Annotated in this window: 110 protein-coding genes and 1 riboswitch (2 of these 111 cut by a window edge); of the genes, 43 read left to right on the top strand and 67 right to left on the bottom strand. The window is 44.8% G+C overall.

What is annotated here, in order from left to right:
- On the top strand, window positions 1-882 hold the end of the coding sequence (gene uvrA / locus QLH32_RS11775; RefSeq protein WP_283266385.1) for an excinuclease ABC subunit UvrA. It extends 1,950 nt beyond the left edge of the window; the window shows 882 of its 2,832 coding nt (coding positions 1,951-2,832); its start codon lies beyond the left edge, outside the window; the stop codon is at window positions 880-882.
- Window positions 883-931: 49 nt separating this feature from the next.
- Here the strand turns inward: uvrA and QLH32_RS11770 are convergent, their stop codons facing one another.
- Together QLH32_RS11770 and QLH32_RS11765 are read right to left on the bottom strand one after the other, a co-directional pair.
- The gene (locus tag QLH32_RS11770; RefSeq protein ID WP_283266384.1) at window positions 932-1,888 is read right to left on the bottom strand and encodes a helix-turn-helix domain-containing protein; all 957 of its coding nucleotides are present in this window, start codon (window positions 1,886-1,888) and stop codon (window positions 932-934) included.
- Window positions 1,889-2,138: 250 nt separating this feature from the next.
- Window positions 2,139-3,857, bottom strand: a complete 1,719-nt coding sequence (locus QLH32_RS11765) for a GGDEF domain-containing protein (RefSeq protein WP_283266383.1) — start codon at window positions 3,855-3,857, stop codon at window positions 2,139-2,141.
- A 1,079-nt stretch (window positions 3,858-4,936) separates the two neighbouring features.
- Here QLH32_RS11765 and omp33-36 point away from each other — a divergent pair.
- Window positions 4,937-5,806, top strand: coding sequence for a porin Omp33-36 (omp33-36, locus tag QLH32_RS11760; RefSeq protein WP_267980857.1), 870 nt, complete (start codon window positions 4,937-4,939; stop codon window positions 5,804-5,806).
- Between the two features lie 118 nt (window positions 5,807-5,924).
- Here omp33-36 and QLH32_RS11755 read toward each other — a convergent pair whose 3' ends face one another.
- Window positions 5,925-6,575: a response regulator gene (locus QLH32_RS11755; protein ID WP_004678977.1), complete on the bottom strand. Its 651-nt coding sequence runs from the start codon at window positions 6,573-6,575 to the stop codon at window positions 5,925-5,927.
- 349 nt (window positions 6,576-6,924) lie between these two features.
- Here QLH32_RS11755 and msuE point away from each other — a divergent pair, with 349 nt between their 5' ends.
- The gene (msuE, locus tag QLH32_RS11750; protein ID WP_283266382.1) at window positions 6,925-7,665 is read left to right on the top strand and encodes an FMN reductase; all 741 of its coding nucleotides are present in this window, start codon (window positions 6,925-6,927) and stop codon (window positions 7,663-7,665) included.
- 185 nt (window positions 7,666-7,850) lie between these two features.
- Here msuE and acs read toward each other — a convergent pair whose 3' ends face one another.
- The gene (acs, locus tag QLH32_RS11745; protein WP_283266381.1) at window positions 7,851-9,794 is read right to left on the bottom strand and encodes an acetate--CoA ligase; all 1,944 of its coding nucleotides are present in this window, start codon (window positions 9,792-9,794) and stop codon (window positions 7,851-7,853) included.
- Window positions 9,795-10,068: 274 nt separating this feature from the next.
- Between acs and QLH32_RS11740 the strand changes: the two genes are divergently transcribed.
- Window positions 10,069-10,638: a DUF805 domain-containing protein gene (locus QLH32_RS11740; protein WP_267980860.1), complete on the top strand. Its 570-nt coding sequence runs from the start codon at window positions 10,069-10,071 to the stop codon at window positions 10,636-10,638.
- Between the two features lie 116 nt (window positions 10,639-10,754).
- Complete coding sequence (locus tag QLH32_RS11735) at window positions 10,755-11,735, top strand: mechanosensitive ion channel family protein (protein WP_267980861.1); 981 nt, start codon at window positions 10,755-10,757, stop codon at window positions 11,733-11,735.
- Here QLH32_RS11735 and QLH32_RS11730 read toward each other — a convergent pair.
- Window positions 11,715-12,422: a 16S rRNA (uracil(1498)-N(3))-methyltransferase gene (locus QLH32_RS11730; protein ID WP_283266380.1), complete on the bottom strand. Its 708-nt coding sequence runs from the start codon at window positions 12,420-12,422 to the stop codon at window positions 11,715-11,717. The two genes, QLH32_RS11735 and QLH32_RS11730, sit on opposite strands and share 21 nt — an antisense overlap.
- A complete protein-coding gene (locus tag QLH32_RS11725; protein WP_283266379.1) occupies window positions 12,419-13,735 on the bottom strand; it encodes a 3-deoxy-D-manno-octulosonic acid transferase in 1,317 nt (438 codons plus the stop codon). The genes QLH32_RS11730 and QLH32_RS11725 overlap by 4 nt, the downstream gene beginning before the upstream one ends.
- Window positions 13,736-13,888: 153 nt before the next feature.
- Here QLH32_RS11725 and QLH32_RS11720 point away from each other — a divergent pair, with 153 nt between their 5' ends.
- Window positions 13,889-14,905: an SRPBCC family protein gene (locus tag QLH32_RS11720; RefSeq protein WP_283266378.1), complete on the top strand. Its 1,017-nt coding sequence runs from the start codon at window positions 13,889-13,891 to the stop codon at window positions 14,903-14,905.
- 100 nt (window positions 14,906-15,005) lie between these two features.
- On the opposite strand, the gene QLH32_RS11715 is transcribed toward QLH32_RS11720, so the two are convergent.
- From QLH32_RS11715 to prfB, 3 genes are all read right to left on the bottom strand, one after another.
- Window positions 15,006-16,070: an alkene reductase gene (locus QLH32_RS11715; RefSeq protein WP_283266377.1), complete on the bottom strand. Its 1,065-nt coding sequence runs from the start codon at window positions 16,068-16,070 to the stop codon at window positions 15,006-15,008.
- Window positions 16,071-16,121: 51 nt separating this feature from the next.
- The gene (locus tag QLH32_RS11710) at window positions 16,122-16,424 is read right to left on the bottom strand and encodes an ArsR/SmtB family transcription factor (protein ID WP_038346460.1); all 303 of its coding nucleotides are present in this window, start codon (window positions 16,422-16,424) and stop codon (window positions 16,122-16,124) included.
- Between the two features lie 161 nt (window positions 16,425-16,585).
- A protein-coding gene (prfB, locus tag QLH32_RS11705; RefSeq protein WP_279958774.1) for a peptide chain release factor 2 occupies window positions 16,586-17,681 on the bottom strand; the annotation gives its coding sequence in 2 pieces (ribosomal slippage) (window positions 16,586-17,608 and window positions 17,610-17,681; 1,095 coding nt in all).
- Window positions 17,682-18,090: 409 nt separating this feature from the next.
- Here prfB and QLH32_RS11700 point away from each other — a divergent pair.
- Entirely contained in the window at window positions 18,091-18,858 is a 768-nt protein-coding gene (locus tag QLH32_RS11700) for a putative porin (RefSeq protein WP_283266376.1), read from the top strand.
- A gap of 74 nt (window positions 18,859-18,932) precedes the next feature.
- Here QLH32_RS11700 and recJ read toward each other — a convergent pair whose 3' ends face one another.
- From recJ to QLH32_RS11650, 10 genes are all read right to left on the bottom strand, one after another.
- A complete protein-coding gene (gene recJ, locus QLH32_RS11695; RefSeq protein ID WP_283266375.1) occupies window positions 18,933-20,633 on the bottom strand; it encodes a single-stranded-DNA-specific exonuclease RecJ in 1,701 nt (566 codons plus the stop codon).
- Window positions 20,634-21,290 carry a pyridoxamine 5'-phosphate oxidase gene (gene pdxH, locus QLH32_RS11690; protein ID WP_283266374.1) on the bottom strand — a complete coding sequence of 219 codons (657 nt, stop codon included), beginning with the start codon at window positions 21,288-21,290 and terminating at the stop codon, window positions 20,634-20,636.
- Window positions 21,291-21,351: 61 nt separating this feature from the next.
- Entirely contained in the window at window positions 21,352-22,689 is a 1,338-nt protein-coding gene (gene glmM / locus QLH32_RS11685; RefSeq protein ID WP_283266373.1) for a phosphoglucosamine mutase, read from the bottom strand.
- Between the two features lie 125 nt (window positions 22,690-22,814).
- Window positions 22,815-24,281, bottom strand: a complete 1,467-nt coding sequence (gene guaB, locus QLH32_RS11680) for an IMP dehydrogenase (protein WP_267981265.1) — start codon at window positions 24,279-24,281, stop codon at window positions 22,815-22,817.
- 117 nt (window positions 24,282-24,398) lie between these two features.
- Window positions 24,399-25,205, bottom strand: a complete 807-nt coding sequence (locus tag QLH32_RS11675) for an oxygen-binding di-iron domain-containing protein (RefSeq protein ID WP_283266372.1) — start codon at window positions 25,203-25,205, stop codon at window positions 24,399-24,401.
- Window positions 25,206-25,366: 161 nt separating this feature from the next.
- Window positions 25,367-25,942: a TMEM165/GDT1 family protein gene (locus QLH32_RS11670; protein ID WP_283266371.1), complete on the bottom strand. Its 576-nt coding sequence runs from the start codon at window positions 25,940-25,942 to the stop codon at window positions 25,367-25,369.
- A gap of 84 nt (window positions 25,943-26,026) precedes the next feature.
- A riboswitch (yybP-ykoY riboswitch) is annotated at window positions 26,027-26,168 on the bottom strand.
- A gap of 40 nt (window positions 26,169-26,208) precedes the next feature.
- On the bottom strand, window positions 26,209-26,490 hold the full coding sequence (locus QLH32_RS11665) for a hypothetical protein (RefSeq protein WP_267981267.1): 282 nt from the start codon (window positions 26,488-26,490) through the stop codon (window positions 26,209-26,211).
- Between the two features lie 123 nt (window positions 26,491-26,613).
- Window positions 26,614-28,563: a 2-oxo acid dehydrogenase subunit E2 gene (locus QLH32_RS11660; protein ID WP_283266370.1), complete on the bottom strand. Its 1,950-nt coding sequence runs from the start codon at window positions 28,561-28,563 to the stop codon at window positions 26,614-26,616.
- A gap of 2 nt (window positions 28,564-28,565) precedes the next feature.
- Entirely contained in the window at window positions 28,566-31,283 is a 2,718-nt protein-coding gene (gene aceE / locus QLH32_RS11655) for a pyruvate dehydrogenase (acetyl-transferring), homodimeric type (RefSeq protein ID WP_283266369.1), read from the bottom strand.
- A 205-nt stretch (window positions 31,284-31,488) separates the two neighbouring features.
- Window positions 31,489-32,190 (bottom strand): M23 family metallopeptidase, encoded by a 702-nt coding sequence (locus tag QLH32_RS11650; RefSeq protein WP_283266368.1) that lies wholly within the window; start codon window positions 32,188-32,190, stop codon window positions 31,489-31,491.
- Between the two features lie 106 nt (window positions 32,191-32,296).
- Here QLH32_RS11650 and QLH32_RS11645 point away from each other — a divergent pair, with 106 nt between their 5' ends.
- Window positions 32,297-32,737: a DUF721 domain-containing protein gene (locus tag QLH32_RS11645; RefSeq protein WP_283266367.1), complete on the top strand. Its 441-nt coding sequence runs from the start codon at window positions 32,297-32,299 to the stop codon at window positions 32,735-32,737.
- Between the two features lie 97 nt (window positions 32,738-32,834).
- On the opposite strand, the gene lpxC is transcribed toward QLH32_RS11645, so the two are convergent.
- The 9 genes from lpxC to QLH32_RS11600 form a co-directional block, all read right to left on the bottom strand.
- Window positions 32,835-33,737: a UDP-3-O-acyl-N-acetylglucosamine deacetylase gene (lpxC, locus tag QLH32_RS11640; RefSeq protein ID WP_283266366.1), complete on the bottom strand. Its 903-nt coding sequence runs from the start codon at window positions 33,735-33,737 to the stop codon at window positions 32,835-32,837.
- A 167-nt stretch (window positions 33,738-33,904) separates the two neighbouring features.
- Complete coding sequence (gene ftsZ / locus QLH32_RS11635; RefSeq protein ID WP_279961176.1) at window positions 33,905-35,089, bottom strand: cell division protein FtsZ; 1,185 nt, start codon at window positions 35,087-35,089, stop codon at window positions 33,905-33,907.
- A 166-nt stretch (window positions 35,090-35,255) separates the two neighbouring features.
- Window positions 35,256-36,518 carry a cell division protein FtsA gene (gene ftsA / locus QLH32_RS11630; protein ID WP_279961175.1) on the bottom strand — a complete coding sequence of 421 codons (1,263 nt, stop codon included), beginning with the start codon at window positions 36,516-36,518 and terminating at the stop codon, window positions 35,256-35,258.
- 67 nt (window positions 36,519-36,585) lie between these two features.
- On the bottom strand, window positions 36,586-37,443 hold the full coding sequence (locus QLH32_RS11625; protein WP_279961174.1) for a cell division protein FtsQ/DivIB: 858 nt from the start codon (window positions 37,441-37,443) through the stop codon (window positions 36,586-36,588).
- 3 nt (window positions 37,444-37,446) lie between these two features.
- Entirely contained in the window at window positions 37,447-38,373 is a 927-nt protein-coding gene (locus QLH32_RS11620) for a D-alanine--D-alanine ligase (protein ID WP_283266365.1), read from the bottom strand.
- Between the two features lie 46 nt (window positions 38,374-38,419).
- Complete coding sequence (gene murC / locus QLH32_RS11615) at window positions 38,420-39,865, bottom strand: UDP-N-acetylmuramate--L-alanine ligase (RefSeq protein ID WP_267981276.1); 1,446 nt, start codon at window positions 39,863-39,865, stop codon at window positions 38,420-38,422.
- A 13-nt stretch (window positions 39,866-39,878) separates the two neighbouring features.
- The gene (gene murG, locus QLH32_RS11610) at window positions 39,879-40,976 is read right to left on the bottom strand and encodes an undecaprenyldiphospho-muramoylpentapeptide beta-N-acetylglucosaminyltransferase (RefSeq protein WP_283266364.1); all 1,098 of its coding nucleotides are present in this window, start codon (window positions 40,974-40,976) and stop codon (window positions 39,879-39,881) included.
- Window positions 40,977-41,201: 225 nt separating this feature from the next.
- Window positions 41,202-42,146: a glutathione synthase gene (gene gshB / locus QLH32_RS11605; RefSeq protein WP_283266363.1), complete on the bottom strand. Its 945-nt coding sequence runs from the start codon at window positions 42,144-42,146 to the stop codon at window positions 41,202-41,204.
- A 212-nt stretch (window positions 42,147-42,358) separates the two neighbouring features.
- Window positions 42,359-42,838, bottom strand: a complete 480-nt coding sequence (locus QLH32_RS11600; protein WP_283266362.1) for a glutathione peroxidase — start codon at window positions 42,836-42,838, stop codon at window positions 42,359-42,361.
- 181 nt (window positions 42,839-43,019) lie between these two features.
- On the opposite strand from QLH32_RS11600, the gene QLH32_RS11595 reads away from it, so the two are divergent.
- The 3 genes from QLH32_RS11595 (at window position 43,020) to QLH32_RS11585 (ending at window position 44,595) form a co-directional block, all read left to right on the top strand.
- Entirely contained in the window at window positions 43,020-43,472 is a 453-nt protein-coding gene (locus QLH32_RS11595) for a MarR family winged helix-turn-helix transcriptional regulator (protein ID WP_283266361.1), read from the top strand.
- Window positions 43,473-43,661 (top strand): DUF3565 domain-containing protein, encoded by a 189-nt coding sequence (locus QLH32_RS11590; RefSeq protein WP_283266360.1) that lies wholly within the window; start codon window positions 43,473-43,475, stop codon window positions 43,659-43,661.
- 172 nt (window positions 43,662-43,833) lie between these two features.
- The gene (locus tag QLH32_RS11585) at window positions 43,834-44,595 is read left to right on the top strand and encodes a hypothetical protein (protein ID WP_283266359.1); all 762 of its coding nucleotides are present in this window, start codon (window positions 43,834-43,836) and stop codon (window positions 44,593-44,595) included.
- A 3-nt stretch (window positions 44,596-44,598) separates the two neighbouring features.
- Here the strand turns inward: QLH32_RS11585 and QLH32_RS11580 are convergent, their stop codons facing one another.
- The 3 genes from QLH32_RS11580 to pyrE all read right to left on the bottom strand — a co-directional run bounded on the left by QLH32_RS11580 (window position 44,599) and on the right by pyrE (window position 47,080).
- On the bottom strand, window positions 44,599-45,876 hold the full coding sequence (locus QLH32_RS11580) for a DNA methyltransferase (RefSeq protein ID WP_283266358.1): 1,278 nt from the start codon (window positions 45,874-45,876) through the stop codon (window positions 44,599-44,601).
- A 42-nt stretch (window positions 45,877-45,918) separates the two neighbouring features.
- Window positions 45,919-46,125: a helix-turn-helix domain-containing protein gene (locus tag QLH32_RS11575; protein ID WP_283266357.1), complete on the bottom strand. Its 207-nt coding sequence runs from the start codon at window positions 46,123-46,125 to the stop codon at window positions 45,919-45,921.
- 304 nt (window positions 46,126-46,429) lie between these two features.
- Window positions 46,430-47,080: an orotate phosphoribosyltransferase gene (gene pyrE, locus QLH32_RS11570; RefSeq protein ID WP_283266356.1), complete on the bottom strand. Its 651-nt coding sequence runs from the start codon at window positions 47,078-47,080 to the stop codon at window positions 46,430-46,432.
- A 39-nt stretch (window positions 47,081-47,119) separates the two neighbouring features.
- Here pyrE and QLH32_RS11565 point away from each other — a divergent pair, with 39 nt between their 5' ends.
- Together QLH32_RS11565 and QLH32_RS11560 are read left to right on the top strand one after the other, a co-directional pair.
- Window positions 47,120-47,944 (top strand): exodeoxyribonuclease III, encoded by an 825-nt coding sequence (locus QLH32_RS11565; RefSeq protein WP_283266355.1) that lies wholly within the window; start codon window positions 47,120-47,122, stop codon window positions 47,942-47,944.
- Between the two features lie 483 nt (window positions 47,945-48,427).
- Window positions 48,428-48,778, top strand: a complete 351-nt coding sequence (locus QLH32_RS11560; protein ID WP_283266354.1) for an arsenate reductase — start codon at window positions 48,428-48,430, stop codon at window positions 48,776-48,778.
- A gap of 57 nt (window positions 48,779-48,835) precedes the next feature.
- Here the strand turns inward: QLH32_RS11560 and QLH32_RS11555 are convergent, their stop codons facing one another.
- Window positions 48,836-49,273 carry a DUF2147 domain-containing protein gene (locus QLH32_RS11555; RefSeq protein WP_283266353.1) on the bottom strand — a complete coding sequence of 146 codons (438 nt, stop codon included), beginning with the start codon at window positions 49,271-49,273 and terminating at the stop codon, window positions 48,836-48,838.
- 203 nt (window positions 49,274-49,476) lie between these two features.
- Between QLH32_RS11555 and QLH32_RS11550 the strand changes: the two genes are divergently transcribed.
- Complete coding sequence (locus QLH32_RS11550) at window positions 49,477-50,388, top strand: alpha/beta hydrolase (protein ID WP_267981288.1); 912 nt, start codon at window positions 49,477-49,479, stop codon at window positions 50,386-50,388.
- 272 nt (window positions 50,389-50,660) lie between these two features.
- On the top strand, window positions 50,661-51,848 hold the full coding sequence (locus tag QLH32_RS11545) for a GGDEF domain-containing protein (RefSeq protein WP_283266352.1): 1,188 nt from the start codon (window positions 50,661-50,663) through the stop codon (window positions 51,846-51,848).
- A 113-nt stretch (window positions 51,849-51,961) separates the two neighbouring features.
- On the opposite strand, the gene QLH32_RS11540 is transcribed toward QLH32_RS11545, so the two are convergent.
- The 5 genes from QLH32_RS11540 to QLH32_RS11520 all read right to left on the bottom strand — a co-directional run bounded on the left by QLH32_RS11540 (window position 51,962) and on the right by QLH32_RS11520 (window position 56,446).
- Window positions 51,962-52,657: a glutathione S-transferase family protein gene (locus QLH32_RS11540; protein WP_283266351.1), complete on the bottom strand. Its 696-nt coding sequence runs from the start codon at window positions 52,655-52,657 to the stop codon at window positions 51,962-51,964.
- Between the two features lie 2 nt (window positions 52,658-52,659).
- The gene (gene dsbD, locus QLH32_RS11535; protein ID WP_283266350.1) at window positions 52,660-54,510 is read right to left on the bottom strand and encodes a protein-disulfide reductase DsbD; all 1,851 of its coding nucleotides are present in this window, start codon (window positions 54,508-54,510) and stop codon (window positions 52,660-52,662) included.
- Between the two features lie 79 nt (window positions 54,511-54,589).
- Window positions 54,590-55,357, bottom strand: coding sequence for a transporter (locus QLH32_RS11530; RefSeq protein ID WP_283266349.1), 768 nt, complete (start codon window positions 55,355-55,357; stop codon window positions 54,590-54,592).
- Window positions 55,358-55,389: 32 nt separating this feature from the next.
- On the bottom strand, window positions 55,390-55,935 hold the full coding sequence (locus QLH32_RS11525; protein WP_279960914.1) for an ankyrin repeat domain-containing protein: 546 nt from the start codon (window positions 55,933-55,935) through the stop codon (window positions 55,390-55,392).
- Between the two features lie 139 nt (window positions 55,936-56,074).
- Window positions 56,075-56,446 (bottom strand): HPF/RaiA family ribosome-associated protein, encoded by a 372-nt coding sequence (locus QLH32_RS11520; RefSeq protein WP_267981295.1) that lies wholly within the window; start codon window positions 56,444-56,446, stop codon window positions 56,075-56,077.
- A gap of 368 nt (window positions 56,447-56,814) precedes the next feature.
- On the opposite strand from QLH32_RS11520, the gene QLH32_RS11515 reads away from it, so the two are divergent.
- Together QLH32_RS11515 and QLH32_RS11510 are read left to right on the top strand one after the other, a co-directional pair.
- Window positions 56,815-57,540 carry an outer membrane protein OmpK gene (locus QLH32_RS11515; protein WP_283266346.1) on the top strand — a complete coding sequence of 242 codons (726 nt, stop codon included), beginning with the start codon at window positions 56,815-56,817 and terminating at the stop codon, window positions 57,538-57,540.
- 93 nt (window positions 57,541-57,633) lie between these two features.
- On the top strand, window positions 57,634-58,185 hold the full coding sequence (locus QLH32_RS11510) for a GNAT family N-acetyltransferase (RefSeq protein WP_283266345.1): 552 nt from the start codon (window positions 57,634-57,636) through the stop codon (window positions 58,183-58,185).
- A 23-nt stretch (window positions 58,186-58,208) separates the two neighbouring features.
- On the opposite strand, the gene urtE is transcribed toward QLH32_RS11510, so the two are convergent.
- The 9 genes from urtE to QLH32_RS11470 form a co-directional block, all read right to left on the bottom strand.
- A complete protein-coding gene (gene urtE / locus QLH32_RS11505) occupies window positions 58,209-58,907 on the bottom strand; it encodes an urea ABC transporter ATP-binding subunit UrtE (protein WP_283266344.1) in 699 nt (232 codons plus the stop codon).
- Window positions 58,908-58,916: 9 nt separating this feature from the next.
- Entirely contained in the window at window positions 58,917-59,744 is an 828-nt protein-coding gene (urtD, locus tag QLH32_RS11500) for an urea ABC transporter ATP-binding protein UrtD (RefSeq protein WP_267981301.1), read from the bottom strand.
- Entirely contained in the window at window positions 59,741-60,814 is a 1,074-nt protein-coding gene (urtC, locus tag QLH32_RS11495; protein WP_283266341.1) for an urea ABC transporter permease subunit UrtC, read from the bottom strand. The genes urtD and urtC overlap by 4 nt, the downstream gene beginning before the upstream one ends.
- Window positions 60,815-60,818: 4 nt before the next feature.
- Window positions 60,819-62,441, bottom strand: coding sequence for an urea ABC transporter permease subunit UrtB (urtB, locus tag QLH32_RS11490; protein WP_283266340.1), 1,623 nt, complete (start codon window positions 62,439-62,441; stop codon window positions 60,819-60,821).
- A 92-nt stretch (window positions 62,442-62,533) separates the two neighbouring features.
- The gene (gene urtA / locus QLH32_RS11485; protein ID WP_283266339.1) at window positions 62,534-63,814 is read right to left on the bottom strand and encodes an urea ABC transporter substrate-binding protein; all 1,281 of its coding nucleotides are present in this window, start codon (window positions 63,812-63,814) and stop codon (window positions 62,534-62,536) included.
- A gap of 212 nt (window positions 63,815-64,026) precedes the next feature.
- On the bottom strand, window positions 64,027-64,308 hold the full coding sequence (locus QLH32_RS19825) for a hypothetical protein (RefSeq protein ID WP_349307075.1): 282 nt from the start codon (window positions 64,306-64,308) through the stop codon (window positions 64,027-64,029).
- Window positions 64,309-64,358: 50 nt separating this feature from the next.
- Window positions 64,359-64,763 (bottom strand): Lcl C-terminal domain-containing protein, encoded by a 405-nt coding sequence (locus QLH32_RS11480; protein WP_283266338.1) that lies wholly within the window; start codon window positions 64,761-64,763, stop codon window positions 64,359-64,361.
- 32 nt (window positions 64,764-64,795) lie between these two features.
- Window positions 64,796-66,679, bottom strand: a complete 1,884-nt coding sequence (gene parE / locus QLH32_RS11475; protein WP_283266337.1) for a DNA topoisomerase IV subunit B — start codon at window positions 66,677-66,679, stop codon at window positions 64,796-64,798.
- Window positions 66,680-66,693: 14 nt separating this feature from the next.
- A complete protein-coding gene (locus QLH32_RS11470; protein ID WP_283266336.1) occupies window positions 66,694-67,284 on the bottom strand; it encodes a YqiA/YcfP family alpha/beta fold hydrolase in 591 nt (196 codons plus the stop codon).
- Between the two features lie 263 nt (window positions 67,285-67,547).
- Here QLH32_RS11470 and QLH32_RS11465 point away from each other — a divergent pair, with 263 nt between their 5' ends.
- The gene (locus QLH32_RS11465; RefSeq protein ID WP_283266334.1) at window positions 67,548-68,894 is read left to right on the top strand and encodes a PGAP1-like alpha/beta domain-containing protein; all 1,347 of its coding nucleotides are present in this window, start codon (window positions 67,548-67,550) and stop codon (window positions 68,892-68,894) included.
- A 34-nt stretch (window positions 68,895-68,928) separates the two neighbouring features.
- On the opposite strand, the gene QLH32_RS11460 is transcribed toward QLH32_RS11465, so the two are convergent.
- Both QLH32_RS11460 and gshA read right to left on the bottom strand, forming a co-directional pair.
- Entirely contained in the window at window positions 68,929-69,429 is a 501-nt protein-coding gene (locus QLH32_RS11460; protein WP_283266333.1) for a disulfide bond formation protein B, read from the bottom strand.
- 18 nt (window positions 69,430-69,447) lie between these two features.
- The gene (gene gshA, locus QLH32_RS11455; RefSeq protein WP_283266332.1) at window positions 69,448-71,025 is read right to left on the bottom strand and encodes a glutamate--cysteine ligase; all 1,578 of its coding nucleotides are present in this window, start codon (window positions 71,023-71,025) and stop codon (window positions 69,448-69,450) included.
- A gap of 234 nt (window positions 71,026-71,259) precedes the next feature.
- Between gshA and QLH32_RS11450 the strand changes: the two genes are divergently transcribed.
- The 3 genes from QLH32_RS11450 to QLH32_RS11440 are packed head-to-tail and all read left to right on the top strand — an operon-like array spanning window position 71,260 to window position 73,718.
- Complete coding sequence (locus tag QLH32_RS11450) at window positions 71,260-71,799, top strand: DUF924 family protein (protein ID WP_283266331.1); 540 nt, start codon at window positions 71,260-71,262, stop codon at window positions 71,797-71,799.
- A 37-nt stretch (window positions 71,800-71,836) separates the two neighbouring features.
- Window positions 71,837-72,394, top strand: a complete 558-nt coding sequence (locus QLH32_RS11445; protein ID WP_283266330.1) for a CC0125/CC1285 family lipoprotein — start codon at window positions 71,837-71,839, stop codon at window positions 72,392-72,394.
- Between the two features lie 16 nt (window positions 72,395-72,410).
- Window positions 72,411-73,718, top strand: coding sequence for a DUF445 domain-containing protein (locus QLH32_RS11440; protein WP_267981315.1), 1,308 nt, complete (start codon window positions 72,411-72,413; stop codon window positions 73,716-73,718).
- Between the two features lie 38 nt (window positions 73,719-73,756).
- Here QLH32_RS11440 and QLH32_RS11435 read toward each other — a convergent pair whose 3' ends face one another.
- Entirely contained in the window at window positions 73,757-74,206 is a 450-nt protein-coding gene (locus QLH32_RS11435) for a hypothetical protein (protein WP_279960883.1), read from the bottom strand.
- Window positions 74,207-74,525: 319 nt separating this feature from the next.
- Here QLH32_RS11435 and QLH32_RS11430 point away from each other — a divergent pair, with 319 nt between their 5' ends.
- Both QLH32_RS11430 and QLH32_RS11425 read left to right on the top strand, forming a co-directional pair.
- Window positions 74,526-75,680 carry a pyridoxal phosphate-dependent aminotransferase gene (locus QLH32_RS11430; RefSeq protein ID WP_283266329.1) on the top strand — a complete coding sequence of 385 codons (1,155 nt, stop codon included), beginning with the start codon at window positions 74,526-74,528 and terminating at the stop codon, window positions 75,678-75,680.
- 98 nt (window positions 75,681-75,778) lie between these two features.
- On the top strand, window positions 75,779-77,146 hold the full coding sequence (locus QLH32_RS11425; RefSeq protein ID WP_283266327.1) for an MATE family efflux transporter: 1,368 nt from the start codon (window positions 75,779-75,781) through the stop codon (window positions 77,144-77,146).
- Window positions 77,147-77,218: 72 nt separating this feature from the next.
- On the opposite strand, the gene QLH32_RS11420 is transcribed toward QLH32_RS11425, so the two are convergent.
- Window positions 77,219-78,046 (bottom strand): SDR family NAD(P)-dependent oxidoreductase, encoded by an 828-nt coding sequence (locus QLH32_RS11420; protein ID WP_279960879.1) that lies wholly within the window; start codon window positions 78,044-78,046, stop codon window positions 77,219-77,221.
- A gap of 316 nt (window positions 78,047-78,362) precedes the next feature.
- Between QLH32_RS11420 and QLH32_RS11415 the strand changes: the two genes are divergently transcribed.
- The 6 genes from QLH32_RS11415 to QLH32_RS11390 all read left to right on the top strand — a co-directional run bounded on the left by QLH32_RS11415 (window position 78,363) and on the right by QLH32_RS11390 (window position 85,154).
- Window positions 78,363-79,040: a TetR/AcrR family transcriptional regulator gene (locus QLH32_RS11415; RefSeq protein ID WP_279960878.1), complete on the top strand. Its 678-nt coding sequence runs from the start codon at window positions 78,363-78,365 to the stop codon at window positions 79,038-79,040.
- A gap of 237 nt (window positions 79,041-79,277) precedes the next feature.
- Window positions 79,278-79,988: a phosphate regulon transcriptional regulator PhoB gene (gene phoB, locus QLH32_RS11410; protein ID WP_004659793.1), complete on the top strand. Its 711-nt coding sequence runs from the start codon at window positions 79,278-79,280 to the stop codon at window positions 79,986-79,988.
- Window positions 79,989-79,996: 8 nt separating this feature from the next.
- Window positions 79,997-81,355: a phosphate regulon sensor histidine kinase PhoR gene (phoR, locus tag QLH32_RS11405; RefSeq protein WP_283266323.1), complete on the top strand. Its 1,359-nt coding sequence runs from the start codon at window positions 79,997-79,999 to the stop codon at window positions 81,353-81,355.
- A gap of 77 nt (window positions 81,356-81,432) precedes the next feature.
- Window positions 81,433-82,608 carry a DNA cytosine methyltransferase gene (locus tag QLH32_RS11400; RefSeq protein WP_283266322.1) on the top strand — a complete coding sequence of 392 codons (1,176 nt, stop codon included), beginning with the start codon at window positions 81,433-81,435 and terminating at the stop codon, window positions 82,606-82,608.
- The gene (locus QLH32_RS11395; protein ID WP_283266321.1) at window positions 82,595-83,944 is read left to right on the top strand and encodes an Eco57I restriction-modification methylase domain-containing protein; all 1,350 of its coding nucleotides are present in this window, start codon (window positions 82,595-82,597) and stop codon (window positions 83,942-83,944) included. The genes QLH32_RS11400 and QLH32_RS11395 overlap by 14 nt, the downstream gene beginning before the upstream one ends.
- Window positions 83,937-85,154 (top strand): hypothetical protein, encoded by a 1,218-nt coding sequence (locus tag QLH32_RS11390; RefSeq protein WP_283266320.1) that lies wholly within the window; start codon window positions 83,937-83,939, stop codon window positions 85,152-85,154. The genes QLH32_RS11395 and QLH32_RS11390 overlap by 8 nt, the downstream gene beginning before the upstream one ends.
- A gap of 32 nt (window positions 85,155-85,186) precedes the next feature.
- Here QLH32_RS11390 and QLH32_RS11385 read toward each other — a convergent pair whose 3' ends face one another.
- Together QLH32_RS11385 and QLH32_RS11380 are read right to left on the bottom strand one after the other, a co-directional pair.
- Window positions 85,187-85,756 (bottom strand): hypothetical protein, encoded by a 570-nt coding sequence (locus QLH32_RS11385; RefSeq protein WP_283266319.1) that lies wholly within the window; start codon window positions 85,754-85,756, stop codon window positions 85,187-85,189.
- A 379-nt stretch (window positions 85,757-86,135) separates the two neighbouring features.
- The gene (locus tag QLH32_RS11380; protein ID WP_283266318.1) at window positions 86,136-86,555 is read right to left on the bottom strand and encodes a hypothetical protein; all 420 of its coding nucleotides are present in this window, start codon (window positions 86,553-86,555) and stop codon (window positions 86,136-86,138) included.
- 206 nt (window positions 86,556-86,761) lie between these two features.
- On the opposite strand from QLH32_RS11380, the gene QLH32_RS11375 reads away from it, so the two are divergent.
- Window positions 86,762-87,751, top strand: a complete 990-nt coding sequence (locus tag QLH32_RS11375; RefSeq protein ID WP_283266316.1) for a restriction endonuclease — start codon at window positions 86,762-86,764, stop codon at window positions 87,749-87,751.
- Between the two features lie 62 nt (window positions 87,752-87,813).
- Here QLH32_RS11375 and asd read toward each other — a convergent pair whose 3' ends face one another.
- The 4 genes from asd to QLH32_RS11355 form a co-directional block, all read right to left on the bottom strand.
- A complete protein-coding gene (gene asd / locus QLH32_RS11370; protein ID WP_283266315.1) occupies window positions 87,814-88,665 on the bottom strand; it encodes an archaetidylserine decarboxylase in 852 nt (283 codons plus the stop codon).
- The gene (locus QLH32_RS11365; RefSeq protein WP_283266314.1) at window positions 88,662-89,510 is read right to left on the bottom strand and encodes a sulfurtransferase; all 849 of its coding nucleotides are present in this window, start codon (window positions 89,508-89,510) and stop codon (window positions 88,662-88,664) included. The genes asd and QLH32_RS11365 overlap by 4 nt, the downstream gene beginning before the upstream one ends.
- A gap of 103 nt (window positions 89,511-89,613) precedes the next feature.
- Window positions 89,614-90,819 (bottom strand): nicotinate phosphoribosyltransferase, encoded by a 1,206-nt coding sequence (gene pncB / locus QLH32_RS11360; RefSeq protein WP_283266312.1) that lies wholly within the window; start codon window positions 90,817-90,819, stop codon window positions 89,614-89,616.
- Entirely contained in the window at window positions 90,776-90,955 is a 180-nt protein-coding gene (locus QLH32_RS11355) for a hypothetical protein (RefSeq protein ID WP_283266311.1), read from the bottom strand. The genes pncB and QLH32_RS11355 overlap by 44 nt, the downstream gene beginning before the upstream one ends.
- A gap of 15 nt (window positions 90,956-90,970) precedes the next feature.
- Here QLH32_RS11355 and dtd point away from each other — a divergent pair, with 15 nt between their 5' ends.
- Both dtd and QLH32_RS11345 read left to right on the top strand, forming a co-directional pair.
- The gene (dtd, locus tag QLH32_RS11350; protein ID WP_283266309.1) at window positions 90,971-91,411 is read left to right on the top strand and encodes a D-aminoacyl-tRNA deacylase; all 441 of its coding nucleotides are present in this window, start codon (window positions 90,971-90,973) and stop codon (window positions 91,409-91,411) included.
- Window positions 91,412-91,493: 82 nt separating this feature from the next.
- Window positions 91,494-92,860, top strand: a protein-coding gene (locus tag QLH32_RS11345) for an IS3 family transposase (protein WP_432442280.1) whose coding sequence is annotated in 2 segments (ribosomal slippage) — window positions 91,494-92,027 and window positions 92,030-92,860 — 1,365 coding nt in all. Because the reading frame shifts where the segments join, the coding sequence is not laid out codon by codon here.
- A 56-nt stretch (window positions 92,861-92,916) separates the two neighbouring features.
- On the opposite strand, the gene QLH32_RS11340 is transcribed toward QLH32_RS11345, so the two are convergent.
- The 3 genes from QLH32_RS11340 to serB form a co-directional block, all read right to left on the bottom strand.
- A complete protein-coding gene (locus QLH32_RS11340) occupies window positions 92,917-93,396 on the bottom strand; it encodes an SCP-2 sterol transfer family protein (protein ID WP_267981333.1) in 480 nt (159 codons plus the stop codon).
- Between the two features lie 148 nt (window positions 93,397-93,544).
- Entirely contained in the window at window positions 93,545-93,880 is a 336-nt protein-coding gene (gene aciT, locus QLH32_RS11335) for a ciprofloxacin tolerance protein AciT (RefSeq protein WP_267981334.1), read from the bottom strand.
- Between the two features lie 434 nt (window positions 93,881-94,314).
- A complete protein-coding gene (serB, locus tag QLH32_RS11330; protein ID WP_283266307.1) occupies window positions 94,315-95,535 on the bottom strand; it encodes a phosphoserine phosphatase SerB in 1,221 nt (406 codons plus the stop codon).
- Between the two features lie 97 nt (window positions 95,536-95,632).
- Between serB and QLH32_RS11325 the strand changes: the two genes are divergently transcribed.
- The 8 genes from QLH32_RS11325 to glmS all read left to right on the top strand — a co-directional run bounded on the left by QLH32_RS11325 (window position 95,633) and on the right by glmS (window position 103,801).
- Window positions 95,633-96,925, top strand: a complete 1,293-nt coding sequence (locus tag QLH32_RS11325) for a hypothetical protein (RefSeq protein WP_283266305.1) — start codon at window positions 95,633-95,635, stop codon at window positions 96,923-96,925.
- Window positions 96,926-97,084: 159 nt separating this feature from the next.
- The gene (ribBA, locus tag QLH32_RS11320; RefSeq protein WP_283266303.1) at window positions 97,085-98,206 is read left to right on the top strand and encodes a bifunctional 3,4-dihydroxy-2-butanone-4-phosphate synthase/GTP cyclohydrolase II; all 1,122 of its coding nucleotides are present in this window, start codon (window positions 97,085-97,087) and stop codon (window positions 98,204-98,206) included.
- Between the two features lie 11 nt (window positions 98,207-98,217).
- Complete coding sequence (gene ribH, locus QLH32_RS11315) at window positions 98,218-98,688, top strand: 6,7-dimethyl-8-ribityllumazine synthase (RefSeq protein WP_004637206.1); 471 nt, start codon at window positions 98,218-98,220, stop codon at window positions 98,686-98,688.
- A 3-nt stretch (window positions 98,689-98,691) separates the two neighbouring features.
- Window positions 98,692-99,141: a transcription antitermination factor NusB gene (gene nusB, locus QLH32_RS11310; RefSeq protein WP_004683615.1), complete on the top strand. Its 450-nt coding sequence runs from the start codon at window positions 98,692-98,694 to the stop codon at window positions 99,139-99,141.
- A gap of 12 nt (window positions 99,142-99,153) precedes the next feature.
- Complete coding sequence (gene thiL / locus QLH32_RS11305) at window positions 99,154-100,071, top strand: thiamine-phosphate kinase (RefSeq protein ID WP_283266299.1); 918 nt, start codon at window positions 99,154-99,156, stop codon at window positions 100,069-100,071.
- A gap of 22 nt (window positions 100,072-100,093) precedes the next feature.
- Window positions 100,094-100,564: a phosphatidylglycerophosphatase A family protein gene (locus tag QLH32_RS11300; protein ID WP_279961328.1), complete on the top strand. Its 471-nt coding sequence runs from the start codon at window positions 100,094-100,096 to the stop codon at window positions 100,562-100,564.
- A gap of 21 nt (window positions 100,565-100,585) precedes the next feature.
- Entirely contained in the window at window positions 100,586-101,950 is a 1,365-nt protein-coding gene (glmU, locus tag QLH32_RS11295) for a bifunctional UDP-N-acetylglucosamine diphosphorylase/glucosamine-1-phosphate N-acetyltransferase GlmU (protein WP_283266298.1), read from the top strand.
- 12 nt (window positions 101,951-101,962) lie between these two features.
- The gene (gene glmS, locus QLH32_RS11290; protein ID WP_283266297.1) at window positions 101,963-103,801 is read left to right on the top strand and encodes a glutamine--fructose-6-phosphate transaminase (isomerizing); all 1,839 of its coding nucleotides are present in this window, start codon (window positions 101,963-101,965) and stop codon (window positions 103,799-103,801) included.
- A gap of 68 nt (window positions 103,802-103,869) precedes the next feature.
- On the opposite strand, the gene QLH32_RS11285 is transcribed toward glmS, so the two are convergent.
- From QLH32_RS11285 to pncA, 3 genes are all read right to left on the bottom strand, one after another.
- On the bottom strand, window positions 103,870-104,508 hold the full coding sequence (locus QLH32_RS11285; protein WP_283266296.1) for a YitT family protein: 639 nt from the start codon (window positions 104,506-104,508) through the stop codon (window positions 103,870-103,872).
- A 217-nt stretch (window positions 104,509-104,725) separates the two neighbouring features.
- Window positions 104,726-105,187 (bottom strand): Lrp/AsnC family transcriptional regulator, encoded by a 462-nt coding sequence (locus tag QLH32_RS11280; protein ID WP_283266295.1) that lies wholly within the window; start codon window positions 105,185-105,187, stop codon window positions 104,726-104,728.
- 90 nt (window positions 105,188-105,277) lie between these two features.
- Window positions 105,278-105,910, bottom strand: a complete 633-nt coding sequence (pncA, locus tag QLH32_RS11275) for a bifunctional nicotinamidase/pyrazinamidase (protein ID WP_283266294.1) — start codon at window positions 105,908-105,910, stop codon at window positions 105,278-105,280.
- Window positions 105,911-106,178: 268 nt separating this feature from the next.
- Here pncA and dapA point away from each other — a divergent pair, with 268 nt between their 5' ends.
- Genes dapA through purC form a run of 3 tightly spaced genes read left to right on the top strand, consistent with a single transcriptional unit; the run spans window position 106,179 to window position 108,446 of the window.
- Window positions 106,179-107,072, top strand: a complete 894-nt coding sequence (gene dapA / locus QLH32_RS11270; protein ID WP_283266293.1) for a 4-hydroxy-tetrahydrodipicolinate synthase — start codon at window positions 106,179-106,181, stop codon at window positions 107,070-107,072.
- Window positions 107,073-107,087: 15 nt separating this feature from the next.
- Window positions 107,088-107,690: a lipoprotein-34 precursor (NlpB) gene (locus QLH32_RS11265; RefSeq protein WP_283269328.1), complete on the top strand. Its 603-nt coding sequence runs from the start codon at window positions 107,088-107,090 to the stop codon at window positions 107,688-107,690.
- A gap of 36 nt (window positions 107,691-107,726) precedes the next feature.
- Window positions 107,727-108,446, top strand: coding sequence for a phosphoribosylaminoimidazolesuccinocarboxamide synthase (purC, locus tag QLH32_RS11260; RefSeq protein WP_004679174.1), 720 nt, complete (start codon window positions 107,727-107,729; stop codon window positions 108,444-108,446).
- Window positions 108,447-108,541: 95 nt separating this feature from the next.
- Here the strand turns inward: purC and QLH32_RS11255 are convergent, their stop codons facing one another.
- The 5 genes from QLH32_RS11255 to QLH32_RS11235 form a co-directional block, all read right to left on the bottom strand.
- Window positions 108,542-110,275: an amidohydrolase gene (locus QLH32_RS11255; RefSeq protein ID WP_283266292.1), complete on the bottom strand. Its 1,734-nt coding sequence runs from the start codon at window positions 110,273-110,275 to the stop codon at window positions 108,542-108,544.
- A gap of 132 nt (window positions 110,276-110,407) precedes the next feature.
- Entirely contained in the window at window positions 110,408-111,526 is a 1,119-nt protein-coding gene (locus tag QLH32_RS11250) for an acyltransferase family protein (RefSeq protein ID WP_283266291.1), read from the bottom strand.
- A 131-nt stretch (window positions 111,527-111,657) separates the two neighbouring features.
- On the bottom strand, window positions 111,658-112,932 hold the full coding sequence (locus tag QLH32_RS11245; RefSeq protein WP_283266290.1) for a replication-associated recombination protein A: 1,275 nt from the start codon (window positions 112,930-112,932) through the stop codon (window positions 111,658-111,660).
- An 83-nt stretch (window positions 112,933-113,015) separates the two neighbouring features.
- On the bottom strand, window positions 113,016-114,203 hold the full coding sequence (gene ampC / locus QLH32_RS11240; RefSeq protein ID WP_283266289.1) for a class C beta-lactamase: 1,188 nt from the start codon (window positions 114,201-114,203) through the stop codon (window positions 113,016-113,018).
- Window positions 114,204-114,228: 25 nt separating this feature from the next.
- Window positions 114,229-115,343 carry the 3' portion of a PQQ-dependent sugar dehydrogenase gene (locus QLH32_RS11235; protein ID WP_283266288.1) on the bottom strand. 49 nt of this gene lie beyond the right edge of the window, so the window shows 1,115 of its 1,164 coding nt (coding positions 50-1,164); its start codon lies off the right edge, out of view; the stop codon is at window positions 114,229-114,231.

Genomic DNA, 115,343 nt, shown 5'->3' with positions numbered 1-115,343 from the left:
CTGATTAACCGTACCCTGTTGCCTTTGGCAGCCACCCAGCTGAATGGCGCAACCACACTCACTGCGGAAAAATTTGATTCAATCGACGGCTTGCAGCATCTGGATAAAGTGGTTGACATTGACCAAAGCCCGATCGGACGTACGCCACGTTCCAATCCTGCCACCTATACAGGTTTATTCACCCCGATTCGTGAATTGTTTGCCCAGACACCTGAAGCCAAGGCACGGGGCTATAGCGCAGGCCGTTTCTCATTTAACGTGAAAGGTGGGCGTTGTGAAGCCTGTGAGGGCGATGGCATGATCAAGGTGGCGATGCACTTCCTGCCTGATATGTATGTGCCTTGTGATGCCTGTCATGGCAAACGTTATAACCGCGAAACGCTGGAAGTGGGTTATAAAGGCAAGAACATTTCCGATGTTTTGGAAATGACAGTCGAGGATGCGGCAGAGTTTTTTAGCGCAATTCCTGTCATCCACCGTCGTCTGGAAACCCTGATGCAGGTGGGCTTAGGCTATATTCGTCTGGGTCAGGCGGCAACCACACTTTCAGGTGGTGAAGCACAACGGGTGAAGCTGGCTCGTGAACTGGCAAAACGTGATACAGGTAAAACCTTGTATATTCTGGATGAGCCGACCACTGGCCTGCATTTCCATGATATTGCCAAGTTGCTGGACATCCTGCATGAGCTTCGCAACAAGGGCAATACCATTGTGGTAATTGAGCATAATCTGGATGTGATCAAGACGGCGGACTGGGTGATTGACCTAGGACCTGAAGGCGGTTCTGGTGGTGGTCAGATCATTGCTGAAGGCACACCTGAGCAAGTCGCGAAAGTTGAGATTTCACATACTGGGCGTTTCTTAAAGCCGATGTTGAAGTAAAGTTTCATTAAATTAGGCTAGAAGATCAATTGATTTCTAGCCTAACAAATTATTCACTCAATTCTTCTTCTAAAGCCTCTAAACGACCATAATTAAATTTATGCGCGGGAATAAAAATATAATCTAACTCAGCAGTATTGATAAAAATCGATCTATGATATCCCTCTATAGATAGATGAATAAATGGTTCTACATTATCAGGATCAATTTCAAGACAAGAGAAAGCATTATAAAGTTTCTGATTATCGAATATCTCTTCTTTTCTTATTTTCCCATTAACAAATTGCCACTGAATCTCCGTCGCTCTGGCATACAATTTTTTTAATTCTTTAGATGCGTCTCTTTTAACATTTTCTCTATCTTCTTTCATTATATGACCTTGTTCAATTAATGCATCTAACTCTTCTTCGGTTAAAAGTATTTTCTTTACATAGTTTTTTACTTTTTCTTCACCTATTAAATCTATTACACACTCTAAACACTCAATATTCTCTATAACTAACCATTCTTCATCTTCAACTCTATTCACTTCTAAGCAGTCTTTGTATTTTTCAGGCCCAAAAGTATCAAATGCATCACTTGAAAAATAAACATCCTGTATTGAAGTTCTCCGAATAAAGGCAATACGATTATCTAAAGACTCAACAACAATAAAGTCTCCACTACCCCTTAGCTGATGATACAACCGAGATCTTTCAGCCTCAGTAATCGGAAATAGGAGTCCCTTTCCTGATGAGAAATGAAATGCTATTTCTCCAAAATATGTATCTTCATCGCCAATATCCTCTCGAATTCCCAAAGTGTCAAAAGGGCGAGGATTTCCTAAAATCTCATCTACAGTCGAATTTAGTACTTTTGCCAACTTCGAGTGTTTAGTTTTAGGAATAGTGGCGGCTCCAGATTCCCAACGTTGGTAATTAGGTTGACTCACTCCCATAGCTTCCGCTACTTCCGCCTGAGTCATCATTTTTGCCAAACGAACCTTTTTTAAAGCTGATAGTTTCATTATTCAATTTCTTTAAACGTATAAATTATACATTAATGTATAATTTATCTAAAATCCTGTCAAGCTAATACTTTTTATTAGCTTCAAAAACTCTAGATATATAAAATGAATAATTGATTGCTTTATAAATGCTCTTTATGGAACATAGTATTACATGAGGATTATTTATTTGGAGAAAGATTATTTTTAATTAAAATTCATAAAAAACATATTCTTATATATTTATTTTTAAAATAAAATTGAAAATATTTTACCCCTCCACCACATTTTTTCCTCTTGCTTTGGCTCTTAACATCGATTGATCGGCTTTTTCCAGCAGTTCCAGCCAACTTCCCGCCCCAATCGCCACGCCAATACTCACCGAAACCTGAATCGCTTCATCCATATTGGAAATGACAATACGCTCTTTTGAAATCCCCAAACGAATACTTTCAGCAATCGCCTTTGCCACATCCATTTGGATATTTTCAATCACCACCAAAAACTCATCACCCCCATAACGCACAATCAGGTCAGATGAACGTACATGCTGCTTTAACTGATCCGCAATCATCACAATCACCTGATCACCGACAATATGCCCATACTGCTCATTTACGAATTTAAAATTATCAATATCCACCACAATCACACAGGTTTGCGACAAAGTCTCAGGCTGTGATTCCAAGACACCAATATATTCATCCAGGGCCAAACGGTTGGACACACCTGTTAAAACATCAGAATTCGCAATCTGTTTAAGCTGCAATTCCATCATGTCACGCTGTTGCAGCATGTCTTTTAGCTTACCTATCGCCTCAAACAGGGAAACAAATTCTTGCTGAGGTTTGCTCGGCTGCTGCTCATCAGGCGTATTTGATAAGCCTAGAATCATATCTCTGGCCCTGATCAGTGGGCTAAAAACCCTTTGCCTTGCATAAATCATGGTAAAAATCGCGATCAACAGGCAAAGACTGGAAATACACAGGGTAAAGATCAGTTGATGTCTGGCCTTTTTATGCTGTTCAGTGGCAACTTCAATGCTGTAGTCCAGAATATAGTTTTGCAAATCCATCACCGTGATGAATTTATCAACAATACGTTCCGTCAGTTGCGTTCCCGTTAGAAAGTAGGCTTCATTATTCTTGCTTTCATCCAGCAGTTTCGCGATGAGAGGCAGACCCTGATCCAGAAACTCGGTTTTTACACGTCGATATAAATATTGATATTCAGAGGTTTTTGCATTTTGTGGCTGAATGGCATCCACCATTGTCCAAAGATATTGTGCCTGATGCTGGGTTTGTAGTGAACGTGCCCGATTCTCGTCAGAAATTTTCTCGCCAAAGGTGACAGGTGCTATAATGTTCGAAGCAACCCGCCCTGCCTGATCACGCATGTCGGTTAATACGAGAATCGAAATAAAATAATTCGACATCTTGCTATCTTTGGTTTTCGACTGGGTCATTAACACATTGAGCAATTTACGGTTGCTATCCCAAACCTTAAACATTGACACAATCGCATGGTCAAGCTGGGCAGAAGTACGTTGATCAGGTGGAATTTCGGCATAGGCATCGACCTTTTTACGTCCCTGTGCCAGTTTTGGTTTTAAATCCGCCCTCAATTGCAGTGCGATTGAATCAAAGCCATTTTTCTGTAGTGTGAGGATGGTTTCATTGATTTGCGCATCCACCACCTGCCTGAATGCCTGTAATTCTTTCCTGTTGTTTTCCAGTTCATCTGGCTGGCTCGACATCAGCTTGTTGCTGTGGGCACGTTCCCTGGAAATTTTGTTGGCGGTTTTCACCAAGGCACGCAAACTGGTCATTTCAGTCAGTACCTGTTGGGTTTTAATATATTCTTGATCACTATGGATAATAAGCGGAATGGAAATATAGAGGATCGATAAGATAATCACGACCATACAGGCAAAAAGGCGCAGGCTGATTTGCTCTGAACGTAATTTTTCATTCTTTAACTTACGTTCCATGCATACACCTTACGCTTCTCAGGAATATTTCGAATGTTTTTTAAACAGACAATGATTCTACCTGAATTTTAATTTGTACTGTCATGATTTAGGTGCTTCTTTAGTGGAAGTAAAATGCCAATTCATCGGGAAACTAAATCCATAAGATGAAAATTACCAATTTCACATATCTGCTGAAACAGGCAATAATTTAACTAATTCCAGAGAATCCCTTTGATCCGTAAACCCTCAAGGATGTTTTCTCCCCTCTATTGAAACATCCTTTTCTAATACCCAATCTTTCAAATTAAGGTTGGGTCTTTTTTTATGGGAAAATTATGCTTCTTTCAGCAGCCCATACGTGATTCTCCCAGATCATAAAAAAGAATCTTGGGGCATGAACCTGTTCGAATCCCTGTCTTTTATCTCTCATTTAATTGCATATTGAATGACTAAAACAATAGGCAAAAAAAAGCTCAGCCTTGGGGAAAGCCGAGCTAGTAAACAATGATGTATGACACATCGAATACTTGAGAAAATGTTATGAGGTAAAATGCAAATACCACACCTCTTGCTCACTATTATGTGAACCACATCTCAAAAAGTAAAGTTGATTAAATAGATCAGATTTACATTTTTCATCGTTTTTGTTAATCCTTTTTAAAAAATCCAGCCTTTTGTTAACCTGGTTTTATCTATCTTATCCAGATAATCCGCTTAAATTATAAAAAACAAACCGCATAAACACAGGAAAAGTAGATTTTATTCACACTTTTTAAGCTTAATTATGTAATTTTTCTGCCCACATTAAATGTAAAAAACGATCAATACTATCGAATAAATCAATTAAAATATGGAATTATGACCATTATATTACAGCGATTTCAAAGATGAAAATTTCATCTATCTAATTGTTAGTTATATATTTCGTGTCAGGTTGACAAAATAAAATACATTTGTCTATTTTTTAAACGATCCTTAGCCCTTGATTGTTCGTTTATCGGAGTAACCCATTTATTACATTGACTTCATATTTTGTTACAATACAATGAATCCTGTTTTTAGATGTATATCTTTTTTTATTAATGCTGGAAATTCGTATGAAAAAACTCGGTTTAGCCACTGCTTTAGTATTAGCCATGACCGGTGCTCACGCTTACCAATTCGAAATTCAAGGTCAGTCTGAAGCCCTAGATTCAAATGATGAAAACAGAGATTATAACAACTTTACTGTGGGTGGACAGGCAACCTACTATTTCAATAATGTAGATGCATCTAAAGGTCCTTTGGCAGAAGCTGCTTTCCTTAACCAGGCTTCAAATGTTGCTGTTGGATATAACTTTGCAAACCTTGACGACGTTAAATCCCAAAACGTGGGTATTAAGGCGGAAGCTTACCTGCCAACTCCATATATGCCTGCATATGCAAGCTTAAGCTACAGCGCAACTGACAATGACGGTAAATATGGTCTTTCTGATGACCGTGGTCAACGCTGGGCAGTTGAGTTTGGTTCTGTTATCGCACCAAATTTCCTTGTGGCTGTAGGTTATACCAACGTTGTTGAACAAACATCTTTAGATACGTTCACAATCCTAAACAGTGGTTTTGCCAAAGCAGTTGGTGAGACAGCAACGATTGCCGATGACCAGGATGCGATCACTGCACGTACTAAATACGTTGGTGCAATCACAGGTACTCCAATGTCAATTGGTTTCGAAACAGGTATCGTTTACGGTCAAGACACTGCGTACGAGTTAAAAACTGATTTGTACCTAAACTCACAACTTAGTGCTGGCGTTTCTTATGCTGAATCTAGCTTTGCTGGTTCACCAGACTCAGCTTGGGGTGTGAATGTAAACTACTTCATCACTCCAGCGATTGCGGTTGGTGCAAGCTATGTAAATGCAAATGCTGTAGGTTCTGACGCAGATATGCAAACTGTTGGCGTAAACGCGAAGTTACGTTTCTAAGATTGAATTGCGGTTCTATCCAGAACCCAGATTGATCATAAAAAAACCAGTTCATTTTGAACTGGTTTTTTATTTTAGGGAGAATTGGAAAAGTCATTCAGTTCTCACCTGCTCTCGACTACATCTTCTTGTCTTCGATATTTAAGGCACTAATCGCCAGCACTGCCTGAGTACGGTTTTGTACGCCAAGTTTACGGAAAATGGCGGTTACATGCGCCTTGATGGTTGCCTCGGACACTTCCAGGTCATAGGCAATCTGTTTATTCAGCAGCCCCTCAGCCACCATCATCAACACACGGAACTGCTGCGGGGTCAGTGACTGTAAACGCTCTGCCAGTGCGGTTTCGTCCGCAGCCCTTGGGTCAAATCCAGCATGAGTCGGTAAATTCGGTGGCAGCCAGATCTCACCCTCCAGCACCTGCTTAATGGCCTCGCCAATATGGCTGGGGTGTGAGGATTTTGGAATGTATCCCATTGCCCCGTGTGCAATTGCCCTCTGGATAATCGACACTTCTTCATGGGCAGAAACAATAATGATCGGAATCGCTGGATACTGTGCCCGTACATACACCAGCGCAGAAAATCCTGAGGCGCCTGGTAGATTCAGGTCCAGCAACACCAGATCGGGTTCCGCCCCATGCTCCAGCCGTGCATAGAATTCGTCAACATCAGCCGTTTCCTGAATCTGTGCCTGTGGCAGGCTATAACGAACCGCTTGAATCAACGCATGTCTAAATAAGGGATGATCATCTACAATTAAAATATTCATAAGCGCTTTACGCAATCTGTAAGTACGTCAATGTACTGTGTTTATTCAAATTCAATCTATCCTAGCCTATTTTTAAATAAACCGCAGGTCAAGCACAAGACCTGATTTATTTCCTTTTCCAGCAAAATAAATCGAATATTTATATAATCCATATCCTATTTATTCAAGAATAAAGCCCTTAAAGAAATATTGAATAGAAACATGCAATTAAAATCAACTAACTTCAAGCCTATCGTTATTTTTAGATATATCGATAAAAAAGATAAGCTTGCAGCATTTCCTTATTTTACAGCCAGCATATTCAGGTAGATAAATAGGGGCAATTCAGGAAAACTGCCCAGGCCCGACCATGCCAAATCATAAGACAATCGCCACTCCCCTCAACATTGTTGCCGTTTCAGGGGGGCTAAATAGCCCCTCTAAAACTGAAAGTTTAATTCAGGCCATCCTTGATGAACTTTCAGAAGCAATCAGCATTAAGGTGCATTTCATTAAACTCAGTGAAATTGGTCCTTTATTGGGTGGCGCCATTTACCGCAACCAACTGCCACAGCGTGTACAGGATGACCTTGCCGCAGTTGAGGCGGCAGATGCCCTGATTGTAGGCACACCCGTTTACCGTGCATCATTCACTGGTTTATTTAAACACTTCTTCGACTTTGTTGAACAGACTGCTTTAGTCGATGTTCCTGTATTGCTGGCGGCTTCAGGTGGTAGTGATCGGCATGCACTGGTGCTGGAGCATCAGCTACGTCCGCTATTTAGCTTTTTTCAGGCACAGACCCTGCCGATTGGTGTATATGCCACCGATCGCGATTTTACACCTGAATACACGGTAAAAAGTGAGCAACTGTCGGACCGTGTGACCCTGGCTGTAGCACGTGCCCTGCCAATTCTGGAATGGGCACCCGCCAAGGGTCAGCGTGCGGCGGCAACCAGGGCAAAAACCGAACAGGCCAACCAGAATCTTGGCATTAACAAACAGATTGAACAGGCGGATGTGCTTCCCTCAGCGGCAGTACCTGATCTGGATGCGGCAGAATCCCGCCTCCATCCAAAACCACAAAAAAATCTAAACCACGTTGCATAAACAATAACGCGGTTTTAGCCTTGATAAGAAGAAAAATAAAGTAATGGCAAGTATTATTGCCCCAAGACTCGGCTTGGGGCTTTTTATTTTCGGCAGGTTTCAACTTTCCTGGCTGACCATTAAACACTGCTCATAAAAAAGAGCGTTCACTTGAACGCTCTTTTCTTTTATTATTTGGGTAAGGCTTATCTGTCTGGATAAACCGTTGCAATGAGGGCATCCACCACTGCTGGTTCAGCAAGGGTTGAAGTATCACCCTGTGTATCCAGTTCATTGGCGGCGATCTTTCTCAGGATACGGCGCATAATCTTGCCTGAGCGGGTTTTTGGCAAGGCAGGTGCCCAGTGCAAGGCATCAGGCGTTGCCACTGGCCCAAGTACCTTACGCACCCAGTTGACCAGTTCCTTGCGCAATTCCTCCGATTCAGCCACATCAGCCTGTAAGGTGACAAAGGTACAAATCCCCTGTCCCTTGATGTCATGCGGCATTCCGACTACCGCAGCCTCTGCTACCGCCTCATGTGCAACCAGAGCACTTTCAATTTCGGCTGTGCCTAAACGGTGACCTGAAACGTTGAGGACATCATCCACACGGCCAGTAATCCAATAGTAGCCATCTTCATCACGGCGTGCACCATCGCCAGTGAAATAGCAGTTTTTAAAGGTGGAGAAGTAGGCTTCAATAAAGCGCTCTGGATCGCCCCAGATGGTTCGCATCTGGCCTGGCCATGAGTCTTTAATCACCAGATTGCCCTCATTGGCACCCTCCAGCTCATTGCCCTCACCATCAACAAGGGCAGGCTGCACCCCAAAGAATGGGCGGGTTGCCGAACCTGGTTTCAATGCGGTTGCACCTGGCAATGGTGAGATCAGGATTCCACCTGTTTCAGTCTGCCACCATGTATCCACAATTGGGCAACGGCTTTCACCGACGACTTCATAGTACCAGTTCCACGCTTCTGGATTGATTGGCTCACCAACTGAACCCAACAGGCGTAGGCTGCTGCGGTCACTTTCACGCACATAGGCATCACCCTCACGCATCATGGCGCGAATGGCGGTTGGTGCGGTATAGAGGATGGTGACATTGTGCTTGTCAATCACATGGCCGATACGCGCCCATGTTGGATACTGTGGAATCCCCTCAAACATCACCGTTGTGGTGGCATTGCTGAGCGGGCCATATAGCAGGTAGCTATGGCCTGTAATCCAGCCCACATCTGCGGTACACCAGTACACATCATCCTCTTTAAGGTCAAACACTTCCCTAAAGGTGGTGTTGACGTAGACCAGATAACCACCCGTGGTATGTAGCACCCCTTTTGGCTTGCCTGTTGAACCAGAGGTGTAAAGGATGAAAAGTGGGTCTTCCGCCTTCATCGGCTCAGGTGGACAGTGCTCATCCACTTCCATAATGGCAAGGTGATACCAGATGTCACGCGCCTCATTGAACTGAATCGGGTTGCCTGTACGGTGCACCACAATTACGTTCTCTACACTGTCCGTTCCCTGAATATCCAGGGCGGCGTCAACATTTTCCTTCAATGGGATCAGCTTGCCACCACGCATTCCCGCATCGGCGGTAATCACCAGTTTGGCTTGGCTGTCCTCAATACGGCTTGCCAGTGAATCAGGCGAGAACCCCCCGAACACCACACAGTGCACCGCACCAATGCGGGCACATGCCAGCATGGCAATCGCCGCTTCAGGCACCATTGGCATGTACAGCACCACACGGTCACCTTTCACCACACCCTGTTTCTTCAACACATTGGCAAAACGGCACACCTCATCATGCAACTCGGCAAAGGAGATGATTTTATGGCGTGATGGATGGTCACCTTCCCAGATAATGGCAGGTTTTAATGGATTATCCTTGAGATGACGGTCCAGACAGTTTGCGGAGACATTCAGCTCACCATCGGCGAACCATTCAATCTTGAAGTCATCCTGACTAAAACTGGTATTCTTGACTTGGGTAAAGGGCTTAATCCAGTCAATCTTTTGCGCTTCTTCCGCCCAAAATGCTTCAGGCTGCTCAATGGAATGCTGGTAACGTTTGAAATAGTCTGCTTCCGAGATTCTTGCCGTTTCTTTGAATTTATCAGGCACTGGGTAGATTTCTTTCATAGCTTACTTCCTTGGTTTTTTATTTCATACCCTAGATGATCACATCTATTCTTCTGGTATGTTTTGTTCTCTCTTGCAGTATGGACACCATTTACAAGACTAAACAATGCGGCTTTGGTCGTAGGAATGTTACGATCAGTTTATTTTCAAAAATTTACTCAAAATAATTTAAATTTGAACTGCTTGTCTATGCTTTTTGTTTTTAAAATAAGTGATTATTTTGATCATTGCCCATACCTTAAAAGATTTAATAAACAAAAAATAGGAAAATATGATGTTGAATCCCCCACTCTCCTCCCAGACACAGCCCATCAATGACCATCCCTTATCCGCCAAGGGGCGGTTTAACCGACTCAGCTATCTGGGCTGGTATGGCCTGCTCAGCCTGACCTGCATGGCGGTTTTGATCTTCCTTATGCTGTTCACTGGCATTGTCAGTATTCACAATGTCAATCTGGACACTCCCATGCTTTCTGCATTTCCAGGCCTTATGATATTCGCCATGATTGCTCTGTGGTTTGCAACGGTTTATTTCCAGATTGTTTTCCTGATTCGTCGTCTACATGACCTCAACAAGACAGGCTGGCTAAGCCTGCTGCTGCTCGTTCCCCTTATCCAGTTGCTGTTTACTTTCTATGTGTTGCTTGCGCCAGGTACGCCCTATCGCAATGATTATGGTGATGTCCGTCCATCCACCACATGGGAAAAGCTGCTGGCATGGATCATGATCATCCTGAGTATCTTGATGATGCTGTTTATCTTCGTGTTTTTCTATTACTTTGCCAGCCCAGACTTATGGGAGGGGCCAACACAAATGATTCAGAACACAACTGGATACTTCTAGGTTTCCAGAGCATAAGTGGGGTGAAACAACAACTGAACTTTACATGCATATTTGCGATAAATTCATTATGATTGCTTCCCCTTTCCATTCCCACTTTGCGAAATAGAGATTTTTCTGTGGCAAATGAACAAACAACACTGACCAATGTCGCCAAGGACACAGGTGAACTGATCCAGCAGGCAGGTGCCAAAACCACGCAGACTGTATTGGCCCATACTGAAAAATACCATGATGCCTATACCACGATTGACAAGATCATCGACAGTTTCTGGCAGCGGGTTCCCTATATCTGCATCGCCATTGCGGTGTTTATCATTTTTTGGCTGTTGACCAAGCTGTTTAAGTTCTTTATTCGCAAAACGCTGGAAAATCGCAGCTACACCCGCCAGAACCTGGTACTGGTACTAAATCGGGTCGGCAGCACCTTTATCCTGTTCTTTGGTTTCCTGATCGCGCTGGTGATTGCCATTCCAGGCTTTACCCCAAGCCAACTGATTGGGGCACTGGGGATTGGTTCGGTCGCCATTGGTTTCGCATTTAAGGATATCTTCCAGAATTTACTTTCAGGCGTACTGATTTTACTGGGGGAACCTTTCCGCATTGGTGATGACATTGTGGTGAATGGCATGGAGGGCAATGTTGAGGATATCCAGATTCGTGCCACATTCCTGCGTTCTCCAGATGGTCGCCGTATCGTCATTCCCAATGCGACGGTCTATACCAGTGCCGTGACAGTGAACAATGCCTACCAGCGCCGCCGTTGTGAGTTTATGGTCGGCATTGGCTATGAAGACAATATCCAGCAGGCCAAGGACATTATCCTGAAGATTCTGGACCATAACCGTAACGTGCTGAGTCAGCCTGCCTTTTCAGTGAATGTTACCGCACTGGCAGACTTCTCGATTAACCTGACGGTACGCTGGTGGGTCAACACCACCGAAACCTCAACTGGAACCTCAATCAGCGAGATTCAGGAACTGGTGGTGGCAGCCTTTGATGAACAGGGTATCTCAATTCCCTACCCTGTACAGGAAGTAAAAGTCGATCGTGGCGATCAGTCGGACAACGCCGAGCGTTCAGACAAACAACCGACCTAAAATAGACGATACCGCTGTTTCAGTACGCAAAATTCGGTTGCCAAGGCTCATGGCCTGGCAACCATTTTTTTGCAGCAAATCGACCTCATAGGGAATAAAGCCGCCTTCTGGCCCAATGATCAGGCTACATGAATGCTGGATTGCATATGGCATCTGCTGTTCTGCATAGGGATGCGCCACATAGGCGGGCCGTTGTCCTGAAATAAAGCTTGGCAATATATCCTCAACAAAAGGTTTAAACCTTTTATAAAGCTGGATTTCTGGTTCGATGGTGTCGCCCGCCTGTTCCAGCCCCAGCGTTACATAATCATTGAGTTGCTGTAAAAATGGGCTTTGCCAATAACTCTTATCCACCCGATAGCTATGAATCAGGCTAATTCGCTCCACGCCCAAAGTCACCGCATCCATGATGATACGACGCAACACCTTGGGACGTGGCAAGGCCAAAATCAAATGCACAGGCAACTTTGCAGGTAAGGCTTCGGCCTGAATCGGCCTGAGTACAATATGTTGCCCTGAAATCGTTACAACTTCCGTGAGATGGCGCTGACCATTGCGAATACCGACCTTTAAGGTATCTCCAGCATTTAACTGAATATGCTGGCTTAAATGTTGCAGTTGTCTTGGATTTTCAATTTTCCAGAACTCGGATTGGGTTTGTTCAGCTTCAAGTAAAACAATATTCATGATGATGCGGTTTGCTGTAAATAGTGGTCAAGCAACTGGATATGTTTTTGTAGCGAGCCTTTATTGCGCTGCAACACCTGCTGGGCATGAGCAACCAGTTGCTGGGTCTGGGCTGAATCATCCAGACAGCTTAAAAGTTGCTGTGCTACTTGTGCTGCATTTTCTCCAACCAAAATCCCCTGTGCTGCCACAAACTCATCAACAATACTCTGGAAATTAAAATAGCGAGGGCCAACCACCGTTGGGACATTCAATACCATCGGTTCCAGAATATTGTGTCCACCGCCTGGTTCATTCAGTGAACCACCGACAAAACAAACTTGACTTAAGCTATACCATAGCCACATCTCGCCCATACTATCGGCAAGAAAGACTTGTGTATCGGGCTGAATCATCTGTTGAAGACTACGGCGTTGGGTATTTAAACCTAAACGCTGGCAGACATTATAGACTTCATCAAAGCGTTCAGGATGACGGGGCACCACAATACAGAGTAAATTCGGATTTGCATTTAAATGAGCTTGTAATTGTTTTAACAGGTTTTCTTCTTCAGGCGCATGGGTACTTGCCAATGTGATCACCTGACGATCCGCCAATTGCCACTGCTGTTTCAATTGTTCCGCCTGCTGGATATAGTGTGATGGTGCTTCAATATCAAACTTGATATTGCCCACCACCTGACTTTTGGCCTGATCCAAGCCTAAAGCCACATAACGCTGTTGTGTGGCTGCATCCTGTGCCAACAACCAAGTCAGTTGCTGCAACATCGGCTGGGCAAGGCGGGGAACCTTGCCATAACCTTTGGCCGATTTTTCAGAAAGTCGGGCATTCAGCAAGATACATGGAATATTTTGCTGCCGTGCTTCCGCAATCAAATTTGGCCAGATTTCGGTTTCGACCAAAGCCAACAGTCGAGGTCGGTAGAGATCGAAAAATTGTCTAAGCAAAGTTTTCTGATCAACTGGCAAATATACTGCCTGAAATAAATTTGAATATTTTTCAGCAAATAATGACTTGGCTCGTGCCTGTCCTGTCTTGGTGGTATTGGTCACCAACACAGGATGACCTTGTTTTAAATAATGCTCAATCAAGGGCTGTGCAGCATTGGTTTCACCCACTGACACGACATGAAACCAGATTGCATTGACATTTTTAGGTGGCTGGAAAGGCCCGAAACGCTCGATAGATTCCTGCTGGAACAGCACCTCATTTTCCGCCCGTTGTCTTATTTTCCAGCGATAGAGCGGCTTGAGACACGCCAGTAAAAAGTTATACCAGAACGGGGTTTGTCGTGTTGTCTGTGTCTGCGCCATCCTAGACCATACATTACCATTTCATCTCAGCCCATTATGCGGAAATTGATGGGGTTTTGACAATTTATAATTGTGGAAACGACCATTGACCCAATCGGCTGAAACAAAAAATGATAGGCTAATACACCAACAAGAATAGCTTTGAGAAAAACCATGCAGCCTGATTGGTCCGACCAGATTAGACCACCCCAACCAGAAAAAAGTCATTACCCAGCACGTAGCCCGATTAAAGTCATGCTGCCTTTCTTGTTGTTGGCGCTACTGTGCTGCCTATGGGCATTGTTTGCCAGTCATCTTGAAGCGCTGATGACCGCCAGTTTCCTGATCGGTGTTCCGTTTATCATTGGGGCATTGATCGCCTATATCCAGAACTATCAGCATGCAGTTTCCTTTGTACAGTCCTTTAAAGTGGTTTGTATTTTTCTGGTGGTGTTGCTGCTATTTGCCATCATTGTGCTGCATGAGGGTGCGATTTGTGTGGCGATCATGACCCCGATTTTATTTGTGGGCATGCTACTGGGTGCGGCCGTGATGAAATGGCTGTGTCATTTTATCTGGAAACCGAATAAAGCCATTTATAGCATTGCCTTGCTGCCTTTTATCCTGCTGACCTTACCAGAGAAAACCCAACTGCATTATGATCAGGTGGAAAAAAGCATTGTGGTTGATGCACCTGCTGAAGTGATTTGGTATCAGCTTAACCATGCACATGATATTCGACCAGAGGAATTTAAACCTAGCCTGCTGTATTCCATCGGTGTGCCCTATCCTGTTTCAGGCATCACCAAAACCACAGATGAGGGGCTGATTCGCTATTCGACCTGGCAAAAAGATATTCATTTTGATGAAATCATCCAGCAGTCCAAACCGAACCAATATTTAAGCTGGACCTATCGCTTTGCGCCAGATTCAATTCCCAAAGGTGCGCTGGATGATCATGTCAGTATTGGAGGGAAGTATTTTGATCTTAAATATACCTCTTTTGAACTGACCCCAATCAATCCGCAACAAACCAGAGTGACCTTAAAAATAGACTATCGCATCAGTACCGAAGTGAATTTCTATGCCAATCGTGTTGCGCAACTGATGGTGCATGATTTTTCCAATGTGATTCTGGATTTTTATAAGAATCGAAGTGAACAGGCGGTAGTGCAGCAAAGCAAGACTTAAAATTAAATGAATATCGGGCAGATCATCATCCACCCGATATTCATATTTTTATGAGAATGATACAGGGCATGATCGAAACCATGCCGAATAAAAACGCAGCCTATGCTTCCAGTTGTTCAAAAACAGGATAATCGGTATAACCTTCTGCACCTGCACCATATAAAGTTTCGAACTGAATTTGATTTAAAGGCAAATCATTTTCCAGACGTTCCAATAAATCAGGATTGGCAATATAAGGTTTACCAAATGAAACTGCATCCGCCTGCCCAGTAGCCAAAATACGATTCGCTGATTCGGCAGTTAAGTTTTCATTGGCAATCCAAACGCCTTTAAATTTAGGGCGAAGTTGTGGTTGCAGGCTATCTTTCGCCTCATATTCACGGGTGAAAATAAAGGCAACATTGCGCTGATCAAGCTGTTCAACCACATAACCAAACGTAGCCAGTGGATTGTCATCACCCATGTCATGCGAATCACCACGCGGTGCCAGATGCACACCAACTCGACCCGCACCCCATACTTCAATAAAGGCATCAACCACCTGTAGAAGTAAACGGGCGCGGTTTTCAATTGAACCACCGTATTCATCTTCACGTCTATTGGTTGAACTTTGCAGGAACTGGTCAATCAGGTAGCCATTGGCCGCATGTAGCTCAACACCGTCAAAACCAGACGCTTTGGCAAGTTCAGCAGCATTCTTATATTGCGCGACAATATCCTGAATTTCTTCATGCGATAAAGCACGAGGCGTGACAAAAGGACGTTTTGGACGAAGCAGGCTCACTTCACCTGCGGGCTGGATTGCACTCGGCGCCACTGGCGTGTCGCCATCCAACAAGTCTGGGTGCGAAATACGTCCGACATGCCAGAGCTGAACCACGATTTTTGAACCCTGTGCATGCACCGCATCTACAATTTTATGCCATGCCTGCGCCTGTTCCTGTGACCATAAACCTGGAGTATTGGCATAACCTACCGCTTTTGGGCTAATCACCGTTGCTTCAGTAATGATTAAACCTGCATTGGCACGTTGCTGGTAATATTCCACCATCAAGTCATTTGGAATACGCTCCGCCCCACTGCGCGCTCTGGTCAGGGGTGCCAAAACCAGACGGTTTTTAATCGTGAAATCACCCACTTGCAGCGTAGAATTTAGTTCAGCCATGATCGCCTCAACTTCACTTTTTCAGTCGTGCTGGGCTTATGCAACACGGTATTAAAGTGTTTGTTTTAAATGTTCGATGTATTGCTGAATCAAAGCTTCATTGCGGGTAAAATATGACCATTGTCCATATTTCTCAACCTTGATCAAACCCGCCTGTTGTAACACAGACAAATGATTCGACATGGTCGATTGCGCCACCTTGCCTAAACGTTCGATGTGTCCTGCACATACGCCACGTTCAAAACTGCCACCACATTCCTGCACAGGCAAAAATTGCTCAGGTTGTTTCAACCATTGCAAAATCTGCCGACGTAATGGATTGGCTAAGGCCTTGCTGATTACATCAATATCCATAGACTCACCACGTTTCTCAACAGGCAAAGCTTTGTTCAGCACCTGAATTCATTATATCGAATTTTTTAAATATTAATATCCATTTTTTTCGATATTAATATCATATTTTTTCGATTAACAAACCTGTGCTGAACGAGATTGCCGTTTTAAGCTGACTAAACTTATAGACCCTGCTTTAAACTTGCTTCAATGAACTTATCCAAATCGCCATCCAAAACTGCTTTGGTATTTGAATTTTCAATCCCTGTACGTAAGTCTTTGATGCGAGAATCATCCAGCACATAAGAACGAATCTGGCTACCCCAGCCAATGTCCGACTTGGAGTCTTCCAGCGCCTGAGCTGCCTCATTACGTTTGCTCATTTCCAGTTCATAGAGTTTGGCACGTAACTGTTTCCAGGCATGGTCACGGTTGGCATGCTGTGAACGCTGGTTCTGGCACGCCACCACAATGCCTGTTGGGGCGTGGGTCAAACGTACCGCAGAATCCGTTTTGTTAATGTGCTGACCACCCGCACCCGAAGCACGGTAGGTATCGGTACGGACATCGGATGGATTGATGTCAATTTCGATGTTGTCGTCAATCTCTGGCGATACAAATACTGCCGAGAATGAGGTATGACGGTTGTTGTTACTGTCAAATGGTGACTTACGTACCAAGCGGTGTACGCCACTTTCAGTTCGCAACCAGCCATAGGCAAACTCGCCATCAACACGGATGGTTGCCGACTTAATGCCCGCCACATCACCATCAGAGACTTCCATCAATTCAGCCTTAAAGCCATGACGTTCAATCCAGCGCAGATACATACGCAATAACATGGATGCCCAGTCCTGTGCCTCTGTCCCGCCTGAACCTGACTGGATTTCAAGGAAGCAAGGGTTTGGGTCCATTGGATTGCTAAACATACGGCGGAATTCAAGATTTCCCAATGCCTGTTCGGCACTGTCCAGTTCGGCCTGCACATCGGTGAGTAAACTTTCATCATCGGCCTCAACCGCAAGATCCAGCATGGCCTTGGCATCGTCCAACTGTTCCGCAAGACGGTCAAACACACCTAAAGTATTTTCTAAACTGCCCTTTTCCTTGGCAATCGCTTGGGCACGATTTTGATCATTCCAGATTGCAGGGTCTTCTAGTTCTCTTAAAACTTCTTCTAAACGCTCAGCCTTTAGATCGTAGTCAAAGATACCCCCGTAGTGTCTGGCTACGATCAGTTAAATCTTTCAATTGGTTTAGATACGGATTAATTTCCACGCGTCTTTTCTCTCAATATTTTTCACACAATTCACTATTTTAACATAACTGCCCTATACGACACAGCCACCTGATTTCGACAAGTTTTATTGATAATGAAAAAATATTTAGAGCATTTTTTCTGATGGATTAATATTTACGCTTATCTGTTTTTTTCATAGAAATAAGTAAAAATTACACGAAAAACACCAATGTACACAATATCTCCTAAGTTTTAATAAATCAAAACATTTAAAAATTATTAATAATAATCAAATAGATAAAATGTCAATTTTACAAGTCATTTACATTTTTAATGTTAAATTACCTTCCAGCGATTGACGATCATTTTTTTTCCACTAGACTAAAAGTTGTAACAAAACGTGTAATCAATATTCACTTGGTTCATTATCTCAAAAGGGGCATAACCATGAAAAAATTAGCAATTGCATCGGCACTTCTATCTGTACTTGCAGTAACAGGAACCGCTCATGCGTATCAAGCTGAAGTAGGTGGTTCATATACCTATACAGATTGGGACGATTTTGATAGCACAAACAGTTTTGGCGTGGACGGGACTTATTATTTCAATCCAGTTCAAACCCGTAACGCACCACTTGCTGAAGCTGCATTCCTCAACCGTGCCAGCAACGTGAATGCAAAAATTGACTACGCCAGCAATAATGGCGTGAAAAACTCTGAATATGGTGCGGGTGTTGAATACTTCGTACCGAACAGCGACTTTTACTTAAGTGGTCGCTTGGGCCGTACCGAACTTGAAGTGGACAACACACCAGTAGACCAGAAAGTAACAACTTATGGCGCTGAAGTGGGTTATTTACCAGCACCAGGCTTGTTGCTTGCATTGGGTGTGACAGGCTACGACGAGAAAGATGGTAAGGATGGTGCTGACCCAACCGTGCGTGCCAAATACGTGACTCAGGTGGGTGGCAATGACATCAACCTTGAAGCCTACGGCGCGTTTGGCGATTTGGATGAATACCGCGTTAAGGGTGACTACTACCTTGACAAGACCCTCAGTGTTGGCGCTGACTACTACAACAACGACTTAACTGACCGTGATGAATGGGGTATTTCTGCGAAGAAATTCTTCAATCAGCAGGTAAGCCTTGAAGGTCGTATCGGTTTCGGTGATGACTACAATACCTACGGTATCCGTGGTGCATACCGCTTCTAATTCTCTCCAGAGAGAATATAGGGCCTGCTGATCTTTCACAGACCCTGAGGAATCCGCCCTTATGGGCGGATTTTTTATTGGCTTAAATGCACCACCTGAAGTTGCAGGCTGGTGGTGCCATTAAACACATTACGTTCCAGTGTATACACCAAGTCGACATAGCCAAGCATCGGGTTGAACTCAAAACGATCCGCCGCGTTAAAGGCAATGGCATCCACAACCTGCTGTCCGAGAGCCAGCTTTAACTTTAAATGCTGGTCTTTCAGCCACCGATAGTCGATGACCTTAAAGTTTCCCTCAAACTGGGGCAGTGGAAACTTCTGTCCCCAGGGGCCAAGCTGTTCGATCCAGTTCAGGGTCGCAAGGTCCAATGCGGTATCAGCCAACACACCATCCGTCCACACGGTTGCCTGAAATAAGTCCTGATCCATTTCCGCAATGTACTGGGTAAATACCTGCCTGAACTCCTCAAAATGGGCTTTATTCAGGGTAAGGCCAGCGGCGGCAGCATGTCCACCAAAATGGCTGACCAAATGGGGATACTGCTCCGCCACCTGTTCAATGATGTCGCGAATATGAATGCCCTCGATTGAACGTGCCGAACCCTTGATATGAATTCCATCCTCATCAGGGGCAAACACCAGACTGGGACGATGGAACTGTTCCTTTAAACGTCCCGCCACAATGCCAATCACACCCTGATGCCACTGTTCATCAAACATCACCAATGCGGCAGGTAAATGTTCCGTTTCTAACTGAATATGTTGCAGCGCACTGAGCGCCTGCTGCTTCATCGCACCCTCAACCTGACGGCGCTCGATATTTAACTGGTTTAATTGTTGGGCAATTGGATAGGCACTTGCCATATCGGGCGCAAGCAGGCACTCTATCCCGATTCGCATGCTTTCCATGCGACCAGCCGCATTGATACGTGGTCCAAGCACAAAACCCAAATCCTGTGCACGCAGGCTTGCAGCATCCCGCCCTGCAATATCCAGCAGGGCCAGAATTCCTGCTCGACACTGGTGCTGCTGAATCCGCTTAAGGCCCGCATCAATCAAAATCCGATTGTTATAGTCCAGTGTTGCCACATCGGCATAGGTGCCCAACGCAACCAAATCCAGATACTGCGTCACCTTGCTGCTGCTTTTACCCTGTTGGCCGCGATGAGATGACAACTTCGCCAACACATAAAACGCCACCCCCACGCCTGCCAATGCCTTGCTTGGAAACTCACAGCCCAACTGGTTGGGATTCACCACGGCCTCTGCGGATGGTGTTTGCTTGGTGGTCAGGTGGTGGTCAGTGATAATCACCTGCATCCCCAAGGCCTGTGCCGTTTCAACCCCTGCATGGCTGGAGATGCCATTATCCACCGTAATCAGTAAATCTGGCTGATAGGTCTGCTGTGCCAGCTCGGCAATTTTAGGCGTGAGCCCATAACCATACTTGAAACGGTCAGGCACCAGATATTCAACCACCGCACCCATCTCTTGTAGCACCAAGACCATCAGGGCGGTACTGGTCGCGCCATCGGCATCATAATCACCAATAATGACAATCTTCTGCTGCTGGTCAATCGCCTGATCGATCAGTTCAACCGCCGTGTCCAGTCCCTTGAGACTGGGTGCAAGCAGATGCTTGAGTTTAAGCTCAAGTTCCTGTTCAGACTGAACGCCACGTCGTGCCAATATTTCAGCAATGAAAGCTGGCACGCCCTGAAACTGTTCAGGGCGTGTCAGGAGGGGTCTTTGTTGAATTTTTATCTGGGTCATTTATGGCATCAAACGCTGTATGGTCCAAAGTCCATTATGTTTTTCATAACTTAGGCGGTCATGCAAACGGTTTGGCCGCCCCTGCCAGAATTCATAATAATCAGCTTGCAGGCGATAACCGCCCCAAAACTCAGGCTTGCTAAGCTCGTCCTGATCAGCCACCTGCTGCTGCAAGTCCTGAAAACGTTGTTGCAACACGTCACGGCTGCTGGTCACACCACTTTGCGGTGTGCTGATATGTGCCGCAATCTGGCTGTCACGCGGACGTTTCAAATAATAGTCAGTCGATTCCTGTTCGGAAATCTTGATGACCTTGCCACCGATCCGCACTTGCCGTTCCAGACTCGGCCAGTAAAAAAGCAACTCGGCATAAGGATTCTCGGCAAGATCCATCCCTTTCTGGCTGTCATAATTGGTATAGAAGTCATAGCCTACTTCTGTGGCACCACGTAGCAACACAGTACGTACATGCGGATGGCCTTGTGCATTTGCAGTCGCCAATGACATGGCATAGGGTTCATGCAGATTTGCAGCAAGCGCATGGTTAAACCAGTTCAGAAACTGTAGATGTGGATTCCCGCTGACCTGTGCTTCATGTAGTTCACCTTGCTCATAGCTTAAACGCAATTCACTCAGGTCTTTGACTAGATCACTCATATTTTCCCTCTGACGTGAAACAATTAAGCATTGGGCGTATACGATACGCCCCTACCGATATTTATGCTGCCTGAGCCTGGGTGCGTACTGCATCTGCCAGATGATTTGCCAGCGCTTCAACTTCCTCGAGTTGGTCCCCCTCAACCATAACCCGAATCACAGGTTCGGTTCCAGATTTACGGATCAACAGCCGTCCACGGCCCTGAAGTTGCTGTTCCGCTTTCTCAAACTCTTCAACCAGCGTAGGAATTGAGTATGGGTCAATCATCTGTTGCAAACGTACGTTGACCAGCACCTGCGGGAACAGTTCAAAACCCGCCACCAGTTCATGCAGTGCCTTGCCCTGTTCCACCATCACCGTCAATACCTGCAATGCAGCAATAATGGCATCGCCCGTGGTGCTTTTATCCAGCGTTAGAATATGCCCTGACGGTTCCCCACCAATCGCCCATGCATTTTCTTCGAGGGCCTGTAAAACGTAACGGTCACCAACTTTGGCACGTACAAAGCCCACATTGGCTTGCTGCAAGGCCAGCTCCAGCGCCATATTGCTCATCACGGTGCCCACCACACCCGCTGGCTTGTTTTTCGCCTGTGTTGCAAGGATGTAAAGGATATGGTCACCATCAATCAACTGACCATTCCTGTCGACCATGACCACACGGTCTGCATCACCATCAAAGGCAATCCCAAGGTCAGCCTGATGCTCGACCACCGCTTTCTGCAATTGTTCAGGGTGGGTTGAGCCACAGTTTTCATTAATGTTTAAACCATCTGGCTCGTTATAAAGTGAAATAACTTTCGCCCCAAGCTCACGGAACACGGACGGCCCGACGTTGTAAGCGGCACCATTAGCACAGTCCACCACAATCTTTAAGTCATTTAAGTCAAAATGATAGGGAAATGAGGATTTACAGAATTCAATATAGCGTCCATTGGCATCCTTGACACGGACACTTTTACCCAGGTTCGCCGTATCATCTATGAGCAGTTCTTTTTCCAGTTCCTGATTAATTTCATCCTGCAAGTTATCGGGAAGTTTCTTGCCTTCGCTGGAAAAGAATTTAATGCCATTATCAAAATAAGGATTGTGTGATGCTGAAATCACAATGCCCGCATGTGCATGCAGGGCACGGGTTAAATGGGCAATCGCTGGTGTGGGCAATGGCCCCAGTAAATGCACATAAACACCCGCGGCATTCAGGCCCGACTGCAACGCCGCTTCCAGAATATAGCCAGATAAACGGGTATCTTTCCCCAACACAACAATTGGCTTGTTTTTAGGACTGTTTCTTTTTAATACTTTTCCCGCCGCAAAACCCAGTTTTAATGCAAACTCAGGGGTAATCGGCATTTGCCCGAATTTGCCACGAATACCATCAGTGCCAAAATAACTCATTTTTTACTCACTTTCTTATGTTTATATGACGCTGTGCCATATCTTTATTCATGCTTTCACTTTACACCAAAACAAAAAAACCGTCAGTGAACTGACGGTTTTTCCAACGGCTAAATTACCAAAAATCAACCAACTCGATAGTTCGGCGCTTCCTTGGTAATGGTCACGTCATGTACATGCGATTCCGACATACCTGCTGAGGTAATTTTCACGAATTTCGCATTTTGACGAAGCTCTTCAATCACGGATGAACCTGTATAGCCCATAGAAGAACGTAAGCCACCCATCATTTGGTGTACGATGTTACCCATCGGGCCTTTGTAGGGAACTCGGCCTTCGATTCCTTCTGGCACCAACTTCTCAGCACCCGCTTTAGAGTCCTGGAAATAACGGTCAGCGGAACCTGTTGCACCCGCCATTGCACCCAAAGACCCCATACCACGATACGCTTTATAGTAACGGCCCTGGAAAAATTCAACCTCACCTGGTGCCTCTTCAGTCCCTGCAAGGAGTGAACCGACCATGATGGTGCTGGCACCTGCACCAATCGCTTTCGCCATGTCGCCAGAGAAACGAATACCGCCATCCGCAATCAGGGGAATTTGGTCTTTCAATGCATTCGCGACACTGTCAATTGCAGAAATTTGTGGCATACCAATACCCGCCACAATACGAGTGGTACAGATTGAACCAGGACCGATCCCCACTTTTACCGCATCCGCACCTGCATCAAGCAATGCCAACGCCGCATCACCCGTCGCAATGTTTCCACCAATCACTTGAACCTGTGGATAGTTTGCCTTTACCCAACGAACGCGTTCAATCACACCTGCTGAATGACCATGTGCGGTATCCACCACAATCACATCCACGCCAGCATCAACCAATGCTTCCACACGGCTTGGTGTCTCGGCACCTGTACCCACCGCGGCACCCACACGTAGACGGCCAAGATCATCTTTACAACTGTTTGGATAGCTTTCAGCTTTACGGAAATCAGTCACCGTAATCAAGCCCTTGAGTTCGTTGTGTTCACCAACGACCAACACTTTTTCAATACGGTGTTTTTGCAGCAGTGCCTGAATGTTTTCCTTAGACTCGCCCTCACGAACAGTCACCAGACGGTCCTGACCTGTCATGATGTTGCTGACAGGTTGTTCAAGGTTGGTTTCAAAACGTGTATCACGACCTGTCACGATACCCACAACCTTGCCATCCTTAACCACAGGCACACCGCTAATATTATTCGCCTGGGTAATCGCAATCAGCTCACGCACAGTGGTTTCAGGGGTAACGGTGATTGGGTCTTTCACCATACCCGCTTCGAATTTTTTCACACGGCGCACTTCAGCGGCTTGCGCTGCAATGTCCATGTTTTTATGCAAAATACCAATACCGCCATTCTGCGCCATCGCAATCGCCATACGTGACTCAGTCACCGTATCCATTGCAGCAGAAACGAGGGGGATATTCAGTTGGATGCCGCGAGTTAAACGTGTCTTTAAGGAGACATCTTTTGGGAGAACAGTTGAGTAGGCAGGAAGTAATAAGACATCATCGAAGGTCAAGGCTTCTTGAACGATGGTCAGCATAACAATCTCACTGGTAATTTCCGTGAGCTATTATAAACAAATTTTGCCGTGATTTTCATTTTCTATGATGAAAATAATTTATAGGCACTGACTGTCCCTGTCCCGCCTTAAAAAATTCTAACTGATCTCGGCTGGAATACTGAACACATATTCATTCATCAGGTCCACCCCACATTCCAGACCCTCAATCCAGTCCAGAAACTGGTTGATCATCTCTTTTCCAACAAATGCGGTGCCATGCTGCGGCACAATCATGTCAAGGTCCATCTGGCGAACCATATTCACCCACAAACGGATGACCTTGTTGGAACACATATAACGCTGGTGGAAGCCTTTCATCTTCTTGATATGAGCTTCAAAATCGGTAATCGGCTGGCTGGCATCATCAACAATCGAGGCGCCCATGTCCCCTGAAAAAAGAATTTTGGCGACTGGATCATAAAACTGGAAGTTGCCTACCGAATGCAGGAAATGGGCTGGAATGGCAACAATCACAGACTCACCCAATGCAATCACCTGACCTGTATCAGGCAGTTCAATCAAGCGTTCCTCCCAGTCTCCTTTCATGCGGTCACTCATAAATGCAGAGTTTAAGTGCGGTAAAAAGCGTGCCCATAGCTTGGATGCCACCACCTTGGCATCAGTGTAGACCAGCCAGCGCGGCATTGAGGTGATGATGTCAGGGTCCTGATGTGAGGCCATTACGTAGTCCAGATTTTTCAGTTTGGTATAGCGGTTTAACTCCATGGTTAAGGGCACATAGGTGAGGTCACCGCCTGGATCGAGCACCGCGGCGCGATCATGGTCAATAATCAGGAACTGGTTGGCCTGAATGCCCTCACCTTTCACCAAACTGGTAAAACTAATGCATTTATGTGTACCATTATCAAATAGTATTTGCGATGTAGTCCGCTCAAAGCTCATAACAACCCCAGAAAAAACCTTTAAATATGAAATATTTTAATTCCATAACAAAATAATGGGATTTAGCTCATGTTTCAATCTAATATTGGACTTTTATCGTAATTTATAAGAAAAAACCCATAACGAGGTATGGGTCTTGTTTATATGTCTGGGAATGGGTACTAGAAATAATAATGCTGCACCAATGCCGAAATACCCACCACAAGGAAGATCGCGGCACCAATTTTATGAATCAATGAGATGGGTAATCTATCTGCCAGTTTGTCGCCAATAAATACTGCTGGCGCATTGGCAATCATCATCCCTACCGTTGTACCACACATCACCCAAAACACACTGTCAAAACGTGCCGCCAGGGCAACCGTGGCAATCTGGGTTTTATCACCGATTTCTGCCAGAAAAAACAGGATAAAGGTTGCACCAAACACACCAAATCTCTGCCATTTATTGATGCTTTCAGTTTCATCACCCAGTTCATCTGGGATCAGCATCCAGATCGCCATGCCAATAAAACCAAGCGCAAGAATCCACAACAGCACTTCAGGACTAAGTACCGTGGTAATCCATTGTCCCAGTACCGCGGAGAGGCCATGGTTGATGGTGGTGGCCAGTAAAATGGCAATTAAGATGGGAATCGGTTTACGGAAACGCGCCGCAAGCAGCAATGCCAGCAGTTGGGTTTTATCGCCCATTTCAGCAAGGGCAACAACTGAGGTGGAGATGAGAAATTCATACATGGTTGAATGCTCTGGCTAGCAAAATATACCGATGACCTATCCCTCCTGCTAGCCAAAATCAAATGGATTGATTGCAGAGTGATAAATCAAAGGTCTTGCCAACAAAAGCACAGCTGAAAAGCTGTTTTTGGTTCTTTGCTATGATGACCATGTTCTGTTGAACAATTATGTTGATCATCACCTCTCTACTTTGCGTAAAGAGCGGCTACTCCCCAATGAAGTGGTTTTATTTTACCAAAGAATTAAATCGTTTTAAATCGCTAGACTCAAAATTTTTGGTAAGCCCAAATCAGCACACGGACGATGCCCAGTAAAAAGGCCAAATAGACACTGAGGCCAAGAAAACCAAAGCTGCCCCAGCCACTTGCGCCACCCACATGCTGGGCCTGATATTCCATTGCCATGACCACTGTCGCCACCAGCATTTCCAACCCCATTACAACATACATCACCCAAGCCCACGGAAAATGCAAATAGCTGACCCACAACCCCATCAGGACAAAAACGATGAGTAGCAATGGCAGCATCACCCGATAAATCACCAACATCCCTGCACCAATTCTAAAAAGTGTTTTGAATAAGAAATCTTTATTTTATCGCAATTGCCATAAATAAAAGATCATCATAAAAAGAAAACCCCGCTTAGGCGAGGTATTCTCAATTTAAAATCTTTACAGCAACAAACTTCGAATATCCTTTAACAGTTTGGTCAATTTATTGCTAAAACGCGCCGCATCCGCACCATTAATCACCCGATGGTCATAGGACAGTGACAATGGCAGCATTAATCTTGGATCAAAGTCCTTACCGTTCCACACAGGCTGCATGGTTGCAGGTGAGATACCCAAAATTGCTACTTGCGGCCAGTTCACCAATGGCGTAAACGCTGTTCCACCAATACTGCCCAGACTGGTAATGGTAAAGTTGGCACCTTGCAGGTCTTTTGGTGACAACTTACGATCACGTGCCTTCTGGCTCAGCTCAGCCAACTCAGTGGCAATCTGCTTAATGGATTTCTGGTCAGGATTACGCAATACAGGAACCGTTAAGCCATCTGGCGTTGCAACTGCGATCCCCATATGAATTTCGTTACGCAGCAGCACCGACTTCTGGTCGTCTGCCAAATGCCCAGCAAAATAAGGCTCCTCTTTCAGCAAATGGGCAACAGCTTTGGCAATAAAGGCCAAGATAGTTAGGCTAATACCCTGCTTCTTGAAACCATCCTTAAGTTCGCCGCGCCATGCTTCCAGTTCAGTAATATCCGCCAAGTCAAACTGGGTGACTTGAGGAATGAAATTGTTCAATGACAGTTGTGGTACGGACACCTGCTGCAAGCGTGTCATTACCTTTACTTCACCATCGCCAAAGGCACTAAAGTCTGGTAATGCTGGCAAACCAGCAGTGACTGCCACCGTCTGGGATGAGGAAGCGGCCTGTGGCGCGGTTAATCGTGTTTTCACATAGGCAAACACATCTTCCTTCATCACACGGCCATGCTCACCCGAAGCTTTTACCTGGGCAAGTACCACACCCAGTTCACGCGCCAGTTTACGCACGGCAGGGCCTGCATAGACTTTAGCGTTATCTTCTTCCTGTGCCTTGGTCAGTTTCTCTGCCTGCACAGGAGTGGCTGTTGTCGATGCTGTCGGTTGCGGCTTCGCTGTGGCTTTACTTTCTGCTGGAACCGCAGCCTGAGCCTTGGGCTTTGCTGGGGCAACTTCCTCGCCACTCACCTCAATGGTTGCCAGCGCCATGCCCTGACGGACTTCCTGATTCGGTGACACATGGATGGCTTTCACAATACCCGCAGATGAGCTTGGCACCTCAACCGAGGCCTTATCAGACTCAACCACACACAGGCTTTGCTGTGCTTCGACATGGTCACCCACATTCACCAGAATTTCTGAAACCAATGCCTTTTCCACACCCAGATCAGGCACGGTAATTTCCAGCTCACCTGTTTCTGTACTGGAAGAGTCAGTTTCCTGCGTTTTATCTGGTTTGGCCTCTGGTTCAGATGGCGTATCGGTGTTTGTAGTCTTGACCTGAATCAATACCACACCCTCCTTAACGCTGTCGCCCTCCTTGATCTGGACCGCCTCAACAACACCAGCAACTGTACTGGGTACTTCCACCGTGGCCTTGTCCGACTCAACCACCACAATGCTCTGTTCAGGTTCAATCTGGTCACCCACTTTAACCAGCACTTCCGCAACCAGCGCCTTTTCCACGCCAATATCTGGAACTTTCACATCAAGCACTTGGCTGGAAGCTGCTGCCTGAGTGGTTTCAACTGCTGGCTTAGCTTCTGGTTCCGCTTCCACCACAGGCTTTTCTTCTGCTTTTGCTGCATCGGACTCTGGCTTCTCCTGCCCAGGTGATTCAGCAGTTTGAGATTCATCTTCCAGCTCGATCAGTGCCACGCCCTCGGTAACCTCATCGCCCTGCTGAACCAGAATATTTTTGACGATGCCTGCCTTGGTGCTTGGTACTTCAACCGTTGCCTTGTCTGACTCCAGCACCAAAAGGCTGTCATCAACGGCAACATGATCACCGACTTTCACCAGAATTTCCGCGACCAGCGCCTTATCTACGCCAATATCAGGTGTTTGGATTTGCATAATCAGTTCCCCTCACCTGTTTGATGTTCATGGTATTCAGCCACCGCCTGCACCTGAGGATGTGCCTGGGGTGCCCACGCCACTGGACGATCAGTATCCAGTTCAAAAGAAGAAATCGCATCCTTGACCAGACGGTTTTCAACTTCGCCTTCATCCGCCAGTTTCTTCAGGGTTGCCACCACGATATGGGCCGCATCCACACCGAAATAACTGCGCAGGTTGCCACGGGTATCCGAACGGCCATAACCATCAGTACCCAAGGTCACGTATGGACGGTTGTCTGGCAGATAGGCTCGGATTTGCTCGCTGTAGACACGCATGTGGTCTGTTGCAGAAACCACAATGCCATCGGTATTACGTAACTGCTGTGACACCCATGACTCTTTTGCAGTATCCGCCAATGGATGTAAGCGGTTGTATTCATCACATGCCATCCCATCACGCGCTAGCTCATTAAAGCTGGTGACACTCCATACATTGGAATGGATTTGGTATTCATCACGCAAAATTTTCGCGGCTTTAATCACTTCACGCAAAATCACACCTGAACCCAGCAATTGAACAGTTGCCTGCTCATCTTTTTCTAATAAATACATCCCGCGTTTAATGCCCTCTTCAGCCCCCGCTGGCATTTCAGGATGCTCATAGTTTTCATTCATCACCGTAAGATAATAGAACACCCGCTCCTGATCCTGATACATGCGTTTCAGGCCATCATGCACAATCACCGCAAGCTCATAACCAAAGCAGGGATCATAGGCAACACAGTTTGGAATGGTACCTGCCAGAATATGCGAATGGCCATCCTGATGCTGCAAACCCTCACCGTTCAGTGTGGTACGGCCAGCGGTCGCGCCAAGTAGGAAGCCCTGCGCCTGTGCATCACCCGCTGCCCATGCAATGTCGCCAATACGCTGAAAACCAAACATGGAGTAGTACATATACATTGGAATCATCGGCAGGTTATTGGTTGAATAACTGGTGCCCAATGCTGCCCATGCGCTCATTGCACCCGCCTCGTTGATGCCTTCCTGTAGCATATGCCCATCTTTGGCCTCACGGTAGTTCATGAGCTGCTCATTATCTTCGGGCGTATATTTCTGTCCGTGTGCCGCATAAATACCCAGTTGACGGAACATCCCCTCCAGACCAAAGGTACGTGCCTCATCGGGTACGATCGGCACCACATGGTCCTTGATAGCCTTTTCCTTCAATAATGCCGAGATCAGGCGCACCATCAGCATGGTGGTGGACTGCTGCTTCTCACCACTGCCTTTCAGTACAGCATCAAAAATGGAAAGCTCTGGAATTGGCAGGGAGGTGCTGTTCTTACGGCGCGCAGGCAGGTAACCACCCAAAGCCTCACGACGCGCCTTCATATACTTCAGCTCAGGCGAGTTTTCCGCTGGGCGATAGAATGGCAGTTCTTCAAGCTGTTCATCATTAATCGGCAGGTTAAAACGGTCACGTACATACTTCAATGAATCAAGCTGCATTTTCTTGATCTGGTGGGTTTTATTGACCGCCTCGATTTCATCGGACAAACCATAGCCCTTGACTGTCTTGGCTAAAATGACGGTTGGCTGTCCCTTGCTCTTGGTTGCCTCCGCATAGGCGGCATAGACCTTGTAGGGGTCATGTCCACCACGGTTGAGCGCATCAATATCTTCATCACTGAGATTCTTGACCAGTTCAGCCGCTTCTGGATACTTGCCAAAGAAGTTCTCACGGGCATAGGCACCCCCTTTCACCTGATAGCGCTGGTAATCGCCATCCACCGCTTCTTCCATACGTGCCTTTAATGCCCCTGAAGTGTCCTGGGCAAGTAACGGATCCCAGTGACGGCCCCAGACCACCTTAATCACACGCCAGCCTGCGCCACGGAAAATCGACTCCAGTTCCTGAATGATCTTGCCATTGCCCCGCACTGGTCCATCCAGACGCTGCAAGTTACAGTTTACCACCCAAACCAAATTATCCAGCTTCTCACGACCTGCCAGTGAAATGGCTCCCAGGCTTTCAGGCTCATCCATTTCACCATCACCGAGATAGGCCCAGACTTTGCGGTCTTCTTCCTTGATCAGGCCACGATTCATCAGATACTTTTGGATATGGGCCTGATAGATCGACATAATGGGGCCAAGACCCATCGACACGGTTGGGAACTGCCAATAGTCAGGCATCAGGTAGGGATGCGGATAACTCGGAAGACCATTGCCCCCCACCTCACGGCGGAAATTATTGAGCTGTTCTTCGGTTAAACGGCCTTCCAGAAAAGAACGCGCGTAGATACCAGGTGCGCAATGACCCTGATAATAAATCATGTCACCGCCGAAATTATCCGAGGCGGCACGGAAAAAATGGTTAAAGCCCACATCATACAAAGTGGCGGAGGATGCGAAGCTGGCAAGATGCCCACCGAGGTCATCCCCAGTTTTATTGGCACGCAACACCATCGCCAGGGCATTCCAGCGAATCAGGGCGCGAATACGGCGCTCCATGTCCTGGTCACCTGGCATCGCAGGTTGCTCTTCAACTGAAATGGTGTTGAGGTAAGGTGTATTGAGACGTTGGATTGGAACGTGTTTTGCAATTGCCCGTTGATATAGTTTTTCTAGTAAGAAAGCGGCGCGTTCCGTGCCCATATGTTGTAATACTGAATCAAATGCTTCTTGCCATTCCTGGGTTTCCTGCGCGTCAGAGTCGCCATAAAACGCCATACAATTCACCTTTTCCCTTAAGTTATTTTGTCGGTACTATTTCTATCATGTTTTACTTTGATAAGGATATTGCCCTAGGTGAATATAAAACTCCTTATTATTTTCTCACTAAATAGTCATTGACCTAATTCAAACAAAAATATAAAAAAATCGCCAATAAAGGCGATTTTTCACAGTATTTATATACAACTGTTAACAAATTAAATTACGGTAACATTGCGAGATAGGTTGATGGATTTTTACGTTGACCATCCTTAACCACTTCAAAATGTAAATGTGGTCCTGTACAACGGCCTGTACAACCGACATTGGCAATATGCTCACCTGCATTGACACGGTCACCTGCATTCACCAATAGACGTGATGCATGGGCATAACGGGTGATGTAGCCATTGCCATGATCAATTTCAACATACTGGCCATAACCTGTGCCCCAACCCGATTTGGTCACCACACCTGGACCTGTGGCATAAATTGGCGTACCTGATGGTGCGGCAAGATCCACACCTGAATGATGGCGGGTTGAACCCAGTAAGGTTCGGGTTCCCCAGGTGGAGCTAACCCGCCCTTCCTGTAGTGGATGGCTCACCAGCCAGGAATAGCCTGTATTGGCAGAGAATGTTGGTGCATTGTCCTGAGAGGAGATTGCCGAACGACCATATTTCTTTTCAATGGTTGCATTGTTCAGCTCAATGGTTTTTTCACGTAGTTTAACAGACACATTCGAAATGGCTGGCAGATCCAGATCATCTGGATGAGTATATGAACCCTGTGCCAAGGTTTGTGACAACTGTTCTAAACGGTCACCCTCTGTTGCCTGGGTGATATTCTGGTAGTCTGCAAAAGCAACTGACGCAGCTGACGCAGCCAATGAAAATGCGAGTAAAATACGACGCGTATGATGCATAAAAAACCTCTTGAAACCGTCCTTAAAAAGTTCCTTTATCATCTCTTCCTTGATCACAGTTGAACTGAACGCTTAAGATGGACACACAACCTCCGAGGAAGCGAATATGTCTGAGCCTAGCAACGTTTTTCAACAGAAAGGACAACACATAAAAACTGGAAACTTAACGTTTCTAACGACGCAAGTTACCCAATGGAAACAAATTACGAAAATTATTCAACCTTTGCTGCCCCAACCAGAGCAATGGCAGGTTGTTTGTTATCAACATGGTGTCTTGACCATAACTGGTGAAAATCAGGCAATGATTAGTCAACTCAGCTATTTACAAAGCAACTATGTTGCGCAGTTAGCCCAACTTGAAAGCCTCAGGGAATTACGAAAAATCCAGGTTCGGTTAAGACATAAAACTACTGTCCCTACAGAACCATCCCCCCCGTCTAAAGCACTAACTTCAGAGACCCAAGAGTTATTACGCAGCGCCGCTGAATATGTGAGCGACCCTAAGCTTAGCCAAGCTCTACTGCGTTTGGCAAGCAATAAAAAGTAAATCGCTTATCTTAAGCATTGGAATACAAAGTTGTTTATGTGACAAAAATCTCAGTTTACATTGATACAATATAACGTTACCAAGAAAAGACAATGACTTATGTCACACTCACATAAGGAATCGGACAGTCATTCTCGTTATTAAATGTTACAATTTCATAGCAGTCTGGATCATTTTGAACATTGCGTAATAGCTGATTATTCAGCGCATGACCCGATTTATAGCCATCAAACTTGGCAATCACCTGATGTCCCAACAGGTATAGATCACCAACCGCATCCAGAATTTTATGTCGCACGAACTCATCCGCGAAACGCAGTCCTTCTTCATTGACCACGCCTGTATCATCAACACCAATGGCATTTTCCAGACTTGCGCCCAAGGCCAGATTGTTGGCTTTCAAGTAATCCAGGTCTTTCATAAAACCAAAGGTTCTCGCCTCACTCACCTCATAAACAAAAGTTTCCGTTGAGAAATCAATGGTGGCCGACTGGTATTCCTTGGCAAAGGCAGGATGGTCAAAATCAATGGTGAAATTCAGCTGAAAACCTGAATGGGGCGTAAAGATCGCACGCTTGTCATCAAGCAATGCCTCAACAGGTTTTAAGATACGGATAAACTTTTTGGCGGCGTCTTGCTCGGCAAGTTCACCCTGCATGAGCAAATAGATAAATGGCCCCGCACTGCCATCCATGATGGGCACTTCAGAGGCAGACACCTCAACAATCAGGTTGTCGATGCCAAGCCCTGCAATCGCACTCATGACATGCTCAATGGTTCCCACCTTAATGTCTTCACGGACAAGGTTGGAGCACATGAATGCTTCCTGGATCAGCAAGGCATTTGCAGGGATATCAACAGGTGGGTTCAGGTCAATGCGGCGAAAGACAATGCCTCCATCAATATGGTGTGGAACAAAATTGATCAGCACTTTTTGACCACTGTGCAGACCAATACCGCTCGCTTTCACCACACGCTTGAGAGTACGTTGTTTCACCATGCCATGCTAACTTCATTTGCAAAAACCGCTATAACTTAGCATATTTAGGGCGTTTTGACACTTGATAAATCGAATCGGTTGTTGGCAGAAATGTCAACCCGCATCTTATCTCAAAAAATAAAAAAAGGCATAATTGCTTATACCCTTTCTCTAACCATATGATTTTATTATTTACGCTGTTGATTTTTCAGGTAATCCTGAATACTCATTGGCGATGAACGTGGAGTCGAACTCGGTGCCGCGGTTGCAGGCGCCTCAGTATTGGTACGTTTACTGATCGCAGGTACATCATCCTCGTCCACAGGCTGCTGGGCAGCTGCCTGAACAGGTGCATGATGCGCAGTTACGGTACGTTTCTTATGCTCAACCTCAGACGCATTACGGGTCAGACCAGTGGCAATCACGGTCACACGTAGTTCATCACGTGCATCTGGATCAAACACCGTACCGTAGAAAATCTCACCCTCGTCCAAGTCAACAATCTGATTGACGACATCAGTGATGATCTCGGTTTCGCGTAGGGTAATGTCGTCCCCACCCGTGATGTTGATCAGCACGCCTTTAGCGTTGATAATATTGACATTATCCAGCAATGGACTACGAATTGCCTGTTCAGCCGCCTGACGAGCACGGTCTTCACCACGCCCCAGACCCGCACCCATCATGGCATAACCACGGGTACTCATCGCGGTTTTCAAGTCAGCAAAGTCAAGGTTGATGTGACCACGGTTTACCACAAGGTCAAAGATACTGCGAACCGCATTTAGCAATACATCATCTGCCTTTTTATAGGCATCTTTCATTGAAATGTCACCATAGACGCTAAGTAGGCGCTGGTTTGGAATGATGATCAATGAATCAACATGCGCTTCTAAAGCATCAATACCTTTTTCAGCAGACTTCTGGCGACGGCGGCCTTCGAAGTTAAATGGTGTGGTCACAACACCTACAGTCAGGATACCCATTTCCTTGGCAACCTCGGCCACCACAGGTGCAGCGCCTGTACCCGTACCGCCACCCATACCTGCGGTGACGAATACCATGTCCGTGCCTTCAAGGTGCTGACGGATAATTTCACGACTTTCTTCTGCCGCAATCTGGCCCACTTCAGGATTTGCACCCGCACCCAAACCACGTGTGCTCTGTTCACCCAATTGAATTTTAAACGGCGCATTCATGCTATCCAGCGCCTGCTTGTCTGTATTGGCACAGACAAACTTTACACCCTGAATGTCAGACTGCACCATGTGCTGGACAGCATTACCACCACCACCACCAACCCCAAATACTGTGAAACGGGCTTGACCGTTGCCATCGTCTAGTTCATCTTCTATAAATTCAAATGAGGCCATGACCTTTAGATTTCCTAATATATAAATGGCAGTTACTTCAGCCCGTTACTGCCCTGATTTTTAAAACAACTGATGTTTAGGATGCTGTTCAATAATACCCAGCTTGTCAAGTCCAGTGACTTACGATTACAACTTCCTAACAATTTTTCCCCAAAATACCTACAACTTAAAAGATCGCCTTCAACTTGCTGTTCAGTGCATTCCAGCCATTGGCAACCCGATCCATAAAGCTACGGTCATTTGCCTCTTCTGGCTCCTCCACCGCATCCTGCAAGTCACTCTGGCTAAACATCAGCAAACCCGCAGCCGTTGCGTACATGGAACGGCGCAAGGCTGGCAAGTGCTGGTCATCGGCATAAACCTGCAAGGGTGGATTGCCCAGGTGTGCAGACACTCCAAGCATACGGCGTGCCAAATTGACCATACCCTCAATCTGGCAGGCATCGCCTGTAAGCACCACTCCATGATACAAACCATGAATTGCGCCACTATGTTCCAGCTCTTCACGAATTGAGGTGAAGATTTCTTCATAACGTGCAATGATGATTTCTGCAAGCTCAATGCGACTGATGGTTTGTGTGCCATCAATGCCCTGCACCTGAATCATGTGGTCTGGCTTCACCACACTCAGGTCTACACAGCCATGCAGAATCTTGATACGTTCGGCTTCTTCAGTGGTGGTCTGTAAAACAGCGGCAATATCGCGGGTCACATTTTCACCACCACGCTGCAATGTACGCGCCAGTGCCAAACGCCCATCAAGGTAGACGGCGAGATTGGTAATGCCAGCGCCAATGTCAACTAAACAGACACCATATTCTTTTTCATCCTTGAGCAGGCTGGCTTCAGCGGTTGCCAAACAGGACACCACCATTTTTTCCACCCCGATATTGGCCCCTTTCATGGCACGGTCAAGGTTTTGCATGGTACTGATTGGCATCATCATCAACTGATAATGCCCTGTCATGCTATGCGCCGACATGTTTACAGGGTTTTGCACCCACTCCCCAGAGTCGCCCAGCTCAAAACCAAGCGGCACGGCACTGGCCAGATAATAGTCTGGCGAGACATGGCTGGCTTTTGCCAGTTCCAAAGCCCGCACCACTTCATTGGTTGTAATAATATGATCATGGTTGGCCACAGGGGTACGGCCCGAAGCATAAAAACTCTGCAACTCTGTACTTGGAATGGACACCCACGCACTGTGGATACGACACTCTGCCATATCCTCGGCCTCAGACACCGCATTTTTAATGGCGGCAATCACCTTGTCCAGACTGACAATCTTGCCTTTAACCATACCTCGGTTGCGAGCAGTTGCCATGCCAATGACCTGAATCTTATCTGGCGCATGGATCTTACCAATCAAGACTGAGACCTTATGGGTCCCAATATCAATCGCAACAACTGAGGGAACAGCTTCACTCATTACTTCAATACCATATCTTTTGTTGTGTAGTACGGGGGAAAATCTCCCGTTATTTTTAAGCCACGTATTATGGCTTTGCCTGAATTGCACCTGCAAGCTTTGTGTCATCAATCGTTACAACTAACTGACCGTTGACAATCTTGGGCGGTGCCGCGTTCTTCCACTGAATGGCAAGGCCATTGCGGTAACGCAGGTCAATCGCCGAGATGTTTGACCATACAGGTTTAAGATCCGTTTGTGCCAAATGGCTGAGTCGCTGCAACTTGTTCATGGTCTGGTCCTGATCCACAATGATACGCAGACCCGAATCAAACTGCATAAACCATGTCATGCGCTCGGTTAAATACAGCTCTTTTAAACGCAGGTTCGCTGGATGAAACAACTGGTTGATTTCATTATAGCGACGCATCATCATTTTGGATTGGCTGACTGGACCATGAAGCAGCGGCAGGTTTGGATGTGTTTTAGGCACCGCCTCGCTAAACACCTCACCGTTGTCACTGAGCAAACGCCCTGTTCCCCAACGTGCAATCGCATGGCGTGGCATCACCCGCACCCGAATCGCATTTGGCCAAGCTCGTGACACCACCACACGGTCAACCCATGAGACCTTTAAAGCCTGGTCCCGAATTTGTTCTAAATCTGAAGTAAAGTAGTTGTCTTTAATAATCGGATTTAAGTGCTGTGCCAGCTGTTGATTCTCAACATCTGAATTGGTCCCAACAATCTGCAATTGCGCCACGGTTGCATCAGTCATCACTTTATACAAGCCATAAAGACCGATTGCGAGCACAGCGAAAGCGATCAGCAACAGTATCCACCCTCCCGCATTCACCATTTTTTGCTTGGGTGATGGCGGTTTCTCATGGATAGAGCTAATTGCTGCCCGTGGTTTGCGGCGCATGGATGCAGGAAGTTGAGCCATGAATTAAGCCGACTTCGCCAGGGTTTGCTCTAGGATCGCAACACACAGTTGATCAAAACCATAACCCACCGCCTGTGCCGCCTTGGGCACCAAAGAATGGCTGGTCATGCCAGGCACGGTATTCACCTCCAGCAACCAGAAATTTCCATCCTGATCCTGCATGGCATCAATACGTCCCCAGCCCTCTGCACCAACCGCCTGAAATGCACGTAAACAAAGCGCCTGTAGGCTTTTCTCCTCAGCCTCGCTTAAACCGCAAGGAATCCCATACTGCACATCATCACGCTGGTATTTCGCCTCATAGTCATAAAAAGCAACATCTGCTGGCGGCTGCAAGCGAATCACAGGCAATGGCTGACCATTCAGGAATGAAATGGTAAATTCACGGCCTGTAATCCATTTTTCCGCCATCACCACCGCATCATGCTGCGTGGCTTTTTCAATGGCGGCGGCAAAATCCTCGGCTTTCTCAACCTTACTCATGCCTACACTTGAACCTTCATGCACAGGCTTGATAATCACAGGCAGGCCTAAATCAGCAATCACCGCATTTAAGTCAGAATCCTTGGTGACGATGCGATAAGGTGCGGTTGGCAAGTCACTGCCCTGCCAGATTTGCTTGGTCTTGACCTTGTCCATGCCAATTGCGGAACCCTGTACGCCAGTTCCCGTATATGGAATGTTTAGCCATTCAAGAACACCCTGAATCTGGCCATCCTCACCACCACGGCCATGCAGCACAATAAAGGCACGGTCATAGCCAACCAGTTCCGTCACGCTACGATCCTGTGGGTCAAATGCCTCTGCCTGTACACCCGAACGCAGCAGCGCCTCTAAAACAGCCTGACCACTATCCAGTGACACAGCACGTTCAGCTGATTTCCCACCAAACAACACGGCAACTTTGCCGAATTTTGCAGCATTTGACACGTTTATATCCTTAAAACTGTAAAACTTTTAATATTCACAACACACATTATTTGGCATACAGGCGATGCTGGGCCAATTCTACCGAAATTGCGCCCACGTTACCCGCGCCTTGTGTTAATAACAGGTCATTTGCTTGTAACACTTTTTGTAAAACGTTCGGTAAATTGCCATCCACAGGATCAACCAGAATCGGCTCCACCTCACCCCGCAGTCGAATGCTGCGTGCCAGCGCACGGCTATCTGCCCCCACAATCGGTTTTTCACCCGCTGGATAGACTTCTAACAATAACAGTTGATCCACCTGCGACAACACATCCACAAAGTCATCGAAACAGTCACGGGTACGGCTAAAACGGTGTGGCTGGAACATCATCACCAAACGGCGATCTGGGTGGCTGGCACGAGCTGCCTTAATGGTTGCCTCGACCTCTTTTGGATGGTGACCATAGTCATCCACCAATTTCACCAGACCCTCGCCAACTTCAAACTCACCCTGAACCTGAAAGCGACGACCCACGCCACTAAAGCCCTCCAATGCACGGCAAATCGCCCCATCAGAAACACCCTCATCGGTTGCCACACCAATGGCCGCCAATGCATTCAGGACATTATGCAGACCTGGCTGGTTGATGGTAACGCGCAATGGCTCACGGTCTTTACGCAACACAGTAAAATGCGATTGCATGCCATCCTGCACCACTTCAACCGCACGAATATCATTATCCTCACCAAAACCATAGGTCAGGATTGGACGGCCAATACGCGGCAGAATCTCACGGATATTGGCATCATCACCACAGACTACCGCCAAGCCATAGAACGGCAGGTTATGCAAAAACTGGATGAACGTATCCTTTAACTTGTCAAAGCTACCCTCATAGGTATCCATGTGGTCGGCATCAATATTGGTGACAATCGCCGCCATTGGCTGTAAATACAGGAATGATGCATCCGACTCATCGGCTTCCGCCACAATAAAACGGCTTTCGCCCAGTGCCGCATTAACCCCTGTACTGTTTAGCAAACCGCCAATCACATAGGTTGGGTCAAGGTTTTCCTCAGCCAGCATGGTGGTCAACAAGCTGGTGGTGGTGGTTTTACCATGTGTACCCGCAACCGCGATGCCATGACGGTAACGCATCAGTTCACCCAGCATTTCCGCACGGCGCACAATCGGGGTACGCTGCTCAATGGCCGCCTTGATCTCTGGATTTTCAGGGTCGATTGCCGTTGAAACCACCAATACATTGGCATTCTTAATATTGTCGGCTGAATGCCCAATATAAACCTTGATGCCATTCGCTTCGAGATGCGTGGTGGTTTTGGATTCCTTAATGTCCGAACCCGAAATTTTATAGCCCTGATTTTTTAGAACTTCGGCAATACCACACATCCCCGCACCACCAATACCAACAAAGTGGATATGTTTAATACGGCGCATTTCTGGCACTTTAATCAGCTTTTTGGCTTGGTTTGGATTGGTAGGAGACATAGATAAACTCGAATTACAATTTCTTGATCAGGTCAACCACATGCTGGGTGGCATTCGGTTGTGCTTGTTGGCGTGCATTAATTGCCATTTCAGAGAGCAACTGGCGGTTGAGCAAAGCGCCCAGCAGTTCTCCCAGAAAGGACGGTGTCATATTGGCTTGCTGGCAAATCCTGGCGGCACCCACATTTGCCAGGAATTTGGCATTGGCCGTCTGATGGTCATCCACCGCAATCGGCAAAGGCACAAAAATCGCCGCAAGGCCCGCGGTCGCCACTTCCGTTACCGTCAAAGCGCCTGCACGACAGATAATCAGGTCAGCTTCACTATAGGCCTTTGCCATATCATGAATAAACGGCTCAACCTGCACCTGTAGGCTTTTAGGTGCATCATGGTAGCGAACACGGGTTAAATCCTGCTGGTTCTGACCACATTGGTGAAACACCTTTAAAGGAATATTCACCTTGCTTAACGCCTCAGGCAAACGCTCATTTAAGGCCTGCGCACCCAGTGACCCCCCAACAATCAGAACACTAAGGGGCTGCTGCTCCTGTTCACGGGTCTGATAACGCCATGATGGATTCAAAATCGCAGAAATTTCCGCACGCACAGGATTGCCTGTGGTCACCACTTTATCACTAGTTGGGAAAGTATTTGGAAAAGCCTGACAAACTGTCGTGGCAATACGTGCCAATTGCGTATTGGTAAATCCCGCAATGGCATTTTGCTCATGAATCAGGATCGGAATCCCCAAAATACGTGCAGCCAACCCACCTGGTCCAGCCACATAGCCACCAAAACCCGCCACCGCATCAACCTTGAGCTGCCGCATATAGCGCATAGCGCTCAGGGTCGCCTTGAGAATCTTGAAAGGTGCGCTGAGTTTACGCAACAGGCCATTGCCACGTACACCCTGAATGTCAATTTGATAAATCGGAATGTTTTGGTCTTTGAGTAACCGATTTTCCATACCTGTAGGTGTCGCAAGCCACGACACCTGACAGCCTTCCTGTTGAAGTTGTTTTGCAACAGCCAGTGCTGGAAAAACATGCCCACCTGTACCAGCGGCCATCATCATGACATGTTTGGGTTTGTTCTGCGGTGAATTGGTCACGGTCTAATTCTTCAACTCAAAAAAGAAAGTTATCGTCTATTGTTTTCGGAAGTTATTTTAATCCTAAAGCTTCATTCACGAAAAGCGAATTTCACCTGTTTACAACAGAAAGCCCCGCTTTTTTCAATTGTTTGTTAAAAACAGGGGAGCACTACATCCGATTGCCCATTTGCCTTGCAATCAGCATCAAAAACAAATGGGCAATTCGGCCAACAAACAGGGAGTCTAGTTCTGTCGTCCAGCCTCAAGCACAGTAAACAAGTCATCGGCAATTGAGGTGCCAAACTGGGCATCAATTTCCCGAATACAGGTTGGGCTGGTGACATTAATTTCAGTGACATAATTTCCAATCACATCCAGACCGACAAACACCAGACCCTTTTCACGCAGGAAAGGTCCAACCTTTGCAGCAATCATTTTGTCATTTTCAGTCAGTGGACGCGCCTGTCCCAAACCACCTGCCGCCAGATTGCCACGTACCTCACCATTTTGCGGAATACGCGCCAGACAATAAGGAACTGGCTCACCATTGACCATCAGGATGCGTTTATCGCCTTCGACAATTTCAGGGATATAACGCTGTGCCATGATTGGACGTGTCCCCATTTCCGTGAGCATTTCCAGGGTCGAACCAATGTTCACACCATCCTGATACAGGCGGAAAATCCCCATGCCCCCCATGCCATCCAGAGGTTTCACAATGACATCACCATGTTGCTTGATAAACTCACGAATCAGGCTTTGTTGTGACGTTACCAAGGTCGGAACCTGAAGTTCTGGAAACTGGGTCGCAAACAGTTTTTCATTACAGTCACGCAGTGATTGCGGTTTATTGATGATCCATGCGCCCTCACGCTCCGCCTGTTCCAGAATGTAGGTGGTATAGACAAAGTTCATGTCAAATGGCGGATCTTTACGCATCAATACCACATCATAAGTAGCGAGCGATTCTTTTTGCTTTTCGCCCAGCTCATAATAATGGCTGTAGTCTTCAAATACCTTTAATGGCGAGATCAGGCCGAATGCCTTCCCTTGGTCGATATATAAATCCTGTTGCAATGCATAGCCCAGCTCATGTCCACGACGGCTTGCCGCCCATAGCATTGCCATGGTTGAATCTTTCTTGAGATTCACTGTTTCAATTGGATCCATCACCACAAGTACACGCATAACCTGACGCTCGTATTTTTAATCTTGCTGAAAAGTATAACCAAGTTTTCTGCTTATGGCTGAACAAGTTATGTAAATATTAAATAATAAAAAATCTATTTTATTCAATTAACTACAACAACATCTTTCTTTTTCAATCATGGTCTGGTTTGGGAAATGTTTGACTCGTTTAAGTTCCAGCCAGATGCATTTCCCAACATACCAATATTGCCTTATGACAATAAACGTTGAATATCTTTGGCAATTTTTTCTGGTTTGGTGATTGGCGCATAACGTTTTACCACCTCACCTTTTTGATTGATCAAAAACTTGGTGAAATTCCACTTTATACTGCTTCCCAACAGGCCTTTGGCTTCTGAGGTTAAATACTGATAAAGCGGATGGGCAGTTGGTCCATTCACATCAACCTTGGCAAACATGGGGAATGAAACGCCATAGTTGCGCTGACAGAAGCTGCCGATTTCCTGATTGCTTGATGGGTCTTGGTTGGCAAACTGGTTACATGGAAACCCCAAAATCACCAAGCCCTGCTGCTGATAGTCCTGATATAGCTTTTCCAGACCCTCAAACTGTGGGGTTAAACCACACTGGCTTGCGGTATTCACCACCAGCAGCACTTTGCCTTGATAGTCTGCGAGGTTCTTTTGTTCGCCCTCTAAAAGTTCAGCCTGAAAATCATAAATCTTGGTCATAAAAATTCTCTCTGCAATAAAACTTGTGTCATTCCCAAAGTAGCCCTGTTTATTTGTTAAGCTACGGCACAAACAATATTGCACACAATTATATTGTATGCAAGTTAATTATGCGCAATATACTTTTTGTGTTTTTCAATTTATACTGCTTTATCGATATTGCGACATTAAGGATGGGATCATGACTGAGATTGCTTACCTGGATAATCAAGTCTGTTTTGCCATGTACTCGGCGACCAATGCCATGATTCGCCAATATCGTCCTTTGTTACAGGCTTATGATCTGACCTATCCGCAATTTATTGTGTTGCTGGCGTTGTATGAACAAGACAACGTAACCTTGTCAGAAATCGGACAAAAGACTTTTTTTGACTCAGGAACCTTAACGCCGATTATTAAAAAACTGGAAGAAAAGCAGTTTTTAAAGCGTGTTGCGGTTAAAGAAGATGAACGCATGAAAAAAGTGATCTTGCTGGAAAAAGCACTTTCGGCAAAAGATGAAATTACCCTGATTCCCTTTAAACTGGCCTGCTCTTTGAATATTGACCCGAATGATTTGGTGGCGATTCATAATCTGTGTCATCGTTTCTTAAAGGGTTTGGAAAGTTCTAAACTCGAAAGTATGAGTGAATAAATGCAACAGGCCATTGTTGGATTTCATCTGGATGAGGAAAATCATTGGGTGGCTGATCTCGCCTGTGGTCATGGGCAGCATGTACGCCATGATCCACCTTGGCAAAATCGCCCTTGGGTGTTGACTGAACAAGGGCGTAAAGAAAAGTTAGGGATAATGTTGGAGTGTAAGAAGTGTGAGGAAGAGTGATTCGTATAGCGGCCATTATGTTAAATAGGTGGAAAATTCTATGGTGTTTGAAGTTCTCATATGAGATTTTATGTTAAATATAAGCTAATTTCCTAAAATATATGCTACTTATATTCTGTCGATGTTGGTAAACAGAATACCTAAATTAACTTCTTTTATTAAGGAGTTAATTATGCTTCCCTCAACACATCAGTTAGAAGAAACAATAATAGAAGAATTAGAGTATCAATTAGATGGATGGATTGATAAAGCTCGAGACTTTGATGAATATAATTTTAATAAGGAATTAGATGAACTGGCTAGTGATACATTATATCCAGTTTTTAATCTAGCAACTCCTGAATATGCAACCATTAGATTAATGGGACGTATAAGTATTAGTATTGGTCGCCGATTAGGGGAATTATATGACAAAATACCTAGATTATTGGCTATGGAAAAATATGATTTAACTAAAAGCCAAGTTGCACCTAAATTTAATGGTTTAGAATTGGATATTTGCTTAAGTAAAGAAGATATTGATGAAGATTTATTTAATCATATCGATGATATTTATCATAAATATATTGATACCAATATTGTATCAAATGGTTTGGGAATAGAAATTAGATATAATTTCAACCCGAATGATAGCTCTAGATTGCGTAAAGATTGTGCTATGGCTGATGAAATCAGGGCAGAAGGATTAACTCCTATCTATTTAGTTTATAGCTCTATTAGTCCAAGACTAGATGCAATTTCTAGGCTGGAAAGAGCAGGATGGAAATTTATAAAGGGACAGGAAGCTTTAGATTTTTCTAGTGAAATATTAGGTCTAGACGTATCAACTATATGGAATAGACCTAATATTAGAGAAGTAATTGATTCGAAAATTAATACTATGATGAATAATATTAAGAATTCTTACGGTATGTCAGAATTCTTAAGAAAATAAATTTTATAAGTTTATGCTAGAATTTTTTCTAGCATAAACTGTTGATTCAAATAAGTCTTTTCCACTATTACGTTTTCTGAAACGGTGGATTTCACTAATATCATATCCGAGACCTTCAAAAATTTGAGCTAAATATACATCTGTTTCGATATATCTGCTTTTAATTCTAGAATTCCCTACTACATATGCACATCTGAGATCTTTTTGTGGTAACGTTTCCATAGCTTTAATTTGCTTAGCCAATAAATTAAAGTACTTCATGACATAATTTGCCATTAAGTTATCATCAGTTCTGATATCTTCTACTAAATCCCATACATCTTTTAGAAAATCAAATTCTGGTTCTATAACACCTTTATTGAGAATGGATGTAGCAGTTCCCCATGTCCCACCAATAGTATCCTTATCTAAACTAGATGCTTCTTTACCAGTAGTAATAAAATCTAAAAAATATAGATGTGGTCTAGTATTCCAAACATAACTATATCTATTTGGATATGGTGGAGATGTAATAACACAGTTAATATCTTTTTCTATGGTTACATTTTCTAAAGTTACTGAATTGGTATTAAAAATTTTAGATTGAGTTTTTATATCATACTCTTGTATCTCAATTAAATCATTTTTCATTTTTTCAAAATGCTTTGAAAAAATTTCCATTACATTAATTGTTTCATGACTTCGATCAATAAAATGTAATTGTAATTTTCCTAAAGTAACATTCGATAAATCAGGAACAAGTACAGCTGCGATAGCAAGTAAGAAAAAGTCTTTGATATCTTTTTCTTGAATTTCTTCATTTATTATTTTTTTTAATATTAATAAATCTGTAATAACTTCATCATTCCACCAACGATGAGGATTATGAATAGGTGGAATTTCTAGACCATATTTTTCTAGATTATTAAAGTTAACTAATTTAGACAAATCTGAAAATTTATTATCAACTAACTTTTTATATTTGATTAATTTACTAACATCTACTGACCAGTTACAGCATATTTGTCCTACCCAATGTAAGAATGGATTAATCTCAAATCCATAGCAATTGTATCCTTCAAGTTGACTTTCAATCAGAGTGGTACTAGCTCCACTGAAAGGATCCAAAATAGTATCGCCTTTAGAACATTCTAATTTTTCTATCATTTCCTGTACTAAATCAGGAGCATAACTAGGAGTTAATCTGAACCATCTATGGACTTTTGCTGAAAGTCCAGCTTTAAAAGTTGATTGTGTTACATGAATTGGATCATAGTTAAATGTGTAATTGGTGGTGATCATAGATAGTTAAAAACAAAAAATGTGACACATCATATCATGGCATCAAATAATACTATGACAGGAACATCCAGTGCAAAAGCTATCTTTTGAACGTTTCTCAAAGAAACATTTCTCTCCCCCCTTTCTTTCTATTGCTCCTATATATGTTCTATGTAGGTCAGCGAGTTCTGCTAACTTTTCTTGAGATATTTCTCTTTTAAGTCTATGGAAACGAACATTTTTTCCAAATACATCATTAATGTCTTTCATATTGGTTAAGTTCAAACTTTTAATATGAAAGATATTTTTAGGCCTCAACTTTTTCGACAGAATATAAGTAGTAATTTAAGTTAAGAATTTCTAAAATTAACATAATAAGCCTTATGCGAAATGCTTGAAGTTTTCTTATAAGCATCAATATCTTACTCTAAACCATTCTAGGGTTCAGCGCACTGGAACAGCTTTTTCATTATTGTTCACGTTCCACGCTTATTTTTCAATCATTATTTCCAATAATCAATTAGCTCAACTCAACAAAAAAGGAAGCCTCAGCTTCCTTTCCCACATCAAAACCTTAGATGCCATATTTTTCACGATACGCCTGCATATTTGCCAAGGCTTCTTTCTCGCCTTTGGTATCCAGATAATCCATCAAATCTTTCATGGTGATTAAAGCATGCACAGGAATTTCTAGTTCTTGCTGCACTTCCTGAATCGCAGAAAGCTCACCTTGACCACGTTCCTGACGGTCTAGCGCGACCAAGACCCCTGCAATACTTGCACCCGCATTTTTTAAGATCGTCACAACTTCACGAATTGCCGTCCCTGCAGTGATCACATCGTCAATGATCCAGACTTTCTGGCCAACAACCGATGCGCCAACCAACACACCACCTTCACCATGATCTTTGGCTTCTTTACGGTTAAAGCCCCAAGGTACACTTTTACCATGCACCTGAGACAACGCCACCGCTGTTGCAGCAACAAACGGAATGCCTTTATAGGCTGGACCAAAAATCACACCCACGTTGTCACACTGAACCAGTTTATCCGCATAGCCCTGTGCTAAAAGCGACAGTGCCTCACCATCATTCAGTAAACCCGCGTTAAAGAAATAAGGACTGACACGACCTGATTTTAAGGTAAACTCACCAAATTTAAGCACACCACGTGATAATGCGAGTTCGATAAAAGCTTGCGGATGAAATGACACAGGCGTGGTCATAAGGTGCTCCAAATTCTTCAATTGAGGTTAAACATACGCATGATACCAAAGGATAGCTATCCAAGTGATGTAAAAATTCTTCGCGTCGTTTCAATTAACGTCAACGGACTGCGTTCTTCCGTGACTAAGGGACTGCTGGAATGGTTGGAACAGTCGGGTGCCGATGTTGTGTGTATGCAGGAAAGCCGCATTACCCATGAACAGTGGACCGATAAATTCAAGCCTGAGGGCTGGTATACCCACCTGTTCCCTGCCGAACGTGCGGGCTATGCAGGTACGGCGATTTACAGCCGTCTCCCATTTGTTTCAGTGCAAAACGGTTTGGGTTTTGAACTGGCCGATTCGCAGGGGCGTTTTATTACGGCTGAATTCGATCTGGGATTGTCACAGCCTGTTCATATTGCCTCGCTATACTTGCCATCAGGTTCAAGTGGTGACAAAGCGCAGGCGCGTAAGGATTTATTTCTACAGGAATACGCCCAAATATTAAAACAATGGCGGGATGAAAATAAATCAATCATTGTGTGTGGTGACTACAATATCGTACATAAGCGCATTGATATTAAAAACTGGTCAGGCAACCAGAAATCTTCAGGCTGCTTACCCCATGAAAGAGCATGGCTTGATCATATTTATGATGAACTGGGTTATGTCGATACATTCCGCGAAGTGCGAAAAGAGGCAGAATTATATTCATGGTGGTCAAATCGTGGGCAGGCCCGTGCAAAAAATGTGGGTTGGCGAATTGACTATCAGGCCTGTTCACCTGACTGGAAAATGCGGACTGCAAACGCATGGGTGTATAAAGAACAATGGTTTAGCGACCATGCCCCTGTCATTATTGACTATAAAATACACGAATAAGTGAACACTTGTTCACTTTGACCGCCTCTTTGGCTGACAGATTGTGTCGTTTTTTGTGTATTTTTATTTATCGGCTGTAACGGCATTATAGCACCACGGCACAGGGAAGCGGTCAGGATGACCAAAAAAGGATAGGAAGCCGTAGGAAGACAAAATAAACTTAGTTTAAGTTTATTTGCATGGATGAGACATTGGACGTTGAAATGAGACCCGCATGATCAGGAAGATTAAATGCGGGTTTTCTCTTTTTTAATCTTAGATATTTTTACCCAGTTTGTCTGTAGCTTTTTTCATCAAAAAGCATGATTGATTTGATCATTTTAATTTTGCTCAACACACTACATCAATTTACTTGATAAACAGGGTCTGTTGACCATTTCAAACATGCATTAAGTTATAGGCTAAAAAACTCAACTGGCAAATCACCCTCTTTTTGCGTTAGGCTTTCAGCCATATCTTTTCTTGTTTTCTATGGTTTACAGCATGTTTAAAATTTATGGTATTAAAAACTGCAATTCAATGAAAAAGGCCTTTGATGCCTTACAGGCAAAGGGTATTGCCTATGAATTTCATGACTACAAAAAACAAGGGATTGATGCTGCAACTTTAGAGGTCTGGCTTAAAGAAATAGGTGCAGATAAGGTGCTGAATAAAAAAGGTACAACCTGGCGCAAGTTATCCGAAACGGAACAGGCCCATGCCAGCAGCAACGAGCAAAATTTGATTGAGACCCTCATTGCCCAACCGAGCCTGATTAAGCGTCCAGTGCTGCAAACTGCACAGGGTTTTGTGGTTGGCTTTGATGAAGCAACGTATCAAAACCTCTCCGCTTAAAGAAATAAAATAAAAAACCGAGTCACAGGACTCGGTTTTTTTCAGTTCAAACTCAAATTAGTTGGCACGAACCCAAGTCTGGTTACGACCGAGTGCTGCAACACCGATATAGCCACGTAGTTTTAGCTTCTTGCCACCCTCGATCAATTCAGCTTTCAACTTGTAGGTTTTGCCGTTTTTAGGGTCAAGAATTGAACCATTGTCATAATTTGTTCCACCCACGTTCTTCAGGTTACGCACAATCGTCACACCTTTAAGTGATTTGTTGTGGTAGGTTCCTTCACATTTAGAGCAGGCATCTTCCTGGCCTGGGACTAAATATTTTTGAATAGACGCTGTTAACGAACCGTCCTTTTGCTCAGTAAACTTCACAATCGCCTTTGGCTGCTTCGTTTCATCATCGATTGTCTGCCAAACGCTACCGTTCAATGCATCTGCCGCATTGGCAAAAGCGGTTAAACCGAGTAATCCTAGTGCTAAAGCAATTTTCTTCATTTTTGTAATATCCTTAAGGGGTCTTTCAAGACCACGAGTATTGGGAACTTTCGTCAATATTGCAATTCTTGATTATGACTATTTGGTATAACCTGAGTAAGAATCTTGAGGGGTATAAGCCCAATGCTTTATTCACCTATAAAATAAAGCTCAAGTGCCTGAACTCCCTTATTATTATACTGACCTAACAATATGGAAAAACTATGAAATTTGGTACTGTCTGGAAATATTATTTTACTGAATCGCTACTAAAAGCGACCATTCGCACGCCGAGTCAGTTTAATTTGGCCCCAAATGCTTTACGACCTTTGCTTGACCAACTTTGCCGTGTATTTCCAAAGGACCAAACCGTACAAATTCGTCCATTACGCCTGGCGGGTGTGCGTGGTGAAGAGATCAAGGCACAGGCTTCTGCCACCCAACTGATTCTCCACATTCATGGGGGTGCATTTTTTCTGGGTAACCTGAATACCCACCGCGCCCTAATGACGGATATTGCAGCGCGTACACAAATGCAGGTCATCCACGTGGATTATCCGCTTGCGCCAGAACATCCCTATCCTGAGGCAATCGACGCCATTTTTGATGTCTATCAGGCGCTTCTGGTACAGGGAATTCAACCAAAGGACATTATTGTTTCTGGTGACTCCTGTGGTGCCAATCTTGCGCTGGCCCTGTGTCTACGCCTGAAGCAGCAGCCAGAGCTGATGCCAAGCGGCTTAATTTTGATGTCACCTTATCTGGACTTGACCTTAACCAGTGAATCGCTGCGTTTTAACCAGAAACATGATGCCCTGCTCTCCATAGAGGCGTTGCAGGCAGGTATCAACCATTATTTAAAAGATGGTACCCAGCCAGATGATCCACGTGTCTCACCCTTGTTTGATGACCTGAAAGGTCTGCCACCAACACTGGTTCAGGTGGGTTCAAAAGAGATTCTGCTGGATGATTCAAAACGCTTTAGGGAAAAAGCGGAGCAGGCAGGTGTCAAGGTTCGGTTTAAGCTCTACACAGGCATGTGGCATAATTTCCAGATGTTCAATGCATGGTTCCCTGAAGCAAAACAGGCACTGGCGGATATTGCGGATTTCGCCCATTCACTTGACCGTGACTAGACCGCTTAAATTTTATGCAAAAATGGTCAGCTATGTCTGACCATTGTCACTCTTAATTTAATTTTGTCATCATAAAATAAATCTGATTGAATATTCAGATCATAGCCCCTTTTTCAAAAAATTTTCCCGTTATAATTTGCATTAAAAAGCCCAGAGCTAGACTTTTTTCTCATTCCAAAGATGTTATTGTTATTTTAATTATTATTCTTCAATATTTTGACGATAACTCTACAGTTCCTACGGAATCTCATTGCATATAAGGATGCATGCCAATGGTCAAGATTCGTTTTAATAGGTCAACTGACACAAAAAGATGGGGCCTCAGGCTTTTTTTGGAACATCAAATTGTAGTCAATTGGACCATACTTAAAAAAAGTATTTTATTACTGATACTTGCTGCTGTTATGAACCTGTTCTGGATCAGTTGGGATATTTTTGTCCTCACCCATCCAGCATATTCAGCATGGGTACATTTAAACCTGGTCTGGTCTCAGTTATGGACCAGCCTGATTATGCTTGTGGTTTTAGTGGCCCTCATTTTTCCCTGCCACTTTTATAGGGATCGGAAATGGGCAAAGGAGTTTCTTCCCCTCATTACGGTGCAGGTCTTTACCGCAATGCTTTGCCATAACAGCTATCTGGTGGGAAGCTTTAGTCCAGCAACCATGGTGGGTTATGTCAGCGTGGTGGGTGTGGGCTTGATCCTGTTTAACCGTAAAATGATTTACTGCGCCCTTGTGCCTGCCACCATTGCCCTGTTGTTCTGCAATTATATGAGCATTATCGGGGCACTCACCTACGCCCCACTGTTTAATATGGCGGAAATCAACAAGGTTGCAATGCATCCTTTCTGGGTGGGCAGCATGATGTTCTTCCTTGTTCCCATTCTACTTGCCTGCCTATTCCTGTTTGAGGTCTTGCTGACCCAGTGGCGCACACGGGAAACCGCCATTCAGGTCCTCAGCCGTCTTGACCCCCTCACCAATGTGCTGAACCGACGCAGCATCAGCAGCTATCTGGAAAAGCTGCACCAGCAGCCTGACCCGTTATATTCAATTGTGCTGCTCGATTTAGACCACTTTAAGAATATTAATGACCAGTTTGGGCACAGCATGGGCGATCAGGTGCTGGTTCAGGTGGCAAGATGTCTGGCAAACAACATACGTGACCTAGATGTGATTGGGCGTTTTGGTGGTGAGGAGTTTATTTTGCTGCTGCCGAACACCACGACGGCACAGGCACAAAGTGTGGCGGAACGCTGCCGTCTGGCAATCTCCCACCTGAACTTTATCACGGAATATCAGCAGGAATTTTCGGTCAGTGCCAGCTTTGGCATTAGCAGTTCAGTGAGTGCGGATGAACCCCATTTAATCATTAGTCAGGCCGATCAGGCATTGTATGCGGTCAAGGCCGATGGACGGAATCAGGTGAAAATCTTTACTGACCTTGCCATTGATTAAAGGTATTTCCAGCCATTTAGGGGAAATGGCTGGAAACTTTTCATATTATGCAGGTTGGAGTTCTATTCAACTTCGATATATCCTTAGGTTTTATTTATCAATCTTTCCAGATTTTAGGGCTTTAAATATTCATCACGACTTTTTCGATAAGGCTCATCAAACGCCACAAACATCTGCTCCTGTCTGGCTTCCTCAATCCATTGCTGCACGGATGCCAAAGACAATATCTTTTGCATATAGGCCTGGCTTGACGCCGATAATGGCAGCTTAAAACACTCAAAGCGCATCACCACAGGCGCATAGAATGCATCAGCAAGGCTAAACTCACCACATAAAAAGCTGTCCTCAGCTGGACGTTCAGACCAGATTTGCTCAATCCGTGCCACATCTGCACGGAGCTGGGCATTGTCCGCCCCAAGCTGCCTGCCAATATGTGCCAAATCTGCTTCAACATTCATTGGACACAGATTGCGTAAGGTCTGGAAACTGCTGTGCATTTCGGCACTGATGCAACGCGCCCTTGCCCGTAATGTTTTATCCTGCGGTAACAGCGCCTTTTCGGGGTGTTGCTCAGCCACATATTCACAGATGGCCAGACTGTCCCAAACCACCAGTTCCCCATCCACCAGCACGGGAACCTTACCTGTTGGGTTCAGCTTTAAAATTTCTGTCTTAAACTGGCTATCCGCTTCAAAGCTGTCGAATTGAACCCAATGTTCCTGAAAAGAAATACCCGCCTGCTTTAATAAAATCCATGGACGCATTGACCAGGTTGAATAGTTTTTATTGCCAATCAATAAGGTGTACATGCTTATAATTTTCCTTTAAATGCCGTGAGTTGTTGTAATAATTCGTTCTTTTTAAATGCGCCTGTCAAACGGAGCGGACGGATTTCCTGTTGTTGCAGATTCAGGAATAGGTAGGTCGGTGGACCTAAAATATCCCATTGATTGAGCAGTGCCTGATGTGAGGCATCATAATGGCTTAAATCCAGTTTAATCAAATAGTAGGGAGCCAAAGCCTGTTGCACCTCAGCATCCTTTAAGATGCGATGTTCAATCGGCTGACATGCCACACACCAGTCGGCATACACGTCAATAATCATACCGCGATCTTTTGGCGCATTGGCCAGAATCTGCTGAAATTCATCGGCGGTTTGTGCTACATGCCATTCCGCCAGTTTCTCTGCCTGTACTATGCTCAGGTTTTGCATATGCTGATATTGGTTAAAGGCAAGAAACGGAATTGCAATGATGAGCAGCAATGCATACAACCACTGCAACTGTCCCTTTTTCACAAAAAGGCGGTACACAGCATAACCAATAAAGGCCAAACCTAAAAATAGGCTAAGGAGCTGAACTGCCAACTCTGGCAACAAGGGACGAATAAAATAAATACTCAGTGCCAGCATCAGAAAGGCGAAAATCACCTTAATCTGGTGCATCCACTCACCCGCTTTCGGCAAGGCTTTTGCACCTAACACGCTGGCAAGCAACAGTGGAATCCCCATGCCAAAACCCAGCGTAAACAGCAATAATGCGCCCTGCCACTGGTTTTGGGTCTGGGAAATAAACAGTAATGTTCCCGCTAGAGGAGCGGTCATACATGGCCCGACCAGCAAGGCGGAGATCATACCCATGACACTGGCGCCAATCAGTGTCCCACCCTGCTGTACCGACTGCATATGGTCCAGCCGATTAAGCAGTTTTTGCGGTAGCTTGATCTCAAACAGGCCAAACAGGTTTAAGGCGAACAGTACAAACAGCAGGCTAAAGGCAACCAGTGTGGCAGGCTGCTGCAACCAGCGCTGGAAGTTCAGTCCAGCCGCCGAGGCAATCAGGCCAAGCACCGCATAGACCATCGCCATACTCACCACAAAGGTCAGTGCAATTATCCATGCCTTGACCCCTTTATGCTCACGGATAATCAACGAGGTGAGAATCGGCAGCATCGGCAACGAACACGGTGTAAACGCCAGTAAAATACCCAAACCCAGAAACAACAACAGGCTATAGGCAAGGGAATGCTGTTCCAGCGTGCTTGACCATTTCTGGTCTTGCGCCATGCCAGTTGAATTGTTGGAAGATACAGACACGGTAGCATCTGATGTTTCCACCCTGTCATTTGCGGCTGTCTGGGCATTTAAGGCGTTGGCAGAACGGGCGACATCCAGAAAGCGTTTTTGTGAGTTTAAACCTGTATTTTCCACACTGACCAAGCTATCGGCATCGGTCTGGAACTCAATGTTTTGCGGTGGATAGCAGATACGGTCTTTGGCACAGCCTTGCCAGCTCACCCGATAATGTTGCGATGCCTGTGTAGCAATACTGAATTCAACCTGCTGGTAATACACTTGGGTATGACCAAAATTCTCATCATACTGGTCAACCGCCTTGGGTAAATTCAAGGCGACCGCTTTATTACCCTGCTGAACTTCAAATTTGTGTTGATACAAATAATAGTTGGGCTGAATGGTCCAGTGCAGACGCGCTTCATTGTTTTTGGTCGATTCAACCGAAAATGTAAATGCCTGTTCTGGGCTGAGCAATGGCGCTGAAACATTGTCCTGGGCATGGATGACCGTCCCACATAACAACAGTAAACTGCCAAGAAAATAACGGATCAGCTGGAAACTGTAGCCGCCCTGAACACACTTTTTCATTATGTTTTCTCTGCTGTCTCTCCAGCACTCCCTATGAGGTCAACAGGAATTCAAGGGAGGCACATGGAGAGAGGTTTGATTAGAATAGGACAGAAACGCCAAAACCACCGTTGTAGCTTTTGCCACTGCCATTTAAATCGACCCCGACACTGGCATCCAACTGGGCACGGTCATTGATGGCATAAACCAGACCTGTACCTAGGCCATATTCATAGTCCTGGCTTTCCGCCTTACGGTAGATAAATTCTGAGAAACCCGACAATTTACCCGCAATTTTATAGTCAATGGTCGGAACGGCGGTGACTGCCCAATCACTGTTCTGCGCCTCATAACGCATGGTAATGGAGGTACCAACCAAGTCACTCAGCTCATACGCCACTGCCGAAGTCAGGCTATAGATGTCGTCATGTGCAGTGAACTCGTCATTGCCCGTTGCAATAACCGCCTCAGCCAGCAAGGCCATGCTTAAACGGTCATCCTTGAGGTCAATGGCCTTTTTCAAGCCAATGCTGACATCACCCAAACCATGGATTTCCTTTTTCATGCCCGCATATTTATTTTGCTGCCAGACAGGTCCCTGCCAGCCCAACTGGAGTTCAAGGCCATCGGTTAAACCTGTACGCAACAGCATGTCAGCATTGAGCGTCAGGGTTTTGTCTTTTGCCCCAGCGACATTGTCCTGCTGATAGCTAACAGAGGGCAATCCCTGTTCCCAGGCCAGATGGCCCACTGGTGTAATCCCCGTGCCCATGCCAGCCCCAGGGCGATCAAAAGAAAAATCCGCCGCAAAAGTTGTACTGACCATCATTGAGGCTGCAATAAAGCCCAATGTTTGAAGTGTTCTCATCATTCTCCCCTTTTTCATTCTACTGGCTAGGCTTATGCCGTTAACTCTTTTGACATTTTTGCGCCATGGCGACGTAGCAATTCTAGTGTTTCACGCTCTTCCTGCAAGGACTCTGACCAGTCAATTTCATCAAAATCGCAGTCAAAGAATAACTGGCTAATGGATGACAAAATGGTGAGACCCTCTTCATCGCGAGTATTCGGATCCACCTTTTCATCCAGTAGACGCTGTACCACAGGCACACAGGCTGAGCTTGCAGCATCCCACAGTGGCCCATAAAATTCCTCGGCATCCCATAAATGCAGGTTTGCCTTGGCCTGAATCAGCGCCTCTAAAATCTCCAGATAAACTTTCAGTTGCTGTTGCTTCTCTGCCTCAGTAAACGGTTTGCCAGCCTCGTAGGCCTCACAGACATTTTCCCACCAGACAAACAGGCCATCACATAGAATGGAAACAGGAAATCCATGCTCTGGATCAATAAAGTTCGGGTCAAGCCCATCAGCAAGTAAAGACTGCACCTGGTCCAGATCGAGTTGTTGTATGGCTTGCACCAAGGCCTGCTGTTGCTTACTTAACATGACCAGCTCTCACAATATTTGAATGGCTCTATTATGCCGAATATCCCAACAGGATTTTATAAAACGGCTCAAAAATCATGTATAAATTTGATACACACATAAAAAAAGCCCACTTTGGGCTTTTTTTATGCATATCTGCCTATGCTTCTTTGAGATCTATGTCGTCATCGACATCAACATATTCTGGCAAGCCACCACGGTGATGGTCTTTTTTCTCATATAAATGTTCCAGGCTGCGTTTCAGCTTATCAATCGCACCATGAATGGATGCATCAATATTGGTCGCTTTATGCGTTACCGCAACAGGTTTTAGGCCTGCTGGACGAGCCTCAATCATGCAACGCTTGTCATGATCGCCCGATTTCTCCCCATTTTCATCACTAATATGAACCGAAAAATGTGTAATACGTTCGCTATAACGTTGGAATTCTTGCGTAAGTTCTGCACGGACATAACTGATTAAACGTTCGCTACCATGAATGTTCTTATCTGTACGGATTTCAATATTCATAAATATCTTCCTCTCTTTTCTAGTGAGACGGTGCTACAAAACTTTGTTATCTGGCACACTTTGAGCATGCATTCATTCAGTGCAGTTGTATATTCTGATTATGTAAATGCCTGTGGTCTCCTTGCTTTGCATCGGTTGCATTTTAGTCGTGGAGAAGATCTTCTATCATTCCAATATCTGTCTTTCATCACAAATATGCAAGCTGATTTTTGACATTTTGATGAAAACCTGATCAAAAAGCTGCCTAATACCATCTCATTCCTGATTTGCCGTTCCATACAAATCTTTTGAGCATTTGGTCAAATTTGGCTTTATTTTTGCTTAATACCCTGTATGCTTTACACGCCTTTTTGGGGGGAGATTTTTAAATGCAATTGAAGCAGCTTACAGCGGCATGTTTATTGGTATCTACGGCAGCTTTCGCCCAGGCGAAGCCGATCTGGCAGGATTTCAGCCTGACGGGTTTATACGGTGAAAATTATGAAGTTGTTGATGAGCAACAGACAACTGTAACCGTTGAATATGCGGCAAAAGTAAAATATGCCGATGTATTTTTCTTTATGGACCGCATGCGCGGTGGCGACGACCATAAAAGCACCTATTTCGAACTCTCTCCACGTTTAAGCCTGGGTGAGATTTCTGGTCAGAAGCTTGCCTTTGGCCCAATCAAAGATGTGTTGGTTTCAACAACATGGGAAAGCAATAACGATGACTTTTCCAGTTTTGACAATTTCTTATACGGCGTAGGTTTTGACCTTGCGATTCCATATTTCCAGTATGCGAACGTGAACTTCTACCGTGCCAGCAATGAAAACACTGCTGATGACTATCAAATGACCATTGCCTACGCATTGCCATTTAAACTGTCAAATGAGGATTTTCTGGTGGATGGCTTCCTTGACTGGTCTACAGGTGAGAAAGATCACGCCAGCGAGCTGAACTGGACCACCCAGTACAAGTGGAATGTCGGCAAGCACATTTCACCAGAAACACGCCTGTATCTAGGTATTGAACATTCGGTTTGGAATAACAAGTTCGGTATTAAAGGTAGCGATGAAAACAATGTCAGCGCCTTGGTTAAATACCACTTCTAAACAGTCAATATGTTTAAAAACAGCAAGCTCCGTCTTGCTGTTTTTTTTGTAATCACGCATATTCGGAATATGTGAACTTTCTTTTATTTTCTCATGTCATTCGGTCTTAAGCTTGCAGCACACTCCTTGAATCCCCGTTATCAGATTCGTTTTGCCACAGTGGATGATTTAGCACAGATTCTCGCTATTTATAATCATGAAATCCTCACAGGTACAGCCAACTGGAATGATCAGGCAATGAGTCTAGAACAATACCAACAACGCTTTCAAAACATGCAACAACAGCAATTCCCAATGATTGTGGTTGAAGATCAACTCAATAACAAAGTTGCTGGTTATGCCTATTACTCAGCCTTTCGGGCGATTAGCGGTTATCGTCAAAGTATCGAACATTCTGTTTTTATTGTCCCAACCCATGCACGCCAAGGTTTGGGTAAGGCCCTGATGCAACAGTTGATCCATCTCGCAACACAACAAAACATGCATATCATGGTGGCTGCGATTGATAGCGAAAATACAGGTTCTATTGTCCTGCATGAACAGCTTGGCTTTATCCAGACAGGCTATATGCCACAGGTTGGGCAGAAGTTTGGTCAATGGCGTGATTTGGTGTGGATGCAATTACAACTTTCAACTACTCAATAAAAAAGCCTCTTTCGAGGCTTTTATTAAATCGCCACCAGTTCCCGAATCCCCTTTTCAGGCATTTCTGCCCCTTGCCCCTGTGCAATCACCTGCCCCCGTGCCATCACGGTGTAGGCATCCGCCAGTTCTTCGGCAAAGTCATAAAACTGTTCCACCAAGACAATCGCCATTTCCCCCTGATCCGCCAGTTTACGAATCACTCGGCCAATATCTTTAATGATGGAGGGTTGAATCCCCTCCGTTGGTTCATCCAGAATCAGCACACTTGGTTCAGAAGCCAACGCTCTGGCAATGGCGAGCTGCTGTTGCTGACCACCCGATAAATCACCACCACGACGGTGTTTCATTTCATCCAAAACAGGGAAAATTTCATAGAGATGACTCGGTACTTTTCGGGTTTTTGCGCCTGAAAATTTTGCCATGCCAATCAGGATGTTTTCCTCAACGGTTAAGGTTGAAAAAATATCCCGCCCTTGTGGGACATAGGCCAAACCTGCACGTACCCGTTGCTCAGGTGACATCTTGGAAATGTCTTTTCCATCTAGCAGAATCTGCCCTGACTTGATCGGTAGAATCCCCATCAGGCATTTCAGCAAGGTGGTCTTGCCCACCCCATTACGTCCCAATACCACACTGCATTCCCCGACAGGTGCCTGAAAAGACACATCACGCAGAATATGACTGCCACCATAAAACTGGTTTATTTCTTTCACTTCCAACATGGCAGTCTCCTAGCGTCCCAAATATTTTTCAATCACATCTTCATTGGCCTGTACCTCTGCCAATGTCCCCTCTGCCAAGATCGCGCCCTGTGCCAGTACCGTGACCTTTTCGCTGATGGTATCAATAAAGCTCATGTCATGTTCCACTACAACAAGCGTATGATTTTTCTTGAGTTCCAGACACAGTTCAGCCGTACGCTCGGTTTCCGCATCGGTCATGCCTGCAACGGGCTCGTCTAATAAAATGAGCTTCGGACGTTGCATCAACAACATACCAATTTCCAGCCACTGCTTTTGACCATGTGACAATAGCCCTGCTGGTTTTTGCACAAATTCCTTTAAGCGAATCTGTTCCAGTGTTTCATCCAAGGCCAACTGTGCTTCAGGATCTAAGCGAGAAAATAAGCTTTTCTTCACTCGTTTATCTCTGGGTGCAGCCAACAGCAGGTTTTCCATTACGCTGAAATTTTCAAACACGGTCGGTTTTTGGAATTTACGTCCAATCCCTGCTTCGGCAATTTGCTCGGTACTCATTTTGGCAAGATCGTAATTCTGCCCAAAAAATGCCGTACCTGTGGTTGGGCGGGTTTTGCCTGTAATCACATCCATGAGCGTGGTTTTCCCTGCACCATTTGGTCCAATGATGCAACGTAATTCACCCTCTGCGATATACAGAGATAAATCATTCAATGCGCGGAAAGAATCAAACCAGACACTGACTTTTTCCAGATACAAGGCAATGCCATGACTAAAATCCGCGCCTTGGGTTTTGGCACGGCCATAGCCCTCACCAAGTTGACCGCCATGTTGAGCTGAGTTGGTTAATAAATCACTCATTCGCTGCGCTCCTTTTTAAAACGGTCAAACACACCAATTACACCTTTCGGTAGGAACAAGGTCACCACAATAAATAATGCGCCCAAGATCAATAACCATGCTTCTGGTGCTGCCACGGTAAAATAGGTTTTCACCGCATTAATCAAACCTGCACCGAGAATCGGTCCAATCAAGGTGCCACGCCCCCCAGCGGCAACCCACACTGCCATTTCAATCGAGTTGACTGGATTCATTTCACTTGGGTTGATAATGCCAACCTGTGGCACATACAACGCACCTGCGATGCCTGCGATCACCGCAGATAATACCCACGCCGATAATTTGTACCACAGCGTGCGATAACCCAAATATTGCAAACGGTTTTCGCTGTCACGAATCGCCCCCAACACCCGACCATAAGGACGGTTCATCAGTTGACGCAAGCCAATAAAGCACAGCATCAACACCAAAGCGGTGACAAAGCATAAACTGGCACGCATTGGCGCAGAGGTAATGTCAAAACCAAGTAAGGTTTTAAAACCTGTAAAACCATTATTGCCACCAAAACCTGTTTCATTGCGGAAGAACAAGAGTGCCGCAGCAAAGGTCATGGCTTGGGTAATGATGGAAAAATATACGCCCTTGATTTTGGAACGAAAGGCAAAGAAACCAAAAATAAAGGCGACTAATGCAGGGATGAGTAACACCAGAATCATTGCCCAGACAAAATGTTCAGTCCCGACCCAATACCACGGCAATTCCGTCCAACTCAGGAAGCGCATAAAATCAGGCAGACCGTCACCTGCCGATTGGCGCATCAGGTACATGCCAAAGGCATAACCGCCCAAGGCAAAATATAGACCATGCCCCAAACTTAAAATACCTGCATAGCCCCAGACCAAATCCAGTGCCAGCGCAACCAACGCCAGACACATGATCTTGCCGATCAGGGTAATCCAATACGCTGACAGATAAAATGCCGAATCAGGAGATAACAGATGTAACCACGGCAAAGCCAGTAACACCGCAAAACAAATGGCAATGGCGATTGCGCTATAGGGCTTATCTGCAAATAAAGAAGTGATTTTCATTGGCTTACTCCACAAAACGGCCTTTGATGGCAAACAAACCTTGTGGACGCTTTTGGATAAACAAAATCACAAGAACCAACAGAATAATTTTGGCTAAAACCGCACCTAAACCAATCTCCAACACTGTACCGCTGATACCCAGTCCTAATGCTGCAAGTACCGCACCCCAGACCTGCCCAACACCGCCCACCACAACGACAAGGAAAGCATCAATGATGTAGTTTTGTCCGAGGTCAGGGCCGACATTACCCACCTGCGCCAAGGCACAGCCTGCCAGTCCAGCCAAGCCAGAACCCAGACCAAATGCCAGCATGTCGATTCGTGCAGATCGAATCCCCACTGCACGCGCCATTTGACGGTTTTGCGTCACTGCACGAACAAATAAACCAAAACGAGTTTTATTGAGTAAAAAGACCAGCAGCAGCAATACCGCAATGGTAAAGCCAATAATTGTGATACGGTTATACGGCAGCATCAGACTTGGTGTAATTGCAATCCCGCCACTCAGCCATGCCACATTGGACACCTCAACATTTTGTGCGCCAAAGATCATGCGAACCGCTTGCATGAGGATCAAGCTTACCCCAAAAGTGGCTAATAAAGTTTCCAGTTGGCGACCATACAATGGACGAATCACTGTACGTTCAATCAACATGCCAATTAAGGCACTGACTAGGAATGCCGCTGGAATTGCTGCCAGTAAATACCAATCCACCACGCCAGCAAAATGGGTTTTAAAAAAGCTTTGCACCATATAGGTGGTATATGCTCCGATCATGATCAGCTCACCATGGGCCATATTAATGACCCCAAGCAAACCGTAGGTAATCGCAAGACCAAGAGCAGCTAAAAGTAAAATACTGGCGGTACTCAAACCTGAAAAGATATGCCCAGACCATTCACTGATTTGAATGCGGGTTTTAATTTTGTTTTGTGCTTCGACCAAAGCCGCTTTTAATGTCGCATTGTTTTGGGGTTGTTCTAGGCTTTGATTAATCAATGCCAATACATCGGGACGGTTGGAATCTGCCAACACTTTCACCGCTTCGATTTTGGTAAATTCATCTGGGCTATTAAAATCCAAACGTGCCTTAAGTTGTGCGAGACGTGCTTTGACCGCTTCACTCTTTTCATTGAGATACAACTGTTTTACCGTTGCAACATCCAGCTCATCCAGATTGTTTTCTAAAATATCCACCGCAGCCAAACGCTGCGAAGCATCATCTGAGTTGAGTTTGGCTTTGGCCTGTCCAAAATTCAGCGCCTTACGCAAGGTATTGACCAAGGTCACTTGAGACAAGTCTGATGGCCAGGTTTCCAAAACTTGTTGTTGTGGGTAACTTAAGAGTTTTTCATCGTTTTTTAAGATATAGGTATTGCCTGAACCATCCGTATATAACTCATTTTGGTCAATATACGCCACCAACTGATCCAGTTGTTCAATACTGGCAGGCCATTGATTCAGCATGGCACGGCGGGTGGCAAAATCTGATTTAACAAAAGTTTGGATCGCATCCTGAGAAGTTGTAGACGTCACGGTTGTTGCGGATGTGGCTTCTGCCCATGCAGGACTCAAAATCATCTGTGCCATGATGCAGAGCAGTGCCAAAACATAGTGTTTCGCCATAAGACTCCCCTTATATTTTCTATTTAAACAAATCAATCAAAAAATAAAACCAAGAAAAACCTGCTGCCGAAACAGCAGGTTGTATGAGCAAGTTATTTAGGAATATAAGGGCTCCAAGGCTCTGCTTTAATCGTTTCAGGTGTTTTGTAAACCACGTCGAATTGGCCATCACCACGGATTTGCCCGATCATCACAGGCTTATGTAGATGGTGATTTGTTTCATCCATCTTGAGCGTATAGCCCGATGGTGCAGCAAAGGTTTGACCTGCCATTGCATCACGGACCTTATCAACATCCGTAGAACCTGCTTTTTCAACCGCCTGCTTCCACATATTGATACCAACATAGGTGGCTTCCATTGGATCGTTGGTCACAACCTTGTCGGCATTCGGAAGTTTGTATTCCACCGCATATTGCTTGAATTTATTAATAAAATCGGTATTTTTCGGATTCTTCACTGACATGAAATAGTTCCATGCCGCCAAATGACCCACCAGTGGCTTGGTATCAATACCACGTAGTTCTTCTTCACCGACAGAGAACGCCATCACTGGAATATCAGAGGCTTTAATACCCTGGTTACCCAATTCACGGTAGAACGGCACGTTTGAATCACCGTTGATGGTGGAGATCACCGCAGTCTTTTTACCCGCAGAGAATTTTTTAATATTGGAAACGATAGTTTGATAGTTGCTATGACCAAATGGTGTGTATTCTTCCATAATGTCTGCATCAGCAACGCCTTTAGACTTCAGGAATGCACGCAGGATTTTATTGGTGGTACGTGGATAGACATAATCCGTGCCGAGCAACACAAAACGTTGTGCCTTGCCGCCCTCATCGCCCATTAAATATTCCACCGCAGGAATCGCTTGCTGGTTCGGTGCTGCACCTGTATAGAAAATATTTTTAGATTGTTCCTGACCCTCATACTGCACTGGATAGAACAACAGACCATTCAGCTCTTCCACCACAGGAAGCACCGATTTACGTGATACTGAAGTCCAGCAACCGAAAATTACCGCCACTTTATCCTGGGTAATCAACTGACGCGCTTTCTCTGCAAACAACGGCCAATCCGAAGCTGGATCAACAATGACTGGTTCCAGTTTCTTGCCAAGTACCCCACCATTGGCATTGATTTCATTAATGGTCATCAAGGCGGTATCTTTTAATGAAGTTTCAGAAATCGCCATTGTGCCTGAAAGTGAATGTAGGATCCCCACCTTAATCGTGTCACCACTTGCGGCTGGTGCTGCCGCCTTGGTTTCTGTTTTTGCTGCTTCTGTTTTTTCGGCTGGTTTAGAACAACCTGCCAGACCTACCCCCATCATGGCTGCCATAAGAACGGACATTGATAATTTATTTTGCATCTTGTTTCTCCCCACACATGGATATTGTGATTTTTACTGAGTGGAGTTATTCAATTTCTATGCCAACAATTTAACACATTGTTTTATTTATATTTTATTTAAAATTGTTCGACAATCACAGCATCTTGTATACAACATTGCATACAAAAAATACGTGGTGAACTAAAAAGGTGCGGATTCTTTAAATGATTTTCTAACACATTAATATTCGATTATGTTAGGCCAATAGCCTGTAACGAGTGCGCCCATAATTTCCTGATGATGGTAAATGTAATCTGGTTCTTCCAACAAAAATTGTAAATAATCTGCAACAACTGCACGCTGTTCAGCATTAAATAAGCTAAATTTTTTTCTCTATCAACAGATAGATGTATCAACCTAAAAGTAAGGTCATGTAAATAATCACCATTTAAACTCGCCAACAAAAATGCAGGCAAGTGGAATAGCATACCCTGAGCATCAAAGAATGATAGGCTGCTGTTACAGCGATTCAAGTCATTAGTCGAAATGTCATGCCAATTTTTTATTACAAAAAACAACTAACCTAACGCACCGCTCGAACATAGAAAGTATCATTATATTTATAGTAAGGATGGGAGTAATCATTCCCGAAATGCACATACCATGCCGTATCAACGTTGCAATCATTCACAGAGGATGACCAATATACTCGACTATCACCTTGTGGTTGAAATAACACTTTCTCAGGATAACAACCATCTTTTATTGTCTCCAATTCCTCACGAGTAGGCAACCGCCAATCACTAAATCCAGCCAATCTCAAACTTTGACAAGCATGATTTGCATCATCCCAGTTAAATTCTTGGGCATCCCCTATACACTGCCCATTTATCCATTCTTGCCCAATACTTATCCTAGCCCATATAAGACCTGTGTTTGGATCAGTCCATATACCTTGATCAAGTTCATTTATGCCCATATTAGACATGTATTTATCCTCTTATTTTTTTTATTTGTTCATCACACCGCAATATCCGCTAAATTACCTTTCTGCTCCAGCCAATGCTTACGATCCGCCGCACGTTTTTTCGCAAGTAACTTATCCAGCAAACCTGCCGTCAAGTGAGCATCATCCAGATCGAGTTGTACCAAACGACGCGTATTTGGGTCCATCGTGGTTTCACGCAACTGAATCGCATTCATCTCGCCCAAACCCTTGAATCGGGTAATCTGCGGATTTTTATTGCCCTTGACCTTTTTCAAGATGGTTTCAAGCTCATCATCATCCAGCGCATAATGTACATCCTTACCAATATCAATACGATAAAGCGGTGGCATCGCCACAAACAGATGACCATCCTCAACCAGGGCTGGGAAATGCTTTACGAATAATGCACATAATAAAGTGGCAATATGTAGGCCATCCGAATCGGCATCGGCAAGGATACAGATTTTGCCATAACGCAATTCTGAGAGATCGTCACTGCCAGGGTCAACCCCAATGGCGATGGCAATATCATGCACTTCCTGCGAAGCCAACACTTCATCCGAAGACACTTCCCAAGTATTCAGAATTTTTCCACGGATTGGCATAATCGCCTGAAAATTCTTGTCGCGTGCCTGCTTGGCACTGCCACCTGCCGAATCCCCTTCCACAATAAACAGTTCACTGTCTTCACGGGTCAAACCCACACAGTCTGCCAGTTTTCCAGGCAGGGCTGGACCAGCCACAATCTTCTTACGTTCAACCTTTTTCGCCGCCTTTAAACGACGGCCAGCCTTGGCAATCGCCATTTCAGCCAGTTGCGTTGCAATTTCAGCGTGTTGATTGAGCCATAAGGCAAAGGCATCCTTGGCAATATTCAAGACAATATTGGATGCTTCACGACTGGATAATCGTTCCTTGGTCTGCCCCGAAAATTGTGGTTCCTGAAATTTCAGCGACAGGATGAAATTCACCCCATCCCAGACATCTTCGGCAGAAAGTTTCATATTACGCGGCAATAAATTGCGTAACTCGCAGAACTCACGCAAGGCCTCAGTCACACCCGAACGTAAACCATTGACATGCGTTCCACCCTGCGCGGTTGGAATCAGGTTGACATAACTTTCCTGAATCTGCTCACCACCCTCCACATTCCAGCAAATGGCAAATTCACAGGCTGCACGTTCAGCCTGACCACTGCTGACAAAAGCTGGATCAGGCAAAATCTCGCGATCTTCCAGTTCATCCATCAGATAATCGACCAGACCATTTTCAAACTGCCATTCAATTTTTTCGTTATTGATCTTATCGTCATAGATAATTTTTAAGCCTGCCGCCAACACCGCTTTGGCTTTTAAATTATGCTTGAGGGCTTTTAAGGCAAATTTTGGGCTGTCAAAGTACTTGGCTTCTGGCCAAAAGCGAACCGTTGTGCCTGTGGCACGTTTTGCCACTTTCCCCTCCAGGACCGATAAGGGTGCCACAGGTTCACCCTGCTCAAACGCCATCTGATACAGATTGCCCTGACGCTGTACCGCCACCTCAACCCGTGTGGATAAGGCATTGACCACGGAAATGCCCACACCATGCAGACCACCAGAAAACTGGTAGTTATCGGTACTGAACTTTCCGCCTGCATGCAGCTTGGTCAGAATAATTTCGATCCCGCTTTGTCCATATTCAGGATGGATATCGACAGGCATGCCACGACCATTATCTTCAACTGACAAGGAACCATCTTCATATACCGTGACACAGATCTGGTTGGCATGCCCTGCAAGTGCCTCATCCACCGCATTGTCAATCACCTCCTGCGCCAGATGGTTTGGCCGTGAGGTATCGGTATACATGCCTGGACGACGACGAACAGGATCTAAACCAGAAAGAACTTCAAGGGATTGTGCCGTGTATTGTGTCACTTGGTCTGACTTCCTTATTGGAGGGCTGCCGATAAAAATTCGATAACTAAGGGTAGTTTTTCTTCAAAATCATCCATTGCATGATTACCATCCACATCAGTTAAAATCAACGAGGAGGGTTGTGCCGCACTATAATAACGTTGTGCCTGACGATAATCCAAGACTTCATCACCTTGTTGCAACAGCACCAGAATTTTATCAGCATGATTTAACTGGGTGTTGGCAATGGATTGTAGTTGCTGCAATTGATCAGTATCAAGTGTCCAGGATTCAGTCACCTTGAGTGGGATTTGCTCAATTCCAAACAAATCCTGAAACAGTTGCCATGGTTGCATGGCTGGATTGATCAGTACAGCAGGACATCCATATTTTGCGACAAAATATGTCGCATAAAATCCCCCCAAACTACTTCCAACCAATACCACTTGGTCACGTGGCAGAATTTCGATCAACCCAGAGATTTTTTGCAGCACCTCATCAGGTGATAGGTTCAGATCGGGCAAATGCACCTGAAACTGACCGTGGTTTGCACAATATTGTCTCAATTGCTGCCCTTTTTTAGACATGGGGTTACTACGGAAACCATGTAGATAGATAATTTGCATATGCACCAAAATAGACAGCAGCTTGACTTATAGTGAAATAAATCACATTATTAAGCACAACAGTTAATCAAACAACAATATAAATTACATATAAGCTTCATATTGTCGGACACAAAAAACGATACTGTATTCCGTTCATCAGTATTCTAAAAAAATTACTTATGAAAGACATAAGATGTAAGCGTTTGTTGTAGTTTATCTAAACAGTATTAAACTAAATAACATCAAACCTTCGGTATATACAAAAGGATGGGGAAATTAATATGCCAAGTTTAACACCTCTGCATGAAACCTACTGTAAGTGGGACCGTACACCCCCAAGTCAGGCAGATGTTCTGGAAGGTTTGGCACAACTTGTGAGCACCAGTTTGAGTGGCGTTCATGAATTGGTGCAGTTGGTACAAACTGAAGTGTTACGGACTACACTCGGTTTAAGTGCTCAGAAAGCCAGAAATTTACAAAAACTTCCACAATTACAAAAGTTTTATCATTTCTCTTATGATGCCATCCAGAAATATGGTCGCTGTTTTCTTGCACCAAGTCTGCGCGGTATTATTGAGAGATTCCCAGCCCTACATGACAAGCCACTGACCCCAACCCTACATTTCGTGGTGGGGGCGCTGAATGGGATCTTTGGGGACTTTTTCCTGAAGCAGCACAACCCCATGGCTTTGCCAATGGTGCTTTATGATCATTATGGATCACTACAGCAAGGCGAGCTGACTGGACGTGTGGTGATTTTGGCCCACGGCCTGTGCATGAACCATTTAACCTGGTCCAACCAGCGTTATGGCGGTATTGGTGAGCGGTTGCTGGCACAGCGTGACAACAACACCATGCTGTACCTGAACTACAATACAGGACGACGCATTTCCGCCAATGGTCGTAGTTTTGCCAATACACTTGAAGATCTGGTGCAACGCAATCCACGCATCACCAGTATCGACCTGATTGGTCACAGTATGGGTGGGCTGGTTTCACGCAGTGCCCTGTTCTATGGCAAACAGAACCTTTATCAATGGGTTCATATGGTCGAGAATCTGGTTTGCATCGGTTCACCACACCATGGTGCAGCACTTGAGCGTTTCGGTTTTGTATTGCAGGATAAGCTTGGCGCTTTCCCGTTTATCAACCTGATTGGCCAATTGGTCAATATCCGTAGTAACGGGATTCTGGATCTACGCTATGGCAGTGTCCGTGATGATGACTGGGAGCATAATGACGCACGTATCGGGTTTGCAGACGACAACCGCAAACCTGCGCCATTACCTTCTCATATCAACACATTCCTGATCGCGGGAACACTGGAGTTTGAGAAGTTGCGTAACAAGGCACTCAAGGTGATTGGAGATTCACTGGTCAGTGTCAAGAGTGCTTTGGGAGAACATCCAAACCCTCGTTTCCAGCTTAAACTGCCCGAAACGCATAAAGCTGTGTTTTATGGACTGAATCACTTCGAGATTCAGTATCATTCCAGTGTTGCGGAACAAATTACCCGCTGGTTATATCCTGAGGTTGGCGAAGTGATTGAAGAAGGCGTTCAAACACATATGGTGAATGTGCCACACAATTATACTTTCGAAGACCTCGATGGAATTGTTGAAACCTAAAGTAAAAAGCTCGGCTATGGCCGAGCTTTTTTATTTAAACTAGACGATATTTTCTAAACAACTGCCATAGGCAAATCAGCAAAATCAGGCTGAAATAAAGCAACGACCAGACAGGCAATGACTGACCCAAAAAAGTCCAGTCAATAGCAGCACATTCACCTGATCCTGAAAGAACTTCCTTGAGCACCGCTTTCATTGGCAGGGCATCCACCAGATAGTCCAGACCAGGGCCACAGCTCGGCACCTTGTCGGGTGGCAAGTGCTGTAGCCATACATGACGCGCCGCCACAGCAACCGACCAGCCAATCGACAAGGTCGCCAACAAGGCATAAAAACGTTTAAATGCTGTTGAAATCGGGTTATGGATAAATGCAACCAGTGCAATCAAGCCCATTCCAATCAGGCCGATACGCTGGAAAATGCACAGTGGACAAGGTTCCAGCCCTTGCACATGCTCCAGATACAACGCAAATGAGATACCAATAATGCTAGCCAACACCAACACGGCACTGACTAAACGGTAATTCCATCGCATGGGAAATCCTCTAAAATATTAACGGTATTGTGCAAGATATTGTTCAAAACTCATGTGGTGATCTTGTTCAAGTTGCGCCTGTTTTTGCAATGAAGTTTGTGCCAACTGTTCAAAATACTTTTTTCTTTCAGTACTTAAGCGGTGCTGATCATAACTGCCCACATGCTGCTGCGCCATAACACTACCAAAGCTCCACGTCCCGCCATGTTGCAAGGTATCCGTAATCACATGTGCCGACAGTGTATCTTCAACATGGTTTAAACGTTGCTGCATGACTTGAACGGCATCCTGATACAGTGGTGTGCCATCCACCTGATCCAGCATGACCGCACAGGCCTGAATCGCATTTAAATGACGCTGTGCCCAATCCTGAAATGGTACTGTGGTCTGTCCCACTACAATTCTGGCATCGGCTGCACGTCCACGATTGACCACTTCGGTTTGGTTTTGGTCAATCTGTTCCTGTTCATCGGCAAATAGGTCAGGGCTTTCATTCAATAAGCAGTAGAGTGCCAGACTTTCCAGAAAGCCTGCCGTGGTTTCATCAATACCAATTGGACTATAGGGATTGACATCAACGGCACGAAGTTCAACATAGCCCACACCACGGTCTTTTAATGCCTGTGATGGGGTTTCACCCGCCTGAGGCACCTGTTTTGGACGAACCAGACTGTAGTATTCATTTTCAATTTGTAGCACATGGTCATTGATTTGAATAGGTTCGCCCTGTTCATCATTTAAACCTAAATTGGTAAATTCAGGATAAGGGGTATGCACCGCTTTTTGTAATCCATCAAGATAATCGTGTAGATCGTTATAATGAATGCCCAATTCTTTTTGTGCTGAATTTTGGTATCCCAAACGCCCCATGCGTAATGCGGTTGCCTCAGGTAAATATAAGGTGCCCTTGACCAGCGGTTGTAGATGATGCTCACGGCCTGTCAGGAAACAGCGGCATACCGATGGGCTTGCCCCCAACAGATACATAACCAATGGGGTAAGTCGAATAAAGTTCCGAATCAGGCCAAAATAGCGGTGGCTACGGTAATCTTGTGGACTGAGTTGTTTTAATTCTGGATTGCTTTCATGTTGCTGCAAGCTGGCAAATAGCTGGTCTGGAAAAGACAGGTTGTAGTGCACCCCTGAAATGGTCTGCATACGGCGACCATAGCGCACACCCAAACCACGGCGGTACAGCGTTTTAAAACGACCAATATTCGATGTGCCATACTGCGCCAGCTTAATATTTTCCTCGTTGTCATCCAGCATACATGGCATTGACAGTGGCCATAAGCGTTCACCATCTTCCAGCTGCTGATGCACAACACTGTGAATATCCCTGAGTTCATTTAACGCGGCGGCAATGGTGGTTTGCGGTGTGGTGATGAACTCCATCAACGCTTCGGAGTAATCTGTGGTGATATGTGGATGGGTCAGTGCCGAGCCCAAAGCTTTTGGATGGTTTTTTTGTGATAAAAATCCATTGCTTTGCATACGCAAACTTTCACGCTCTATACCACGCAGCATCCCCTTGAATAGCGAGGCATCTATCCACGTTGGTATCACAGAGGAGGAAAGTGTGCTGGGTTGATTCATATATATGCTCGCTTGTTCAAGATCAGCCGACCAACGTAATGGCAACGACTTTGTCGAGTGGATTGGGATTTGAATAATACCTATCCTTTCGACTCAGCCAATTATAACGACAATTATGGCCTAGTCACCTGATTGTATTGGTTTAGCCTGGCAATTTTTAACACAATCCGATTATATAAAACACGCTGAAATTGTGATTTTATTAAAAATAAATCTTCCGATGGATATCCACCCATGCAAGCGCAAGACATTCTTGATTTCTGGTTTGATCCTGACCACCGTTCACTCTGGTTCGCAAAAAGTGATGAATTTGATGCAAAAATTCGTGAGCGTTTTCAAGCAATTCATCATCAGGCTACCCAAGCCGAACTGTGGTCATGGCGCAAGACTGCCGAGGGACGCTTGGCAGAAATTATTGTACTGGATCAATTCTCCCGAAACCTGTATCGCGACCAGGCTCAGGCCTTTGCCCAGGACAGCATGGCACTGATGCTGGCACAGGAAGCAATCAGCCTGCAACTGGATGCCCAGCTCAGTCCTGAACAGCGTTCGTTCCTGTATATGCCGTTTATGCACAGTGAATCAAAGCTCATACATGAGTTTGCACTCAAGCTGTTTCAACGACTGGGCAATGAAATCAATCTCAGCTTTGAGAAAAAGCATAAGCTGATTATTGACCGTTTTGGGCGCTATCCACATCGCAATGCGATTTTAGGGCGAAGCTCAACCGCAGAGGAACTTGAATTTTTAACCCAACCGAACAGTAGCTTTTAGGGCCATCTTCCCAAACCCTGAAAAACAGGAATTGCATATGAAAACCTTATTGATGTGCACACCGCTCCTTGTCGCACTGACATTTACAGGCTGTGCCACCGTCCCATCGCAACCCAGAACATTTGACCAGCTCGGACAGTTCACCGCTTATCCATTAAATGACAAAACTTACCGTGTGGGTTTCCAGGCCGATCGTAATTTGAGTTATGGTACAGCCGAGGAGATCACTTTGTTAAAGGCGGCACAAACCACGGTCAGGAATGGTTTCCGATATTTCAGCGTTGTGGATGATCCAAGCAACGCCCGCCACAAGGCCCAGCGTCAGGCGGTAATTTATCCAGCACCGTCCTATTACCCTTATGGCTACTATCGTCGTTACCCAGCCTTTTGGCCCGATCCATTCTACGATATGCCTCAAGTGGTCAATATTGATCCAGTTCAAGTGTCGTATACTATTGAGTGTTTTAAGACACAGCAGCAATCGCCCGACGCATTTGATGCTCAGCTCATTTTGCAGTCCCTTGGGCCAAAATATGGACTGAGTCCAGCGGGAGATGTGTTGCAGCCGCCTGCGCCACCACAAGGCAAACAGTAAACTAAAGGATGACTAAATGAATTCAGCCGAAGAAATCCATGTTCCAAGCCTGCAAAGAAGCAAATACTTCGCCACCATGGCCCTGATTATCGCCGTGATGTCGTGGATTGGCTTTATGGTTGCGGCACATTTCCTCCCTGAATATAAATGGCTCATCCATATTTTCATGCTTGGCGCAGAGGCGGGTGTGGTCGGTGGACTGGCAGACTGGTATGCGGTCACGGTGTTGTTCCGCAATCCTTTTGGGAAAATGCCGTTACCGAAACTGTTGCGTGACCATACTGAAATCATTCCGAGAAACAAGGCACGTATCGCCGAGTCTATGGGCCGCTTTGTACAGGAAAACTTTTTATCGCCACAGATTGTTGAGCGCAGCCTAAAAAATGCCGATATGAGTCTGGCGGTGGGTCAATGGCTGGCCAATCCGCACAACAACAGGCAAGTGGTGCAGATGATCCAGCATACTGTACCTAAGATCTTTGAGTTTGTGAGTCAGGACCAGATTGCCTACTTTGTCCAGAACAACAGTGTGCAATGGGTACGCAGCACCAAGATCAACAAGCTTGCCAGCGAAATGTTACGTGCCGTTCTGGAAAATGACTTCCATCAGGATGTGCTACAGCGTGGCCTTGATCTGGCCCATGAATGGATTGTGTCGCATCCTGAAGAGGCACGCGACCTGTCACGCAAACTGTTTCAGGAACTGGGTGTCTGGAAACTTGCCAAAGGTGCAAGCTGGATCGGCATTGATGTACAGCAACGCACCATTGACTCACTGATTGAAAAGGTTGAGTCCATGCTGGCCAACCCTGAACATCCGTGGCGGCAGGACATTGAAACCACCACGCATAACCTGATGTTGCAGCTTGCTGATAGCAACAGTGAAGCCAGCAAACGCTTAAATCAGGGCAAGGATGATGTACTGGATAGCCCACAGGTGCTGAATTTTATCAGTGGTGCAATAGCCATTCTCTGTGATGCGATCAAAACCGATTTAATGCAGGCAGATTCAGGCATTGCCAGCAATTTACAGGCGGCATTACAACAGTTGGGCGAAAGCCTGATTCAGAATGAAAAAGTACGTCAGGTTCTGAATGAAAAAATGGTCGGTTTGGCAACCAACTTCAGTGAGCAGTATAGTGACAAGATCATCCGTTATATCAGCGAACGTATCCACGAGTGGGATTCACGGGAAATGATTGCCAAAATCGAAAGTGAGGTGGGTGGTGACTTACACATGATCCGCGTCAATGGTGTGATTGTCGGGGCGTTTATTGGCTTGGCGCTGGGTGTGATTCGTGCCATTGTTGAGAATGTTTTATAAATAGCAACATAACGATGGGGAGAATTTACTCCTCATCGTTATGCAGATTGCGCCAGTTGTTGCTTGCTTTGCTGGTAATATCGAACCAAGGCGTCGGTGTCCTGCTTTAAAAACGCAGTGAGGTAGGCTTTAACCTGTACCAGTGAAAGCTGCTTAAACTGAACCGTCTCTTTCGCCTGAAGCGTAATTAATCCAAATATTTGTTTTTTAGGAACAACCACTGGAATGTCTGTCTTGACGATAAAGTTAAGTTCCTGAGATGACCCGTAGGTATTCAATACGATTTCTATGGTCTGCTCTGTTTTTTCATCGGTAATGGTAAACGTTGGACTTGCACCATCCAGTTGCAACCAGCGGCTTAACTGCTGTTTCCAGCCCATTCTGTCAAATCTGGTCAATATCCCAATGGTATTCAAAGTCCCGAACTGCTCCACATCATTGAGATCAATATGATGCGGATAGCGTATTTTTAAATCGAAACTGTCCATTGCCTGATGTCCCATTTCACTATAATTGGTATTTAATTGAACCCCTCGATAGAAATTATAGCGCTTTACAGCAGCAACTAAAATAGCGTATCATCATGAAAAACAACAAATTTTTTAGACAATTTTCAATAAAAAATGACCAATTCCGTCACTATTGTTTTTATTCAGACACAATTACCCTGTTTTTCCTGACATAAGACACATTTTTCAGTCGATTAACGGCAAAATTCAACATTTAACTTAATCACAATAACTTGGTCAGGCATCACTTTTCACTATACAATCACGGCAAAACAAAACGTCAATCAGGTTAAAAACAATGTTGCAGCTTCAGTCAAAACTCCCAAGCCAAGGTGTGACCATTTTTAGCGTGATGACTGAACTTGCACAACGACTCAATGCCCTGAACCTGTCACAGGGCTTTCCCGATTTCCCAGCACCGCCTGCCCTGATTGAAGCCCTCTGTCAGGCCACCCAGTCGGGATACAATCAATACCCTTCGGGTAATGGTGTACTGGCATTACGTGAGCAACTGGCGCAGCAATTTCTACAACGTGACCAGCTACAGCTTGATCCCGTCACTGAGATCACCATTACCCCAGGCGCAACCATCGCAATTTTCTGTGCCATTCAGGCCTGTATTCATGCAGGTGATGAAGTGATTATTTTCGACCCAAGCTATGACAGTTATGCTCCCGCCGTACAGCTTGCAGGTGGAACATCTATTCATATCAATCTTGAGGCACCGACCTTTCAGGTGGACTGGCAACAGGTTAAAGACCGCATCAATGCCAAAACCCGCATGATCATTGTCAATACGCCGCATAACCCAACGGGTGCCATCTGGTCGGAACAGGACTGGCGACAACTGATTGAACTCATTCAGGATAAAAATATTGCGGTGCTGTCTGATGAAGTCTATGAACATCTGGTGTTTGATGGACAGAAACACTACAGCGCGCTACAGTTTCCAGAACTGCGTGAGCGTAGTTATGTAATTGGTTCTTTTGGTAAAAGCTATCATGTGACGGGCTGGAAAACGGGCTATTGCGTTGCCCCACCCAAGCTGATGCGCCTGTTCCGTCAGATTTACCAGTTTGCCAACTTCTGCGGCACCACACCTTGCCAGATTGCGCTCGCTGATTATATGCAACAGCATCCTGAGCATATTCAGGAGCTTCCTGACTTTTATCAGACGAAACGCGACCTGTTTAATGACCAGATTGCAAACTCACGTTTTAAGTTTATTCCATCGCAAGGCACTTATTTCCAAAGTCTGGATTACAGTGCAATCCGTCCTGATCTGAATGACATTGAAATGTGCCAGTTTTTAGCGGAACAGCATAAAATCGTCGCGATTCCGATCTCAGTATTTTATAAAAATGCACCCGATGATCTACGCCTGATTCGTTTCTGCTTTGCCAAAACCGACCAGACGCTGCAACGTGCAGGCGAAATTCTGGTGCAGTGCTGATCAACAAAAAATAAACTGAACAATCATGACTTCAACCTGACTGATGATGGTATGGTGAAAAAAATAGATGTTTCAGGATGAAGCATGAAGGAAACTGAATGACACCACACCAACCTCTGGTGATGCAGCCAAACCTCTGGAAAACCTTTTTTGTCTTTCTGGTTCCCTTGATTGCCACCAATATTTTGCAAAACCTGTCGGGTACGATCAATACCATCTTTGTCGGACAAATGATGGGCGTGGATGCGATTGCCGCCGTTTCAGTGTTCTTTCCAATCCTGTTCTTTCTGCTTGCCTTTGTAATTGGGATCTCGGCGGGAACCACCGTGTTGGTGGGACAGGCCTGGGGTGCCCAGAATCTTGAGAAAGTGCGCTGTGTGATTGGTTCAACCCTGTTCATGACCCTGATTGGCGGTAGTGTGATTGCGGTTTTAGGCGTGATGATGGCTGAACCCATGTTGAAATTGCTGGGTACAGATGCCAAGGTCATGCACCTGTCACTACCCTATGTGCAATGGATGCTGGCAGGTAGCCCGCTGTTATTTGTCTATATTATCTACACCTCAATTCTTCGCGGTGTCGGTGACAGTGTGACACCATTGATTGCTTTAAGCCTGACTAGCCTGATTGGGCTGGCGGTTACGCCTGTGTTGCTGAAAGGCTATTTTGGCTTTCCCGCCCTCGGGATTATTGCACCAGCCATCGCAACCATTCTGGGCTATGCAGCCGTACTGGTTTTTCTAGGGTTTTATCTCAATTATAAAAACCATCCGCTTAAGATTGATCGCCCACTTTTACAGCATATTCGTCATGATGCCACACTAAGCAAACTGATCTTAAAACTGGGAATTCCAACGGGTATCCAGATGGTCACCACCTCTCTGGCAGGCTTGGTGATTATTGGCCTGATCAACCATTACGGCGCACACGCCACCGCGGCTTATGGAGCAGTCAATCAGGTGCTGAACTATATCCAGTTTCCAGCACTGTCAATTTCAATTGCGGCCTCCATTTTTGCCGCGCAGGCGATTGGTGCTGGCAAGCCCGATTTACTGGCAAAAGTCACCCGCACCGCTTTAGGCATGAATTTCCTGTTTACAGGCAGCCTGATTGCACTCGCCTATTTATTCTCAAAATATTTAATGGCACTGTTTATTACTGATCACAGCGTGATTGAGCTTGGACAGCAATTGCTGTTTATTGTGCTGTGGGCTGTTTTATTCTTTGGGGCAAGCGCGATTTTTGCATCAATCATGCGGGCCAGTGGTACGGTGAATGTCCCAATGCTGATCAATATTTTGACCATCATCCTGATTGAGGTGCCGTGTGCGTATGGATTCAGCAAACTTTGGGGCCTGTCAGGCATCTGGATTGCCTATGCACTGTCTTTCGTCTGCCTGTGTATTTTTCAGGCGAGTTACTATCAGTTTGTCTGGAAGAAATCCAAGATTGAAGTGCTGATTTAGCATCACCCATTTTCAAATTAAGTAAAAAAGCCATTCTGTTTAGAATGGCTTTTTCTATCATGATGCCAAGACTTACATCATTTTCGTCGCAATCGCTGCGATACGTTGATAACCCGTTGGGAATAAACGCTGGAAAGAATCCACAATACGCGCATCTGTACCGATCAGCAGACGGCGCTTGTCTTTCAATACCGCATTGAGAATTTGACGGGCCGCCTCTTCTGGTGGCGTACGCAGGAACTTGTCAAACTGCTTGATGGACTTGTTCGGGTCCATACCCAGACTCTTCAGGCTGTCATTCATTTTCGCCGCTTTTGCGATATTGGTGCGGATACCACCTGGGTGTACGCAAAGTGAGCTTACACCACTCTTTTCAATATCAAGTTCCTGACGCAATGATTCAGTAAAGCCACGTACCGCGAACTTGGTTGCGTTATAAGCTGACTGTGTTGGCTGCGAGGTGAGGCCAAAAATACTGGAGATGTTGATGATATGACCATCTTTGGTTTGCTTGATGAATGGCAGGAATTCCTTGGTGCCGTAAACCACGCCCCAGAAGTTGATCCCTACGATCCATTCTAGATCTTCATAGCTTGCACCTTCCACAGTTGAGCCCAAAGCCACACCCGCGTTGTTGAAGATCATATTCACTGAACCATGATCCTGTACCGTTTCCTGCGCCCACTGTTTCACCGCATCACGGTTTGAAACATCAAGTACCTTGGTGGTTACAGTCACTGGATACTGTTTTACCAGCTCAACAGTTTGCGCCAGTCCCTTTTCATTGATGTCACTCAATGACAAATGGCAGCCCTGTTTAGCCAATAAAACTGCGAGTTGCTGCCCAATCCCAGAACCTGCACCTGTGATCGCCGCGACTTTATTTTTAAAGTTTTTCATTGCCTATCCTTTGTATTGCGAATGAGATGCACATAGTTCGCCCCAATCATGCGTTGTCATGTGCAGTTTAAGCTGTAACCAATATAATTTTGACAATACAGGTTGTCAATATAGTACAATGGACCTTTAAGACAAATGGCAATAACCAACACCTTACATGTCATAATAGGCCTATTTACATTTTATGACTGAACATGGTTAAAAGAGACAAGGTGGATTTTCAAAATTTGGTTATGCTAGGTCAGCACAACATTGTTGAAATACAAATAACCATGATCTACATGATTTAAAGACTTTTTAGGGAACGGTTTTCTCAATGGCAACTCAAGATCGATCGACACGCAAGAAAAACACGGCTGATAGCAAAGAACGTCAGTTCAAGGGTCTCTCCCTAACTGAGCGCAAGGAAGCACGCCGCGAAAAACTGATTGAGGCAGGCATTGCCATGTATGGCACACAGGGATTCTTCTCCGTGACAGTCAAGGATGTCTGTAATGAAGCCAAGCTGACTGAACGGTACTTCTATGAATCATTTAAGAAAAGTGAGGAACTGTTTCAGACGGTTTTCCTGAAAATGATTGAGAAAATGCAGACCTGCCTGACCCAGGCGGTACTCATGGCCGCGCCTGAACCGAAGAACATGGTTACGGCGGGATTGTCCGCCCTACTCAGCACCATTAAGGATGACCCACGCATGGCACGGATCATTTATATTGATGCCATGCTGGTGCAGGATTTACATAATCAGGCCACCATTCAGGAAACCCTGACCCAGTTCGACCGTATCATTCAGGGCTTCGTGATGATCACCATGCCCAATGCCCCACAGAGTGCCGAAGAAGTGTCTTTAATGGCAACAGGGCTGAATGGCTATGTCACGCATATTATTATCCGTTGGGTTTCCGAGGGTTTCAAGCAGCCGCTGGAGGATGTTTTAGCGGCCTGTTGTGCAGTGTTCCTGTCCTTTATTGAGACCACAGCCAAAAAAAATTAAAATCGTTTTACAGTTTTATGACAGATACAACCCTAAAACTGAGGTAGAGTTAAATAAATGAATTGCATGGCTTTATTGATCGTTTAACTGTCATCATTTGGTCACTGCTCTGCCCCACAACTGTCACAATTTATTGCTAAATTCGACTTTATCAGCTCTTTTGCAATGATATTGTCATAATTAATCTTTGTAATAAGCCTGTCATAACTAAAAAACCATATTTAAGGGTATTGCGCTGTGAAAGATGACTATATTTTAATTGTCGATGATGAGCTACCAATCCGCGAAATGATCCATACCTCTCTGGATATGGCGGGCTTCCAGTGTCTACAGGCTGAAGATGCCAAACAGGCGCACCAGATCATCGTTGATCAGCGTCCCGCACTTATTCTGCTGGACTGGATGCTTCCAGGCGGAGTCAGTGGTGTGGATCTGTGCCGCCGCCTGAAACGCGATGAGAACCTGGCGGAAATTCCCGTGATCATGCTCACCGCCCGTGGTGAGGAAGACCATAAGGTACAGGGTCTCGACGCAGGTGCGGATGACTACATGACCAAGCCATTCTCCACCCGTGAACTGGTGTCACGCATCAAGGCGGTGTTGCGCCGTGCCAATGCGCTCAGCGGTGAAAAGGTGATTGATGCCAATGGCCTGATGCTTGATCCTGTCAGCCAGCGAGTCAGTTTTGGCAACAGTATTTTAGATATGGGGCCAACTGAGTACCGCTTGCTGGCATTCTTTATGACCCATCCTGAACGTGCCTATACCCGTGCCCAATTGCTGGATCAGGTCTGGGGTGGTAATGTCTATATTGAGGACCGTACCATCGATGTGCATATCCGTCGCCTGCGCAAGGTGCTGGAACCATTTGGGGTGGATCGTTTTGTACAGACGGTACGCGGTACAGGCTATCGTTTCTCTACACGCGCTGATTTAGCAGCAGGTTAAAATCCTTTATGTATGAACCCTATCCCGTCCCTGAACTGGCACGTGAACACCAGCGTTTTCGCTACAGCAGTTTATGGACGTTTGCAAAACAGGATTTAAGGCTGCTGCTGTTTTTCTTATTGATTGCAAGCTTGATTGGATTCGGGGTCGGATACTTCTGGAGCTGTGTTTTTATCGCGTTCGTGGTTTTTTTTGCCCTCCAGCTACGCTCGCTTTATCTGGTCAATGACTGGATTTCCAACCGTCCCTACGATGTGCCACCCAACCTCAATGGTATCTGGGGTGCATTGCTGTTCAATGTCTACCGTGCCCAGCGTCAGGAACGTATTGTTCAGGCAGAAATGGTCGGACTGATCGACCGCGCACAATCCTCTCTGGTGGCGTTGGCTGAGGCAGTGGTCTTGATTGATGACCAGCATCAAATTGAATGGTGGAATCCCGCTGCGGAAAAATTACTGGGGATTAGCCCATTGGACCGTGGACGTAACTTGCTGGCGATTTTACGCCAACCCAACTTTATTGACTATTTCAAGCATAGTGATCAGGCACCCGATGGCATTCGTCTACAGGCCAAAATGGATGAAGAACATTATGTACAGGTGAAACTGACCCGTTTTGGGGGTGAAAGTCGGTTGCTGGTCGCCTATGACATTACCCGCATGCACAACCTTGAGCAGATGCGTAAGGACTTTGTCGATAACATCTCACACGAACTACGGACTCCATTGACCGTGCTCAGTGGCTATATCGAAACCTTTACCGATCAGGATGACATTACCCCACGCTGGAAACGTGCCTTTACCCAAATGCAGTCACAAACCAAGCGTATGAATGCCCTGGTCAATGACCTGCTGCTGCTTTCCAATCTGGAAAATAACAAGAAAGTGGCAAAAAACCAGATCATTGACATGCCCAACCTGATGAACCAGCTGTTTGATGATGCCCGTGCCTATAACCTTGATTATGGTCATACCCTGAATCTGGATATTGACAGTCACTGTGACCTGATTGGTTCGGATATGGAAATTGCCAGTGCGTTCAGCAACCTGATTACCAATGCCATTAAATATACCCCTAAAGGCGGCATTATCACCATTGGCTGGCATGAAGATGGTGATCACGCCTACTTTACAGTCCAGGACACTGGTATTGGTATTAACCCCAAACACCTGCCCCGCCTCACCGAACGTTTCTATCGGGTGGACAGCGCACGTAGCCGCCAGACAGGGGGAACAGGTCTGGGCCTCGCCATTGTCAAGCACGTGCTGATGCAGCATGGCGCACATCTGGAAATTAGCTCGAAAGAAAACGAGGGTTCAACCTTTACTGCGGTTTTTCCGAAAGAACGCCTGTACCGAATGTTGTAAAGTTTAGGGTATCTGCCCTTCCCTCTGCGTTTAAATTTAGCTATTATCCTGTCTAGATTTTTCGCTGTAGACCAAAGATGAAGCCTTATACCTATGTATCCCTGTTCAGTAGCGCTGGCGTGGGATGCTATGGATTTAAACAACAGAATTTCGACTGCGTCCTCACCAATGAGCTGATTGAAAGACGCATGGATGTTCAGAAATGCAATGCCAAATGCAGCAACCCGCAAGGCTATCTGTGTGGTGACATTACCCTGCCTGAAATCCAGAAATATGCCCTGGATCATATACAGCAATATAAAAAAGACCATGCGTTAAAGGACATTGATGTGGTTATTGCCACCCCGCCGTGTCAGGGCATGTCAGTGGCAAACCATAAAAAGACCGAGAACGAAATTGTCAGAAACTCGCTGGTACTTGAAGCCATTCACATGGTTTCCTTGATCAAGCCGAAAATCTTTGTCTTTGAAAATGTGGCCGCATTTATGAACACCAAGTGTGGTAAAGAAGGGCGGGAACGCAAGATTTCCGAGGCAATTCATGAAGAACTCGCTGCGGATTATGTTTTTGATTCAAGGATTCTCAACTTTAAGGATTATGGCGCACATTCCAGCCGCTCGCGCTGTCTGGTGCTGGGGATCAGGAAAGACCTGTCTCAAGATATCGCACTGTCTCAGCTTTGGCCCATTCAGGAATCCGCCAAGAGCATGAAAGAGCTGATCTTTGACTTACCCCGCCTAAGTGTCATGGGAGAAATTTCCAGGAACGACATTTATCATAACTTTAAGGCATATAAACCACATATGCGTGCATGGATTAGCGACTTAAAACAGGGGGAAAATGCCTTTGACAATGCTGATCCACTGAAACGTCCACATCAGGTCAAGGATGGTGTTATTGTTCCCAACGTGAATAAAAACGGGGATAAATACAACCGACAACTCTGGGATAAAACCCCGCCCTGCGTGCATACACGGAACGATATTTTAGCCAGCCAGAATACCGTGCATCCAGAAGATGACCGCGTGTTTAGTCTCAGGGAGCTGATGATTTTTATGAATGTCCCCGCTGGATTTAAATGGAGCCAGCAGGATGAGACCGTATTGAATCAATTAAGTTTAACTGACAAACAGGCTTATCTGAAAAAGCATGAGGTCAACATTCGGCAAAGTCTGGGAGAGGCTGTTCCAACCATTATCTTTTCAAAGATTGCTAAAAACATTAAAGAGGCTTTAGCAAATGTTGAAGAATAAGGACAGCTACCTCAAGCAGGTGATCAGCAGTCATCGTTTAGAAGTGTTTGAGGAAAACAGGAATTTTATCCTGAACAATCCACTGTCTTTATCTATCCATGACCTGTCACGGATTGCGGAACTCACCAACAGCCATCAGGAATCGACCGCTGCCTATTATACCGACCCCATGACGGTATCCACACTCTGCCAGAACCTGCCTGAATTTCATCAAAAAACCATCCGAATACTGGAACCCTCTGTAGGAGTGGGAAATATCCTGCGCGAGGTGATTGCCAAATATAAGGATACGGTTGAATCCATTGAGGTTGATGCGTTTGATATTAACCAGCATTCATTGGAAATCTGTGAGATTCTGATGGATAAAACATTTGGTGCATTAAAAAATATCAAGATCAACTATATTCATGATGATTTCCTGCAATACCAATTTCATCAACATTACGATTTAGTGGTTGGCAACCCTCCCTTTATAAAAATAAAGGGAAAGTATAGAGAGAACTTGCGTACAGAATTAAATAATCCTGTTGCTGACAATAGTGCAGCTTTTTTTCTGGATAAGGCCATTAGTCTAGCCCAGCATGTCGCCTTAATTCTGCCTAAATATTTTCTACATAACATGGATTTCTCAGTTTCCAGAGAGAAAGTAAAACAGCTAGCGATCAATAAAATTGTTGATTTTGGAGAAACAGGTTTTAAAGGTGTACTGATTGAAACCATTTGCCTGTTTATTGATACTCAGGCAGTTTCAGAAAATTCCTCTACACAAGTGATTTCTATCCCAAAGAAAATCAATATTCTTCAGAAGCAGGCCGACATTACCCAGCCTACGTTTCCAAACTGGCTAATCTATATTGATGAATCTTTTCAAAAACTGGCTGCCAAAATGCAGTTTGGTATTTTCACTGTCTTTCGGGATCGGCAGATTACTTCCAAAATATTAAAATCCACAGGCGACATTTGGGTGATTAAATCCAAAAATATTCCGAGAACTGGGGAAGCCATTTACCATATTGAGGATGACGCATTTATTGATCGGGAACATTTATCCAAGCTTGCCGTTGGGCAATATTTAGAACGGGATGATGTGTTTCTGAGTCCGAATATGACCTATTATCCAAGGGTGGTGAAAAAACCTAAACACTGTATTGTGAATGGTTCTGTTGCAATTTTCGATTTAAAGGCAGACATCAGCATTTCTGAAGAAGATTTATTATTTTTTGCATCGGCTGAGTTTGAAGCATTCTACCGTATTGCCAGAAATCATAGCACCCGTTCATTGAATATTGATAATATTGCAATATTTTATTTTGGTAAGAGACAGCATCGTGTTTAACGAAAATCATCTGGAACAGTTTCTAAATCAGTCTAACTATGATATCAGGCTATCGAATAATGCCAGATGGATCGATCAGAAATGTACGCCAGATGTAGTTTGTATTATTGCCGACTGTATTCTGAACTATATTGAATCCAGCCAGAAAACCACTTTTCTAACCAAGGAAATCTGGAATTCAGAATATGCCAAAGAAATTTCAGATATTTTCTCAAAACCCGATGTCACCAGTTCAAGTGCACAAAATGAATACGATAAATTCTTTCAGCAACCTATGGAGCTTCTCAGTTACTCAGGACTGTTATTGAAACAAAAACAGGGAAACCAGAATTTATATACTGTTCAGAATATTGAGTTACTGGAATATATCGCCCGCCGGGAAAGAAACTGTCTCAACTTTTTAACCCACTATATAACAAAAGTCCTGAAAGACAGTGGCATATATATCCACTTTGAAAGCTTCTTCGGTACACCAAATACAAACACTTTTTCACAGCTTAAAGATCAGTTTGAATCGTTTATGATTCAACATACAGCGATCAATACTGAGATTGAATGTAGACGTATTTTTACCAAGGTGCTTAATCCCCTGTCTTTTACCCTAAAAAATTACGGTACAGAAAGTGGACGCCTTTCCCCACAAAAAATCACCTATGACCAACTGATGTACAACCGCTTAAACTTTAGGGATTTATATAGCAACAAACCTAAAGATGTCACCCGAAATGAATATGAACCCACAGTCCCTGAAAAACTGAAGCTGGAAAAATTCTGGAAATATAATTCCAACAAGGCCAAGAAGTTACTGAGAGCATTTAATGACGAGTTTCGAAATCGCATTTCAGAACATGGGGACGATTTGGCAAACTGTGAGGCAACCCATATTCACCATATTTTTCCTGAAGCCATGTATCCCTCTATTTCTGGAACCGTTGAGAACCTCATCGCCTTAACCCCATCCCAACATTTAAATCGGGCGCATCCACTCGGTAAAACACAGGAAATTGATAAAGGCTACCAATATCTACTGCTCATCTCTAAAATGAAAAGTATTGAAATTAATTTAAGTCAGTCTACGATTCCACAAATTTATGATTTTAATCAATTCAGGGAAGTTTTGGCTGTGGGCTTAGATCAACCACAGATTCATGAGATTCCAGACCTTGATTTTGCTTCAATGGCAACGGTTATAGATCATTACTTTCAATAAAAAACAGAAAAGCTGAGAATTTAAGAGGATATCTATACGATATCCCTTAACTCAGAAGTTCTAATATTTGCACATGCCTGAGGGTAATATCCCCCAAATGGCTTGTATTCAGTGGGCTGATAGTTCTGGAGAATATGCTGGCTTTCGATCATGCCAATCGGATACCAATACTGACCTACAGGATTCCACTGGTTGCTATTTTGTGGACGCAAGAAACAGCCAAACATGACCATGTCATAATGCGCTAGTAAAGGATACTGCCCTGCGACAATCAGCCGCCGTCCGTATGCCTTGTCATCATGTATCTGACGTGTTGTCACGGCATTGACCAATTGCATGCTTGGCAAGGTCTCCGTCTTTACATCAACCCGACCACCATTATGCATAAAATCATAATCGTCGGGACGTAAGTAGTTGTCCCGAATATTTGCACGCCAATCTATGCCCAAATAGGCTTGGCAAGAAAATTCGCCCAAGAAACCAATAACTTGCCTAGTATCTTCATTTAAATACCCTAAATTAAAGTGGGGATGTAGATAGTTGTTTCTTTTCGCAACTTCATTCTGGGCTGCGCTCAGCATTTCTTGTGTTATTTTGATCATTAAGCATATCTGTTATATCAATTAAACCCATTAAGCTCTGGGTTTGGTTAAGTTGACTCGAATAAATCGAAAAATAATTATAGGCAATCATAATAAAAAAAGCCCGACATCCTGTCGGGCTTTTTTCGTATTTCGTTACTAGGTGCAACTCCTGTCATACCTCACGTCCTGATGCCTGAACTTATCATTTTTGTTTTATGTTCTGGAACTTCCTGTTCCTGATGAGTTCATAATAGGAAATTTTCTGGGGTATGGAAATGCGCCATTGACTGGAATTGGTGTAAGAAAAAGCGTACAGGGTTTAGTAGGTAGAAAAAATTTATAAATAAAATTTCTCATAAATACCCTCTATAAATAAAAATTAATTTGAAAAGAGGTCTTACCTATTTTTAAAAATATAAAAACCGCTTAAAATCAAGAAGATGATTTGAAAAACAATCCACCCTAATGCTGAATAATTAGAACATTGTGTAATAGAATCATAAACAATTTCCTTATAAGATACTGTTTCCATCATATTTAGTAAGATCAGTTCTAAAAATAATAAAAACAATGTAATGGTAGAATATAACCATTTGTTTTTTATAAAAATTAAAACCACTGAAAAGATAATAGATAATAGACCACACATCCCTAGCATAGATGGGTCATTCGCCGAGACTCCATTTAGCTCTTTAAAATAGGTAATAGTCCCTATAGCAATATATTCATGAATACATAAATCTTGGCCAAATTTATCAATCGTATATCCACCTATACCTGATAGGAATAAAAACACTATAGCTACATATCTAATCATAAGTTACAAACTCAATTTTAATGATGGATCAAATTTCCATGTCTCAACTTGTCGTTCAGTAACAAAAGCTTCCTAAAGCCAATCAGGGTTTGTCTCATCCAATATTCTTTGTTAAACCTAACGACATTAATTGACGTACTAGATGAATTCATACTTTACTCTAACAGCGGTCAATTACATAATCGTGATTTAATAAGGGGAAATTAATGAAAGCAATAATGATTAGAAGTCCAATGTCTGTAGTAGAAAAAGATCAGATTGGATATGGTTGGGCTAAAGTAGATTTTTCAGAACATGAAAATGCCACTGATGTAATTGCCAAAATAAATGAAGAATATCCCAATGGTATTGGTAGACATTCCAATAGTATAAAAAGATTTTTTAACTTAACTACTGGAGATATTGTTGTCGTACCATTATCCAAAGCAATTGCCATTGGTATCGTAAATGGTAAAAAATCCTTTGATCAAAACTTGGCCAAAGCTAAAGCCTGCAATCTTATTTCAGTAAATTTCTTTAGAACTAATAATGGGCATATTCTACGAATACCTAGAAAATCTCTCACCCAAGGCTTTGAAAGTCGTCTAAAAGTAAGAAAGTCAAATACAAACCTGACTGATTTTAAAGATGAAATTACTAGAATCATTGATTCTATAAAATCTACTGGTGCATATAAACAAGAAACATACCTGCTAGAGAAAATATCAGAAGCAGAGCAAAAATTTAAAAAAGATCTTCTTGACTCTATAACATCGGGAACAACTTGGTTGTCTGCTGGTGGAAATGGACTAGAACAACTGGTTAAAGAGCTTCTTGTTATTGAAGGTTATACAGCAACTATTCAACCTAAAAATCAATCTTCTGATATCTCTGATATAGATATTATCGCAAGTCGAATAGACCGTTTTTCGGAATCTAATTTACTGATACAAGTTAAACACCATGCAAATATATCAGGTAGTCACGGACTTAAGCAATTGATGGCTTTCAACGATTTTGAGGATATGGAATACCAAAAGTGGTTTATAACTACAGCAGATATGACTGATTCATCATTGGATCTAGCTTCTCAAAACAACATTAGAGTTATGGTTGGTTCTGATTTTATTGATTGGGTTTATGAGAATATTTCGGATTTATCTTATGCAACAAAACAACAGTTAGGCATTATTGAAATACCACTACTTTTAAAATAGCCATACAACAATTATTTAAAAAAGCCCCTTAAAAATTTTCAGGGGCTTTTTTATCTGTAAATTTAAACCGAATGCCCTAACCGCTCGCCCATTACTACAGTCGAATTGGCTTTAAACTGTTCTTCCCACACTATTTTATCTTTTTCAAACAATACCACAGCAGTAGAACCGAGGTAGAAACGTCCAAGCTCAGCCCCTTTATCCAATTGCAGTTGATGATGCTGTAACTCAACTTTACCTGTTGGTTTCACCTTACCTGTTGCAACAATTTCAATGCCAGCCACAATCATCGCACCAACCAACACCACCGCCATACGGCCCAGCTCGGTATCAAACAGGCACACCATACGTTCGTTACGCGCAAACAAGCCTGGTACATTTTCCGCAGTTGTTTGGTTTACTGAAAATAACTCACCTGGAATATATAAGGTTTCGGTCAATGTGCCAGCGAATGGCATGTGTACACGGTGGTAATCTTTTGGCGATAAATAAACAGTTGCAAATTGTCCATTCTGAAATGGTTTAGCCAATTGCGGATCACCAATCAATTTCTCAACAGAAAAACTTTGTCCTTTAGCCTGAAAAATATCGCCCGCCTCAATCTTACCCAACTGAGAAATCGCACCATCGGCAGGGCAAACAATACTATCGGCACGCTCATCCACACCACGCACACCCTGTTTTAATGCGCGAGTAAAGAATTCGTTGAATGACTTATATTGCTGTGCATTGCTTTGTTCAGCAATACTCATATCAATACCATATTTTGCCTTGAACGCCTGAATAACAGCAGTTTTCACCAAAACATTTTCACTTGCGGCAACCTTGCCAATCACACGGCTCAATTGGTGTTGTGGCACAAGATTCTGTGCTTTGATAAACAGTTGTTTTTTTAAATCTGCTGCAAAACTCAAGATGGTGACTCCCCTGAAATAATAGGACTATCGAGGCGATTGCCCCATTCACTCCACGCACCATCGTAGGCCCTGACTTGCCAGTTAAGCAATCGCGCCAAAATATACGCCAAGCCCGAACGGTGATGTGACTGACAGTACACCACCACAGGTTGCTGTAAATTAAAGCCTAATTGCTCCAAACGTTGTTGAGTGCGTTCAAGCGGGTGCAATTTTAGATGATTTTCACGATTAAGGGCAGTACTCCATTCAAAATGCAGTGCATTTGGGATGTGGCCCCCACGACGCGCGGCCAAACGAAGTCCCGTATATTCCTCATTGGTACGGCAGTCCCAAAGCTGGATATTTTCTTGCTGAACCTGCTGCAACAGCTCGTTGTACTCAATCCGATGCTGTTGCACGGTATCCAGATCAACCTGTAGCAGATCAGTGACAGGGATGACTTTTTCAACTTCTGCGGTAGTAGGTAGACCAGCACCCAGCCAGCCATGAATTCCGCCATTGATCAAACTCGTACGGGTAAAACCAAGACAATGTAGATTCCAGATCAGTCGCCCTGCCCAAGCACCGCCCTCATCATCATAAACCACGACATGATGCTGCGGTGAGATATTCAGCTTTTCAATCAGGGTTTGTAATCCCTGTACATCGGGCAATAGACCATTGGCCTGTTCCTGTTGCGCCACCAGATACTTTGGCTGCAAATGAATCGCATGCGGGATATGCAATTGTTCATAAACCGATGCTCGGCTTAAATCAATAATACGAATCAACTCATGCCCCAAGTAAGGCACAAGCTGCTCAGGTTCAATCAGCAAATCAAGTTTAAAGTCTACATCTGTCATGGTTAGGGGTCTTGTCGCCACAGCACTGGAATGATTTTAACATAGCCTACTTTTTATCTTTGTCTGATTTTTTGCATTCGTTTAGCAAAAAAGAAGATATAGATTACATCACTTCCTCAATCTCAAACACCTGACGTAAATACGCCAGAAATGTATCGTTATCGGTCATGGTTTTTCCTGGGCTGTCCGAAATCTTCGCCACTGACTGCCCATTACACTCCACCAGTTTTAACACGATATTCAGCGGTGTCTGCCCCATATCATTGGTGAGGTTGGTGCCAATCCCAAAACTGACCTGAAAACGGTCCTTAAAATATTGATGCAATAACCATGCTTTTTCCAGATTAAGGCCATCACTAAAGGTCAGCATCTTGGTCTTGGTATCAATCTTTAATTGACGATAATGTGCATAGGCCTTGTCACCCCACTCATAGGGATCGCCACTGTCATGGCGCAAACCATCAAACAGCTTGGCAAAATACAGGTCAAAATCACGCAGGAACGCATCCATCCCCACCACATCGGTCAGGGCAATCCCCAGGTCACCCCGATATTCCTGTACCCATGCCTCCAGCGCGGCTTTCTGAAAATTGCGCAACCGCACATCCAGCGCCTGAAATGCCTGTAAAAACTCATGTGCCATGGTTCCAATCGGGCTGATACCCAACTCTTTCGCCAACAGTACATTGCTGGTGCCACGGAACACTTGCGGTGCAGCATCATGAAACGCCTGCACCACATGCTTTTGCCAGTCAAAACTATAACGGCGACGGGTGCCAAAGTCTGAAACCAAGAATGGGGGATCATTGTCCTGCTGTTGCTGGGCATAGTGTTGCAGTTGGACCAGCTTGTGCTGTAATCGGCGCTCACCCTCAGCCCAAACCTCATCGGTACGGATACGGCGGAAATACAGTTCATTGACAATGGCCAAGACAAAGATTTCAAACATCATGGCCTGCACCATCGGCCCCTCAATCCGAATATCCAGCCGCCCTGCCGCATCAATACTGGCCTGAATAAAACGTCGCTTGAGCTGGAACAGCTCCAGATAGTCAACAAAGTCACTCTTGATGAAGCGCAGTGAACGGAGGTACTGCAATTCATCCTCTTTAAAGCGAAGTTCGCACAGTAAATCGAGCTGATGGTTGAGATCATCCAGAATTTCCGTCAAGGGATAGGCGGTATCCTCCAGATTTCGGCAACGGAATAAATAAACACTGTGCGTTTGTGGAAACTGGTGCAGTACCACTTGCAGCATGGTGAATTTATACAGGTCGGTGTCCAGTAAAGATTGAATGATGGCAGACATAGGCGATGGTTTTAACCAATTCTTTTGCATAATATAAGTTGTTATACAACCAAATGGCTGGGGTTGGATAGTAGACTTTTGCTGCACAGTCAATTTTCAGGCCCATTTGTCTGCTAAAATTCCCTGTCTTTTTCATCTATCTTTCAATGTTATGCGCGCATTAATCCAACGGGTTCTCGAAGCCAAGGTCGTGGTTGAGGGTCAAACCACAGGTGAGATTCAACAAGGCTTACTGGTATTTTTGGGAGTCGGTAAAGAAGATACCCTCGAAAAAGGCCAGAAGCTGATTGACAAGATTTTAAAGTACCGCATCTTTGATGATGAGAATGGCAAGATGGGCTGGAATGTCAGCCAGGCCAATGGAGGCATTCTTTTGGTGTCCCAGTTTACCCTGATGGCACAAACCCAAAAAGGGCTGCGTCCAGACTTTGGGCCTGCAATGCCGCCAGCCGAAGCCAAAGCATTGTATGAACAACTGGTTGAATATGCACGCCAACAATTTGCAAATGTCCAAACAGGTATTTTTGCCGCTGACATGAAAGTGCATTTGGTCAATGATGGCCCAGTGACCTTTAATCTGGAAATTGAATAAGTTTAGGCCATAAAAAAACTCCCGAATTGAACTGCACCCCGAAAGTTGGACACTCTTAGTCTAATTTGAAGGGTGCTTTTTAATGGCTAAATACAACAAAGCATTAAAACTGAAAGTTGTTCAACATTACTTATCAGGTTATGGTTATCCAACAACCTCTAAGTTTTTTAATATTGACCAAAGTCTCGTTCGCCAATCGGTAGCTCAATATAATAAAAACGGTGAAGCAGCTTTTTCTGAAAAACAAAGACATCGGGTACTTTCTCTTGAAATTAAACTGGCAGTGATAGAGTCGGTTCAAACAGATGGTTTATCCGCTCGGGAAGCAATGATTAAATTCGACCTTAAAAGCCCATCACAGGTATTTAATTGGTTGCGTCAATATCGAGAGCAAGGTATAGATGGCTTAAAACCGAAGCCTAAAGGGCGAACCAAACTTATGCCTAAACCGATCAAACTGTCTAAGGCAGACCAAGATAAAACCCAAAAAGAGTTACTGGAAGAATTAGCATATTTACGTGCAGAGAATGCCTTTTTAAAAAAGCTGAAAGCCTTAAGGCTGGAACAGGAAGCAAAAGAAGCTGCCGAACAGCAGCGCTTGCAAGACTTATATCAGGATTAAGGCAAACCTACTCATTAAAGCATTTATTACATGCAGCCAAGATGTCACGCAGTACTTACTATTACCATGTGCAAATATATAAACATGAAGATCAAGATTATGATTTGAAAAAGAAAATCAGGGTAATCTATCATCAGCATAAAGGAAGATATGGTTATCGTAGGATTACCCTTGCCTTGAGGAATTTAGGTTTGGTGATCAATCATAAGTGTGTTCAACGATTGATGCAGTCTATGCAACTTAAATCACGTGTCAGAGCCACGAAATATCGCTCTTACAAAGGACAAGTGGGCAAGATTGCAGACAATGTATTACAACGTCAATTTAAGGCAGAACAGCCCAACCAGAAATGGGTAACTGATGTGACTGAGTTCAATGTTCGAGGTGAGAAGCTTTATCTATCACCAGTCATGGATTTATTTAATGGCGAAATCATAGCTTTCCATATTCAACGCAGACCAGTATTTGGATTGGTGAAAGATATGCTCAAGAAGGCTATAGATAAACTAAAACCTGATGACAAACCGATGATCCATTCAGATCAGGGATGGCAAAACCAAATGCATTATTATCAAGAACAATTGAAACAGAATGGCTTAACACAAAGTATGTCACGTAAAGGAAATTGTTTAGACAATGCCTCTATGGAAAGCTTCTTTGGAATACTGAAATCAGAGTGTTTTTATGGAGAAGAATTTAAATCCATTGATGAACTGGAACAAGTCGTGAAAAAATACATCCACTATTACAACCATGATCGAATCAAGGTGAAACTAAAAGGACTGAGTCCTGTACAGTACAGAAATCAGTCCTTAAAAACCACTTAATCAAACTGTCCAACTTATTGGGGTCAGATCAAATTGGGGAGTTTTTTTATTTAGGCTTATTTGCCTGTTTTTTCTTTAATAAAGGCACGCGCCTGACGAATTTTTTCTTTTACAGGTTTTGGCACTTTAGGTGGGATCAATTTTGCCGCCTGGTTAAACCAAACCAGCAGGCTAAAGTCACCCTCCATTTTGATACTGCCATCCTGCATGCCTGTCATGAAAGCCGTTGGATCACCTTTCACCAAGGTTTTCACGCCCTGCTCACTTGAAGCAAACTGTAAAATAAAGTCGGCCTTTTCTGGATTGCCTGCAACCGTATCAATCTTGCCACGGTTGACAATAATCTGACGCGCCAGTCCTGCATCCGTACCAATCTGGATACGGAATTCACGGTCATGAACCAATTCAATAAACTTTGGGCTAGTACGTGCCAATTGCTTCATACGTAACGCCAAACCTGTCACCAACAAATCTAACGGATCAGTGCTTACATCAACAATAGGTAACTGAATCACAGGTAAAGAAGAAAGCTTCATGACATTTATGCCCACAGTATTATGATGAAAATTAAGACAACTGTATCCTAGCACAATTGTTGCAAAGGCGGTAAAAGCTTTGTTTCAGAAAGTTAGTGCAAAAAAGGCATGCCGAGCATGCCTTTGATGTGATTTATCTTATTATAAATTATCGGCTAGAGCATTGTTGCTGGTCATCCTTGTACACAGGGGTGTGCTCAATATACTGACGGTTTGCCAGCTGTTTCTGCGCCTGCTTGTCTTCACGCAAGAGAATAAATGTCACCATTACCATCGCAAGGCTCAGCGCAGTCAGGTAGCTATAGGCGACTGACATTTCGAACATGGTTTGCACCCCAAAGCGCACCACTTCCAGCAGTCCCCAGCACAGCATACCTGCCAACATAAAACCTAGCCAACGACGATAAGGAGAAAAGAAAACAGCAATAACTGCGACAGCGATCAAGCCAAATCCAACCCACATGGTGAAATTCGCTGCTTCCATAGAAACCTCCGTCTTTAAAAGGATGGTCGGGGTCTTGCCCAGACCTCATCATAATTGTTCTGTAATCTCTAACAGTACTATGTATTGCGTTTGTGTCTTTATGCATTATGGAGCGTTTTTTCCAGAAAAAAAGAGCCTGAAATCAACCATACGACACAAGATGTCGCAATATGCTTTTGTCATTACATTTTTTACAGGCATAAAAGGCCTGAATGTCCATATAGCATCAGTTACAGCGTGTCATTACAAAAAACTATCACGCTGTTTTTAGCTTAAAAAAACTTTTTTCAGAATTTTTTTATCGTTGTTTTTCTATACATTTAGACATAAATATGACGGAATCGTGACGTATTTAAAATAAATAATGCCGCTTGAAAAACGGCATTAAATAAAGCTCAAAACACAGATCGGGACTGATTCAGCACAACCCGCCTTTAAGCACGATTCAGGTCCTTGTCATGCATTCCCAGCAAGTATAGGACACCATCCAGACCGACACTTGAAATCGCCTGATTGGCATTCTGACGCACCAGTGGTTTTGCACGGTATGCCACGCCCAAGCCTGCAATGGCAAGCATTGGCAAATCATTGGCCCCGTCCCCCACTGCCATGACCTGTTCTAGCGAAATACCCATTTTGTCGGCCAAATGACGTAATAATTCAGCCTTACGCGCACCATCAACAATTGCGCCCTTGACCTCACCTGTCACCAGACCATCCCGTACATCCAGAATATTGGCATGCACTTCATCAATTCCGAGCTTGGCCTGTAGGTATTCAGCAAAATACTGGAATCCACCTGACAGGATTGCCGTTTTATATCCCAAGGCTTTCAGGGTTGAAATCAGACGCTCTGCACCTTCGGTCACAGTTAAACGTTCTGCAATTTTTGGTAGAACCGAAGCATCCAGACCTTTTAACAAGGCAACACGGGCACGGAAACTTTGCTGAAAATCCAGCTCACCCTGCATGGCTCGCTCGGTAATTTCAGCCACCTGTGCACCCACACCCGCCTCCAGCGCCAACTCATCAATCACTTCCTGCTCAATCAGGGTTGAATCCATATCGAAGCAAACCAGACGACGGTTACGACGATAGGCATTGTCTTCCTGTACCGCGACATCAATGTTCAGTTCACCCGACAGGCTGAGGCAGGCGGCACGCATGGCCTGCGCGTCCAGCATTTGTCCGCTTAGACCAAACTGGACACAGGCACGGCGTGGAAATGGGCTATCGGTTTCCAGATCCAGTCGACCCGACAAACGTGTCACCGTTTCAATATTAAAGCCCTGACTCGACACAATTTTGGTCACTGCCTGCAAGTGTGCCGCCGTAAGTTCTGGGGCAAGCGCAGTCACGATATAGCGGGTTCGTCCACCCTCGCTCACCCATTGTTCATATTCTGCGTTGGAGATTGGTTTAAATCGCACAGTTAAGCCAATATCATGTGCTAAAATCAGGATCTCTTTCATTGCCAATGCGGTTGCAGTCTCATGATCCGATGCAACAACAATCCCAAGGGTGAGTTGATTATGGATAACAGCCTGACCCACATCGAGTATTTGCAAAGAATGTACGGAGAGCACCTGCATTAATCGAGTAAACTGATTCGGTTGATCTGGTCCTAAAAAGGATATAAGAATGATTTCTCGCATGAATTGACTCGTGGTTGAGCGACAACTATTGTATGTAAGAATCATAACATAACCCAACCTGAATCTATTTGACTCTTATTTATCTTGGAAGTTTAACTTGAATGCGCCACGCCAAGGGCTATTTGCTAGCCTGCTGATTGTAAGTTTTGCACTGCATACCTTTTTATTGGTGATTGCAACAACACATCAACTCAATGAAAACCGCGCCAGCCAGGGACAACTGATGACCAGTCAGCTTGTGGCAGATAGTCTTTCAGAGCTGGAACCCGCCAACACGGTCTCATTGGCACTGGTGGCCAACCGTTATGCAACCAACCCAAGTGTCGCATCCATCCGTATCCTGGATGCCAATAAACAGGTGCTTGCGACCAGTGGCATGGCCAAAACCCGTCAGGGTGAAGTCTTTGTGCGTGATGCCCTGCAAAATGAAAAGAAAGTGGGAACTGTTGAAATCACCTTAATCCAGCCAAGTATTGGTGAGATTCTACGCACACAGTGGCTGGCAATTTTGGCTTCCTTGTTTATCCACTTCCTGATATGGCTGGCTTACCGTGCCATTGCCCGCCCAACACGCAGTGAATACCTTGCGCGTATTAACCAGGAAAATCATCTTAAACATGAGATTCAACGCCTAACCCAGGCGCTGGCGCTGGAAAAACAGAACACAGTGACTTTGGTCGCACAGGCCCAGCAACAAGCCAAAGCCCAGCCAAAACCACGGATTGAAAAGAATCCAGCCGAACAGACCCAGCTTGATCATGAAACGCTGGCACTGAATATCCAGTTTTATGATCCAAAACAGCTACTGAGTAGCGTTAACCAGTCAGTCTCAGTTCCCTACTTCAAGCTTTGCCAGTTATTTTTAGATAAAAGTATCGATCTGTGTAGCAGGCATTATCAAATGGATGCCACACAAATTCGCGTGGTACAGGAGTTTAATGCCGAGGGCGCCATATTATCAACCACACTGGAAAAGCCACATGCGTTGGAATGCCTGATGATGGTGGGTGCGGTATTCCAATTGTTGGCAGAGGTGCTTTACAAACGTTACCGTGAAGATAAACGCTTTGCACTACAGACCCGTGGTGCTGTGACAAGCGCCGTTGATGCGATGCAACTGGACGCGATTGAGGCATCGAAACGCCTCACCCAGCATTTGCATGCAAAAGAGGCTGCTTTGCACCTGAGCCATGACCAGCTTAAAACCATTCAAAATAGTTATGAACTGGTGGCAATGCCAAACCCAAGCAATATCATGACCCGTCATGCCTTTATGATTAACGGCATGAATGAGCAGTGTGCCACTTTGGCGCAAAATCTTCGCACTGAAATCTTGATGGGCAAGAAAGCGAAAGTTTCAAGTGAATCTTCAGATATTCCAGCATCATAACCCATTATCATCTGTTTCCTGACAGACCTGATTGCTTTTCCAGAGAATCAGGCTTTTGAATTGATCAAGAAGCACAGGCGAAATTTGTTAAAATGCGGTAAACTATGCTCGGTTTATCGAATATGAGTGCCTTGAAAGGCAATAAAAAGGTGAAAGCGAATGCCGCTGAGTCGTGTTGAAGAGCTTGTCGCAGATATTCGTGCAGGCAAAATGGTCATCCTGATGGATGATGAAGATCGTGAAAATGAAGGTGACCTGGTCATCGCCGCAACGCATGTGCGCCCTGAAGATATTAACTTCATGATTACCCATGCACGCGGTTTGGTCTGCCTGACACTCAGCCGTGAACGTTGTAAACAACTGAATCTTCCGTTGATGGTTGACCAAAACGGCGCACAGCACGCGACCAACTTCACCCTCTCAATTGAAGCGGCTGAAGGCATCAGCACAGGCATTTCCGCTGCTGAGCGCGCGCATACCATCCGCACCGCGGTTGCGGCACATGCCAAGCCAAGCGATATCGTTCAGCCAGGCCATATTTTCCCATTGATGGCGCAACCAGGTGGTGTACTGCACCGTGCAGGCCATACCGAGGCAGGCTGTGACTTAACCCGCTTGGCAGGCCTTGAGCCAGCGTCTGTGATCTGTGAAATCATTAATGATGATGGCACCATGGCACGTCGTCCTGATCTGGAAGTGTTTGCGGAAAAACATGGTCTTAAAATTGGTACCATTGCCGACCTGATTCATTACCGCATGACCAATGAACAAACGGTTGAGCGTTTGTCCCAAGAAACCATTGATACTGAATACGGTGCGTTTGAGCTATACAAATACCGTGAAATTGGCAATCCAGACATCCATCTGGCGTTGGTGAAAGGTGAACCAAAACAAGGTGTCACCACAGTTCGTGTGCATGGTTTCAATCCTGTACGTGACTTGCTAAAACTCAATAAAGCAGATGGCTCCACAGCATGGAGTCTGGACCTCGCACTGAGAACCATCTCAGAGAGCGACCGTGGTGTATTGGTATGGATTGGACAGGACCATCTGGAAGATCTGGGTCATGCGATTCATCACCTGAATCAGCCAAAGCCTTTGAAATCCAATGCCGCCCTCTCCCAGCAATATCAGACCATTGGTGTCGGTGCACAGATTTTACGTGATCTGGGTGTTGAGAAAATGAAACTGTTGAGTTCACCACTTCGTTTCAATGCCCTATCAGGATTTAATTTAGAGGTAGTGGAATACATCACTGCCGATCAAGTCACAGCAAAATAATCGAGGTTGTTATGGCAATTCGCCGAATTGAAGGTTTACTACATCTCGCAAGCGAAGGTCGTTATGCGATCTTGGTTGGTCGTTTCAACAGCTTCGTGGTTGAACATTTACTGGAAGGTGCGATTGACACCTTAAAACGTCATGGCGTTGCAGAAGATGCGATTACCGTGATTCATGCGCCTGGCGCATGGGAACTGCCAATCGTTGCGAAAAAGTTGGCTGCCTCCAACAAGTTTGATGCCATCATTGCCCTCGGTGCAGTGATTCGTGGCAGCACACCACACTTTGACTTTGTTGCGGGTGAATGTGCCAAAGGTTTGGGTGTGGTTGCACTTGAAAGCACTATGCCTGTAATCAATGGTGTGTTGACAACTGACAGCATTGAGCAGGCAATTGAACGTTCTGGTACGAAAGCAGGTAACAAGGGTAGCGAAGCTGCATTGACTGCAATCGAAATGGTTAACTTATTAAAGGCAATTTAAAGCATGTCGCAAACACTTCAGGCCGCTTATGCAGCGAAACGCAAAGCACGTCGTTTTGCTGTACAAGGGATTTATGAATGGCAAATGAGTCAGAACCCTGTCCATGAAATTGAGGCACGCACTCGTGTTGAAAATGCCATGCACAAGGTTGACCTTAACTATTACCATGAATTGCTCACTCAAGTGGTTGCCCAACATGACGCTCTGGATGAGTTGCTCATCCCTGTCCTTGACCGTGAGTTAAATGCCCTCGATGGCGTGGAACTTGCCACTTTACGACTCGGTGCCTATGAATTACGGGATCATCTCGAAGTTCCATACCGTGTGGTGCTGGATGAAGCGATTGAGCTGGCAAAACACTTTGGTGGTGCGGACAGCCATAAATACATCAATGGTGTACTGGACCGTCTTTCCTCAAAGCTTCGTGAAGCTGAAAAACAGCAAGCTAAATAACAGGCTTGTGTCATGGCTGAGTTTTCAATTATTGACCAATACTTTAAACGCGCATCAAAATCTGGTGTCAGTTTAGGAGTTGGTGATGACTCAGCCATTGTTACACCTCCTCCCTCACAACAACTGGTGATCTGTACCGATACACTGGTTGCTGGTCGTCATTTTCCCCTAAACACTTCAGCACATGCCATCGGCTGGAAAAGTGTGGCGGTCAATTTATCCGACCTTGCTGCAATGGGTGCAAAACCGCATAGTATTTTACTGGCATTAAGCCTACCAACAGTTGATCATGGCTGGCTGGCTGGCTTTAGTCAGGGACTATTCGATTGCTGTGATCAATTCGGTGTCAGCCTGATTGGTGGCGATACCACACAGAGTTCCCAACTGACCATCACGGTCACGGCACTGGGCTGGATTGAACACGGTCAGGCTGTCACGCGTGCAGGCGCTCAGGTCGGCGACTATATCTGTGTCAGTGGGCAGATTGGAGATGCCGCATTTGGGCTACAGCATCTTGGTCATGCCCTACAGCAACGACTTGATTATCCAACGCCACGTTGTAATTTAGGACAGCAGCTCAAAGGTCTGGCCTCCAGTATGATTGATGTTTCGGACGGATTGGCCCAGGACTTGGGACATATTCTCAAAGCATCCAATGTCGGTGCAAAACTACAACTTGAGCAGCTTCCAATTAATGAATCACTCAAAAAGCTGGAAAAGCAGCAGGCATGGCACTACGCCCTTGCGGGTGGTGACGATTATGAACTGTGCTTTACAATATCACCGCAAAATTTTGAAAAACTACTTCGACAACAATTAGATGTTCCGCTTACAATAATTGGTGAAATCACCCAACAAACTGGATTGTCATTTGTGTATATGGGCGAAAATCACCCATTACCTGTTCAGGGATATCAACACTTTGCATAAGCCACCGATTCACTTTAAACAAATGAGCTGGTTCAACCGCTGCATCGTTTTTTGCGGTGTCGGTTTCGGTTCTGGCTTAGCGCCCAAGGCACCTGGAACATTTGGTTCAGCCTTTGCCCTGCTGTTTGTGCCATTGTGGCTACAATTGGGTTTCTATGGCAGCTTGATTGCCATCCTGATCATGTCGGTTGTGGGCATTTATATCTGCGGACAAACCGCCAAAGTCATCAATGTCCATGATGATGGACGTATTGTCTGGGATGAGTTCGCAGGACAGTCCATTACTTTCCTGCCTTTGCTTTATTTACAGCAAATGAATGGGTTGTGGGTCATTGCTGGATTCGTATTATTCCGTATCTTTGATGTCTGGAAACCATTCCCAATCAACTGGGCCGACCAGAAAGTGTCTGGCGGTCTGGGTATTATGCTGGATGACATTATTGCTGGACTTTGGGCAGCAATCTGCCTATCTCTTCTCCACTTCTACTTTTGACTTAAACCAGTAGGGTTAATTATGTCAACAACTGTGATTATTCTTGCAGCAGGAAAAGGAACGCGGATGCGTTCACAATTACCTAAAGTGTTACAACCACTTGCAGGTCAACCTTTGCTTGGTCATGTGATTCAAACAGCACAAAAACTACATGCCCAGAATATTATTACGATTTATGGTCATGGTGGTGAATTGGTTAAACAAAGCTTTGCCAATCAAGCCATTGAGTGGGTTGAACAAGCTGAGCAACTCGGTACAGGTCATGCAGTGCAAATGACCTTACCTGTTCTACCTCAAGATGGCATTTCCTTGATTCTATATGGTGATGTGCCTTTGGTTCGTCAAAGCACGCTGGAGCAATTGCTTGAAGTCTCTAGCCAGTCTGGTATTGGTATGATCACGCTGAATGTGGAAAATCCAACAGGCTATGGCCGTATTGTTCGCCAAGCGGGCAAAATTCAAGCCATTGTCGAGCATAAAGATGCCAATGACGAGCAACGTCAAATTCAGGAAATTAATACTGGTATTTACTGTGTCAGCAATGCCAAGCTACATCAATGGCTACCAAAACTATCCAATAATAATGCGCAGGGCGAATATTACCTGACCGATATTGTAGCCATGGCGGTTGCAGATGGCTTAGAGATTGCTTCTATTCAACCTGAACTGGCTTTTGAAGTTGAGGGTGTGAATGACCGCCTACAACTGGCAGCTCTGGAACGTCAATTTCAGCAGCAACAAGCGAAAGAATTGATGCAGCAAGGTGTTCATTTAATTGACCCAAATCGCTTTGATTTACGAGGCCATTTGAAATGTGGTCAAGATGTCCTCATTGATATCAATGTGATTATTGAAGGCGATTGTGAACTAGGCGATAACGTACAGCTTGGTGCGGGATGTATTTTAAAGAATACCCTTATTGCAGCAGGTACCAAAGTTCAGGCATACAGCGTTTTTGAAAATGCGGTTGTGGGCGAAAATACCCAAATTGGTCCTTTTGCCCGCCTACGTCCAGGTGCCAGCCTTGGCAATGATGTTCACATCGGCAATTTCGTTGAGGTGAAAAACTCAAATATTGGTCGGGGTTCAAAAGCCAACCACTTCACCTATTTAGGTGATGCTGACATCGGTGTGGATTGTAATATTGGTGCAGGCACCATCACCTGCAATTATGACGGTGCCAACAAACACCGTACCATTATTGGTGATCAAGTGTTTATTGGCACCAATAACTCACTGGTTGCCCCAATTAAAATTGGTGATGGTGCGACCACAGGTGCAGGCTCAACCCTGACCAGAGATGTAAATGAACATAGTTTAGCGGTTGAACGTGCTAAACAGTTTGAAAAATCTAATTATCAACGTCCCCAAAAATTGAAAAAATAAGAGGATTCTATTATGTGTGGCATTGTTGGTGGCGTTGCAGAACGTAATATTACAGAAGTATTGATCGAGGGTCTAAAACGCCTTGAATATCGTGGTTATGATTCTTCAGGCTTGGCATTATTAAACAATCAACACATCCTGCGTGAACGCCGTGTGGGTAAGGTGGCCAATCTGGCTGAGGCGGTATCAGAACAACATTTAACAGGGAATGTTGGTATTGCGCATACCCGTTGGGCAACCCATGGCAAACCAACAGAAAACAATGCGCACCCGCATGTTTCAGGCAATGTTGCGGTTGTGCATAACGGTATCATTGAGAACTATCAGGAACTCAAGGATGAATTACAGGCCTTGGGTTATGTATTCACCTCACAGACCGATACCGAAGTAGTTGCGCATCTGGTCAATAATGCCTTAAAACAAACCGATAGCCTGCTTGAAGCTGTCCAGAATATTGTACCCCGACTTAAGGGTGCATATGCACTTGGAATTGTGCATACTGAACATCCAGATGAACTGATTACCGTTCGTGAAGGTTCACCACTGGTCATTGGTGTCGGTATTGGTGAGAATTTCATTAGTTCTGACCAATTGGCCTTATTGCCCGTCACCAATCGCTTCGTCTACCTGGAAGAGGGTGATATTGCCCGTTTAACCCGCAGCAGCATTGAAGTATTTGTTGATGGTAAGCGCGTTGAACGTCCAGTAAAGGAACTGGATGCAACGGTCAGCAATGTGTCTAAAGGTGAATATAAACACTTCATGCTCAAGGAAATTTATGAGCAGCCTGAAGCGATTCAGCAGACCATTTCTCAAGCTTTAAATGGCAATAGCTTGCGTGATGATTTCCTCAACCATGCCGATGCTGACTTTGGCAAAATCCAGCAGGTACAAATCATTGCCTGTGGTACCAGCTACCATGCAGGGATGATTGCCAAATACTGGTTTGAGCAACTGATCGGTGTACCTTGCCAGGTTGAGATTGCCAGTGAATTTCGCTACCGCACGCCAGTGATTGTGGCAAATACCCTATATATCTGTATTTCCCAGTCTGGTGAAACAGCAGATACGCTGGCAGCGTTACGTGAAACACAAAAACGCGCCAAGACACAAAACCTTGACATCACCACCATGACGATTTGTAACGTTGCGACTTCATCTATGGTTCGCGAAACAGATCATCATTTATTGACGCTGGCGGGTCCTGAAATCGGTGTTGCCTCAACCAAGGCATTTACCACCCAGCTTGCAGCACTCATGTTGTTGATTCTCAAGATCGGTGAAGTGAAGCAACGCCTTTCTGAGGCTCAACGCAACCAAATCATTAAGGGATTATGGCACTGTCCTAAAGTGATTCTGGATACCTTACAATGCAATACAGAAATCCTGCGTTTATCCACCTTGTTTGTTGAGAAAAACCATTGCCTGTTCCTAGGACGTGGCACACATTTCCCAATTGCGCTGGAAGGTGCGTTGAAGCTGAAAGAGATTTCATATATTCATGCAGAAGGTTACGCGGCAGGCGAACTGAAACATGGGCCATTGGCTTTAGTGGACAATGAAATGCCAGTGGTGATTCTGGCGCCAAACGATGACATGCTCGATAAACTCAAGTCGAACATGGAAGAAGTTCAGGCACGTGGGGGTGAACTGTTTGTATTTGCTGACCAGGACAGTGGTATACACGGTAAAGACCGTCAGCATGTGGTTCACATTCCATCTGTCAATGAATGGTTAGCACCGATTGTTTACAGTGTTCCAGTACAGCTACTTGCTTACCATGTTGCGGTATTACGCGGAACTGATGTCGATCAGCCTCGTAATTTAGCGAAGAGTGTGACTGTAGAATAAAATGACAAAGTAGAAGAAAGGTTCGCCTTTCTTCTACCCTTTACCATCATTTCAATTAAAAATTTATTTTATGCCACATAACGGCTATTTTTATGATTTAGCAAAATAATTGAATTCAGGATTACCGCACCTAAAATAGAAATTAAAACAAGTTTCCAGTCCACAAAAAACAGTGACGTTAATAAGATCGCCACATCAATTCCCATCTGTACCTTTCCAGCTGAAATCTTGAAATGTTCCTGCAAATACAGCGCAAGCAGGTTGATGCCACCCAGACTTGAACGATGCCGAAACAGGATCAGGAAACTTACCCCCATCAGCACATTGGCAAAAATCGTGGCATAGATTGGATTGACCTCTGACAACTGAAAGAAATGGGGAATGGTTTCCGTAAACCCAGCCAGTAATGCCACCGCAACAAAGGTTTTCACCACAAGGGCAATACCCATCTTTTTATAGGCAAAATAGTAAAATGGAATGTTGATCAGGAAAAATAATACGCCAAACTTGATGTCAGTGATGTAGTGAATCAACAACGACAATCCTGCCGTTCCACCTGTCATAATGCCTGCCTGCTGCAACAGGGTCATGGCAAACGATAAAATGAATGTTCCAATCAACATCGCCAGAGCATCTTCCACTCTTGAGTGCTGGTCCACCACGGGCACGGCTGGGATTGGCAAAGATACATGTTGATCAGTACTCATAACGATATAGCTCAAGAAACAAGACAACAGCAGGGAGAGCATCCTGGATAGGGATGCGAATTGATATATTTGATCATTTTTATGGTTTTTACGCAATTTATTATTATATTTTTATCATAAATGCAATTTATAATCCAAATAACACATTAAAATACACAAAGGTTGCACTGTGATAACGTTATCTTGACTGGCATTATAAGGGGCAGCAAAGTATTTATTATTTAATCGCAATGCCATTTTCCTTTAATTTTTCTAAAACAATAGATGTATTTAAATTACTGACTCCAAAGTTACTGGATGACAAAGTACCAATCAATTTCACCATTTCATCCAAACTCTTGACCGCAACTTTGAGTACAAAATCATAACTGCCCGTGAGTTTATGAATATCTTTAACTGCGGGTTCATGCAAAAGAAACTCAACAAAACGATCATGGGTTGCATCATTATAATTCTGCAATTTCACCTCAATAATCCCCATAATCGGCGTTGGGTCAGCATCCAGGGCAATCTGCGCATAATAGCCTGTGATAATTTTCTTCTGTTCGAGGTTAATCCGACGGCGTGAACACTGGGAAGTGGACAATCCCACCAACTCAGCGAGTTCCTGATTGGCCAAACGCCCATTAAGCTGGAGGTGATGAATAATTTTGCGGTCAAAATCATCTATTTCAGTCATAACACTCTCTATTACTGTTCTAGTCCGCAAATACAATAAGGCATTTACTCGTGAACAAAAGTTTACGTTTTTAGCACAGCCGTCACAAGCCTAGGCAAGCAGGTTGGATGACTGTATCCGCTGAACCCCCTGCCCAGACATTTCCTGCCAGGCCTTTTGCAGTGAGCCATTCAGGTCAATCGCCTTACAGGCATCCTCAACCACATAGGTTTTAAAGCCAAAATGTACAGCATCCAAAGCCGTCCATGCCACACAAAAATCCGTGGCAATTCCAACAATATAAACGGTATCCACCTGATGTTCCTTTAAATAGCCAGTGAGACCTGTGGGTGTCTTGCGATCAGCCTCCATAAAGGCGGAATAGCTATCAATATCTGGATGAAAGCCCTTACGGATAATCAACTGTGCGGCTGGAATATTTAGGGCGGGATGAAATTCAGCATCATGGCTGCCCTGCACACAGTGTTTTGGCCATAGCACCTGCGTACCATAAGCCAGTTCAACCGTTTCAAAGGGCACTTTATCCTTATGGTTTTCCGCAAAGGAAATATGCTGTTCAGGATGCCAGTCCTGTGTCAGCACAACCGTATCGAACTGCTGTGCCAACTGGTTAATCAATGGAATAATCTGGTCCGCATCGGCAACCGCCAGATTGCCGCCTGGCGTAAAGCCATTTTGGACATCGACCACGATCAATGCGCTATGTCTGGAATGTTTCTGCATTTTATAATTCAACCTTAAGCTGCTGTTTTTACCTTACCCTGCTGCTGGCTTTCCCGCCACTCTTCCCTGAATTTTTATCGAGATGAATTAAAGTTTTCCACAGTTTGACTAAAGCATATTGTTCTTATGCGCCCGATCAGTCATAATTTGCATAATTGTCATTCAACCAAGCTCATTGCTGAATGACCAATCAAAATACTGCAACCATCCATTATTTCGTTTTTTATTCACTTCAAATTCGGATGGGAAAATAGGATATTTTTTTAAAATGACTCAGCTAGCACAGAATATTCAAGGCTCAATTGTCGCAATCGTTACCCCTATGTTTGAAGATGGTGGTGTGGATTGGAAGAGTCTTGAGAAGCTTGTTGAGTGGCACATCCAGCAAGGCACACATAGCATTGTCGCTGTCGGCACAACAGGCGAAGCCTCAACTTTGAGTATGGAAGAACATATCAAGGTCATTCAGGAGGTGATCCGCGTTGCCAATAAACGCATTCCGATCATTGCTGGAACAGGTGCGAATTCGACACGTGAAGCGATTGAACTGACTCAGGCAGCAAAAGATGTGGGCGCTGATGCAGCGCTTTTGGTCACGCCTTATTATAATAAACCGACACAGGAAGGCTTATACCAGCACTATAAAGCCATTGCTGAAGCGGTTGATATTCCACAGATCCTTTACAATGTTCCAGGCCGTACTGGCGTGGACATGCAGAATGAGACGGTGATCCGCCTTGCTGATGTCAAGAACATCGTCGGCATTAAGGATGCAACAGGTGACATTCCCCGTGGCAAGGCACTCATTGATGGCCTAAACGGTAAGATGGCGGTTTATTCAGGTGATGACCCAACCGCATGGGAACTGATTTTGCTGGGTGCCAAAGGCAATATTTCCGTCACTGCAAATGTTGCGCCTAAACAGATGAGCGATGTTTGTGAGGCCGCACTGACAGGAGAGCAGGCAAAAGCGCAAGACCTGAATCAACAAATTGCAAATCTACACAATATTTTGTTTTGCGAATCAAACCCAATTCCTGTGAAATGGGCGTTGCATGAGATGGGATACATGGGTACAGGCATTCGCCTGCCTTTGACCCCGCTTGCGGAACAATATCGTGAACCTCTTCGCAATGGTTTAAAAGTTGCGGGAATTATCTAATACGAGCAATTTATGATGCAATTACGTCTTGGTGTTGTCCTGGTCATTTCAGCTTTAAGTTTGGCTGGTTGTGGTCGTTTTGCCCTGAATAACCATTCTCTGGATTATAAAAAGGCGCAGGCACTTGAACCCCTCAAATTCCCTGAGAATGCAACGGTCAGACCATTCACACCATTGTATCCAGCTCCTACGGTTGACGCACTTGCCATCGAGCATGCGCCAAACTTTGTAAACAAGACGGGCAACCGTTATGCGCTTCCCCGTCCAGAGGCAATGCAGAGTTCAGGCAATCCTGCTGCAAACACAACTGCGACTTTAGGTCGTCCACAACTGGTGATGGATGGCAACAAGAATCCACTGCTTAAGGTAGATGGTCCAACCGCAGCCGCCTGGCAGTATACCTTTGCAACCTTGAGCAGCCTCAACTACAAGGTGGTTTCACAGGCGGACAATGGCTATGAAGCAACCATCAAGGTAGGCGACCAGAACTACCTGCTCAAGCTCTCTGCCGTAGGCACAAGCAACACTGTTGCCCTGTTCAAACTTGACACCACCTTTGCGGACCAAGCCACTGCAACGGAAGTGTTAACCCAGATTTACCAAAATTGGCCAGCCTAGTGGTTGACTAGGCATTTTCTAAATAAAGGTTCCCCCATGTTAAAACAAACCTTGCTCTATACTGGTAAAGCAAAATCTGTCTATGAAACAGATCATGCTGACCACCTGATTTTAGTCTTTCGTGATGATGCCTCTGCGTTCAATGGCGAAAAAATCGAACAACTAGATCGTAAAGGCAAGGTCAACAACCGTTTTAACGCCTTTATCATGGAAAAACTGGCTGAAGCTGGCATTGAGACGCATTTTGAAAAACTGCTTTCTCCAACTGAAGTGCTGGTTAAGAAACTCCAGATGATCCCAGTTGAATGTGTGATTCGTAACTACGCGGCGGGTTCACTGTGCCGTCGCTTGGGTGTTGAGGAAGGCAAGGAACTGACTCCGCCAACTTTCGAATTATTCTTTAAGGATGACGCGCTTGGCGATCCAATGGTGAACGAGTCTCAGGCGATTGCCTTGGGTTGGGCGAATGCTGAACAGCTTGAAAAAATGAAAGAGCTGACTTATCAGGTGAATGATGTGCTTAAGGCATTGTTCGACGCGGGCAACATGATTCTGGTTGACTTCAAGCTTGAGTTTGGTGTGTTCCATGACCGCATTGTACTGGGTGATGAGTTCTCTCCAGACGGTTGCCGTTTATGGGATAAAGACACCAAGAAAAAACTGGATAAAGACCGTTTCCGTCAGGGTTTAGGCGGTGTGGTTGAAGCCTATGAAGAAGTTGCTGCACGTTTGGGCATCAACCTAGATGATATCTAAGCTCCTATAAAGCTTAAGTTTTCATATAAAGAACCAGCCATTTAGGCTGGTTTTTTAGTTTTTATGCGCATGAATCGTGTATCAACTAAATGGGTTTACTCATTCTGATAGATCAGTTTTCCTTCCTTATAGGTTGCCAGAATCCTGATATTCTTGATTTCCCTCGTCGGGACCTTGAGTGGGTCACGATCCAGAATCACAAGATCGGCTAATTTCCCAGAGCTCAGTGTTCCCTTTGTTTTGTCCTCAAAATACTGATAGGCGGCCCAGTCGGTCATGGACTTGAGTGCAAGGTAAGGGCTAATTCGCTCATCAGCACCTAAAACATAATCACTACGAGTCACACGATTCACCGTGGCATCCAGCATCATCATGCTGTTCGGTGGAACAACAGGTGCATCATGGTGCTCAGTAAAAATAAGCTTCTTGTGCAAGGCGGTTGCTGTTGGGGAAATATGCGCTGCCCTTGTCTCGCCCAGCGTTTGCTGACGGTGCCAGTCTCCCCAATAAAAGGTATGTAGAGAAAAGAATGAGGGAATAATATCCAGTGCCTTTAACTGGTCTAGCTGATCATCACGAATGGTTTGGGAATGGATCAATACACTTCTACGATCCGCCTGCCCCTGTTTCGCCGTGGCATCCTTTACCGCACCGATAAACTGGTCAATCGCAGCATCACCATTGGCATGGGCGAGTACCTGCCAACCCTGCTTAAAGGCTAAATTGATGTATTGATTGACCTGGTGATCATCCTTTATGGCTGGATAACCTGCATAGCTTTTATCTTTGCCCTCAGGCGGAATCAGATACGGCTGTGTCAGCCATGCGGTTTTACCCTGAGGTGAGCCATCCAGACTGATTTTAACCCCACCAATACGGAAATGATGGTCATAATGCAGGGAACTGCCCTGCTTCAGCATATAGTCCTGGCTGGTGGTGATGTCTGGATAGGACACCACATCAATCGGCAACTGGTTTTGTTTGGCCAAGGCATGCCACATTTCCGTGGTGCCCTGATCTGCACGTCCCTCCTGCACGGTGGTAAAGCCGTTCCTCACATAGGCATCAATGCCTTTTTGTGCAATCTGGAACATCACGGCTGGTGGTACATCTTTAAAGATTGAGCCAATTGCAGTAAATAAAGCGGACTCTTCCAAAACCCCATTTGGAGCATTAGAGTTGGCTTCACGGCGAATCACCCCGCCTGCTGGATTAGGTGTATTTGCATTGATCTTTAATAGTTCCAAGGCCTTATGGTTTACAGAAGCCAAATGGCCTGATTGATGCAGAATCATCACGGGCTGGTCTTTTGACACGCGGTCCAGATCATTGGCAGTGGGATGACGCTGTTCAGACAATTGTGCATCATCATAGCCATTGCCTAAAATCCAGCCACCCATTGTTTTAATCACGGCTGGATTCTCCGCTTTCCACTGAGTCAAAACCTTAACCAGCGAATCAATATCTGCAATCTTGCCATCAGGCAATGGATAAAGATTGGCGACCATTTGATGAAAGCCCACCATATTCACATGGCTATGGGCATCAATGAAGCTAGGGAGGAGCGTTTTATTCTTTAAATCAATGTATTGGACTTTTGAGTCTGCCTGGTTTTCAGCCAGTTGCCTTGAACCGACAAAACGGATTTTTCCATCTTTAATCAGCAGCGCTTCAGCATATTGAGGCTGCATTCCCTCCATCGTTAAAATCGAGCCACCATAAAATAATTGCTCTGTTGCGATTGTCGGTGTTTTTATTGTTGTACAGCCAGAAAAAGCCAGTGACCAGACTGTTACATAAAGCAATTTACTGAAATGATTAGAATTCATATATAAAACCATATTTTTATTATGCCTTTATGATTTAAACGTATTCTTGTGCCAATAAAAAGGCTTAATCCATTATTTTTGTATTGTTTGTTAAACTTTCGAACCTTAAAACTTTTATATCGTACCCAGAAATTAAAATATTTTTGCCAGTTTATTTGACACCTTGATTGCCGCATCATCCACATAACGGCTATACGGATATGCCAAAACAATACTCATGATCACGGTAAAAAGACTTGCCCATAGTCCCGCATTTAAATAGGACCAACCCAATTGCCCATACAGTAGGTTAAAGAACGGAATCCCCAGAGCATATAGGATCGCCAGATGAATCAGGTAAATTGAAAATGACAGCTTGCCTAAGAGAACAAGGAAACCATGATCAAAAAAATGCGCCAACCATTTACCTTTCAGAACCGCGTAAACAATGAAGAAGCCCCCGAGAAAATTTAAATAGTCATAGGTCTGCTCACCCAGAAACTGGGTAAACAACTGGTAACTTAAGCTATTATCATGGACACCACAAAAATACAGTCCAAGAATAAACAGCAGCACTGAAACAACGGTACTTAGCTCAACCGCATATAAAAATAGCCCCATCCCCAGAATAAAACTGATGATGCCAAGCAATACCGTTTGCGAGATCATATAGGCTACACCCACACTGATGATCAGGAACAGGCCGCATAGAATGGGCATTTTGCTATAAAAATAACTGCCCAGATAAATCACCAGTGAACCCAGCAATTCAATCTGCATGGTCCATAGTACCCAGTTATAGCTGGAATCCCCAAATAGAAATGCGCCAATGCTTCCCTCATACAGGGCAGTGGAAAGTTTGGGATCTGGATTAGCCAAGGCAGCGCCCCATTCCGAGACGTGGGAAACATCGACAGGCACATAACAGACCAGATAGGCAATCACACAGGAAACAAAGGCGGGAATCGCCAAACGGGGATAACGCTTGAGCAATGACTTTTTTAATCGCTCAGTTGCATTTGGCTTGTTTAAACTGGACAGGCTCAGCACATAGCCACTCAGGACAAAGAACACAAAAACCGCGCCTGTCCCTGAATAGAAAAATGCCAGCGGTGAGTTGTGCAACTGGGCGAAAAAAGCATATTGCGGAACCGCACTTTCACCAAAATTATGCAGTTGCGGAAAGAATGTCAGCGACAGGTGTGACAGCACCACCGCAAGGCAGGCAAGGCCCCGAATACTTTCCGCAGCATTAATTTTTTGGGTGGACATTGATGGAACTTTATCATCCGTGATAAACGGCGATGATGCGACCTTTTCACTGACCTGTCTAGGGGGCGCTCACAAAAAAAAGAATGCCCAAGCTACCCTTTCAAATCAGAGGTTGGAACAAGGTGGTCATATCATTGTTGCTGCTGTTCCTGCTGCCAACGACGTTGCTGCAAACGTTCGCCCTCAACTTCACGCTTGTTTCGGGCAGACTCATACAGCTTGGTGCCTTTCAGTTCAGGCGGCAGATATTCCTGCATCACAAAATGCTCTGGGAAATTGTGTGGATAAAGATAATCCACGCCATAGCCCTGCTGTTTCATTAACTTGGTCGGTGCATTGCGTAAATGCAAAGGCACAGGCAAGTTTGCTGTTTTTTCTGCGAGTTCCAACGCGCGATTGATGGCTAAATAGGTACTGTTACTTTTCGGGCTGGTCGCCAGATACACCGCACATTGTCCCAAAATAATCCGTGCTTCTGGCATGCCCACCGCCTGTACTGAACGGAAACATTCACCTGCCAGCAACAAGGCATTGGGATTGGAATTACCGATGTCTTCTGAAGCCGCAATCAGCATGCGACGGGCGATAAACACAGGGTCTTCACCGCCCTTGAGCATACGTGCCATCCAGTACAGCGTTGCATCTGGATCACTGCCCCGAATCGACTTGATAAATGCTGAGATAATGTCGTAGTGCTGCTCGCCTGATTTGTCATAACGGGCAATATTCTGCTGCGCCACTTTAACCACAATGGCATTGGTCACGATATTTTCAACGTCAGGCTCAAAGGTGCTGGCAATCAGGTCAATCAGGTTCAGTGCCTTACGGGCATCTCCTGCGGCAAACTGAACCAAGGCATCATATTCCTCAATCTGGATATGCCGTTGTCTTAAAAATGAATCTGCCTGAATCGCCCTATTGATCAGGCTTTGAATCGCCTCTGCATCCAGACTGTTCAGGGTATAGACCTGACAACGGGACAACAGTGCGCTATTGACCTCAAAGGATGGATTTTCAGTGGTGGCCCCAATCAGAGTAATTTTACCTTTCTCCACCGCACCCAGTAAGGCGTCCTGCTGCGATTTATTAAAACGGTGAATCTCATCAATAAACACCACAGGCGTGAGCAGATCACCACTTTCAGCAATCACTTCACGCAGTTCTTTCACGCCTGTATTCAATGCAGACAGGCTAATAAAAGGACGGTCCACTGCCTGCGCCAACAACAGCGCAATGGTGGTTTTACCTACCCCTGGCGGCCCCCAGAAAATAATCGATGGCAAATGTCCCTGATCAATCATCTGACGCAAGGGTGCATGTTCACCCAGCAAATGATCCTGCCCGATGATTTCGGATAAATCACGGGGACGTAAGCGTTCAGGGAGTGGAATATGCGTATCTGACATTATCAAGGGCTTTCTGCTGTTTTATCCTAGTCTATTGTGTCTGGCACAAATCTACAATTTGAATCTGCATGCACTGCGTCATTCTATTGCGCACTGCTTGCTTCAATGAGCTGCTGTACCACTTCATAGCTGGCTTTGATCCGAGCTTCATTGGGGAAATTGGTATTGGCGAGCATCACAATGCCAATTTTTTGCTGGGGAATAAAGGCCGCATAGGCAGCAAAACCATTGGTGGCACCTGTTTTATTGAACCAAGTTGCAGTTGGGGCAATCTTTGGCTGTTTGATAGGTGTAACTGCATGACTTTGCAGCGCCATTTTGCTGGAATTACCCTGTAATAGCGTTTCAAGTTTTACAGGATAATGATATTGCTCCCAACCCAACCCTTGGGTCATGGCCCCAACCTTAAAATAACCAACATGGGTATTTTCAATGGCTTTGCGTATCGGCGGTTTTAACTGCTGAACATTGATCTGGGCATCCAGAAATTTCAGCATATCGGCAGTGTTGCTTTTTATGCCATAGGCTTCGGCATCAAACATGCCTGCTGATACACGGATCGGCTGGTCATTTTTATAGCCCCATGCATAGTGTGACATTTGCTGTTCAGGTACATCAATAAAGCTTTGGTTCATGCCCAATTGCGGCAAAAGTGTTTTCTCAATCAGCTCGGTATAGGGCTTTTTCATTGCCAAAGCCGTGACATAGCCCATTAAGCCAATACTTGGATTGGAATATTGCCGTGCTGCACCAATTTTAGTTTTGGCTTGCCAAGTCTGGAAATACTTGAGCATATCCTGCTGTTGCACAACCTCATCAGGAAATTGCAGGGGAAATCCACCTGCCGTATACGTCCCAAGATTGACTAAAGTCGCCCGATTGACAGCCGTATTTTTCAGTTCAGGAAAGTATGTGGCAGGATGATCTGAAAGGGAAAACTTTGCTGTGGCCTGTGCATAGCTTGCCAAGGTAGCATTAAATAACTTACTGACCGAACCCAGTTCAAACAGGGTACTGTTACTGACAGGCTGCTGGTTTTTTTTAGATGCCACACCGTAATTGACAAAATAATGTTGCCCATTCAGGGTCACGCCAACAGCCAAACCTGGAATCTTGTATTGTGCCAACAAAGGTTTAAATTGCTGATCCACAATGTCCTGAACCTGCTGCTCATTTAACGGCTGCGCCCAGATAGAGGTACTGCAACACAGCATGGCGATACATAGGAACAGTTTTTTTTGATTGATCAGGTGATTGTTTAATTTATTCATTCATCATTTCACTTTAAGTTCAGGTTTATTTGGCACTCAGTTTCAGTAGTTTCGCTTTCGGTCCATCTTCAATCACCCAGATTGAACCATCCTGTGCCTGATGCAGGCCACGAATACGCTGTTTCATGTCCAGTCGCTGTATTTCCCTGACAGGCTTAGCGTTTAGGTCAACCACAATAATCGCCTCGGATGACAAGCCACTAATCAGGGCTTTCTGTTGCCACAAGGGAAATTGATTGCCTGTATAAATCATCAGACTGGATGGTGAGATGACGGGTGTCCAGTCAATCTCAGGCGCCTTGAACTCTGGTCGGGTATGATGGTCAGGAATCGGCAAGCCTGAATAATGATCGCCATTGGAGACAATCGGATAGCCATAGTTTTCCCCTTTGACAATACGGTTTAGCTCATCGCCACCTTTTGGCCCCATCTCCACCACCCAAAACTGCCCCTGCGCATCAAAGGCCATGCCCAGTGGATTACGATGACCCAGTGACCAGATCTCGGCAATGACGCCACCTTGCTGGATAAATGGATTATCCTGTGCTGGTGTACCATCCTCATTCAGACGCAGAATCTTGCCTAAATTACTACTCATATCCTGTGCAGGATCAAACTTTTGCCGCTCGCCTGAACTGACCCACAATTTTCCATCAGGCCCAAACAGCATCCGATGTCCATAATGCCCTTGTCCTGAGACTTTCGGCACCTGTTGCCAGATGGTTTTCAAGTCCGTCAGTTTTGGCTGTGCAGGATTGGATAAATCCAGCTTTGCCTCTGAAATTTCAGCTCCGTAACCACCCTGTCCTTTCGTGGCATAACTGAGATAAATCCAGTGATTATTTTGAAAATCGGGATGTAAAATGACATCACCCAGGCCGCCCTGTCCGCCATAACTCACCGCAGGAACACCACTGACATTGACACTACTTTTGGTTTTTGGATTAAATAATTTTAATTGTCCCTTGCATTCTGTAATCAGTAAACGCTGGTCAGGCAAGCTGGTGATGGCCCACGGTTCATTGAACTGGGCAACCGTTTCAACACGATAGCTTTGTGCAATACTATTTTGGGCACTTGTTTGCGCCACCCCCTGTTCAGGGGTTTTGGAATTGGTTTCATTGGAACCACAGGCCAGCA

This window comes from Acinetobacter corruptisaponis, from assembly GCF_030053775.1.
GTDB lineage: Bacteria > Pseudomonadota > Gammaproteobacteria > Pseudomonadales > Moraxellaceae > Acinetobacter > Acinetobacter corruptisaponis.
The sequence above is the reverse complement of the archived record's forward strand: the minus strand, read 5'-3'. Positions and strand labels throughout refer to the sequence as shown.

Bases quoted from the DNA above. Each gene is read 5' to 3' on its own strand.
- omp33-36 (WP_267980857.1), top strand. From the start codon at position 4,937: ATGAAAAAACTCGGTTTAGCCACTGCTTTAGTATTAGCCATGACCGGT.
- ribBA (WP_283266303.1), top strand. From the start codon at position 97,085: ATGCCGCTGAGTCGTGTTGAAGAGCTTGTCGCAGATATTCGTGCAGGC.
- QLH32_RS11600 (WP_283266362.1), bottom strand. From the start codon at position 42,838: ATGACCAAGATTTATGATTTTCAGGCTGAACTTTTAGAGGGCGAACAA.
- dsbD (WP_283266350.1), bottom strand. From the start codon at position 54,510: ATGAAAAAGTGTGTTCAGGGCGGCTACAGTTTCCAGCTGATCCGTTAT.
- QLH32_RS11580 (WP_283266358.1), bottom strand. From the start codon at position 45,876: ATGATCACCACCAATTACACATTTAACTATGATCCAATTCATGTAACA.
- QLH32_RS11585 (WP_283266359.1), top strand. From the start codon at position 43,834: ATGCTTCCCTCAACACATCAGTTAGAAGAAACAATAATAGAAGAATTA.
- QLH32_RS11420 (WP_279960879.1), bottom strand. From the start codon at position 78,046: ATGAAAAACTTTAAAAATAAAGTCGCGGCGATCACAGGTGCAGGTTCT.
- QLH32_RS11765 (WP_283266383.1), bottom strand. From the start codon at position 3,857: ATGGAACGTAAGTTAAAGAATGAAAAATTACGTTCAGAGCAAATCAGC.
- msuE (WP_283266382.1), top strand. From the start codon at position 6,925: ATGCCAAATCATAAGACAATCGCCACTCCCCTCAACATTGTTGCCGTT.
- QLH32_RS11725 (WP_283266379.1), bottom strand. From the start codon at position 13,735: ATGGCGCAGACACAGACAACACGACAAACCCCGTTCTGGTATAACTTT.
- QLH32_RS11300 (WP_279961328.1), top strand. From the start codon at position 100,094: ATGAGCTGGTTCAACCGCTGCATCGTTTTTTGCGGTGTCGGTTTCGGT.
- QLH32_RS11470 (WP_283266336.1), bottom strand. From the start codon at position 67,284: ATGCAAATTATCTATCTACATGGTTTCCGTAGTAACCCCATGTCTAAA.
- QLH32_RS11520 (WP_267981295.1), bottom strand. From the start codon at position 56,446: ATGAATATTGAAATCCGTACAGATAAGAACATTCATGGTAGCGAACGT.
- QLH32_RS11250 (WP_283266291.1), bottom strand. From the start codon at position 111,526: ATGTCCACCCAAAAAATTAATGCTGCGGAAAGTATTCGGGGCCTTGCC.
- QLH32_RS11670 (WP_283266371.1), bottom strand. From the start codon at position 25,942: ATGTATGAATTTCTCATCTCCACCTCAGTTGTTGCCCTTGCTGAAATG.
- QLH32_RS11530 (WP_283266349.1), bottom strand. From the start codon at position 55,357: ATGAGAACACTTCAAACATTGGGCTTTATTGCAGCCTCAATGATGGTC.
- QLH32_RS11560 (WP_283266354.1), top strand. From the start codon at position 48,428: ATGTTTAAAATTTATGGTATTAAAAACTGCAATTCAATGAAAAAGGCC.
- QLH32_RS11430 (WP_283266329.1), top strand. From the start codon at position 74,526: ATGTTGCAGCTTCAGTCAAAACTCCCAAGCCAAGGTGTGACCATTTTT.
- serB (WP_283266307.1), bottom strand. From the start codon at position 95,535: ATGCGAGAAATCATTCTTATATCCTTTTTAGGACCAGATCAACCGAAT.
- urtC (WP_283266341.1), bottom strand. From the start codon at position 60,814: ATGAAAATCACTTCTTTATTTGCAGATAAGCCCTATAGCGCAATCGCC.
- QLH32_RS11675 (WP_283266372.1), bottom strand. From the start codon at position 25,205: ATGAGCTTTGAGCGGACTACATCGCAAATACTATTTGATAATGGTACA.
- QLH32_RS11700 (WP_283266376.1), top strand. From the start codon at position 18,091: ATGAAAAAATTAGCAATTGCATCGGCACTTCTATCTGTACTTGCAGTA.
- QLH32_RS11755 (WP_004678977.1), bottom strand. From the start codon at position 6,575: ATGAATATTTTAATTGTAGATGATCATCCCTTATTTAGACATGCGTTG.
- phoR (WP_283266323.1), top strand. From the start codon at position 79,997: ATGTATGAACCCTATCCCGTCCCTGAACTGGCACGTGAACACCAGCGT.
- murC (WP_267981276.1), bottom strand. From the start codon at position 39,865: ATGTCTCCTACCAATCCAAACCAAGCCAAAAAGCTGATTAAAGTGCCA.
- QLH32_RS11515 (WP_283266346.1), top strand. From the start codon at position 56,815: ATGCAATTGAAGCAGCTTACAGCGGCATGTTTATTGGTATCTACGGCA.
- QLH32_RS11460 (WP_283266333.1), bottom strand. From the start codon at position 69,429: ATGCGATGGAATTACCGTTTAGTCAGTGCCGTGTTGGTGTTGGCTAGC.
- QLH32_RS11245 (WP_283266290.1), bottom strand. From the start codon at position 112,932: ATGTCAGATACGCATATTCCACTCCCTGAACGCTTACGTCCCCGTGAT.
- pncB (WP_283266312.1), bottom strand. From the start codon at position 90,819: ATGTCTGCCATCATTCAATCTTTACTGGACACCGACCTGTATAAATTC.
- recJ (WP_283266375.1), bottom strand. From the start codon at position 20,633: ATGACCCAGATAAAAATTCAACAAAGACCCCTCCTGACACGCCCTGAA.
- pdxH (WP_283266374.1), bottom strand. From the start codon at position 21,290: ATGAGTGATCTAGTCAAAGACCTGAGTGAATTGCGTTTAAGCTATGAG.
- gshA (WP_283266332.1), bottom strand. From the start codon at position 71,025: ATGAATCAACCCAGCACACTTTCCTCCTCTGTGATACCAACGTGGATA.
- QLH32_RS11730 (WP_283266380.1), bottom strand. From the start codon at position 12,422: ATGAATATTGTTTTACTTGAAGCTGAACAAACCCAATCCGAGTTCTGG.
- QLH32_RS11355 (WP_283266311.1), bottom strand. From the start codon at position 90,955: ATGAAAAAGACAGGGAATTTTAGCAGACAAATGGGCCTGAAAATTGAC.
- pyrE (WP_283266356.1), bottom strand. From the start codon at position 47,080: ATGACCACGCCTGTGTCATTTCATCCGCAAGCTTTTATCGAACTCGCA.
- acs (WP_283266381.1), bottom strand. From the start codon at position 9,794: ATGAAAGAAATCTACCCAGTGCCTGATAAATTCAAAGAAACGGCAAGA.
- aciT (WP_267981334.1), bottom strand. From the start codon at position 93,880: ATGGAAGCAGCGAATTTCACCATGTGGGTTGGATTTGGCTTGATCGCT.
- QLH32_RS11265 (WP_283269328.1), top strand. From the start codon at position 107,088: ATGCAATTACGTCTTGGTGTTGTCCTGGTCATTTCAGCTTTAAGTTTG.
- QLH32_RS11465 (WP_283266334.1), top strand. From the start codon at position 67,548: ATGCCAAGTTTAACACCTCTGCATGAAACCTACTGTAAGTGGGACCGT.
- pncA (WP_283266294.1), bottom strand. From the start codon at position 105,910: ATGCAGAAACATTCCAGACATAGCGCATTGATCGTGGTCGATGTCCAA.
- QLH32_RS11440 (WP_267981315.1), top strand. From the start codon at position 72,411: ATGAATTCAGCCGAAGAAATCCATGTTCCAAGCCTGCAAAGAAGCAAA.
- QLH32_RS11510 (WP_283266345.1), top strand. From the start codon at position 57,634: ATGTCATTCGGTCTTAAGCTTGCAGCACACTCCTTGAATCCCCGTTAT.
- ribH (WP_004637206.1), top strand. From the start codon at position 98,218: ATGGCAATTCGCCGAATTGAAGGTTTACTACATCTCGCAAGCGAAGGT.
- QLH32_RS11595 (WP_283266361.1), top strand. From the start codon at position 43,020: ATGACTGAGATTGCTTACCTGGATAATCAAGTCTGTTTTGCCATGTAC.
- QLH32_RS11425 (WP_283266327.1), top strand. From the start codon at position 75,779: ATGACACCACACCAACCTCTGGTGATGCAGCCAAACCTCTGGAAAACC.
- ftsZ (WP_279961176.1), bottom strand. From the start codon at position 35,089: ATGGCCTCATTTGAATTTATAGAAGATGAACTAGACGATGGCAACGGT.
- urtE (WP_283266344.1), bottom strand. From the start codon at position 58,907: ATGTTGGAAGTGAAAGAAATAAACCAGTTTTATGGTGGCAGTCATATT.
- QLH32_RS11550 (WP_267981288.1), top strand. From the start codon at position 49,477: ATGAAATTTGGTACTGTCTGGAAATATTATTTTACTGAATCGCTACTA.
- QLH32_RS11525 (WP_279960914.1), bottom strand. From the start codon at position 55,935: ATGTTAAGTAAGCAACAGCAGGCCTTGGTGCAAGCCATACAACAACTC.
- QLH32_RS11435 (WP_279960883.1), bottom strand. From the start codon at position 74,206: ATGGACAGTTTCGATTTAAAAATACGCTATCCGCATCATATTGATCTC.
- QLH32_RS11285 (WP_283266296.1), bottom strand. From the start codon at position 104,508: ATGAGTACTGATCAACATGTATCTTTGCCAATCCCAGCCGTGCCCGTG.
- ampC (WP_283266289.1), bottom strand. From the start codon at position 114,203: ATGAATAAATTAAACAATCACCTGATCAATCAAAAAAAACTGTTCCTA.
- QLH32_RS11710 (WP_038346460.1), bottom strand. From the start codon at position 16,424: ATGGATATTGATGTAATCAGCAAGGCCTTAGCCAATCCATTACGTCGG.
- QLH32_RS11415 (WP_279960878.1), top strand. From the start codon at position 78,363: ATGGCAACTCAAGATCGATCGACACGCAAGAAAAACACGGCTGATAGC.
- QLH32_RS11480 (WP_283266338.1), bottom strand. From the start codon at position 64,763: ATGTCTAATATGGGCATAAATGAACTTGATCAAGGTATATGGACTGAT.
- QLH32_RS11625 (WP_279961174.1), bottom strand. From the start codon at position 37,443: ATGGCTCAACTTCCTGCATCCATGCGCCGCAAACCACGGGCAGCAATT.
- glmM (WP_283266373.1), bottom strand. From the start codon at position 22,689: ATGAGTTATTTTGGCACTGATGGTATTCGTGGCAAATTCGGGCAAATG.
- aceE (WP_283266369.1), bottom strand. From the start codon at position 31,283: ATGGCGTTTTATGGCGACTCTGACGCGCAGGAAACCCAGGAATGGCAA.
- QLH32_RS11400 (WP_283266322.1), top strand. From the start codon at position 81,433: ATGAAGCCTTATACCTATGTATCCCTGTTCAGTAGCGCTGGCGTGGGA.
- QLH32_RS11280 (WP_283266295.1), bottom strand. From the start codon at position 105,187: ATGACTGAAATAGATGATTTTGACCGCAAAATTATTCATCACCTCCAG.
- thiL (WP_283266299.1), top strand. From the start codon at position 99,154: ATGGCTGAGTTTTCAATTATTGACCAATACTTTAAACGCGCATCAAAA.
- gshB (WP_283266363.1), bottom strand. From the start codon at position 42,146: ATGCGTGTACTTGTGGTGATGGATCCAATTGAAACAGTGAATCTCAAG.
- QLH32_RS11340 (WP_267981333.1), bottom strand. From the start codon at position 93,396: ATGAAGCTTTCTTCTTTACCTGTGATTCAGTTACCTATTGTTGATGTA.
- QLH32_RS11375 (WP_283266316.1), top strand. From the start codon at position 86,762: ATGAAAGCAATAATGATTAGAAGTCCAATGTCTGTAGTAGAAAAAGAT.
- lpxC (WP_283266366.1), bottom strand. From the start codon at position 33,737: ATGGTGAAACAACGTACTCTCAAGCGTGTGGTGAAAGCGAGCGGTATT.
- QLH32_RS11770 (WP_283266384.1), bottom strand. From the start codon at position 1,888: ATGAAACTATCAGCTTTAAAAAAGGTTCGTTTGGCAAAAATGATGACT.
- QLH32_RS11380 (WP_283266318.1), bottom strand. From the start codon at position 86,555: ATGATTAGATATGTAGCTATAGTGTTTTTATTCCTATCAGGTATAGGT.
- glmS (WP_283266297.1), top strand. From the start codon at position 101,963: ATGTGTGGCATTGTTGGTGGCGTTGCAGAACGTAATATTACAGAAGTA.
- QLH32_RS11545 (WP_283266352.1), top strand. From the start codon at position 50,661: ATGGTCAAGATTCGTTTTAATAGGTCAACTGACACAAAAAGATGGGGC.
- dapA (WP_283266293.1), top strand. From the start codon at position 106,179: ATGACTCAGCTAGCACAGAATATTCAAGGCTCAATTGTCGCAATCGTT.
- urtA (WP_283266339.1), bottom strand. From the start codon at position 63,814: ATGCAAAATAAATTATCAATGTCCGTTCTTATGGCAGCCATGATGGGG.
- purC (WP_004679174.1), top strand. From the start codon at position 107,727: ATGTTAAAACAAACCTTGCTCTATACTGGTAAAGCAAAATCTGTCTAT.
- QLH32_RS11565 (WP_283266355.1), top strand. From the start codon at position 47,120: ATGATACCAAAGGATAGCTATCCAAGTGATGTAAAAATTCTTCGCGTC.
- QLH32_RS11590 (WP_283266360.1), top strand. From the start codon at position 43,473: ATGCAACAGGCCATTGTTGGATTTCATCTGGATGAGGAAAATCATTGG.
- QLH32_RS11740 (WP_267980860.1), top strand. From the start codon at position 10,069: ATGTTGAATCCCCCACTCTCCTCCCAGACACAGCCCATCAATGACCAT.
- QLH32_RS11385 (WP_283266319.1), bottom strand. From the start codon at position 85,756: ATGATCAAAATAACACAAGAAATGCTGAGCGCAGCCCAGAATGAAGTT.
- urtD (WP_267981301.1), bottom strand. From the start codon at position 59,744: ATGAGTGATTTATTAACCAACTCAGCTCAACATGGCGGTCAACTTGGT.
- nusB (WP_004683615.1), top strand. From the start codon at position 98,692: ATGTCGCAAACACTTCAGGCCGCTTATGCAGCGAAACGCAAAGCACGT.
- QLH32_RS11650 (WP_283266368.1), bottom strand. From the start codon at position 32,190: ATGCATCATACGCGTCGTATTTTACTCGCATTTTCATTGGCTGCGTCA.
- QLH32_RS11555 (WP_283266353.1), bottom strand. From the start codon at position 49,273: ATGAAGAAAATTGCTTTAGCACTAGGATTACTCGGTTTAACCGCTTTT.
- dtd (WP_283266309.1), top strand. From the start codon at position 90,971: ATGCGCGCATTAATCCAACGGGTTCTCGAAGCCAAGGTCGTGGTTGAG.
- QLH32_RS11645 (WP_283266367.1), top strand. From the start codon at position 32,297: ATGTCTGAGCCTAGCAACGTTTTTCAACAGAAAGGACAACACATAAAA.
- QLH32_RS11715 (WP_283266377.1), bottom strand. From the start codon at position 16,070: ATGGCTGAACTAAATTCTACGCTGCAAGTGGGTGATTTCACGATTAAA.
- QLH32_RS11720 (WP_283266378.1), top strand. From the start codon at position 13,889: ATGCAGCCTGATTGGTCCGACCAGATTAGACCACCCCAACCAGAAAAA.
- QLH32_RS11365 (WP_283266314.1), bottom strand. From the start codon at position 89,510: ATGACAGATGTAGACTTTAAACTTGATTTGCTGATTGAACCTGAGCAG.
- QLH32_RS11665 (WP_267981267.1), bottom strand. From the start codon at position 26,490: ATGTTGGTGATTTATCGGGTGATGCTGCCATTGCTACTCATCGTTTTT.
- QLH32_RS11445 (WP_283266330.1), top strand. From the start codon at position 71,837: ATGAAAACCTTATTGATGTGCACACCGCTCCTTGTCGCACTGACATTT.
- QLH32_RS11575 (WP_283266357.1), bottom strand. From the start codon at position 46,125: ATGAAAGACATTAATGATGTATTTGGAAAAAATGTTCGTTTCCATAGA.
- QLH32_RS11540 (WP_283266351.1), bottom strand. From the start codon at position 52,657: ATGTACACCTTATTGATTGGCAATAAAAACTATTCAACCTGGTCAATG.
- QLH32_RS11255 (WP_283266292.1), bottom strand. From the start codon at position 110,275: ATGAATTCTAATCATTTCAGTAAATTGCTTTATGTAACAGTCTGGTCA.
- QLH32_RS11660 (WP_283266370.1), bottom strand. From the start codon at position 28,563: ATGCAAATCCAAACACCTGATATTGGCGTAGATAAGGCGCTGGTCGCG.
- ftsA (WP_279961175.1), bottom strand. From the start codon at position 36,518: ATGAGTGAAGCTGTTCCCTCAGTTGTTGCGATTGATATTGGGACCCAT.
- glmU (WP_283266298.1), top strand. From the start codon at position 100,586: ATGTCAACAACTGTGATTATTCTTGCAGCAGGAAAAGGAACGCGGATG.
- guaB (WP_267981265.1), bottom strand. From the start codon at position 24,281: ATGCTGACCATCGTTCAAGAAGCCTTGACCTTCGATGATGTCTTATTA.
- QLH32_RS11395 (WP_283266321.1), top strand. From the start codon at position 82,595: ATGTTGAAGAATAAGGACAGCTACCTCAAGCAGGTGATCAGCAGTCAT.
- QLH32_RS11450 (WP_283266331.1), top strand. From the start codon at position 71,260: ATGCAAGCGCAAGACATTCTTGATTTCTGGTTTGATCCTGACCACCGT.
- urtB (WP_283266340.1), bottom strand. From the start codon at position 62,441: ATGGCGAAACACTATGTTTTGGCACTGCTCTGCATCATGGCACAGATG.